Consider the following 115,343-nt stretch of genomic DNA (forward strand, 5'->3'; position numbering starts at 1 on the left):
CCGACGCGCGGCACGCCGAGCAGGTCGGCGAACAACGCGGCCAGTGCGCGTTCGCGCCCGGTCTCCGGCTCCTCGGCGGCCGTGGTGGCTCCGGGTTCGGGCAGCGCCTTGCGATCGAGCTTGCCGTTCGGGCTCAACGGCAGCTCGTCGAGGAACGTGACGACCGACGGCACCAGGTGCTCGGGCAGGGTGGCGCCGAGCTGCCGCCGGATGGTCGCCGCGTCGGTGCCGGGCTTGGCGACGACGTAACCGATGAGCTGCTGCCGCTCGGGCCGGGCGACGACACCGGCGCTCACGACCTCCGGCAATGCGGTCAGCGCGGCCTCGACCTCGCCGGGCTCGACGCGGAACCCGCGGATCTTGACCTGGTCGTCCGCGCGGCCGAGGAACTCCAGCGCGTCACCGGTGCGGCGCACGAGGTCGCCGGTGCGGTACAGCCGGGTCCCGTCCGGGCCGGCGACGAACCGCGATGCCGTGAGGGACGGGCGGTTGAGGTAGCCCCGAGCCAGCTGGACGCCGCCCAGGTACAGCTCACCGGTGGCGCCGGGCGCGACCGGCTGCAGGTGGCGGTCCAGGACGTGCAGGCTCGTGTTCCACACCGGCCGCCCGATGGGCACGGTCCCGGTGCCGGCGCCCTCGCCGACCGGCCAGTGGCTGACGTCGACGGCGGCTTCGGTGGGCCCGTACAGGTTGTGGACGTGCGGGAGTGCACGCGCCAGGTCGGACGGCAGGGCCTCGCCGCTGCAGATGACCCGCCGCAGCGTGGACGGCCGCGCCCCGGACTCGACGAACGCGCGCAGCATCGAGGGGACGAAGTGGACGGTGGTGACCCGTTCGCGCGCGATGAGTTCGGCCAGGTAGTCCGGGTCCTTGTGCCCGTCGGGCTTGGCGAACACCAGCGTCGCGCCGGTGATGAGCGGCCAGAAGAACTCCCACACCGACACGTCGAAACTCGACGGCGTCTTCTGCAACACCCGATCCTCGGCCGTGAGCCCGTACTCGTGCTGCATCCACAACAGACGGTTCACGATCGCCCGGTGCGTGACCACCACACCCTTGGGACGTCCCGTGGAACCCGACGTGTAGATGACATACGCCGGGTTGTCCGGACCCGCAGCCCACAACTCCCCCTCGCCGTCCAGCGCCGCCGGAAGAACCACCGTCGGCCGCGCATCCTCGACCATCATGTCCAACCGCTCGACCGGGTACGACGGATCCAACGGCAAGTACGCACCACCCGCCTTCAACACCGCCAACAGCGAGACGATCAGATCGAGCGACCGGTCCAACCGCACACCCACCACGCGCTCCGGCCCCACACCGGCACCCGCCAGCTGCCGCGCCAGCACGGACGCGCGCCGGTCGAGTTCCGCGTACGTCAGCGAAGAACCCTCGAACACCACCGCCGTCGCATCCGGAGTGCGCGCCACCTGCGCCCCGAACAACTCCGGCAGCGTCGTCCCCGGCACCTCACGCGTGTCGCCCGTCAGCGCGGTGCCCGCGAAGAACTCCAGCCGCGACACGGGCCGGTCCGGATCGGCCAGAGCCGCGCCGAGCAGTGATTCCAGGTGCGCCAGGAACCGGTCCACGGTGGCGGGGGTGAACAGCTCCGTCGAGTACGTCGCCTCGACGCGCGTCGACCCGTCGACGAGGAACGCCTCCAACGCCAGGTCGAACTGGGTGGTGTCGTTGTGCACCGTCTCCCAGCTCGCCTCGACGCCGGGCAGGTCGAAGCCCTGCAACCCCTGCGTCAGGAACAGCAGCATCACGTCGAACAGCACCGACCGGCCGGGCACCCGCGGCGGCCGCAACCGCTCGACGAGCAGGTCGAACGGCAGGTCCTGGTGCGCGTAGCCGTCGGTGCACATCCGCCGCACCCGCTCCACCAGCTCCGCGAACGTCGGATCACCGGACAGGTCGGCGCGCAGCACGAGCGTGTTGCCGAAGTTGCCGATCAGCCGCTCGACTTCGCCGGCGTCGCGGTTCATCGACGCCGATCCGATCGGGACGTCGGTCACGCCGGTCCACCGCGACAGCAGCGCGGCGTAGCCCGCGAACACCGCCATGAACGGGGTGACCCCGTTGGCCTGGGCGAACTCGCCGATCCGCTCGGTGACCGCCGGGTCGAACGTGCGGAACCGCCGGTCGCCGCGGTCCGACCGGGCCGCCGGGCGCGGCAGGTCCGTGGGCAGCGGCAGGTTCTCCGGCGCCTGGGTCAGCTCGCGGCGCCAGTAGTCCAAGTCCCCGGCGAGCTTCTCGTCGGTCAGCGTTTTCCGCTGCCACACCGCGAAGTCCGCGTACTGCACCGGCAGCGGCTCCAAACCGGACGGTTCGCCCGTGGTGTCCTCGCGGTACAGGGCCGACAGATCACCGGACAGCGTGTTGAAGGTGTAACCGTCCCAGGCGATGTGGTGCACGGTCAGCACGAGGACGTGGTCGTCGTCCGCGCGGCGCAGGAGGCGCAGCCGCAGCGAGTGCTCCTTCGCGAGGTCGAACGCGTGCGCCGATTCCTCCCGCGCCACGCGCTCGATCGTCCGGTCCCGGTCCTCTTCGGACAGTGCGCGCAGGTCGGACTCCGGCATCGTCACCACCGCGTACGGGTCGACGACCTGGCGCGGCTCGCCGTCCGCGGCGGCCACGTACCGGGTGCGCAGGATCTCGTGCCGCTCAACGAGCCGCTGGAACGACCGCTGCAGCGCGGCCCGGTCCAGCCCGCCGCGCAGCGTGATCGCCAGGCACACGTTGTAGGCGGGGCTGGTGGGGTCGAGCTGCTGCAGGAACCACATGCGCGACTGCGCGTACGACAGCGGCAGGTCGTCGTCGGAGTCCCGCTTCGGGATCGACGTCGTGCTCGCCAGGCCGGCCTGGGCCAGCCGTCGGCGCAGCAGCTCACGCTTGCGGGCGGCGAGATCACTCACCGGGGGCCTCCTTGCGCGATCAGGGTCAGCGCGGCGAACCACTCGCGGGACAACTGCTCGATCTCCGCCTCGGTGAACAGCGCGGACGGCCACTGCCAGTCGGCCTCCAGCGTCGATCCGCGGACCAGCGCGTTGACGACGAGGCAGTACGGCGCGGGCATGTCCTCGTCCACGCCGCCGCCCATCGCACCCGCCTCGGGCGCCCCGGTCCACGGCTCGCCGTCCCGCTCGCCCACGGTGAGCCGGCCGAGGTAGTTGAACTCCAGCTGCGGTTCGGGCAGCGACTCCAGCTCGGCGGCGGTGTCCGGGTTGAGGTAGCGCAGCAGGCCGTGGCCGATGCCCTTGTCCGGCAGGGCGAGCTGCTCGTGCACCCGGAGGAGTCCGGTGTGGACGTCGGCGGTGAGGTCGCCGGGGTCGACCCGGACGGGGAAGACGCTGGTGAACCAGCCGACCGTGCCGGACAGGTCGGCGCCGGGCACGATCTGCTCCTCCCGGCCGTGGCCCTCCAGCGCGAGCAGCAGCGACGTGTCGCCGGTGCCGCGCCGGCGGCCGACCGCGTGCGCGAGCCCGGCCAGCAGGACGTCGTCGATCGTGACCCCGTGCCGCTCGGGTACCTCGGTGATCAGCGTGCGGGTGACCCCGGCGTCGAGGAACGTCCGGGTCGCCCGCGTGGTCGCGCGGGTGTCGGTCGCCGGGTCGAGGCGGCGCGTGCCGAGGAGCGGGTCCGGGCCGGAGAGGATTTCGCGCCACAACGGCAGCTCACCGGCCTTCGCGCGGGCGACCTCGGGCAGGGCCCGCGCCCACGCACGGAACGACGTGCCGACCGGGGGCAGCTCGCGGCCGGCCCACAGCTCGGCCAGTTCGGGCACGAGCACTCCCCACGACGCGCCGTCGACGACGAGGTGGTGCAGCACGACGAGCAGCCGGCCGGCCCGCTCCGGGCCGGTGTCGAACCAGACGAACCGCACCATGTCGCCCGAGGGCGGGTCGAGCCTGATCTCCGCCATGAGGGCGGGCAACCGGCCGGCGATCGACTCGTAGTCCAGGTTGCGGGCGTCCACCCGGGTGACGCAGGCGCTTGCCTGAAGCGCGCCGCGCGGGCGGACGACGAACGAGCCGTCGAACGTCGCCCGCAGGACGTCGTGCCGGTCGAGCAGCACCTGCACCAGCTCACGCAGCCGGCCGAGATCCAGCCCGGCCGGGGTGCACAGCATCCGGGCCTGGCTGAGCTGCCCGTACGGCGCGTTGCGGTTGAGCCAGTGCAGCATCGGCGTCAGCGGGACCTCGCCGATGCCCGCGTCCGGGTCTTCGCGGTGCACGGCGTGTTCGGCAACCTGCGCCAGCGCGGCAACCGTGCGCTGCTCGAACACGTCCCGCGGGGTGAACGCCAGACCGGCGCCACGGGCCTTGCTGACCAGCCGCATCGACACGATGCTGTCGCCGCCCAGCGCGAAGAAACTGTCGTCCGCGCCGACCTGCGGCAGGCCCAGGACGTCGGCGAACAGCCCGGCGATGCACTTCTCCAGCTCCGTCGCCGGCGCCCGTGACGTGGTCGGGTAGTCCGGGGCGGGCAGCGCCTTGACGTCGAGCTTGTCGTTGCGGGTCAACGGGAACTCCTCCACCGCGACGACCGCGGCCGGGACCATGTGGTCCGGCAGGGCGGCGGCGACCCGTTCCCGCAGCCCGTCCGTGCTGCTCGCGATCACGTAGGCGACCAGCCGCCTGACCCCGGGCGAGTCGTCGCGCGGCACGACCACCGCGCGTTCGACCCGCTCGTCCCGCAGCAGGACGGCCTCGATCTCGCCGGGCTCGATGCGGAACCCGCGGATCTTGACCTGGTCGTCGACCCGGCCCAGGAGCTCGATCAGGCCCTCGTCGGTCCACCGCGCGACATCGCCGGTCCGGTACAAGCGGGTGCCGGGCGGGCCGAACGGGTCGGCGACGAACCGCTCCGCCGTCGCGCCCGGTCTCCGGAGGTAGCCCCGCGCGAGGCCGGCGCCGGCGAGGTACAGCTCGCCCTCGACGCCAGGGGGGCAGGGCCGCAGGTGCCGGTCGAGGATGTGCGCGCGGGCGTTGCCGACCGGCGAGCCGATGCACGGGTTCCCGGTGCGGTCGACGTCGCACGCCGCGGAGTCCACGGTGCACTCCGTCGGGCCGTAGAGGTTCCACACGGCCAGCTCGGGCTCGTCCCGCAGGGACCGCCACAGCTGCGCGGGCACCGCCTCACCGCCGACGCCGAGCACCCTGAGCGCGCCGCGCCAGCCCGGTTCGGTGGCGACCTGCGCGAGCAGTGACGGCGACAGCTCGACGAACTCGATCTCGTGGTCGCGCAGGAACGCGCGCAGCAGATCGGCGTCCCGGCGCACGTCCGGCGGCACGAGGTGCAGCTCGTGCCCGGCGAACATCCACAGCATCGGCTGCCACGACGCGTCGAACGCCATCGGCCACGCGTGCGCGACCCGTAGCGGCCGGCCGGCCCGTGCCCGGGCCGGGTCGAACAGATCGGTGCGGTGGCTGACCAGCAGGTTCGCGATCGCGCTGTGCGGCACCACGACGGCCTTGGGCGTGCCGGTCGACCCGGAGGTGTAGATGACGTACGCCGGGTGCTGCGGCTTGGCGCGCGGCGGCAGGTCGTGGTCCGGTTGATCGCCGTCCGGCAGCTCGGTCAGGACCAGCTTCGGGGCGGCGTCGGCGAGCACGAAGTCGATCCGCTCGGCCGGCCAGTCCGGGTCGAGCGGCAGGTACGCGCCACCCGCCTTGAACACCGCGAGCAGGGCGATCAGCATGTCGGGCCCGGCCGGCATGCGCAGCGCGACGATGTCCTCCGGCCCGATGCCCCGTTCGATCAGCGCGCGGGCGACCCGGTTCGCGCGGGCGTTCAGCTCGGCGAAGGTCAACCGGGTTGCGCCGGCCACGATCGCCACCGCGTCCGGCGTCGCGCGGGCCTGGTCGCGCAGCACCTCGGGCAGCGTGGCCGCCGGGACGTCGAGCACCTTCCCGGTGCCGATGCGGCGCAGCTCGCCGAGGGTTTCCGCGCCCAGTAGATCGATGCTGGTGACCGTCCGCCGTGGATCGTCCACGAAGGACTCGGCGGCGCGGCGGAACCACTCGCGCAGCGACCGCACCCAGGCCGCGTCGAAGGTGTCCGGCCGGTACTCGAACACGACCGACAGCGTCTGCTCGGCGGCGACCGCGAGCGTCAGCGGGTAGTGCGTGGAGTCGTCGACCGCCACATCGCTGATCGCGATCCCGGCGGCGCGCTCGCTCTCGGCCACCGCGGCGGAGTCGATCGGGTAGCTCTCGAACACCACCAGCGTGTCGAACAGGTCGCCGTGCCCGGCGGCGCGCTGGATGTCGGTGAGCCCGAGGTACTGGTGATCCATCAGCCGGGCCTGCTCGTTCTGCAGCCCGGTGAGGACGTCCAGCAGCGAGCCGCGCAGCCGCACCCGGACCGGGACGGTGTTGATGAACAGGCCGATCATGCCGTCCACCCCGGACAGGTCCGCGGGACGGCCGGACGCGGTGGCACCGAACAGGACGTCGTCGCGGTTGGTGAGCCGCCCCAGGACCAGCCCCCACAACCCCTGCACGACGGTGTTGACCGTGAGGCCGTGCTCGCGGGCCACCGCGTAGAGCCGCTGGGATGTCTCCGCGGACAGGTCGAGCCGCAGCTTGCCGGGCCGCAGCGGCACCCGCGGCGCGGCCGGGACCAGCAGGGTCGGCTCCTCGACATCGTCCAGCGCGGCGAGCCACGCCTCGGCAGAGGAGTCCCGGTCGCGGCTGTCCAGCCAGTCCAGGTAGTCGCGGTAGGGGCGCGGCGCGGGCGGTTCGGTTCCGGCGTAGAGCGCGAGCAGGTCGCGGACCAGCAGCGGGAGCGACCACCCGTCCAGCAGGATGTGGTGGTTGCTCAGGACGAGCCGGTGGTCCCCCTCGCCCAGCTCGACCAGGGTCATCCGCAGCAACGGCGGCTCGTCGAGCGCGAAGCGGGTGGCACGGTCTTCCGCGAGGAACCCGGCGAACTCCTCTTCGGACAGTTGCAGCTCGGCCCACGGCAGCGGGACGTCGCGGATGATCTGCTTCGGCTCGTCGTCGTGCACGAACGCGGCGCGCAGGTTGGCGTGCCGGTCGAGCACACCCTGCCCGGCGCGCCGCAACCGCGCGGCGTCCACGTCACCGGAGAGGCCGAGGACGAACTGGACCGTGTAGACGTCGTCCGCGCTCTCGTCGTACAGCGCGTGGAAGAGCATGCCCTGCTGCAGCGGCGACAGTGGCAGGACTTCGGTCGCGTCTGCCGCAGTCAGGTCTCGAAGTGCCTTCTGCCACCGCTCGACCAGCGCTTCGGCGCCGGTGAACCGGTCGGTCCACGACCAGGTGGCCTGCACGACCGGCCCGTCCGGACCGTCCTCGGTGACGACGGTGATCTCCAGCGGCCGGTGCTGCGTCCGCGGTGCGGGCAGCTTCTCCGGCGCGGGCACCCAGTACCCGTCGCGAACGTCGAACCGGCCGAGGTAGTTGAAGCCGACCTCGGGCTCCGGGACGTCGGTGTACCGGCCGTGCAGCCACCGCAGGATGCCGAACCCGATGCCGTTGTCCGGCACCGCGCGCAGCCGCTCCTGGATCTGCGTCGGGCTCGCGGCGGCGGGCAGCTCGACCGGATACACGCTGGTGAACCAGCCGACCGTGCGGGACAGGTCCGCGCCCGGCACCAGGTGCTCTTCGCGCCCGTGCCCCTCCAGCGCGACCAGCCGCGGCTCGCCGAACGCCTGCGCGAGCGCCGCGAGCAGCACTTCCTGGACGCCGGTGCCGAACCGGCCCGGCACCTCGGTCACCAGCTCCGCGTCCAGCGTCAGCTCCCGCCGGCCCGCCGTCGGCGCCACCGCGACGGCACCCGGTCCGGTGCGTGGCAGGGACTCCCACCCCTCGGCGGACGGCGCCGGCAGGTGCCGTGCCCACCAGCGGAACGACGTGGGCACCGGGTCGAGCTTGACCGGGTGGCCGGACTCACGCGCGGCCCACGCCTGGGCCAGGTCGCCGGCGAGGATGCGCCACGAGACGCCGTCGACGACCAGGTGGTGCAGCACGAGCAGCAGGCGCCCCGGCGCGGCCGGACCGTGGTCGAACCACACCGCACGCACCAGCACACCCGCCTCCGGGTCGAGCGACCCGACCACCTCGGCGTACTTGACGTCCACCGGGGTGTCCGCCGGCACGTGCTCCAGGACGTCGGTCACCGAGCCCGGCGGCCGGACGTCGAGCACGTCACCGCGCAGCCGGGCGCGGAGCAGGTCGTGGTGGTCGAGCACGTCCCGCAGCACGCCGGCGAAGACCTCCGGCCCGCTCGCCGGCGGCACCCGCAGCAGCGCGGCCTGCGCCATCTTGTGGTCGCCGCTCTCGCGCCACCAGCGCATGACCGGCGTCAACGGCACGTCGCCGACACCCCGTGCCCGATCCCCGTCGGGGACCACCACGTCGGTGCCGACGGCGCGGGCGAGCGCGGCGGCGGTCTGGTGCTCGAACACCTGCCGCGGCGAGATCCGCAGCCCGGCCGCGCGCACCGCGCTCACGAACCGGATGGACAGGATGCTGTCGCCGCCCAGGCCGAAGAAGTTGTCGTCGGCGCCGACCTCGGGCACCCGCAGCACGTCGGCCATCGCACGGCACAGGATCCGCTCGACGTCGTTCTCCGCGGCGCGGCCGCCGGACACCGGTTCCGGTCCGGGGTCGGGCAGCGCCTTGCGGTTCACCTTGCCCGACGGCATCAACGGGAACTCGTCGAGGAACACGAACCGCGGCGGCGCCATGTGCTCGGGCAGACGGGTGCGCAGCCAGTCGGCCAGACCCTCCACTTCGGACCCCAGGCAGTACCCGACCAGCCGCTTCGGCTCGTCACGCACCAGCACGACCGCGCGCCGGACGGACTTGTGCTGTTCCAGGACCGCCTCGATCTCCTCCAGCTCGACCCGCATGCCGCGGATCTTGACCTGGTTGTCGGCGCGGCCCAGGAACTCCAGCGTCCCGTCCGGCTGCCACCGCGCGAGGTCGCCGGTGCGGTACAGACGCGCGCCCGGCGGGCCGAACGGGTCGGCGACGAAGTGGCCGGCCGTCCGTTCCGGATCGTTGAGGTAGCCGCGGCCGAGGTAGACACCTCCGGCGTACAGCTCGCCCGGCACGCCGACCGGCACCTGCCGCAGGTGGCGGTCCAGCACGTACAGGCGGGTGTTGCCGTTCGGGCGCCCGATCGAGACGGCCTTGCGGACCGCGCTCGCGTCCCGGTAGACGACGTGGCTGACGCCGATGGTCGCTTCCGCCGGCCCGTACCCGTGGTACATCACGGCGTCGCTGACCTCGCGGAAGCGGCCGAACAGCTCCGGCGTCAGCACTTCGCCGCCGCACCACACGTGCTTGAGCGAGCGGCCCCGGTCCGCGAACCCGTCGGTCCGCACCAGCAGGTCCAGGATGGACGACGGCAGGTAGGTGAAGGTGACCCGGTGGCGCTCGATCAGGCTGAGCAGGTAGTCGATGTCCCGCTCGCCGCCCGGTTCGGCGATCACCAGCTTGCCACCGGTGACCAGCGGCAGGAACACCTCGTTGATCGAGATGTCGAAGCCCATCGGGGCCTTGAACAGCGCCGCGTCACCCGGGCCGAAGCCGAGCATTTCGCGCTGCCACAGCAGGCGGTGCGTGATCGCGCGGTGCCGGATCATCGCGCCCTTCGGCGTGCCGGTCGAACCCGACGTGTAGATGACGTACGCCAGCCCCTCCGGCGGCACCCGCACACCGAGGTCGTGGGGGTCCTCACGGGTGAGGTCGACGTGCACGACCGGGACACCGAGATCGCGGGCCGGTCCGTCGTGGTCCGGTCCGCTGAGGATCGCGGCGAAGCGGGAGCTGTTCGCCACCTCCGCGATGCGCCGCTGCGGCCACGTGGGTTCCAGCGGCACGAACGCACCACCGGCCTTCTCGACCGCGAGCAGACCGACGACCAGTTCCAGCGAGCGTTCCCAGTGCAGGCCGACCGTCCGTTCCGGACCCACGCCGGCCCGGACGAGCCGCCGCGCGAGGTGGTTGGCCTTCGCGTTCAGCTCGGCGTAGGTGAGGCCGCGGTCGTGGAACTCGACGGCGACGGCGTCCGGCGTGCGCGCCACCTGGTCCTCGACCATCTCGGTCAGCGTGGTGTGCGGCCGCTCCTCGGCGGTGTCGTTGAACGCCGCCAGCCGCGCCCGCTCGTCGTCACCCAGGATCTCGGCGAGGTTGACCGGCCGGTCCGGGTGCTCGGTGAGCGCGGTGAGGAGCCGCACCAGGCGCCGGGCGAGCGACTTCACGGTGGATGCGTCGAACCGGTCGCCGGAGTAGCTGATCAGGCAGGTCTCCGGCCCGAAGTGGAACGCCAGGTCGAACTTCGCGCCGGTGAACGGCGTGTCCAGCGGTTCCGTGGTGACGTCCGGCAGCTCCAGCCGGGTGGGCGCCGGGTCGCGGTGCGACACCATGACCTGGAACAGCGGGTGCCGCCCCGGCGAGCGCGGCGGGTTGATCGCCTCGACCACCCGCTCGAACGGCAGGTCCTGGTTGGAGTAGGCGTCCAGGTTCGCTTCCCGCACGCGCCCGAGCAGGTCGCGGAAGGACGGGTTCCCGGACAGGTCGGTGCGCAGCACGACGGTGTTGACGAAGTAGCCGACGAGGTCGTCCAGCGCCTCGTCGGTGCGGCCGGCGACCGGGGTGCCGAGCGGGATGTCCTCCCCCGCACCCAGCCGGGACAGCAGGACCGCGGTCGCGGCCTGTGCGATCATCAGGTCGGTGACGCCGAGCTTGCGGGACAGCTTCGCGAGCGCGGCGGTGAGGCCGGCCGGGAAATCGACGCTGACGCTGCCACCCGCACGCGTCGGCTTCGGCGGAGGCGGCCGGTCGGCCGGCAACGGCAGTTCCTCCGGCGCGCCCGCCAGCCGTTGCAGCCAGAAGTCGCGCTGCGCGTCGACCGGGATCTCCCGCTGCCACAACGTGTAGTCGGCGTACTGGACGGGCAGGTCCGTCCACTGTGGTGCGAAGCCGGCCCGGCGGGCGGCGTAAGCCTCGCCCAGGTCCCGCAGCAGCGGGCGCACCGACCACTCGTCACCGGCGACGTGGTGCACGACCAGCAGGAACACGTGTTCCTCGGGCCCCGTGCGCACCACCTCGGCGTGCACCGGCATCTCGGCGTCGAGGCGGAAGCAGTGCCGGCTCACGCGAACGAGCGCCTCCTCGGCGCCGCCGTCGCGCCGTTCGGCGCGGAACCGCTCGATCGGCGGCAGCACGCGCTGCCCCTCGGCCGTCAGCACGGTGCGCAGGGCGTCGTGCCGGTTGACGACGTCGGTGAGCGCCTGATCCAGCGCGTCGAGGTCGAGCGGACCGGTCAGGCGGGCGGCGAAGGGCAGGTTGTAGGTCGGCGACGGGCCTTCCAGCTCGTACAGGAACCACAGGCTGCGCTGCGCCGGGGACAGCGGCACGAGCCCGTCGTGCTCCCGCCGGGTCAGCGGCGGACGTGAGCTGCCGCCGTCGAGGTATCGGGCCAGGCGCGCGACGGTCGGGGCGTCGAAGATCGCGCGGATCCGCAGGTCGGTGCCGAACGTGCGGCGGATGCGGCTGGCCAGGCGGGTCGCGAGCAGGGAATGCCCGCCCAGGGCGAAGAAGTCGTCGTCGCGGCCGACGCGCTCGACCCCGAGGACCTCGGCGAACAGCTCGGCGAGGATCTCCTCGCGCGGGTCGCGCGCCCCGGCGCTGGTCTCCGTGACCTGCGGTTCGGGCAGCGCCCGCCGGTCCAGCTTGCCGCTCGGGCTCAGGGGCAGTTCGTCCAGCACGACGATCGCGGACGGCACGAACTGGCCGGGCAGCGACTCGGCCAGCGTCCGCCGCAGCGCCGCCGGGTCGAGCCCGTCCCCGACGACGTAACCGACGAGCTGCTGCCGTTTCGGGTGGGCGGTCGCCGCGGCGGCGGTAACCCCGTCCAGCGCGAGCAGGGCCACCTCGACCTCGCCCAGCTCGACGCGGAACCCGCGGATCTTGACCTGGTCGTCGGCACGCCCCAGGTATTCCAGGGCACCGTCGGCGTTCCAGCGCACCACGTCCCCGGTGCGGTAGAGCCTCGACCCGGGCTCGCCGAAGGGGTTGGCGACGAACCGGGACGCGGTCAGCCCGGCGCGGTTCAGGTAACCCCGGGCGAGCTGCACACCCCCGAGGTACAGCTCACCCGCAGCGCCGGGGGCGACCGGTCGCAGGAACCGGTCCAGCACGTAGGTCTGCGTGTTCCACACCGGACGTCCGATGGGGACGATCTCCGGGGCGTCCGGGACCGGCCAGTACGTGACGTCCACCGCCGCTTCGGTCGGCCCGTACAGGTTGTGCACCCGCGCGCCCAGCGACTGGCGGGCCTGCCGCGCGAGCTCCGGCGGCAACGCCTCACCGCTGCAGATGATCCGCTCCGGACCGCGGCCGACCTCGACGTACTGGGCCAGCATCGACGGCACGAAGTGCGCGGTGGTGATCCGCTCCCGCGCGACGAGGTCGGCCAGGTAGCGCGGGTCCTGGTGACCCTCCGGTTCGGCGAACACGAGCGTGGCGCCGGTGATGAGCGGCCAGAAGAACTCCCACACCGACACGTCGAAACTCGACGGCGTCTTCTGCAACACCCGATCCTCGGCCGTCAGCCGGTACTCGTGCTGCATCCACAACAGACGGTTCACGATCGCCCGGTGCGTGACCACCACGCCCTTGGGGCGTCCGGTGGAACCCGACGTGTAGATGACATATGCGGGGTTGTCCGGACCCGCAGGCCGCAACTCCCCCTCGCCGTCCAGCGCCGCCGGAAGAACCACCGTCGGCCGCGCATCCTCGACCATCATGTCCAACCGCTCCGCCGGATACGACGGATCCAACGGCAGGTAAGCGCCACCGGCCTTGAGCACGCCCAGCAGCGAGACGATCAACTCCAGCGACCGGTCCATCCGCACGCCCACCACGCGCTCCGGCCCCACACCCGCCCCGGCCAGCTGCCGCGCCAGTGCGGTAGCGCGGGCATCCAGTTCCGCGTAGGTCAGTGCGGTGCCGCGGAACACGACGGCCACCGCGTCCGGGGTGCGCGCCACCTGCGCCCCGAACAACTCCGGCAGCGTCGTCTCCGGCACCGCGGCCGCGGTCGCGTTGGGCGCCACCACGACCTGCTGCCACTCGTCGGCGGGCAGGGTTTCGACCCGCGCGACCGGCGTACCGGGCGCCGTGACGAACCGGCCCAGCACGTCCTGGAAACGTTCGGCGATCCGCGTGACCCCGGCGTCGTCGAAGCGCGCCGGGTCGTGGTCGAAACGCAGCACGAACTCCGCACCGGGCACGACCAGCAGGGCGAGCGGGTAGTGCGTCGCGTCGCGCACGGTGACCCCCGCCAGCGGTGAGCCGGCCAGATCGGTGCCCGGGTAGCTTTCGAAGACGACGAGCGTGTCGAACAGCGCGGGCTGCCCGGCGGCGCGCTGGATGTCGGCGAGCCCGAGGTGCTGGTGCTCCAGCAGCCGCGCCTGCTCGGCCTGCACCCGCGCGGCCAGCTCGGCCAGCGTCTCGCCGGGCGCGAGACGGACCCGGACCGGCACGGTGTTGATCAGCATGCCGACCATCGACTCGACGCCCGGCACGTCGGGGTTCCGCCCCGAGACGGTGGCGCCGAACACCAGATCGTCGCGCCCGGTCAGGCCGGCCAGCACGAGCGCCCACGCCGACTGCACGAGGGCGTTCACGGTCACGCCGTGGTCGCGGGCGGCCCGCGTCAACGGTTCGCCGGGCAGCGAAAACTCCGTGCGGCGTGGCAGTCCGGTGGACGGGCCGCCGGCGACGAGCGTGGGTCCGTCCAGGTCGGCGAGGGCTTCCGCCCAGGCCCGTCCGGCGGCCTCGGTGTCCTGTTTGGACAACCAGGTCAGGTGGTCGCGGAACGGCCGCACCGCGGGAAGCGCTTGCCCGCCGTACAACGACAACAGATCACGCACCAGGATGGGCGCGGACCAGCCGTCCCACAGCAGGTGGTGCGACGACAGCACGAGCACGTGCCCGGAATCCCGCCGCACCAACGTGAACCGCAGCAGCGGCGGCCGCCCGAGGTCGAACGGTTCGGCGCGCTCGTCGTCCAGCAGCCGCTGGAACCGCTCCTCGTCCGGGCAGTCCACCACCCGCCAGGGAACCCGCACGGACCGCCGCACGACCTGCACGAACTGGCCCGAGGCCTGCGTCCGGAAACCGGCTCGCAGGTTCGCGTGCCGCCGCACCAGGTCCTCGGCCGCCCGCCGGAGCCGGCCGGCGTCGACGTCACCGGCCAGGCGCAGCACGGTCTGCACCGTGTAGACGTCCGCCCGGTCGCCGAGCAGGGCGTGGAAGACCATGCCCTGCTGCAACGGGGTGAGCGGGAGGACGTCCTCGACGCTCGAGGCCACCCTCAGGACTCGCTCTCGACCAGGCTGCGCGGCCGCATGTCGGTCCAGTTGGCCTCGATGTGGTCCAGGCACGCCTGGCGGCTGTCCTCACCGAACACGATCCGCCAGCCGGACGGCACTTCCGCGAAGGTGGGCCACAGCGAGTACTGGCCCTCGTCGTTGACCAGCGCGTAGAAGCGCCCGTTGTCGTCGTCGAAGGGGTTCGTCACGCAAGCCTCCAGTGCCCGTTTGATAGCTGAGGCTTACCTTAGTAAGGCAAGGCTAAGAGTGTCCAGCGGCGAAAAAGGTGACGAGCGCGTCGTTGACCACGTCCGGACGTTCCAGATACCCGTAGTGCCCGGCGTCCGCGATCTCCAGGTACTCGGCCGACGGGATCGCGTCCGCCACCTCGCGCGCGAGGTGGGCGGGCAGGCGGAGGTCGTCGGCGAACCCGATCACCAGGCAGGGCACGTCGATCGCGCGGTAGGCGTCGAGACGGCTTTCGGTGATGTCGAGATCGAGTTGCGCGCGCACCCCGGGCGTCCAGATGGTGGGCGACATTTCGAAGATGTCCAGCCAGTCGGCGATCGCGGCGTCGTCGTTCAGCGTGCGGGGCGAGAGGTTCTGCACGGCCCGGACCACGGCCTCGTACTTGGCGGGCACCGCGGTCGCGTTGTCCCGCAACTGCTTTTCCGCCGCGCTCATCGCCGCCCGCATCCGGTCCGGCCGTCCGCGGGTGGCCATCAGCACGGCACGGGTGACCAGCTCGGGGCGCGCGAGCATCAGCTCGGTGACCACCTGCGCGCCCATCGACGTGCCCACCAGGCGGCACGGCCCGAGGCCGAGGTGGTCGATCAGCCCGGCGGTGTCGGCGACCAGGTCGTCGATCGTGAACCCCGGTTCCGCGGGCCGGATCCCGCGGTTGTCGAAGGTGATCACGCGGTAACCGGCGTCGACGAGCGCGGGCACCTGGTGCAGGTGCCACACCCGGCCGTTGGCCGCGGTGCCCATCACGAGCACCACCGGTTCGCCCGAGCCGAGGTCGTCGTAGCTGATCTTCACGCCGTTGACGTCGGCGAGTGGCATGGTTCTCCTTGCAGACTGGCCCGGCGCAGACCGGGCATGGTCACCGCGACCAGGCACACGCCGAGCACGCAGACGACACCCCCGGCCACCACCCCGGCTGCCGGCCCGAGCAGGCGCGCCGCGAGCCCGGCCTCGGCGTTGCCCACGGCCGGGCCCGTGGTGGCCTGCGCGAGCCACAGGCTGCTGACGCGTCCCTGCAGGTGGCCGGGCGTGTGGTGCTGCAGCAGCGCGCGGCGCAGGATCTCCGACGTGGTGTCCCCGACGCCCGCGATCGCCAGGAACAGCAAGCCCAGCCACAGCTCGCCGGACAGGCCGAACGCCGTGATCGCCAGACCCCACACCAGCACCGAAGCGATCAGCGCGCGGCCGCTGTGCCGGATCCGGCCCGTCCAGCCGCTGACCAGCGCGCCGAGGAACGCGCCGACGGCGGGCGCGGTGTAGAGCAGCCCGACCGCGGACGGGCCGCCGCCGAACACCTCCGTGCCCAGCTGCGGGAACAGCGCGTAGGGCATCGCGAACAGCATGGCCCACAGGTCGATGACCAGCAGACCGCGCACGATGTCGTTGCGCCGCAGGAAACGCAGGCCCTCCGCGATCGCGTGCAGCGGGTGCTGCTGATCCTCGTCCGGTTTCGCGGCGCGCAGCGCGGGCAGCCGCCACATCAGCGCGACCCCGGCGACGTAACCGGTGGCGTCGATCGCGAAGCACGCGGCGACACCCGGTCCGGCCGCGATGAACCCGGCCACCGTCGGGCCGACCATCGCGCCGAACTGGCTGGTGACCGTGATCAGTGCGCCGGCCGCGGTCAGGTGCTCCGGCTTGACGAGCGTCGGGATCGCCGCCATGAGCGCAGTTCCGCCGAGCCCGTTGATCGCGCCGGCGAGCACCGCGGCCACGTAGACGAACCACAGCACCGGATGCGGGACGGCCGCGTTGACCGCCAGCCCGCCGAGCACGACCGCGACGACCGCGCGGGTGCCGAGGATCAGGCGCCTGCGGTCGACGCGGTCGGCCATCACCCCGCCGGCCAGCAACCCGGCCAGCAGCGCGACACCGAACACGAGCGAGACGAATCCGACCTGGACCGACGATCCGGTGAGCTGGTAGACGTGCAGGTTGATCGCGACGTTGGTCAGGGCCGTGGTCAGCACGGTGAGTGTTTGCGCCGCGAACACGAGCCGGTACGCGGATGCAGTGCGAAGCGGCGTGACGTCGATGACCATTTCCCCGAGCCGCACGAGCACCATCCCTTCCGAACATCGGCTAGCCTAACCTAAGTTCGCGAGATCGAGGGAGCTGACGATGCTGGACGGCTGCGTGCCCTGGCCCGGAGAACTGGCGGAGCGGTACCGCGCGGAGGGCTATTGGTCCGGCCGGCCACTCGACGTGCTGCTGAGCGAGGGCGCGCGGCAGCACCCGTCCCGGACGGCGCTGGTCGATGCGGACGGTTCGCGGTGGACCTACGCCGAACTCGACGAGTGGGCTTCCCGTCTGGCCGCCGGGCTGGCCGAAACGGGGCTACGGCCCGGCGAACGCGTCGTCGTGCAACTGCCGAACGTGCCCGAGTTCGTGGCGCTGTTCTTCGGTTTCCTGCGGGCCGGGGTGCTGCCGGTGCTGGCGCTGCCGGCCCACCGCGAGAGCGAGATCGTCCCGCTGTGCGAGCTCAGCGAGGCCGCCGCGTACGTGATCGCGGACTCCGACGGCGCCGGGTACGACTACCGCGAGCTGGCGCGGACGGTCGGCGAGGCCGTTCCGTCAGTGCGGCACGTGTTCGTCGTCGGCGAGCCCGCGGAGTTCCGGCCGTTGCCGTCGGCGTCGCCGGGGCCGCCGGTTTCCGTCGACCCGTCGGACGTGGCGTTGTTCCTGCTGTCCGGCGGTACCACGGGGACGCCGAAGCTGATCCCGCGGACCCACCAGGACTACCTGTACAACGCGCGGGCGAGCGCCGCGGTGTCCGGGTTTTCCGCGGACACCCGGTACCTGGTGGCGTTGCCGGCGGCGCACAACTTCGCGCTGGCCTCGCCCGGTCTGCTCGGGGCTGTCGCGGCCGGCGGGACGGTGGTGCTGGCGCCGGATCCCAGCGCGGACACGGCGTTCGAGCTGATCGAGCGTGAGCGCGTGACGGTTACCGCCGTGGTGCCGCCGGTCGCGCTGTTGTGGATGGACGCGGCCGGGTTCATGGACGAGGACCTGTCGAGTCTGCGGTTGCTGCAGGTGGGTGGCGCGAAGTTGAGCGCGGAACCCGCTTCCCGGGTGCGTTCGGCGCTCGGCTGTGACCTCCAGCAGGTCTTCGGGATGGCCGAGGGACTGCTGAACTTCACCCGGTTGGACGATCCGGACGAGCTGAAGATCACCACCCAGGGGCGGCCGCTGTGCCCGGCCGACGAGGTGCTGGTGGTGAACCCCGAGGGTGATCCGGTCGCGCCCGGGGAGAGCGGCGAGTTGTTGACGCGCGGCCCGTACACGTTGCGTGGCTATTTCCGGGCGGAGCAGCACAACGCGCGCTCGTTCACGCCGGACGGGTTCTACCGCAGCGGTGATGTCGTGCGGGTGCTGCCGTCCGGGCACCTGGTCGTCGAGGGGCGGGTGAAGGACCAGATCAACCGGGGTGGTGAGAAGATCCCGGCCGAGGAGCTGGAGAACCACCTGCTGGCGCACCCGGCCGTGCACGACGCGGCGGTGGTCGGGATGCCGGACGAGGTGATGGGTGAGCGGACGTGCGCGTTCCTGGTGGTGCGCGGGGAGGCGCCGACGTTGCGGGAGGTGACGGCGTTCCTGCGGGAGCGCGGGGTTGCCGCGTACAAGCTGCCGGACCGGCTCGAGGTGCTGGACGGTTTCCCGTTGACGAAGGTCGGGAAGGTGTCGAAGGTCGCGCTCGCCCAGCGGATCGCCGGGTGAGCGCTGGGGTTCTGACGCGGGCGGCGGCGCCGTCACGGGCGGCGGGCCTGGTGCTCGCGGTGGTGGTGCTCGTGGCGGTGGTGGTGCTCAGCATCGCGGTGGGGGCGCGGTCGATTCCACTGGGGACAGTGCTGGATGCACTGCTCGATCGCGACGGTTCGGATTCGTCCTATGTGGTCTGGGCGATCCGGGTGCCGCGGACGTTGATCGGCGTCGCGGTGGGTGCGTCGCTGGGCGTGGCCGGCGCGCTGATGCAGGCGTTGACGCGGAACCCGCTGGCCGATCCGGGACTGTTGGGGGTGAACGCCGGGGCGGCTTGTGCGGCTGCGCTGTCGGTGGGTGTGCTGGGCGTGACGGACCTGCGGGCGTTCGTGTGGTTCGCCTTCGCGGGGGCCGCGGTCGCCGGTGCGGTGTTGTACGTGATCGCCGGGCGTGGCGGTGCGTCTCCGGTGCGCCTGGCGCTGGCCGGGACCGCGGTGTCGGCGGCGTTGACCGGTTTGACGCAGGCGATGACCCTGTTGGATTCGCAGACGCTCGATCAGATGCGGTTCTGGACGGTGGGTTCGCTGGAGCGGGCCGATGGTGGGACGTTGGTGCGTGTGCTGCCGTTCCTGGTGGCCGGGGTGGTGCTCGCGTTGTTCCTGGCACGGCCGCTGAACGCACTCGCACTGGGTGACGACGCGGGCAAGTCGCTGGGCGCGCACCTCGGGTGGACGCGCGGGCTGACCCTGCTGGCGGTGACGTTGTCGGCCGGCGCGGCCACGGCGGCCGTCGGACCGCTGGTGTTCGTCGGCCTGGCGGTCCCCCACATGGTGCGGGCGTTGACGGGTCCGGACCAGCGGTGGGTGATCCCGTACTGCGCCGTGGTGGCCCCCGCGATGCTCCTCCTGGCCGACGTGGTGGGCCGGGTGATCGCGCGGGAGGAGATCGACGTCGGAGTGGTGACGGCGCTCCTGGGCGCACCGGTGTTCATCGCCCTGGTGCGGCGGACAAGGATGGCCCGCTCATGACGGGCCCCGCGCTGGACCCGTTTGTGGCTTCTCCTCCGGCGCCGGCCGCCACTCCCGGTCCGACTTTTCGCGCGAGTGGGCCTGTCGTAACGCCACCGCTGGTCCGTTCACCCACTACTGGCGCGAAGGGACCATCGCCGCGCCAACGGCTGGCCGCTTCGCGCGGTACGAACGGCCCACTCGCACCCGCCCCAGTGGCCCGCCCTCGCCCCACGAACGCGCCACTCGCGCGCACACCAATGGCCCACACGCACCTCATCTACACGAATGAATCGTCGACGCACTGGTCACTGGGCACCTCGCACCCCACGACAATGCCTCTCGCGCACGACCCACTGGTCCAGTCACGCCGCACCCGCACGAACGGACCGTTGTACGCCGACCAAAGGTCCACCGAGCCATGAACGGTCCCATGAGGCGCACACCCATGGTCCACTCGTGCCCCGCCCGCACGAACGGCCCATCGATGCGCCCACCAACGGCCCACCCGCATCCCACTCGCACCACGAACCGACCAACCACACCGACACCTCCGGCCCAGCGACGACACCATGAGGTGGTACACCCATGACCCGCCTCGTCACCGGCACAACCGGAACCGGCTCCACCGGGCCAAGCGACCCGGCAGGCCCAAGCGGCCCTACAGGCCCAACGGGCCCCACCGGCCCACGCCCCACCAGCCCAACAGGCCCCACCACACGCCGCTCGTTCTTGGTGTCCCTCGGGCTCGCCGTCGTGATCCTGGTGGTCGGTGTGATCGCCCTCGGCACGGGCTCGATCCACGTCCCACCACTGGACGTCGTTCGCACGTTGCTCGGCAACGGCAGTCGCCTCTCGGATTTCGCCGTGCTGGACCTCCGGTTGCCCCGGGTGCTCCTCGCGCTGGCCGTGGGGGCCGCGCTCGGCATGAGCGGCGCCGTTTTCCAGAGCCTGTCCCGCAACCCGCTCGGCAGCCCCGACATCATCGGCTTCAACTACGGCGCCACCACGGGCGGCCTGCTCGTCATCCTGGTCTTCGGCGGCGGCGCACCGGCCGTCTCCGGCGGCGCGCTGGCCGGCGGGCTCGTCACGGCCCTCGCCGTCTACCTGCTCGCCTGGCAACGCGGCGTCCGCGGCTCACGGCTCGTCCTCGTCGGCATCGGCATCAGCGCCATCCTCCAGGCCGTCAACTTCTACCTGATCGTCAACGCCCAGCTCGCCGACGTCGCCCGGGCGACCGTCTGGATCACCGGCAGCCTCAACAACTTGGGTTGGACCCAACTGTGGCCCCTGGTCGCCGCGCTCGTCGTGCTGATCCCGCTGCTGCTCGCCGGCGCGCGGTGGCTCGACATGCTCGAGATGGGCGACGACACCGCGGCCGCCCTCGGGGTGCCGGTCGAGCGCAGCCGCGTGTACCTGCTGATCGTCGGGACCGCGGCCTGCGCCGTGGCGACCGCCGCCGCCGGGCCGATCGCGTTCGTCGCCCTCACCGCACCGCAGCTGGCGAAACGCCTCACACGCGCGGCCGGGGCGAGCATCCTCCCGGCCGCCTGGATGGGCGCGCTGCTGGTGCTGGCCGCGGACTTCGTCGCGCAGCGGGTCGCCGGCTCGTCGACGCTCCCGGTCGGCGTGGCGACCGCCGCGCTCGGCGGCGCCTACCTCGGCTGGCTCCTCTGGCGCCGCCGCTGAGCACGGCCGCCGGCGAGGAACCCAGCAGCGCCGGGTGGCGGGCGGCAATCAATCCCACAACCGGGCGCTCCAGCAACCACCCCTCAGGCGGGCACCACGAACGGCGCCACCGAGCCCAGCTTCTCGCACGTCTCCTCGAACTCGCGCTCCGGGGTCGAATCAGCCACGATCCCGGCGCCCGCGCGCAACCACGCCTGCCCGCCCTCCTGGTACACCGCCCGCAGCACCAGCGCCGCGTCCAGGGCGCCGTCGTGCGAGGCCGCCACCACCGCACCGCTGTAGAGGCCGCGTTCGGTGTCCATCCGCGTGATCGCGTCCAGGGACTCGCGCTTCGGGATGCCCGACGCGGTGACCGCCGGGAACACCGCCTCCAGCGCGTCCCACGCGGACCGCCCGTCGGCGAGGTCCCCGTGCACCTGCGAAGCCAGGTGCTGCACGCTCCCGCGCTCCTTGACGCCCATGAACTCCCCGACCCGCACCGACGACGGCACGCAGACGCGCCGCATCTCCTCCTGCGCCGTGCGCACCGACACGGCGTGCTCGAACACCTCCTTGGGGTCCGACTCCAGCTCCGCCCGCGCCGCCGCGTCCACTTCGGCTCCCCGGCCGAACGCCCGCGTACCCGCCAACGGTTGCGTCGTGACCTGGCCCCGCGCGTCGACCGAGACCACGATCTCCGGGCTGAACCCGGCCGCCTCGGCACCGTTCAACCGCACCAGGAACGACCGCGCCGGCGTGTTCCCCCGCCGGCCCAGCTGGTAGGTCGCGACCAGGTCGGCCGCGAACGGCAGCCGCACGGTCCGCGACAGGATCACCTTCTGGTACTGGCGCTGCCGGATCTCCTTGACCGCCTGCGCGACCCGCTCGCGGTAGTTCTCCCCGTCGGCGCGCACGTCCACCACCGCCGGCCGCGGCTCGTCCGCCTCGAACGACGCCTCGACCACCTCCCGCACCCGCGCTCGCGCGGCCGCATCGGCGCCGCGGATGGACACCCGGGAACCGTCGAACCGCACCTCGGTCCGCGGCACCATCAGCCGCACGACCTCAGCGGACGGTGAAGCCGCGCCGCGCAACCCCAGCCCCGGCACGAGCCCGGCGAACGAGAATCCCACTCGCCCGTACGCGGTCCACTCCTCGAGCGGCAGCCCGGCCAGCGCGGACCGCACCGCCCCACCCGGCGACCCCGACCACGCGCGATCGGTCACTTCGCCACGGAACGAAGTGCGCACTCGTTCGGCGTCCAGTGACACCCACGCGAGTGCCCCACCGGCGAAGGTCCAGACCCCGCCGCGCTCGTACACGACGTAGTCGTCGAACCCGGCGCGCGCCAGCCGGGTCACCAGGGTCAGCGGGTCGGCCGCCGACGCGAACTCCTCGAGGTGTCTGGTCACGTCCACTCACTTCACTCCGGTGACGGCGTAGTCGGCCGGCCAGTCGAAGGCCGGTTCGCGGCGGGAGACGATCGAGCCGAGGATCTCCCCGACCCGCACCGCCGTGTTGGACAGCAACGACGACGTGATGCCGTGCGAATGCTCGGTGCCGCCCTGCAGGTACAGCCCGCCGGGCAGGTCCGGGGCGACGAGCCGGTAGTCGCGCTCGACGCGCAGGCGGCCCTGCTCGTCGCGGCGGCACCGCCCGGCCAGCTCGCCCAGCAACGCGGACGGATCCGCGGGCCGGTACCCGGTCGCGTACACGACCAGGTCGGCGTCCAGCACCGTCTTCTCGCCGGTGGTGAGGGATTCGACCGCCATCCGGACGCCGTCCGCGCTCTCGGTGACATCGACCGGGCGACACGCGTTGAAGATCCGCAGCCGCCGCACGCCCTGCACCTTCTCGCGGTACACCCGCCGGTACAGGTCGTCGATCAGGTCGAGGTCCACGGCCGAGTAGTTGGTGTTGCCGTGGTAGTCCATCAGCCTGCGCTTGACGTCCTCGGGCGCGCTGTAGAACGCGTCGACCGCGTCGGGGTCGAAGATCCGGTTGGCGAACGAGCTGTCGTCCGACGGGCTGTAGCCGTAGCGCGCGAACACCGCGCACACCTCGGCCCGCGGGAACCGGTCGTGCAGGAAGGCGGTGACCTCCGCGGCGCTCTGCCCGGCGCCCACCACGACGCACCGCGCGGGGTCGGTGATCCCGTCGATCTGGTGCAGCAGCTGGTGGTTGTGCCAGATCCGGTCACCGGCCGTGACGCCCTCGGGGAGATTGGGCCGCAGTCCGGTGCCGAACACGACGTTGCGCGCCCGGCACACCTCACCGTCGCCCGTCCGCACGTCGAACAGCGCCTCCTCGCCCGGGACCGGCATGATCACGTCGACCTCGCGGCCGTAGGAAACGAGGTCGGACACCTTCGCCGCCGACCACTCCAGGTAGTCGTGGAACTCGATCCGCAGTGGAAAGAGGTTCTTGTGGTTGATGAAATCGGCCAGACGGCCCTGGCTGTGCAGATAGGACAGGAAGCTGAACTCGCTGGCCGGGTTGCGCATGGTGACGAGGTCCTTGAGGAACGACACCTGCATGGTGGCGTTGTCCAGCAGCATCCCGCGGTGCCAGCCGAACCGCGGCTGGCGCTCCAGGAAGCGCGCCGTGACCACGTCCCCGCCGGCGTTGTGCTCGGTGACAGCGATCGCCAGCGCGAGATTCGAAGGGCCGAAGCCGACCCCGACCAGGTCGTAGACCGGAACTTCCTGCGGTACTGGCATGCCCGTCCTATCCGTCGATGTACAACCGAGGCAACCCTAACCTAAGTTAGGAGAGGCTTAACTACTACATTCGGGCGTGATGTTGATCCCGGACGAGGAGGACCGATGCGTGTCGCGATGTTCGGCTACCAGACGTGGGGGCACCGCACGCTGCGGGCACTTCTGGACGCCGGCCACGAGGTGACCCAGGTCGTCACCCACCCCAAGAGCGAGCACGCCTACGAAAAGATCTGGTCCGACTCGGTCGCCGACCTGGCTGGCGAGCACGGCGTTCCGGTCATCGAGCGCAACCGTCCGGACGACGAGGTGGTCGCGCGCCTCGAGGAGGCCGCTCCGGAGATCATCGTCGCGAACAACTGGCGCACCTGGCTGCCGCCGGAGATCTTCACCCTGCCGCCGCGCGGCACGCTGAACGTGCACGACTCGCTGCTGCCCGCCTACGCCGGGTTCTCGCCGCTGATCTGGGCGCTCCTCAACGGCGAGAAGGAGGTCGGCGTCACCGCGCACATGATGAACGACGAGCTCGACGCCGGTGACATCGTGCTGCAGCGCGCGATCGAGGTCGGCCCGCGGGACACGGTCACGGATCTGTTCCACCGCACCGTGGACCTCATCGAGCCGGTCGTCACGGAAGCGCTTTCGAAGATCGCGGCCGGCGACCTCCAGTTCGTCCAGCAGGACCGCAGCAAGGCCAGCTTCTTCCACAAGCGGTCCATCGAGGACAGCCGCATCGACTGGACCTGGCCCGCCGAGGACATCGACCGGCTGGTGCGCGCCCAGTCCGATCCGTACCCCAACGCCTTCACCACCCACAAGGGACGGACACTGCGAATCACCAGGGCATCCGTCTCGAAGGGACGGTACGGTGGCACGCCGGGACGGATCTTCATCCCGGAGGGCGACGGCGTGGTGGTGGTCACCGGCGCCGACGCCCGGTTCGGCAAGAACCACGGCCTGCTCGTCGAGCGGGTCCGCCTCGAGGACGGAACAGACCTGGCGGCGACGGACTACTTCACGACCATGGGCGGCTACCTGGGCCGCTAGACAGGCGGGCCGGGCGGGGTCAGCTCTTCTTCGCCCGGCTCGGAGCCACCCGCGGCGGCTCGTTGGGCTGTTTCGGGTACACCGGCGGCCACGGCGCGTCCATCAGCCCCGCCGCCATGTCCTTTTCGGACATCTCCAGCAGCGGCTCGATCGACTGCGGGCGAGCCGTCATCTCCGCCCACGGGTCACCCCGCCGGTCCACCAAGGCCGGCACCGTGGACAGCGTCAGCTCAGCGGGCTCCACAGTGGACAACTCGTCCCACGAGATCGGCGCCGACACCTGCCCGCCGACACGGGGCCGGACGCACCAGGCGCCGAACACCGTCTTGTGCGGCGCGTTCTGGTTGAAGTCCACGAACACGCGCGTGCCGCGCTCTTCCTTCCACCACTGCGCGGTGATCAGGTCCGGGTGCCGCCGCTCCAGCTCGCGGGCCAGGGCGACCGCCGCGGCGCGGACCTGGTAGGAGTCCCACCGGGGTTCCAGCGCCACGTAGACGTGCAGGCCCCGTGAGCCGGTCGTCTTCACGAACGCGGCGACACCCAGCGAGTCGAGCAGGTCCTTGGCCAGCACCGCCGCCTCGCGGACCTGCTCGAACCCCACGCCGGGCGACGGGTCGAGGTCGATCCGCAGCTCGTCGGTGTACTCGGGCGCCGCCGCGCGGTAGGGCCACACGTGGAACCCGATGCAGCCCAGGTTCACCGCCCACAGGATGTGCGCGAGGTCCGCCGCGACCAGCGCGTCGCTCGTCGTCCCGTTCGGAGTGGACACCACCGTGGTGCGCACCCAGTCCGGTGTGGACTTCGGCACCCGCTTCTGGAACCACGACTTGCCGCCCGCGCCGTCCGGGTACCGCTCGAGCAGCAGCGGCCGGTCGCGCAGCGTGCTCATCAGCGGGCCCTCGACCGCCTGGTAGTAGCGCACCAGGTCGAGCTTGGTCTCGCCGCGCTCGGCGAAGTACACCTTGTCCGGGCTGGAAATGCTGACCGGGGTGCCCTCGATCGGAACGGCACTCACGTTCTCACCTCGCTGAACAGGGCGGTCAGTTCCGCCGGCGGCACCTCTTCGAGCTGGTCGTAGCGGCACGACGCCGGGTCCCGGTCGGGGCGGAACCGCACCAGTCGGGTGGCGTGCCGGAACCGGCCGGCCTGCAGGTGGTCGTAGCGGACCTCGGCGACCAGCTCGACGCGCAGCGGCTCCCACGACAGGTCCTTGCCCGCGTTCCAGCGGCTCTGCGCGCCAGGCACCCGCCTGCCGTCCGCCTCGAACGAGGCCCACTCGCGCCACGGGTGCTGCTCCATCGCGCCCTCTCGCAGCGGCGCCAGCTCGTCGACCAGCTCGCGGCGGCGCGCGGCGGTGAAACTGCTCGCGACGCCCATGTGCTGCAGGCGCCCGTCGTGGTCGTACAGCCCGAGCAGCAGCGAGCCGACGCCGTTGCCGTCCTTGTGCCAGCGGAATCCGGCGACCACGCAGTCGGCCGTGCGCTCGTGCTTGACCTTCCACATGACGCGTTTGTCCTGCTCGTAGGGCAGGTCACCGGGCTTGGCCATCACCCCGTCGAACCCCGCGCCCTCGAACCGGGTGAACCAGTCCTGGGCGAGGTCCGGGTCCTCGGTCATCGGGGTGAGGTGCACCCGGGCGAGGGAATCGTCGAGGACCCCTTCGAGGAGGTGCCGCCGGCGGCGGAACGGTTCGCCGGTGAGGTCGGCGTGGTCGAGCGAGAGAACGTCGAACGCGACGAAGCTGGCCGGGGTCTCCGCGGCGAGCTTGCGCACCCGGGAGGCCGCGGGGTGCAGCCGGAGCTGGAGGTTGTCGAAGTCGAGGCCGTCGCGGGTGACGATGACGATCTCGCCGTCGACCACGCACCGGTTCGGCAGGGCGTCCTTGAGCAGGTCGACCAGTTCGGGGAAGTACCGGGTCAGCGGGCGGTCGTTGCGCGAGCCCAGCTCGACCTCGTCACCGTCCCGGAACACGACGCAGCGGAACCCGTCCCATTTCGGCTCGTACAGCAACCCGGGTTCGCGGGGCATCTCGTGCACGGCCTTCGCCAGCATCGGCTTGACCGGCGGCATCACGGGCAGGTCCACACCGAAGATGCTAGGCCGGAAAAATCGTCCGCGCGGCTCGCCGATCTCATGACAATTCGTCCAACACATAGACAGTGTGTAAGCTGGCCCCATGCTGGATCTCGAAGCCATCAGGAGCGCCGCCAAGCGGATCGACGGCGTGGCCCACCGCACTCCCGTCCTGACGTCGACCACCCTCAACGACCGCACCGGCACGAGCGCGTTCCTCAAGGCCGAGAACTTCCAGCGCATCGGCGCCTTCAAGTTCCGCGGCGCCTACAACGCCATCTCCCAGCTGACGCCCGACCAGCTCAGCACCGGCGTCGCCGCGTATTCGTCGGGCAACCACGCGCAGGCGGTCGCCCTCGCGGCGCGGCTCAAGGGCACCAAGGCCGTCATCCTGATGCCCGAGGACACCCCGTCCTCCAAGCTCGACGCCACCCGCGGCTACGGCGCGGAGGTCGTCACCTACGACCGCTACACCGGCGACCGCGAAGCGCTGGGTGCCCAGCTCGCGCGGGACCGCGGCCTCACCCTGATCCCGCCGTACGAGCACCCGCACGTGATGGCCGGCCAGGGCACCGTCGCGCTCGAGCTGCTCGAGGAGACCGGCCCGCTGGACACCCTGATCGCCCCCATCGGCGGCGGCGGGCTCATGGCCGGCTGCTCCACGGCCGCGAAGGGCCTGCAGCCGGCCATCACGGTCATCGGCGTCGAACCCGAGCAGGCCGACGACACCAGGCGCTCCCTCGCGGCGGGCGAGCGCGTGCGGATCCCCGTCGCCCGCACGATCGCCGACGGCCTGGCCGCGGACGTGCCCGGCGAGCTGACCTTCTCCGTCAACCAGCGCCTGGTCGACGACATCGTGCTGGTCAGCGAGGACGAGATCCGCGAGGCGATGCGGTTCGCGTTCGAGCGGCTGAAGATCGTCCTCGAACCGAGCGGCGCGACCTCGCTCGCCGGGCTGCTCAAGGGCGCTTTCACCGGCCGCGTCGGCGTGGTCCTCTCCGGCGGCAACATCGGCGTCGAGCGCTTCCGCGAGCTCCTCGGGTGACCATCGGCCGCGCACGCGGCTTCGGCAGGTCGCGCACTGACGCATCCGGCAGGTAGGCCCCAGGCCTGGCACACCGAGGCGATCAGGAACCCGGCGACGTGCTTGAACCCGTCGCTGCGCCGCCGCATCGCGTCCAGCCTCCGATTTCGCCGCCCCCGCGTGCACCCGCTCCTCGGTGCAGACCGCGAGCCGCACCTGCACGCGCCGGTCCAGCGCGTGGCCACCGGCCCAGCGTGAACCCCATCTCGGGCAGCCCGCTCGCGGAGCGCAACGCGCTCGTGGCGGTGCCGACGGCCGACAACGCCACGAGGAACGCGAGCGTGAACGGGATCCGCGCAGCGGTGTCATGTCCGGCCCTCCGAAGGTGCTCCGGCCAGCAGGTCCTTGACGGACTCCCACCGCTTCCGGCTGAACCGCGTCTCCGCCCGCTGCAACCGGCGCGAGCCGGGCCGGTAGCGGGAGCGCGCCCACGGCGAGGCGGGTTTCGCGAGCCGGACGGCGGCGACGACCGCGACGAACGGCACGACGATCCCGATCAGACCCGACGCGATCTTGCCCTTGAAGATGGCGACGAAGGCCAGGGCTAACTGGGTGGCGATCGTGACCGCGAACGCGACCCGCCCCTCGCCGGCGGTGTCCTCGAACGGCCGCGCCCCGAGGACGAGGAAGGCGCCGATCACCGTGGCGATGAGCACCGCGTCCACCGATTTGCGCCCCTCCCGCGCCCAGTAGACGTCGTCGAGGTGCAGCCACAGCGCGAACTCGTCGAGCGTGAGCGCCGCGCCGGCCCCGAAAACGGCGGCCAGCACCTGGACCCACGGTGGTCCCGGCCGGTAGACGAACTCGCCGGCGCCGGCGATGAGGATCAGGAAGATGCCGTACACGTGGTGGTGCACGTGGACGCTGCCGACGGTGGTGTCGCGAAACGGGCCGCGGCCCGCCCGGATCATCCGCACGACGACACGCGTGATCGCGAACGTCACCACGAAGGCGGCGAACATCCACACCGCCACGCCGCCGTCGGCGCCGGTGAACAGCTCGATGGTCACACCCGCCACCGGCCCCAGCGTGCGTTGGCGCAGCTCGGGGAGCTAGGGCCGAAAGACCCGCCGCTCCCCCAGCGCGGGCGCGAGCACCGCGACCGATCCGCTGACCACGACGGCGGACGCCAGCGCCCAGTGCAGCCCGATCCACCCGGCGAGCGCCCCGATGATCACCGGCTCGGTCAGGAAACCCGCGTACCCGCACGCCGCCACCGCCGCGACGGCCCGTCCCGGCGCCTCGGGCTGCTTGCGCCCCGCGGCGCTCCACGCGACCGGCACGATCCCGGCCACGCCGAGCCCGGCGATCGCGAACCCCAGCACCCCGGCGACGGGCACCGGCACCGCCACGACGACCGCGAACCCGGCGACCGTCACCGCCGCCGCCAGCCGCAGGAACCGCACCGGCCCGAGGCGCCCGACGATCCGGTCGGCACCCAACCGCACGGCGATCATCGTGACGGAGAAGGCGAAGTAGCCCAGCGACGCGACCGCGGGCCCGGCCGCCGTCACCTCGGTCAGGTAGACCGCGCCCCAGCTGTTGACCGCGCCCTCGGCGACGAACCCGCAGAACGCGACCATGCCGAGCGGGATCAGCGCCCGGCCCGGCAACGCGAACGCCGGGCCGCCCTGACCGCGGTCCGGCCCGCGGAGGAACCCGGTGGAGACCGCCCACAGCGCGGTCGCCAGCAGAATCCCGCCCGCGACGGGGAAATGCGTCGTCACGGGAACGTGCCAGGTCTCGGCGAGCGCGTCGGCACCGGAACCGGCGAGCCCGCCGATGTTCCAGAACGCGTGGAACCCGGCGAAGATCGGGCGCCCGTAGCCCTCCTCGACGCGGGCGGCGTGGGCGTTCATCGCGACGTCGAGGGTGCTGTTGCCGGCACCCAGGACGACCAGTGCGGCCACGAAGACCGGGAGGCTGGGCGCGAACGCGACCAGCGGCAGCCCGCCGCACAGCACGACCGCGCCGGCCATCGCCGCGGCCCGGCTGCCGATCCGCGTGATCACCGCCCCCGCGAGGAGCAGCGCGACCACCGATCCGGCCGCCAGCCCGAACAATCCCGTCGCCAGCTGTCCCGTGGTGAGCCCCAGCCGGTCCTGCACCGCGGGCACGCGCGCGAGCCACGTCCCGAACGCCGCCCCGCACGCCGCGAACACCACGGACACCGCGCGGCGGGCGCGCTCCAGTTCCCCGGTCATGATCGTCACGATATCGAGATCTTCTTTTCCACTCGACCGGCAGAGGCGGAATTGTTTTCCTGTTTGCCCGGAAATGCCAGGGGTAGTCGCGCTGGACCGATGTTCGAGGAGGAGGAATGTCCCAGAACACCAGCAGTTCTCCGCCGGAAGCGGCGCGGGAATCGGGCAGCAGGGTCGCCGGTGTCGCCGCCGGGCAGGCACGGGAAGTCGCGTCCGAGGCGCGTGACCAGGCGCGCAATCTGACCGAACAGGGCGCCGATCAATTGCGCGAACAGGCGCGCACCAGCCAGCGGAAAGCTGCCGAAAATCTGCACGGAATCGCCGATCAACTGCAGGAGATGTCGGACCGGCAGGACCAGTCCGGCGTCGCTTCCGACATGGTGCGCGAAGTCGCCCAGCGCGCGAAAAAGGTGGCGTCGTGGCTCGATGCGCGGGAACCGGGCGACCTCGTCGAGGAGCTGCGCGGGTTCGCCCGGCGCAAGCCAGGGTTGTTCCTGGCCGGCGCGGCCGCCGCGGGTCTCCTCGCGGGACGCCTGACCAGGGGCGTGGCCGCGGGTAGCGCGAGCCAGGGCGGGACGGCGCCGGAGCCGCGGATGCCCACCGAGACCGCCGCCCCGCCGTCGACCGGTTCACCGGTGCCGACTCCGGCGCCGGACGCTCCACCGCCCGCGGGCTACCGCGGACAGCACCGGGCAGGAGCCTCATGACCCAGACACCGGGACGACGGCCGGACGTCGGGGACACCTCGGTCGGCCAGTTGATGAGCAACATCTCGCAGGACCTGTCGACGTTGGTGCGGCAGGAACTGGCACTGGCGAAGGCCGAGGTGAAGACCGAGGCCAAGCAGGCGGGCAAGGGCGCCGGGATGCTCGGCGGCGCCGGGTTCGGCGGCTACATGGTGCTGCTGTTCCTGTCGATCGCCCTGTGGTGGGCGCTGTCGAACGTGATGGACCAGGGCTGGGCCGCGCTGATCGTGGCCGCGGTGTGGGCCGTGATCGCCGCGGTGCTGTACGCGACCGGCCGGAGCCGGTTGCGTCGCGTCGACCCGGTGCCGGAACGGACCGTCGACAGCCTCAAACAGATGCCCGACCAGGTGAGGAGGACAACGTGAGCACGGACCCGGATCGCCTTCGCGAGGAAATCGAAGGCACGCAACGGAACCTCGGCAGTGACGTGGACGCGCTGGCCGAGAAGGTCACGCCGGGCCGCATCGTGCACCGGCGGGTGCACCGGGCGCGCGGCCTGGCGCAGAACCTGAAGGAACGCGTGATGGGAAGCGCTTCCACGGGCGCGCAGATGGTGACCGACCGGATGCACGAGGCGTCGGACGCGGCGTCGTCGGTCACCGATCAGGCGCAGGAGGCACCGCGGACCGTGCGGCGGCAGATGGAGGGCAACCCGCTGGCGGCGGGCCTGATCGCGTTCGGCGCCGGGTGGCTGGTGTCGTCGCTGTTCCCGGCGAGCCGCCCGGAGCGGGAACTGGCCGGGCAGGTCAAGGAGCAGGCGCAGGGCATGGCCGGGCAGCTCGGCTCGGTGGCGCGGGACGTGACGGAGAACTTGCGCGAACCGGCCCAGGACGCGGTGCAGTCCGTCAGGTCCACCGCGAGCGACGCGGCCGCGACGGTCGCGGACGAAACGAAGTCCGCGGCGCAGGACGTGCGGCAGACGGCCCGCTAGTTACCGGGGATGCCCGGTGCGCGAAGGGCACCGGGCATCCCTCGTTCCAGCTCGGTGAGAAAACGGTCCACCGTGCCGCGCCGCTGGGCCTCCTCGGCCAGTGACTCGCCGACGATGCGTTCCGCGAGCTGCACCGCGAGCCGGCTCAGCTCGGGACGCATTTCGGCCGCGATGCGGCCCCGCTGTTCGGTCAGGTCGGCCTCGCCCTGGGCGATCAGCCGCCGCGCCTCCTCCTGCGCCTCCGCGCGCAGTTCAGCACGCAGCCGGTCACCCTCGGCGCGTGCCTCGTCGCGGATCCGCGCCGCCTCGGCCCGCGCGTCGGCCAGCTGGTCCCGGTACCGGGTCAGCGCCTCCGCGGCCGCCCGCTGGGCCTGCTCCGCCTGTTTGATGCCGCCCTCGATCTTCGCGGCCCGTTCCTCGAACAGCGCCTCGAACCGCGGCACGGCGAACTTCGCCAGCAGGAACAGCAGCACCAGGAACGCGACCAGCCCGAGCCCCAGCTCGACGACGTCCGGCGCGACCGGGTTGTCCGCTGCGAGGATCATGCCGGCGAATCTACCGAACGGACCGGAACGGCGAAATCGCCGAGCCCGTCCCGACGGCGAGACCAGCGCCAGCACAGTGGACAGTTCCCGCCCGTTTTCCCGTTGCCGGCCGCCATTCGGCGCCGAACGCGTTCCGGCTCGGCGGCGTGAGCTCGTTCCTGGGAGTGCTGCACCCCGGCCCGTCCGCTCCGGCCACCGCCCGATCGGTGGCGATGGAAAGCACCGGAATTCCGGGACGGCTGACGGCCGCGTTGATCACGGGCGCGCCGGGCGGGATCGGGGGCAACGTCGCGGGCATGCGATCCACTACGCGACGAAGGTGTGCGGGCGTCATCGGTGATCGAGGGGATCCTTTACGCCGAGGGCGACCAGCAGGGCGGAATCACCTCGCGCCGACCAGGCGGCCTTGTTACGTTCCCCGGGAGACGACTGCCCACGTCCGCCGGAAACAAGATCACCCCCGTGCCCTGTTCTCGCAGGTCACGGGGGTGTTTGCCCTGTGTGGCGGGTAGAGGATTCGAACCTCTGAAGGCAGTGCCGTCTGATTTACAGTCAGATCCCTTTGGCCGCTCGGGCAACCCGCCATGGCCGGGCGAACCGGCCGGGGAGAAGTTTACCCAACGGCCCGAGGGGCGTCTCAGGGGGGCCGGGTCGGCGCTATGGTGTGGGCTAGCCGACAAGCGAAACGACGAGGTAGGACACGTGGCGGATCCGTCATTCGACGTGGTGAGCAAGGTCGACCGGCAGGAGGTCGACAACGCCCTGAACCAGGCGGCCAAGGAGCTTTCCACCCGCTTCGACTTCCGTGGCGTCAACGCCAAGATCTCCTGGGCCGGCGAAGAGGCCGTGACGATCGAGGCCGACACCGAGGAACGCGCCAACGCGGCGGTCGAGGTCTTCAAGGAGAAGCTGATCAAGCGGGGCATCTCGCTGAAGGCGTTCGAGGCCGACGAGCCCGCGGTGTCCGGCAAGATCTACAAGGTCAACGGCAAGATCCTCCAGGGCATCGCCACCGACAAGGCCAAGCAGATCGCCAAGGCCATCCGCGACGAGGGCCCCAAGGGCGTCCAGGCCCAGATCCAGGGCGACCAGCTCCGCGTCTCCGGCAAGAAGAAGGACCACCTGCAGGACGTCATCGCCCTGCTCAAGGACAAGGACTTCGGCATCGCGCTGCAGTTCACGAACTACCGCTGACGCACGAAGCGGCCCGCGCCCCCGCGGCGCGGGTCAGCTCAGCATCAGCGCCGCGTCCCACGGCGCCGGGTTCCCGGCGTAACTGGCCAGCGCCAGCGCCACCCCCGCGGCACCCTGCAGCAACCCGGGCTCGTCCGACCACTCGCCGCCGCGCAAGAGGTGCCGGAAGCCGAACCGCGCGGCGGGGTCGAAGGCCGCCAAGACGCGAGCCGCGACGACGTCGGACGCGGCGCCCATCCGCAGTGTGATCTGCAACAACCCGGCGTCCCCGTGGCAGAACGTCGGCCCCTCACCGGCGCCGGGCCTGCTCATGGCCGCCGCCGCGAGTGCGGCGGCCCCCGCGTCGCCCAGCTCGGCCGCGGCCAGGTGCAGCGCGTACGCCACACCGGCCGTCCCGTAGCACCACGCCGACCGCGTGGCCGGCACCGCCGCCCCGCCCACCTGCGCGTCGAACCCGACGCGCGACGGCCAGCCCGCCCCCGACTCGTCCGTCCACGTCCACCGCAACAACCAGTCGCTGATCACCCGCATCGCCTCGGTCATCCCGGCCACCCGGTGACCGCGCCGGTGGGCCAGTGCCAGCAGCGCGAGTGGACCACTGATGCCGTGCGCCAGCCCGGGGTTGAAGTCCCCCCGCGGATAGTGCGCCCGGTCCACGTCCACCGCGTACCGCTCCGGCGCGCACCACCAGCCGGGCACCTCGACGCCGTCCACCACCACCGGCCGCGTCAGCGCGACCAGGTACTCCAGCACCCCGTCCAGCGCCGTCGAACACCGGTCGCCGCCCAGTTCCAGCAGCAGACGGCCGCGTCCGGTGAGACCGCTGATCACGTCGTAGTCGGAGATCCCCAGCCGCGCGGGCTTCGGCCACCGCTCGCACACCTCCGCGAGCGCCGACCCGGCCTGCCGCAACAACCTCTCGTACCCGCCGCCGTGCACGTGCCGGTGGACCAGTGCCGCGGGAACCAGTGCCTCCGGCGCGACCTCACCCGCCTCGGCGAGGTGGGCGTGAGCGACCGAAGCCCACGCCGGGTCCCACGCGGACAACGTCGCGTGCAGGACCGCGATGCCGGGGTGACCGCCAAGCAAGGACGGCCCACAGCCGCGCACCGAGCGCAGCCGCTCCCCCACCTCCATCGCCAGCTCGACGGGATTGACGGTCAGCGTCGTCACGACGTTCCTCCGGTGGTCAGGGCACTTCATCGCCCGTGCCTCGCACGGTCCGCTCGCAGCGCCAGCCCGCCGTGCACCAGCGCGTACACCTCCTGCTCCCGCGCCCGGTCGATCCCGAACAGGCGGTTGCAGTGCATGTGCGCCAGGCTCAGGGCGATCCGCCCGTACCGCTCCGGCGGCACCTTCGGCAGGTAGTCGGCGATCGCCCGGCTGCGCCGGGTCCACGGTTGGTCCAGCGATGCACGACCGGTGGGGTCGATGGCGGCCGCGAACTCCTCGCGTTGGTCGCGCGGAACGGATCGCCGCAGGTCGAGGGGTACCGCCGCGGCGAGCCAGTCCAGGATCTCCGGAGGCTGTCCGAAATGCCGGACAAGGTCGAGCACGCTCAGCGCCGTGAGCACGTCCGGTTCCCGCTCGCCCAGCGCGAGGGCGACCAGAGAGTCTGCGTGGAACACCCGCTCGGCGGCCGCGATCGCCTCGGGCCCGCCGTACCGCTCGACCTCGGGGTCGTAACTGTCCAGCACGAGCCGCGACAGCAACCCGTCCGCCCGGAGCCCGCTCGCCCACGAGTGCAGCCGCGGCAGCACCGTGGTCCACAAGTTGTCCGGCTTGCCGGAGAACCGGATCCGGAGGTGCGGATCGGGATCGGCATAGCGGACGAAGTGCCAGCCGTCGACATCGCTGACCATCTCGTGCAGGCGTGAGTGGAGGATCTGGCGCTGGGCCGCGTCGCCAGCGTAGAGCTTCGCGTACAGCCAGTCCCCGCCCGGGAGCTGCAGGGCGTCGGACCCGGTCCGGGTGGCCGGAACGGGCCGTTCGGGAGCGCGTTGGCCCATCAGCTGGAAGACCACTTCGCACGCGTGTCCGTCGAACCAGCCGTCGCCGCGCGAAAGCACCTCCTGGACGACCAGCCGTGGCGTCTTCCGCAGCTCCGCCTGGAACACCGTCGTGTGCCCCGGGTCGTCGAGGTCGATCACGATCCGGTTGTCCGAGCTGGTCAGCTGCACCCACCTCGGCACGCCCCACCGCGTCCGCCACCTCCCCACAGCCGCGGTCCAGTCGGCCGCCGGGTCGATCATGTCGCGGCTGGGCAGCCATCGGGCGGGCGCGAGCACGGTCCTCCCGTACCGGATCCGCGGCAGGAACGGCGCGGCCGACAGGGCGCCCCACCGCCACGGCAGGCACGACGGGTTCTCCTGCTCCCCCAGCTCGAGCAGGAACCGCGCGACCGGCGGGATGTGCCCGCTGCGCGGGTTCAGCATGGACCCGGACACCGGGGCGACGCGCGCGCCGGAGGTGAGGTCGACGAGGTACAGGTCGTCCTGTGTGGCCCCGACGGCGAGCTGGTCGAGGGCCAGGTCCGGGACGTCCGCGACCGCCGGCCCGCACCCGACCGGGATGCGTACCGGGAGCCGCTGCGGCACCGACGCGACGTTCGCCGATCGCGCGGTCCGGGGACGGCAGGCGACCTGCGCGGCGCCCGGCGGGGCACCTCGCCGGACCAGCTCCGTCAGCGAGGCGTCCAGCTCGGGCACCAGGTGGGCGAACCGGGCGATCGTCGAACCCGCGTGCGGCGACCCCAGGTTCTCGCCGATGACCAGACGGAACTCCCCCGCGCACAACGCTTCCCAGCTCGGGGCGAGGACCTCGGCGCACAGTTCCATCGACACCGGCCGCCGCTCCGGCGGGTCCGCGGCGAGCCGGCCGACCAGTTCGTCGTCGATTTCGATCTCGTCGCGCCCGTCGCGCACCGCCGCCAGCAGGTGCTCGACCAGGACCGAACCGCCGGGCTGTTCCGGCCGGGCGGAGAAATCGGGCAGTCCCATCCCGCGGGTGTCGTCGAGCAACTCCAGGACGGGCACCAGCCGGTCACTGCCGTAGCGTTCGAGAAAGCGCTCTCGGTAACCGTCCAACCAGGCCGGTCCGGAGCGGCTTCCCAGACGCCACAACGCTTCCGCGGCGCGCGCGGCTTCCTCGCCGAGCACGGACGGCAAGGTCGCTTCGACATCGAGCCGGAGGTCGGTCTGGATCACGTCGGGCACGTCGTGCAGGGCCCGCATCCGGGTCGCGACGGCTCGCCGGCGGGACCAGCGGTCCTCGGCAGCGGCGTCGGCGCCGCGCAGTCCGGCCTGGATCTCCCGCAGTTCCCGGTGCAACGGGTGGCCGGCGGGAACGCGGCCGATCACGTGTCCGAGCGGGTCGACGCAGTCCGGTGGGGGATCGAGATCGGTGAGCAGCACGCCGATGTCGACGAGCTGGCGCAGCACGCCGTCGAACCCGGTGCGCCGGAAGCGGCGGCACAGGTGCTGGACGAGGGCCGACCAGGAAATCGGGGTGCGCGCGGCGACCCGCACGGCCCGCACGAGTGGCGTGAAGCGGATCGACGCCTCGCGCCGGTGGGCGTCCTCGTACCGCTCCGGGAGCACCAGGCGGTCGCCCCGCACGAAGCTGACGTTGTTCGCAACCAGCACGGCCTGCGACAGCACCGCCGGGTCCGTCCGCAGCCGCCGCACCACGCCGTCCAGCCAGTCGGCGTCCGTCCGACTGGTCGGACGATGTCGCGCACCGATCCGCAACGCGGGCCATGCACCAAACCGGACCGGCGCGACGCCCGCGAACAGCCCGAACGGTGTCGGCCGGCTGGTCATGCGCAGGTGGTACTTGGCGAGGGCGAGGGTGCTGCGGCGGCGCACCTTGTCCTTGACCGCGTCGCCGCGCACCACGCGGCGGACGTCGTTCGCCAGGCTGGGACTGGCGGCGTCGACGGCCTCCATCAGGAGTTCGTCGGCCGCGAGGACGTCCAGCGGCGGGATCGGACCGTCGGTCCGGGGCCGCACCGCCGCCCGCAACAGGGCCAGGCCCGCACACGTGAACATCGGTTCGTCTCCCGGCGCGACTGGGTCGGGTGGCGGGCCTCCCGCAAGGCCCGCCACCCGGAGAATCAGGTCAGCAGGACGGCCACAGGGTGGCGCAGATGTCGCTGAACCCGGACTTGTTGGTCAGCAGGTCCCCGTCCTGGGTCGGAGCCGAGATACGAAGGTCCAGGTCGAAGTCCTCGGGAGCCAGGTTTTCCACGATGTGAACTCTCCTTCGCTGTGCGGTGTGGCTCGTGCCACTGCTCTCAGACCGTAGAAGATTGTTCAACGATCCATCAAGAGGTTGATTCTTACGTGGTATTGCGCTACGAAGTTGCTTTTGACCCTTGTTCCGCGGCTACCCATCGTGACCCTGTGGTGTAATTCGGCCGCCGAGAGTGAGGGGGACGCCGATGCGCCGGATCGCCGCGCTGATGCTGGCACTGCTGGTCACGACCGCGGCGATGACCGTCCCGGCGCACGCGGCCGAACGCACCGAACTGGGCGTCGGCGCGTATCCCCGGGTGATCCGCCTGGAGCACACGCCGTTCCGGCGGGGCCGGATCATCGCGTCGGTGAACAGCTGGGACGGCGGCGGCGCGTTCGCGCGGATCTTCGAGAGCACCGACGAGGGCGCGACCTTCCACGCGATCGGTGAGATCCGCGACCCGGAGGGCGCGCAGGGCGAGTGCTGCGGCAGCCTCTACGAGCTCCCGCAGCGCGTCGGCCGGCTCCGCGCCGGGACCCTGCTGTGGGCGGCGTCCTACGGCCAGAACGGGGGCGCCGGGCGTCGCATGTCGATCCGGATCTGGTCCAGTTCGGACGGTGGCCGGACCTGGGCGTTCCTGTCCGAAGCGGCCCGTTCACACAACCACGACGGCGTGTTCGAGCCGGAGTTCACCGTGGACGCGGGCGGGACACTCTGGATGCACTACGCCGACGAAACCGAAGCGCCCCGGTACAGCCAAGTGCTCAACCGGGTCGCCTCGACCGACGGCGTCAGCTGGGGAACCAAGCAGAACACCCTCGCGATTCCGCCCGACCGCGTCCGTCCCGGCATGCCGGTCGTGCGCCGGCTGCCCGACGGGCGCTACTACTTCGGCTACGAGATCTGCAACTACGGCCGGCGCTACTGCGACCCCTACTTCAAGATCTCCGGCGACGGCGCGAACTACGGCGATCCGGCCGATCCCGGCACCCGCGTGGAGACGGCGAACGGTGACTACTTCCAGCACGCGCACACCGTCGCCGTTTTCCCCGGCGGACCGAACGGCGTTCGGCTGCTGATGGTCGGCCAGATCTACACGGACAGCAGCGGGAACCCCCGGCCGAACAACGGCCAGATCCTGCTCGCCAACGACGACCTCGGATCGGGCACCTGGTACGAGCTATCCGCGCCGGTGCGCGTTCCCCGTGCCTACAACAACTTCTGCCCGAACTACAGCTCGGCACTGCTCCCGGTGGACGACGCGCGCAACGTCCTGGAGCTGGCCGCCGACTACGACGGCGGGGTCTGCAAGGTCTACTTCGGCACGGGGCCGGCGTCCTGATACGCCTTGTCCAGCGCGGCGGCGAAGGTCTCGACGGACTGGGCACCCGAGACGCCGTAACGGCGGTCGAACACGAAGAACGGCACCCCGTTCGCCCCGAACGCGCGGGCCTGGTCGACGTCGGCCCGGACCTCGTCGGCGTAGCTGCCGTCCTCGAGCACGCGCCGGACCTCCTCACCGTCCAAACCGGCCTCGGTCGCGAGCTCGACGAGCGAGTCCACCTCGAACACCGAACGCCGCTCGGTGAAGTAGGCCCGGAAGAACCGCTCGGCCACGGCGTCCTGGAGGCCGCGTTCGCGGGCGAGGTGCAGGACCCGGTGGGCGTCGAAGGTGTTGCCGATGACGCCACCGTCCAAGTGGTACTCGAGTCCCTCGGCGGCGGCGAGCTGCGTCAGGCGTTCCTCGTTGGCGGCGAAGTCGGCCTCGCTGATGCCGTACTTCGCGGCGAGCAGCGCGGCCTTGGGCTGCGGCTCGCGGGGCGCGCGCGGATCGAGTTCGAACGACCGGAAGGTCACCTCGACCTGGTCACGGTGCTCGAAGCCGGCCAGCGCGCGTTCGAACCGCCGCTTGCCGAGGTAGCACCACGGGCACACGACATCGGACCAGATCTCCACCTGCACGACCGGCACGAACGCCCGCGGCACCGGAGTTATTCCACGAGGAGCCCCATCAGCCAGATGGCGAGCACCTGCTCGGCGTCGGACCGCGCCTGCGCGGGGTTGTCGGCGTGGGCGATCATCAGTGCCGCCTCGTTCACCGCGCTGAGCACGAGCTGACCCAGCACGGCGACCGGAGCGGGTTTCAGCAGCCCCTGCCCGACGGCCTGGTCGAGCAGGCCGACGACCAGGCCCAGCCCGTGCTCGGCCTCGATCTCGCGCCAGGTGGTCCAGCCCAGTACCGCGGGCGCGTCGATCAGCGCGATCTGCCGGCACTCGTCGCGCTCGCAGGCGTCGAGGAAGGCCTTGAGCGCGAAGAGCAGGCCCGACGCGAGGTCCGGTGCGTCCTTCGTGGCGGCCTCGACCTCGGCGGTGACCTCGACCTCCAGCTCCTCGAACACCGCGCGGAACAGGCCCTGCTTGTCGCCGTAGTGGTGGTAGAGCGCGCCACGCGTCACGCCCGCGGCCCGCACGATCTCGTCCGCGGGCACGGCCTGGTAGCCGCGCTCGGCGAACAACTCGCGGGCGGCCGCCATCAACGCGGCCCGGGTGCTCTGCGATCGCTCTTCCTGGGTACGGCGCACGCCTCTAATCTGCCATGACGCCGGCGAAGGCCAGGATGTGCCGCACCAGCAGGGCCGGCTGGTCCTCGGGCACGAAGGCGTAGGAGTCGGGGACCTCGACCAGACGGGCGTCGGGCAGCAGCGCGGCGAGGCGCCTGGCCAGGCGGAGCGGGAACGTGCGGTCCTCGTTGGCCCACACGAGCAGGACCGGCTTGTCGAAGGTGCGCAGCTTCTCCGCGGCTTCGAGCGTGTAGCGGGAGCTGACGGCACGAACGACCTTGCGCAGATCACGGCGGATGGCGGGCTGCCGGTGGGCGGGTGTGACGTAGGACTTCACGATCGGCTCGGGGATCGGGTACTTGGTGACGCCGCCGAAGACGAACGGAGTGCGGTGGAGCGCCTTGACCTGGAGCAGGGCCGCGATCGGGCGCATCGAGCCGGGGATGTGGGCGAGCAGGGTGAGCGGTTTGAACGTGGGCGGGAAGAAGTAGTCGAAGGAGTCGCACGGGGTGAGCACGACGCGCTCGACCCGCTCGGGGCGGCGGGACAGCATGATCTGGGTGAGCGCGCCGCCGGTGTCGTTGGCCACGAGGACGACGTCGCGGAGGTCGAGGGCGTCGAGGAAGTCCGCGATGAGGTCGGCGAGGCCGGGCGGGGTGAGGTCCGCGTCCGGGCGGAGCGCGGTTTCGTGCGAGCCGAGCGGCAGGTCGACGGTGATGGCGCGGAAACCCGCGTCGGCGATGTCGGGGACGACGTGCCGCCACAGGTCGGCGTTGACGAGGACGCCGTGGATGAAGACGACGGGCCGCCCCTCGCCGCGTTCGAAGTAGCGGACGTCACCCTGGCGGAGGGTCACGTGCTTTTCCTGGCCGAGTGCTGGTGAACGGGTCATGATCTCGAAGATACATACGTTCTGTATGTATGTGAAGTGGCAGACGCGCTAGGGTGGTTCCGGATCGATCCGGAAGGAGCTGGGGTATGAAGGGCATCGTGCTGGCGGGTGGCAGCGGGACGCGTCTGCACCCGATCACCCAGGCGGTGTCGAAGCAGCTGTTGCCGGTCTACGACAAGCCGATGATCTACTACCCGTTGTCGGTGCTGATGCTGGCCGGGATCCGGGAGATCCTGATCATCTCGACGCCGTCCGACCTGCCGAACTTCCAGCGGCTGCTCGGATCGGGCGACCAGTTCGGGTTGCGGCTGAGCTACGCGGAGCAGCCGAGCCCGAACGGCCTGGCCGAAGCGTTCGTGATCGGCGCTGATTTCATCGGCGACGACGACGTGGCCCTGATCCTGGGCGACAACATCTTCTACGGGCAGGGGTTCTCCGGGCGGATGCGGCAGGAGGTCGCCTCGCTCGACGGGTGCGTGCTGTTCGGGTACCCGGTGAAGGACCCGCAGCGGTACGGGGTCGGGGAGCTGGATGCGTCGGGCCGGCTGGTGTCGATCGAGGAGAAGCCCTCCCGGCCGAAGTCCAACCAGGCGATCACCGGGCTGTACTTCTACGACAACCAGGTGGTGGAGATCGCGCGCGGGCTCACGCCGTCGGGTCGTGGGGAGCTCGAAATCACCGACGTGAACCTCACCTACCTGCGCCAGGGCCGCGCGAAGCTGGTCGAACTGGGGCGCGGGTTCGCGTGGCTGGACACCGGGACGCACGATTCACTGCTCGAGGCCGGGCAGTTCGTGCAGGTGCTGGAGCACCGGACCGGGGTGCGGATCGCGTGCCTGGAAGAGGTCGCGCTGAAGATGGGGTACATCGATCCGGACGAGTGCCTGGCTCTCGGGCTGAAGCTGTCGAAGTCCGGGTACGGGGATTATGTCGTGGCGTGTGCCCGCGCCGCGGGGGCGGCTGGGTAAGGCTGGGGGTTACTGGGTGGTGCCGTCGGGGTCGATGCGGAGGCCCGCGGGGAAGCGCGGTCAGGTGGCGGGGTGGTGCCGCTGGGCACCTCGCAGAGATACGAAAGCTCCAGTCGCGCGGCGGTGAACGGGGCATTCATCGCGCAACAGCACGATTGATCACCTCGCACCCCCACGACAGTGCCCCTCACACGACAATGAATGGGACGTTCATCACGAGCCGTGCCGGCCCGGTCACCTTGCTAACGCGCGAGGGTGCCACTCACACCACGATGAACGGGACGTTCATCGGCAGCTGGCACAGCCCGAACCGGCCGCGTGACCGTGTGACCGTGCGACCGGACACCTCGCACGCGCACGAGGGTGCCGGTCGCACATTCATGAATGGGGTGTTCATCGGCAACCCGTGCGGCTGGTCGCCTCGCGAAGGCGCGAGGTTCCCGGTCGCGCAACAGTGAACGGGCCGTTCGTCGGGCGACGGCGCGGGGCGCGGCGGGCAGCTCGCGGGCACACGACACATCCACTCACGCGGTGATGAATGGGACATTCACCCGAGCACCGTGCGCGGGGCCAATCAACCAGAACAGGACGTCGGGACGGTCGCGTCAGACAAGGACGGGCCAGAACGAGCCGGTCAGAACGGGCCGCGGCGGGCCATTTCTTCGAGGCGGCGGATGCGGTCGGCCATCGGCGGGTGCGTGGAGAACATCCGGGACAGGGTCTCGCCCGGGCGGAACGGGTTCGCGATCATCAGGTGCGACTGCGAGACCAACTGCGGCTCCGGCACGAGCGGCGCCCGCCGTGTGCCGAATTCCAGCTTGCGCAGCGCCGAGGCCAGCGCGAGCGGGTCCCCGGTCAGCTCGGCGCCCGACGCGTCCGCCTGGAATTCCCGCGAGCGGCTGACCGCCATCCGGATGATTCCGGCCGCGATCGGACCCAGCAGGATGATCAGCAACGACACCAGCGGGTTGTTGCCCTCGCGATCATTGCCACCGAACATCCCGGCGAACATCGCCAGGTTCGCCAGCACACTCACCACACTCGCGAGCGCGCCGGCGACGCACGAGATCAGGATGTCCCGGTTGTAGACGTGCGACAACTCGTGCCCGAGCACCGCCCGGAGCTCACGCTCGTCCAGCAGACCGAGGATGCCGGTCGTGCAGCAGACGGCAGCGTGGCGCGGGTTGCGACCGGTCGCGAACGCGTTCGGGGCGGCCGTCGGGCTCAGGTAGAGCCGCGGCATCGGCTGGCGGGCCGACGTGGCCAACTCCCGCACGATCCGGTACATGACCGGCTGCTCGGCCTCCGACACCGGGCGCGCCCGCATCGCCCGCAGCGCCAGGGTGTCCGACTTGAAATACGCGTACGCGTTCATCCCCAGCGCGACCGCCAGCCCGATGAACAACGCGCCACGACCGAACAATGAACTGATCGCGATGATGATGGCACTCAGCAACCCGAGCAACAGCGCGGTCTTCAGCCCGTTCTGGTGCTTGTGCACGTGCCCTGCGCCTCCTTACCCACGCTCATTTTCCCAACGCACGAGCGGGAAGTGAAGTTCCTTCACGGCTTCCGCGCGCGAGCGACCGCGGCCCGGATTACTGTGCGACCGGGTACCCCGAGACATTGTGGGAAACCGCCGGGGAGGTCGGGCATGGGCACTACCGGATTGAGCCGGCGGGCGTTGTTCGGGCTGGTGGCGGCTGCTGGGGCGTTCATTGCCGCGCGTGGGGCGCAGGCCGCGCCGGGAGCGGGACGGGCGAGCCGCGGAGGGCGGCCAGGGGGCGTTCGGGGAGTCGCGTCGCGACTGGGGGCGAACGGTAGGTGGGCGGGGTTCGACGAAGCGGCGGCGCCGCCGCGGCTCGTGTCGGTCGCGGTGGGAAGGGGGCCGCAGGCGGTCGCGGTGAATTCGGTCACCGGGGTGGTCTTCGTGGCGAATGCCGGGGATCGGACGGTGTCCGCCGTCGAGCAGGGGGAGGTTGCGACGGTCGGACCGGCCGGCGGTGGGCGGCAGGTCGAGGTTGCGGCGCACGCTGATCAACAGGGGACGGTAGCGCCCAGCGTCGGCCAGCAGGGCGAGGCTGCCGCGGTCGGGCCGACCGGCGGGCAGGGAGGGCCGGTTCCGGCGAGCGCTGATCAACGGGGAAAGGTCGGCCTGACAGGTGGACAGGGGGCGACGAACGCGCCGGTCGGACTGGACGATGGTCGGCCGCGCCGCGTCGGGGCGACCGGCGATCAAGGGGGAAAGATCGGGCTGACCGTCGGTGAGTTGGGGACCACTGCAGTGGTTGCGGCGGCCGCTGATCAGCAAGGTGGGGTTGCGCTGACGGTTGATCAGCGGGCGGCGACCACAGCGGTCGCGGGGACCGTCGAGCAGGGGGTCGCGACCACAGCTGTCGGGCTGGCCGGTGGTTGGCAGGGCAAGGTCGCGGCGAAAGTCGGGCGACAGGCGACGCCCGCAGCGGTCGGACCGGCCGCCGAACAGCACGGCAAGGTCCCGGCGACCGCCGGGCAGGGGGCGACCACCACAGCGATCCGGCCAGCCGCCGAGCAGCAGGGCAGGGTTGCGGCCGCTGATCCGGAGGGGACGACCACGGCGGCCGGAACGAATGGTGGCCCCCAGGTGCAGCTGGCGGGCGGTCGGCGGTGGGTCGTGCCCACTGGCGGGGCGCCCAGCGATCAGGGGTGGATCGTGCCCAGGGGCGGGGTGCCCAACGATCAGCGGTGGATCGTGCCCACTAGCGGGGCGCCCAGCGATCAGCGCTGCGTCGTGCCCACTGGCGGGCTCCCTAGCGATCAGCGGTCCATCGTGCCCACCGGCGGGGTGCCCAACGGCCAGCGGTGGATCGTGCCCACCGGCGGGGTGCTCAGCGATCTCCTCATCGACGAACACGCGGGTCTCGTCTACGTCGCGGACAGTACGGCCGGCACGACGGCCGTTCTCGAGGCCGCCGAGGGGGCGATCCGGAACGTCATGGCGACCGGGCCCGGGTCCTCGGCCCTGGCACTCGACCCTGAAAGATACAACCTGTATGTATGTGGGGACGACCAGATCAGCGTCGTCGACCTGTTCGGGCAGGTTCTCGCCACCACGATTCCCACCCCGGGACGGCAACTCGTCAGCGCCGTGATCGACGGGCCGCGCCGCGCCGGGTACTTCGCCGACCTCCGCAACAACACGGTCGAAGTCCTCGACCTCGACAGCCACCGGTTCACCAGCCGCATCCAAGTGGGCACGGGACCCTCCGGACTCGCGCTGCACCGGGGCACCAACACGGTTTACGTCGCGAATTCGGGTATCCACCACCTGTCCGTGGTCGACGGGGCCACGCACGCACAAACGAACACCATCCTGATGCGCAGCGCAGCCTCGTCGATCGCCGTGCACGAAGGGAGCCACACCGTCTACACCAACGGCGGCCCGGACGGGATCGTGCGCGTCGACGGCGCCCGCGGCGCGATCACCGGCGAACTCACGCTCGGCATCAACCCGGGCCGCCTCGCCGTCGACCAGCGGACCGGCGCCGTCCACGTCACCGACCCCCTCCACGACCGGCTCCACACCATCACCGGATTCTGAATCCTGGAGCAACTCCGGGTATAGGTTCGAAAACACACGACCACGCCGACAGAGGGAATCCATGAAACTCGGACTGCAAATTCCCGACTTCACCTGGCCCAACGGTCCCACCGCGCTCGGCCGCGAACTCGCCGAGGTCGCCCGCGCCGCCGACGACGCCGGATTCGAATACCTCGCCGTCATGGACCACTTCTTCCAGATCCGCGCCGTCGGCCCCAGCGAGAACGACATGCTCGAGGCCTACACGACCCTCGGCTACCTCGCCGCCCACACCGAGCGCGCCAAACTCCTCACCGTCATCACCGGCGTCCTCTACCGCCAGCCCGGCGTCCTCGCCAAGGCCGTCACCACCCTCGACGTCCTCTCCGGCGGCCGCGCCGTCCTCGGCATCGGCGCCGGCTGGAACGAGGAGGAGTCCCGCGGCCTCGGCTTCCCCTTCCCGCCCACCGCGGAACGCTTCCAGATGCTCGAGGAAACCCTGCAGTACGTCCTGCAGATGTGGTCCGACGACGACGGCCCGTTCACCAGCGACCACATCCACGCCGAACGCCTGTTGAACGTCCCCCAGGCACTGTCCAAACCGCACCCGCCGATCATGGTCGGCGGCAGCGGCGAGAAGAAGACACTGCGGTTCGTCGCCAAGTACGGCGACGCCTGCAACATCTTCAACGGCCCCGAACTCGAACACAAACTCGACGTCCTGCGCGGCCACTGCGAGACCGAAGGCCGCGATTACGACGAAATCACCAAAACCGTCTACCACACGCTCGACGTCGGCGCGAACGGCGAAAAGACCGAAGAACTCAAGGCGGAGCTGCGCCGCCTGAACGGACTCGGCGTCGACGCCGTCATCGGGTCCATCCCGGGAATCCCCAACGCCGCCCTGATCGAAATCTTCGCCGACGACGTCATCCCCTTCGCCGAGGCGCTGTGACCCGCACCGGTGCGGCGCCCGGCCAACCGGCGTCGCACCGGGACGGTTTGTCACTCCCGGAAATCCCACCGCGTAAGCGGTTTTCCGGCGGAACGAGCCCGTAACGATCTCCTCCCGCCCGCCGACCTCTGGGTCAAGCCGGTGGCGGCGGGAGGGTTTTCCATGAAGATCAGTGTCTTCGGGCTCGGTTACGTCGGATGCGTTTCGGCCGCGTGCCTCGCCGGTGAAGGGCATGAGGTCATCGGGGTCGACATCAACCCCGTCAAGATCGACCTCATCCGCCAGGGCAAGGCGCCCGTCGTCGAGGAACGCATCGGCGAACTCACCGCCCGCGTCGTCACCACTGGCGCACTCCAGGCCACCACCGACGTCGGCGCGGCCATCGCGCGCAGCGAAATCTCGCTGATCTGCGTCGGCACCCCCTCGGCCCCCAACGGCAGCCTGTCCACCGCGTTCCTGGAACGCGTCACCGAAGAGATCGGCGGCGCGCTCGCGGGCAAGACCGGACGCCACACGGTCGTGTTCCGCAGCACGATGCTGCCCGGCACCTGCCTGGACCTGCTCGTCCCGATCCTGGAGAAGGCCTCCGGCCGCACCGCGGGCGTCGACTTCGGCGTCGCCGTGAACCCCGAGTTCCTCCGCGAAGGCAGCAGCGTCAAGGACTTCTTCGACCCGCCCAAGACCGTGATCGGCGAGCTCGACACGGCCAGCGGTGACGCCGTCGCCAGGCTCTACGACGGGCTGCCCGGCGACGTCTTCCGCGTGCCGATCCCGGTGGCCGAAATGACCAAGTACGCCGACAACGCCTTCCACGGCCTCAAGATCGGCTTCGCCAACGAACTGGGCGCGATCTGCCGCGCGCTCGGGCTGGACTCGCACCGCGTGATGGACGTGTTCCTCGCCGACCGCAAGCTCAACGTCAGCCCCGCCTACCTGCGGCCCGGCTTCGCGTTCGGCGGGTCGTGCCTGCCCAAGGACCTGCGCGGGCTGGTGTACGCGGCGCGCCGCGCCGACGTGTCGGTGCCGCTGCTGTCGCACGTGCTCCCCTCCAACGAAGAACACCTGCGACGCGCCTTCGACCTCGTCGCCCGCACCGGCAAGCGGCGCGTGGGCCTGTTCGGCCTGTCGTTCAAACCGGGCACCGACGACCTGCGGGAGAGCCCGCTCGTCGAGCTCGCCGAACGCCTGCTCGGCAAGGGCTACGACCTGAAGATCTTCGACGCCAACGTGAGCCTGTCCCGGCTGGTCGGTGCCAACCGCGAGTACATCGAAAGCCGCCTGCCGCACCTGGGGCAGCTGCTGGCCGGCTCGGTGGACGAGGTGCTCGACCACGCCGAGGTGTGCCTGGTCGGCTGCACCGATCCCGCCGTGCTCGCCGCGCTGCCGAAGGCGGGCCACCGCACGCTCATCGACCTCGTCCGCCTGCCGGACGCCGCCGTGCGCCGCACCGAAGAAGGATACGTCGGCCTTGCCTGGTAAAGCCCTGATCCTCGTCGAGAACCTGTCCGTCCCCTTCGACCGGCGCGTCTGGCAGGAGAGCACCACCCTGCGCGACGCCGGGTGGGACGTGCACGTCATCTGTCCACAGGGGACGAAACGGGACACCGAACCCGAGGTCGTGATCGACGGCGTCCACATCCTGCGGTACCCGCTCCGGGCCGCGACCGGCGGGCCGGCCGGCTACCTGCAGGAGTACGGATCCGCCCTGTGGCACACGTTCCGGCTGGCCCGCCGGGTCGGAGCGGTCGACGTCGTGCACGCGTGCAACCCGCCCGACCTGCTGTTCCTCGTCGCGCGCATGCTCAAGCGCACGGGCGCGAAGTTCGTCTTCGACCACCACGACCTGGTCCCCGAGCTGTACCTGTCGCGCTTCGACCGCGGCCGGGACCTGCTCTACCGCGGCGTGTGCGCGCTGGAACGGGCCACCTTCAAGGCCGCGGACGTGGTGATCGCGACCAACGAGAGCTACCGGGACGTCGCCCTCACCCGCGGCGGCAAACGACCCGGGGACGTGTTCGTGGTGCGTAGCGCACCGGTCGTGGAACGGTTCCACCAGGTGCCGCGCGAGCCGGAACTCAAGCGCGGCAAGCCGCACCTGCTCTGCTACCTGGGCGTGATGGGACCGCAGGACGGGGTCGACTACGCCCTGCGCGCGCTCGCCCGGCTGCGGGACGACCTGGGCCGCACGGACTGGCACGCGGTGTTCGTCGGCTCCGGGGACGCCTTCGACGCGATGGTCGCGCTGTCCGGTGACCTCCGCCTCGACGACCAGGTGGAGTTCACCGGCCGCATCCCGGACGCCGACCTCATCCGTTATCTGTCCACAGCGGACGTGTGTCTCGCGCCGGATCCGCTGAACCCGCTCAACGACGTGTCGACCATGAACAAGATCATGGAGTACATGGCGATGAGCCGTCCGATCGTGTCGTTCGACCTGCGCGAGGCACGGGTTTCCGCGGGTGACGCCGCCGTTTACGCGCCGGCCAACGACGAACTCGAGTTCGCCAAGCTGACCGCGCGGTTGCTCGACGACCCGACCGAACGCGAACGCATGGGCCGGCTCGGCGCGGAACGCGTGGCGGGCCCGTTGTCCTGGGCCAATTCGGCCGAGGCGCTGCTCGCCGCGTACGCCGCGGCGAGACGGTGATTTCCCCACCGGCAGGCCGAAAACCCGGTCGGAAAAACGCCTGGTCGCGTTTTGAACAAGGCCGGTAACCAATCCGGGAATCGCCGCGACCTGGTGTGTGAAAGCCCATCCGAGCGCGGCGGGGCGAATCTCTTGAGAGGGGGACCGCGGCGTTGAACGACGACACCGTCCGACTGTCCATGATCGGCAGGATCCTGCGCCGGCGTTGGCGCGTCCTGGCCGCCCTCGCCGTGCTGGGCGCCCTCGTCGGCGCGGGTGCCTCGCTGCTGTTCTCGCCCGGCTACCAGACGACCTCCAACGTCCTGCTGCAGGGCTCGCCGGACTCGAGCGAGCTGATGACCGAAGCCAGGGTGGCGACCAGTTCCGTCGTCCTCGACCGGACCGCGCAGGCACTGGCCTGGGGTGTGTCCGGGCCGGACCTGCTCAAATCCGTCAGCGCCGGTGCGGCGGACGGCAACATCGTGGTGATCACCGCCGAGGCGGACACCCCGGAGAAGGCCCAGCAGCTGGCCGACCAGGTCGCCAAGGAGTACGTCAACTACTCCGCGCAGCTCCTCGGCAGCGCCGCGGACGCGGCCAGCCAGATCCGCCAGGAGCAGGCGGACGCGCTGCGCCGCCAGGTGCAGGAGACCAACGACACCATCACCGACCTCTCCCGCCGGGTCCAGGGCGTGACGGTGGAGAGCGTCGAGGTGCGCACCCAGCTGGAGACGCTGCGGACCTCGCTCACCGAGGCGATGGCGAAGCTGGACCAGCTCGGCGGCAACGGCCGCCAGGCGCAGACGGTCGTCATGGGCTCGGCCGAGCGGCCCTCCGCCCCGGCGGCGCCCACGATGACGCACTTCGTCGGTGGCGGGGCGATCGTGTTCTTCCTGCTCGGCGTGCTCGGTCACCTCATCGGCTCGCGGGTGGACCGGCGGCTGCGCGACGAGTCCGAGATCGCCGCGGCGGTCGGCGGGCCGCTGCTGGGCAGCGTCGACGTGCCGGCCACCGCCGAACACGCGCCACCCGCCGCGGGCGGCCACTGGTGGTCGAAGCTGCTCAAGACCGACGAACCGTGGAACCTCCCGGAGCTCAACGCCTCCGCCGATCCGGCGAGCCGGGAGATCCGCTACCGCCGGGTGCTGTCCCGGCTGGGCGACAGTTCCGGGGTGTTCCCCCGGGTCCTCGTCCTGGTCACCGAAGACGATCCGGTGGCGAGGAGCGCGGTGTCGCAGCTGGTCGCGGCCGGCCGCGGCGAGCGTCCCGAGCTGCGCGTCGCGGTGGTCGACCCGGAACGGCCCACCGTGCCCGACGACAACGACTCCGCCGGTGTGCTGGTGGTGGTCACCAGCGGGAGCCGGACGGGATGGGAGCTCGTCGGGCTGACCGAGGCCGCCGCCGACGCCGGGCAGCGGGTGCTGGGCGCCGTGGTCGTCCAGCGCACCGCCGCGGTTCCCGAGCCGAAGGGCGACCAGCCCGCCGGTGACGAAGCATTGGCAGGTTCAGCGTGACGACACCGGACACGACCCAGAACGCGCAGCCGCTGCTGGACCTCCAGCGCGTGCTGATCGCGATCCGACGACGGCGGCGGCTGTGGCTGTCGGCCGCGCTGCTCGGCCTGCTCGCGGGCACCGTGCTCGCGTTCCTCTCGCCGACGCCGCCGACCGCGGTCACCCGGCTGCTGGTCCTGCACTCCGAAGACGCGCCGAACGACAGCGGCACGCTCATCAAGACCGACGTGGCGATCCTGCAGACCACGCGGATCGCCGACGCGGCACTGAAGAAGCTCGGTTCGACCGAGCCGCCGGAGCGGTTCCTCAAGTCCTACGCCGGCACCGGCCTGACGAACAACGTGCTGGAACTGCAGGTCAGGGCCGACAGCTACGGCGAGGCCGTCGCGAAGGCGCAGGCGCTCGCCGACGCGTTCATCGCCGACCACGCCCAGCGCATGCAGTCCGCCGCGGACGCCGAGGCGCAGGCCCTGCTCGGCCAGCGGGACCAGATCCAGAACGAGCTGACCGACGTCGACCGGCAGATCGCGTCGTCGGCCAACCGCAACAGCCAGATCGGACCGGCCGAGCTGCAGTCGCTCTACGCCCGGCGCGCCGACCTGACCTCGCGGGTCTCGGACTTCACCAACAAGGCCAACGAAGCCCGGATCGGCACGCCGGAGCTGGCCGCGGGCACGCAGATCGTGGACGCGCCGCGCCCGCTCACCGAATCCGCGCTGGGACCGCTCGTCACCAACGCCGGGATCGGGCTCGGGTTCGGCCTGATCGCGGGGCTGGGCCTGGCGGCGGTGATGAGCGTGGTGCGGGACCGTCCGCTGCTGCGGCGGGAGATCTCCGCGCACCTCGGCGCGTCGGTCATCGCGCAGTTGCCGAAGCCGCGCCGCGGCCCGTGGGGAAGCGTCGCGGCGCAACGGAAACGGGCCGCGGCGACCCTGGCGCGCACGGTCCGGGACGGCGGCAGCGTGTCGGTGCTCGAACTCGGGTGCCCGAAGGTCGCGGCGGAGCTCGCGCTGGAGATGGCCGAGCAGCTGGGCGACGGGATCAAGATCGTGGACGACCTGCCGCACCGGGACGTCACCGCGCTCGCGCCCGACCGGGTCATCGACGGGAGCGCCCCCGAGGAGGGCCGCATCGGCGTCGGTTCGGTCTCGGCCGGCACCGCGTGGACGGACCTGCGGCGCCTCGGCGCGGAAACCGTGCTGGTCGTGCGGGCGGGCAAGGCGAGCACCCTGTGGCTGCACACCGTCGCCCGTCAGCTCGCCGATCTGGGGATCCCGATCATCGGCGTGGTGCTCGTCGCGCCCGACCCGCGGGACCGCACCGACGGCACGCTCTGGGACGGCCTGCACACGGCGCTGCGCGGCCGGGCGGAGTTCACGGCGGCCGCCACCGCGAAGAAGGACTCCCCGACGAAGTGGTTCGCCCCGCTGCCGGCCACGGCGCCGAGGGCCGAGCAGACCGTCACCCTCACCCCGGTGCACGAACTCCCGACCAAGCAGTTCACCCCGGTGACGACCCGGGCCGACGGCCCGGAGATGCGCCTGAACGGCAAGCTCCCCCTCGAACGCGAAGGCTGACCAGCGCATGTGCGGTATCGCAGGAACCTATCGCTGGCCCGACGGCGGCCCGCTGACCGACCGGCTCACCGGCACCCTCGCCCACCGCGGGCCGGACGGTGCGGGCCGGTACGGCCACCGGGCCGGGGACGGCGAGGTCCACCTCGGGCACCGCAGGCTGTCGATCATCGACCTGTCCGAGACCGGCGCGCAGCCGATGGTGTCCGGCGGGCTGGCGCTGACCTACAACGGCGAGCTGTACAACGCCCCCGAGCTGCGGGCCGAACTGCGGTCGTCGGGCGTCCGCTTCCGCGGCACCTCCGACACCGAGGTCCTGCTCGAGGCGTGGCGGAAGTGGGGCGTGCAGTGCCTGACCCGGCTGCGCGGCATGTTCGCGTTCGGCATCTTCGACGAGCGCACCGGTGAGCTGTTCCTGGCCCGCGACCAGCTCGGCATCAAGCCGCTGTTCTACGTCCGCCGCGGCGACGGCATCGCGTTCTCCTCGGAGCTGAAGGCGCTGGCCGGGCAGGTCGGGTCGCTGCACGTGAACGAGACCGCGCTGGTCGCGTCGCTGCTCTACTACTGGGTGCCGGACAGCCAGTGCGCCTACCGGGAGGCGCGCAAGCTCCCGCCGGGCTCGTGGATGCGCTGCCGGCCGGGCGGCCGCGTCGACACCGGCCGGTACTGGAACCTGCGCGACGTGGCGGCCGAGGCGCAGGCCGGGCCGCCGGCCGACCTCGCCGCGGTCGTCGAGGACTCCACGCGCAAGCACCTGCTCTCCGACGTGCCGGTCGCGACGTTCCTGTCCGGTGGTCTCGACTCCAGCTACCTGACCGCGCTCGCCGCGAAGCACCAGCCCGGGATCTCGGCCTACACCATCGGTTTCCGGGCCGAGGACGCGAAGTTCGAGGCGATGCCGGACGACCTGCGCTACGCGCGGATCGTGGCCGGCAGGTTCGGCGTCGACCTGCACGAGATCGAGATCGCTCCGAACGTGCAGGAACTCCTGCCGCACCTGGCCTACCACCTGGACGAGCCGATCGGCGACCCGGCGGCGATCAACACCTACCTGATCTGCACGGCCGCGCGCGAGGCTGGCGTGAAGGTGATGCTGTCCGGGATGGGCGCGGACGAGCTGTTCGCCGGCTACCGCAAGCACCTGGCGAACGTGATCGCGCTGCGGTACCAGAAGATCCCCGGCGCGGTGCGCAGGCCGATCGGGTCCGTTGTGGACCGTCTGCCGGTGGCGACGTCGCGGCGCGGGTTCCGGTCGGTGCGCTTCGCCAAGCGGTTCCTGTCCTTCGCCGAGCTGCCCGAGGAGACCGCGTTCCGGCGCAGCTACACGATGTACGACCGCGGAGAACTCCTCGACCTGGTCGACCCCGGCCTCGCGGGCGCGGTGGACGACGTGCTCACCGAGCACGCCGACACCTACCACGACAACCTGCTGAACGACTTCGTCAACCGCATGTGCCTGGCCGACGCGCGGATGTTCCTGCCCGGCCTGAACCTGACCTACACCGACCGCTCCAGCATGGCCGCCTCCACCGAGGTCCGGGTGCCGTTCGTGGACGTCGAGGTGGTCAAGGCGGCGTTCAGCCTGCCCGGCAGCCGCAAGATCGCCGGACGGCAGGGCAAGGCGGCGCTCAAGGAAGCCGCGTTGTCGGTCCTGCCGAAGGAGATCGTGTACCGGCCCAAGGGCCTGTTCAGCGCGCCGCTGCGGGCCTGGATGAGCCGCGACCTGGCACCGATGGTGCGCGAGGTCGTGCACGACGGCGAGCTGGTGCGATCCGGCCTGCTGCGCCGCGACGCGTTGCAGCGGCTGGTCGACGAGGACGCCGCGGGCCGCGAGGACCGGTCCAAGCACCTCTGGCACGTCCTGACCCTCGAGTACTGGTACCGCGGCGCGACCGAAGCCGGTGCGGCCGAGCGAGCAGCGTAAGGAGCCCCTGGTGAAGCAGGTCGTGCAGAACTACAAGAGCGGCGAGCTGGCGCTGCTGGACGTCGAGACGCCGGCGTGCAAGCCGGGCGGGGTGCTGGTGCGCACCGCCTTCTCGCTGATCTCCACCGGCACCGAGATGATGAAGGTGTCCGAGGCGAGCATGTCCATGCTGGGCAAGGCCCGCTCCCGCCCGGACCAGGTCGCGAAGGTCATGCAGAGCGTCGCGGCCAACGGCGTCGGCGCCACCTACCGCAAGGTGATGAACCGCCTCGACTCCTACACGCCGCTGGGCTACTCGCTGTCCGGGGTCGTGGCAGAAGTGGGGGCCGGGATCGACGACGTCGCCGTCGGTGACCTGGTGGCGTGCGCGGGCAACGAACACGCGCTGCACTCGGAGCTGAACTGGGTGCCCAAGAACCTCTACACGCGCGTGCCGGCCGGCGTGCCGGCGCGGCACGCGTCGTTCGCCACGGTGGGCGCCATCGCGATGCAGGGCGTCCGGCGCGGGGAACCGCAGCTCGGCGACACCGCGCTGGTGATCGGGCTCGGCCTGATCGGGCAGCTCGTGGTGCAACTGCTGGCCGCGTCCGGCGTGCGCGTGGTCGGCGTCGACCCGGACGCCGAGCGGTGCCGTCTGGCCGAACGGCTCGGCGCGTCCGCGTGCGGGCACCCGGGTTCCGGAGAGGTGGAGGTCGCGGTCGGCGAGCTGACCGCCGGTCACGGCGTCGACCAGGTGTACCTGGCGGCGGGCGGCGGCACGAACGAACCGGTCGAGCTGGCCGCGAAGCTCGCGCGCGACCGCGGCCGCGTGGTCGACATCGGCAAGTGCCGCCTCGACCTGCCGTGGAACGCCTACTACGAAAAGGAACTGGACGTCCGGTTCTCCCGCTCCTACGGTCCGGGCCGCTACGACCCGGAGTACGAGCTGGACGGCCGCGATTACCCGATCGGTTACGTGCGGTGGACCGAGCGCCGCAACCTGGAGTGCTTCCTCGACCTGATCGCGCGCGGGCGGGTCGACGTCGAGCCGCTGATCTCGCACGTCGCCGGCTTCTCGACCGCCGTGGAGACCTACCGCAGGCTCAACGAGGGCGAGCTCAAGGCCGTCGCCGTGCTGTTCCGGTACCCGGACGCGGACACCGGCACCGAAGAACCGGTCCTGACCGCCGAGGTGCCGCGGCGCGAACCGATCCGCACCTCCCAGCGGATGGGGAAGGTCCGCACCGCCTTCATCGGCGCGGGCAACTACGCCTCCTCGATGCTGCTGCCGCACCTGGCCGAGCGCGAGGACGTCGCGCTGCGGCGCGTGGTGACCACCTCCGCGCTGTCCGGGGCGAACGCCAAGCGCAAGTTCGGGTTCGCCGAGGCCACCACCGACGTCGAGGCGACACTCGCCGACCCGGACATCGATGCCGTGTTCGTGGTGACCCGGCACAGTTCGCACGCCGAACTGACCCGCCGGGCACTGCTGGCCGGTAAGGCGGTGTTCGTCGAGAAGCCGCTGGCACTGAGCGAGGACGAGCTGGGCAAGGTGCTCGGCGCGGTCGAGGAGTCCGGCAACGACCGGCTGCAGGTCGGGTTCAACCGCCGGTTCGCGCCGCTGCTGCACGAAGCGCGCGGCCGCTTCGGACGGCGCATCGGCCCGGCGTCGGTGCGCTACCTGGTCAACGCCGGGCGCCTGGAGCACGGCAGCTGGTACGACCAGGCCGGTTCCGAGGGCACCCGGTTCGCCGGCGAGGGCGGGCACTTCATCGACACCGTCAGCTGGCTGCTGGACGCCGACCCGGTGTCGGTCTACGCGTGCGCCACGCCCGACCAGCAGGACCTGCAGATCCTGCTGCGTTACCCGGACGGCTCGACCGCGGCCGTCACCTACGCCACCAGCGGCTCCACGACGTTCCCGAAGGAGACCCTGGACGTCGTCGCCGACGGCAAGGTGCTCAGGTTCGACGACTTCGCCCGCGCCTCGGTGTACGCGCGCAAGCGCTGGACCAGCTCGCGCATCCCGAAGGGCCGCGACAAGGGCCAGAACGCCGAGCTCGACGCGTTCGTCACCGCGGTCACCTCGGGCGGCCCGATGCCGGTGCCGCTCGAGTCGCTGGTCGCGACCACGCTGGCGACCATCGCGGTGCGGACCAGCCTCGCCACCGGCGTGCCGGTCAAACTCGGGGCCGGCGCGTGATGGACCCCGCCTGGTACCTGCGCCGGCTGTCGCGGATGGGGCCGCGCGAGGTCGCCGGGCGCGCCGCGGACGTGCTGAACCGGCGGCGGCTGCGCGCCGGCCCGCCCGAACCGTCCGCTCCCCTGCCACGGCGCCGGTTCACCGCGGTGCTGCCCGGGGGCGTGCGGGTCCCGCCGGACGCGCGGGCCCGCGTGCTGGCGACCGCGGACCAGCTGCTCGACGGCCGCGCCGAGTACTTCGGCGTGACGCGCGACGACATGGCGAACCCGGACTGGTCGGCCGACCCGAAGACCGGGCGGCGCGCGCCCTCGGACGCGTTCGCCTTCGACATCCCCTACCGGCACGAGGACGTCGTCGGCGACATCAAGCAGATCTGGGAGCCCTCCCGCCACCAGCACCTGACCGTGCTGGCCACCGCGTACTGCCTGACCGGCGAAAACCGGTACGCGCAACGGGTCGCCGACCACCTGAAGTCGTGGTGGGCCGCCAACCCGCCGTTGCTGGGCGTGCACTGGGTCAGCGGGATCGAGCTGGGCATCCGGCTGCTGTCCTGGGTGTGGGTGCGGCGGCTGCTGGACGGGTGGCCCGGCGCGGCCGGGTTGTTCGAGGACAACCCCGAGGCGCTGCACCAGATCTGGCACCACCAGAACTGGCTGGCCACCTTCCCCAGCCGGGGATCGTCCGCGAACAACCACGCCATCGCCGAGACGGCGGGACAGCTGGCCGCCGCGAGCGCGTTCCCGTGGTTCCCCGAATCGGCCGGCTGGCGGGCGGCGGCGCTGCGGTCGCTCGACGCGCACCTGGACGCCAACACCTTCGGCTCCGGCCTGAACCGCGAACTGGCCACCGAGTACCACGGCCTGGTGCTCGAACTCGGCGTGGCCGCGGCGGTCGAGGCCGAGGCCGCCGGGGTCGCGGTGCCCGAGTCGCTGTGGCGGACCCTGCTGCGGATGACCGACGCGCTCGCGGCCATTGTGGACACCCGCCTGCGCCCGCCCCGGCAGGGCGACGGCGACGACGGCCACGGGCTGATCCTCGACGGCGGTGGCACCGATCGCTGGTCCGCGCTGCTGTCGACCGGCGACGCGCTGTTCGGCCGCCTCGACTGGTGGCCCGCGCCCCGCGGCGGCGACGCCCGCACCGCGTTGCTCGCCGCGCTCGCCCGGCCGCACCGGGGCAACGGCCGTCCGTGGACCCGGCCCGACCACTTCGCCGACGCCGGGCTCACGCTGCTGCGCACCCCGGCCGAGGACGGCCGCGGCGAGATCTGGTGCCGCTGCGACGGCGGCCCGCACGGGTTCCTCTCGATCGCCGCCCACGCGCACGCCGACGCCCTGTCGATCGAGGTGCGGCACGACGGCGTCGACATCCTCGCCGATCCGGGCACGTTCTGCTACCACGGCGATCCGGCGTGGCGCGCGTACTTCCGGTCCACCCTCGGCCACAACACGGTTCAGCTGGACGACACCGACCAGTCCACTTCGGGCGGTCCGTTCCTGTGGACCAGGCACGCGGCCACCCGCGTCCTGGCCCGCCCCAGCGGCGGCGTGCCGCGGTGGTGCGCCGAGCACGACGGGTACCGCCCGGCCGTGCACCGCCGGACCGTCGAACTCGCCCCGGCCGGGCGGGAACTGCGGATCAGCGACGAGATCACCGCCGACCGGCACCACCCCGCCCGGCTGGCGTTCCACCTCGGGCCGCGGGTGACCGTCCAGCTGTCCGGGCACACCGCCCTGCTCGGCTGGACCTCCCGCGGCCAGGAGCAGGCCGCCGTCCTCGACCTGCCCGACGGCCTGACCTGGACCGAGCACCGCGGCCAGACCGATCCCCCGCTCGGCTGGTACTCGCCCGGCTACGGCCGCCGCGAACCGGCCACCACCCTCGTCGGCAGCGGCCTCACCGGACGCGGCGGACCCCTCACCACGCTGCTGCGTTTTTCCCACTAGCCGGAGGTTCCGCCGTGCGCGCACCCATGACCGCACGAGCCCGCTGGGCGACCGTCCTGCTCGGCGTGCTGTCCCCCCTCGTCGTGCTCGGCTGCACCCCCAGCGCCGGGCCGGCCAACACCACGGTGGCGCTCACCGCCCACGGGACGTGCAGCTCGCTGCCGCCCGGCCCCGCGCAACCGCCGGCCGGTGCGGTCGTCGTCGATCCGGCCGTGACGGGCGACCTGCAGGCCAAGACCAAGGCCAGCCCGCCGGGCACCACGTTCTGGCTGGCACCGGGCGGGCACACCCTCGGCACCGACGAGTACGACCAGGTCGCGCCGAAGGACGGTGACCGCTACGTCGGTGCGCCGGGCGCGGTCGTCGACGGGCGGGACACCAACCGGTACGCCTTCACCGGCAAGGCGAGCCGGGTGACCATCGAGAACCTGACCGTCACCGGGTTCCGCGCGCCGGACAACGAGGGCGTGGTCAACCACGACTCCGGCGCCGACTGGCTGATCCAGTCCAACCTGGTCACCGACAACCGGGGCGCGGGGATGATGGCCGGCGCCCGCCAGGTCATGAAGAACAACTGCCTCAAGGACAACGGCCAGTACGGGCTCAACGGCTGCTGCGGCGACGTCACCGACATCGTGCTCGAGGGCAACGAGTTCGTCGGCAACAACGCCGACGACGTGGAGAGCAAGTACCCCGAGGGCTGCGGCTGCACCGGCGCGATGAAGTTCTGGGAGGTCGACGGGGCCGACATCCGCGGCAACTGGATCCACTACAACCGCGGCCCCGGCATCTGGGCGGACACCAACAACAACGACTTCCTGATCGAGAACAACCTCATCGAGAACAACGACGGCACCGCGATCTTCTACGAGACCAGCTACAACGCGATCATCCGGGACAACACCCTGAAGCGGAACAACCTGGTCGGCGGGCGCGAGTTCGTCGACCGCGACGACAACTTCCCGGTCGCGGCGATCTACATCTCCGAGTCCGGCGGCGAGCCGCGCGTCCCGGCCCGCACCGACAAGATCGACATCTACGGCAACGACCTCACCGACAACTGGTCGGGCGTCACGCTGTGGGAGAACGCGGACCGGTTCTGCAACAGCCCGGCCAACAGCTCCACCGGCACCTGCACGCTCGTCGTCAAGGACGTCGGCAAGTGCTCGCCGCCGGGCATCCTCACCGACCCGCTGCGGTCCGACTGCCGGTGGAAGACGCAGAACGTGCAGATCCACGACAACCGGTTCGCGGTCGACCCGAAGAGCATCGGCTGCCAGGCGATGTGCGCGCGGATGGCGGTGCTGTCCAACTACGGCAGCTCGCCGGACTGGTCGCCCTACCAGGGCGATCTCGTCCCCAAGGCGATCACGTTCGACCAGCGCAACCGCTGGTACGACAACCACTACGTCGGGCCGTGGACGTTCGTCACGCACGACGCCAGCCAGGTGGTCGACCAGCTGGCCTGGCAGGGCGGCGCCTACCGGCAGGACCAGGGCAGCACGTTCGCGGTGGGAGGCGGCAACTGATGAGCCTCACCGAAGTGCGCGGCCGCCCGCTGGAGGACGAGCTCCCGCACGGCCCGCGCACCGCGAAGATCCTCGGCGCGATCTGGGCGCTGCTGATCTTCAACACGCTCGCCACCCAGGGGGTGTCGGCGCTCATCCCGCTGCCGCGCCCCGTCACGCAGGCCCTCACCATGAGCGCGGTCGGTATCGCCTTCGCGCTCGCGCTGATCGTCAACCCGCGCCTGAAGATCCGCCCCAGCGCGTACCTGATGCTGCTGAGCCTGCTGCTGGTCGCGAGCTTCGCCGGCAGCGTGCGGATGGAGTCCGGCCTCGGCTCGCTGTTCCGGTGCGCCCGCCTCGCCATGTTCGTCGGGACGTTGTGGTTGATCAGCCCCTGGATGAACGGGTCGATGCGGTTCGTCCGCCAGCACATCCGGGTCCTGACCGCGCTGCTGGTGACGGTCGCCGTCGGCCTGGTGATCTCCCCCGGGGCGGCGATGCCGGAGCTCAACGAGGGCCGCCTGACCGGCGTGCTGTGGCCGTTGACGCCGACCCAGATCGGCCAGTACGCGGCGATCGCCGCGGGCCTGGCGGTGCTGCTGTGGATCAACCGGCTCACCGACGCCCGCAGTGTCGCGCTGGTGGCCGGGCCGTCCGTGGTCCTGCTGTTGCTGACCCACACCCGCACCGCCACGCTCGGCCTGGTCGTCGGGCTCCTCGTCGCGATGCTGTCGATGTGGCTCACCAACGGCCGCTCCCGCAAGACGTTCGCGTGGGCCCTCGGGGTGGCCGGCGTCGCGACGGTGCTGCTCGGGCCGCTGCTGCAGACGTGGATCCTACGCGGACAGGACTCGGAGAACTTCGGCAACCTCACCGGCCGGGCGAAGGTGTGGGACCGGCTGCTGGACGCGCCGCGCACGTGGTTCGAACAGGTCTTCGGCACCGGGCTGTCCAACAAGTCGTTCGACGGGCTGCCGATCGACAACAGCTGGCTCGCCGTCTACCACGAACAGGGCTACCTCGGCGTGACGATCGTGGCGCTGTTCCTGGTGACGCTCGTCCTGGTGGCGATATCCCGCGCGCCGTCGCCGCAGCGGGCGTGCGCGCTGTTCCTCATCACCTACTGCCTCGCGGCCTCCTACACCGAGGCCGGCCTCGGCGACGCATCGCCGTACCTGCTCCACCTGGCCGTCGCGGCCGGGCTGCTCGCCGCGCCCGGCCGGCGAGCCGGATTGCCCGATCCACAAAGGACCGTGTCGTGACCCGTGCGGGCGTAACACACCCCGCGGTCGCCGCGACCTCCAAGCAACCGGAAGAGGTGGTCGAACCGTGAGCCAGCCAGGCATTCTGCTCGATCGCGACGGCACGATCATCGTCGACAGCGGCTACGTCGGCTCCGTCGACCGGGTCGAGTTCATCGACGGGTCCATCGCGGCGATCGCCGCGCTCAACCGCGCCGGCATCCCGGTCGCCGTCGTGACCAACCAGGCGGGTGTCGCGCGCGGCTACTACGGCATCGCCGACGTGGAACAGGTCCACAAACACATGATCGCCGAGCTCGCCCGGCACGGCGCCCACGTCGACCTGTGGCTGTTCTGCCCCTACCACCCGGACGGCATCGTGGAGGCCTTCGCGCGCCGCAGCGCCGACCGCAAACCGGGGCCCGGCATGGCACTGGCCGCCGCGGAGGCGCTCGACCTGGACCTGGGCAAGTCCTGGGTGGTCGGCGACAGCCCGTCCGACGTCGGCCTGGCCCGCGCCATCGGCGCGCGGCCGCTGCACGTCGGCCCGCCCGGCTCCGCCGTCGACAACGTCGACACCTTCCCCGACCTCGCCGCCGCGGTGCGGTTCATCCTCGGCGGCGGCGAGCTGCCCGCCACGCCGCGGGACGAGCGGCCGGTCAAGTTCCCGGCGGCCCGGTTCCACCGCGCCGACTCCTACGGCGGCGCCTACGTCAACGAGCTGTCCCGCGCCTTCGCCACCGTCGACCTCGAGCAGGTCAGCCGCGCGGCGAAGATGCTCGGCGACGCGCACGACCGCGACGCGGCCCTGTTCGCCTGCGGCAACGGCGGATCGGCGTCGATCGCCAACCACCTGCAGTGCGACCACGTGAAGGGCGTCCGCAACAGCACCGGCATCACCGCGCGCGTGCAGAGCCTGAGCACCAACGTGGAGCTGTTCAGCGCGATCGCCAACGACCTCGGCTACGAGCACGTCTTCGAATACCAGCTGCAGTCCCAGGCGCGGCCCGGCGACGTGCTCATCGCCATCTCGTCCTCGGGCCGCTCGCCGAACATCGTGCGGGCACTGGACTGGGCGGCGGCGCACGGGATGCACACGATCGCGCTCACCGGCTTCGAAGGCGGCCCGGCGCGGCGGCGTGCCCACGTCTCCATCCACGTCGACTCCGCCAACTACGGCGTCGTCGAAGACGCCCACCAGGCGTGCATGCACCTGCTGGCCCAGTACGTCCGACAGTCGAGGATGACCCCAGATGCCGTTGCCTCCCAGACCTTCTGACCGCATGCGCGTCGCGATCAACCTGCTCACCGACGACCCGGTCAACCCCTCGGGTGCGCACTGGTTCTGGACCCGCGTGATCCCCGAGATGGCCAAGCGGCTCACCGACGGCGAGTCGTTCCACCTGATGGTGAGCCCGAAATCGCGGCCGACGCACAGCGGGTACGGGCGCAACGTCGACTACATCACCTACCCGTGGTCGAACGAGAAGCGCAACATGCGCACCCTGTCCGAACACGTGTACTCGCCGGTGCGGCTGCCACTGGGCCGGATCGACGTGCTGAACACGCTGATGGCGCCGATCGTCAAGTCCGCGCCGAAGCTCGTGGTGCACATCAAGACGCTGCACGCGTACACCACACCGCACGCGATCTCGCCGCCGGCGCGGCTGTACCGGCAGCTGAGCTACCCGCGCACGGCACGGGTGGCCGACGCGATCATCCTCAACTCGCGCAGCCTGGTCGACGAGGTGCAGCAGTACCTGAAGGTGGACCCGGCGAAGATCCGGCTCATCCCGGAGGCGGTCGACCACGACCTGTTCCACCCGGGTGACCGGGACGAGGCGTTCTCCTACGTTTCCCGGCGCTACGGGGTGCGGGAGAACTTCGTGCTGTTCGTGTCCTCGCTGTGGCCGTACAAGAACTGCGAGGGCCTGATCCGCGCCTTCGCCGCGGCGAAGGCGGAGCTGGGCGGGCGGCAGCTGGTCGTCGTCGGGCCCGGGCGGGACACCGGGTACATCGGTTCGCTGGAGTCGCTGGCGGCCGGGCTCGGCGTGGCGGACGACATCGTGTGGGTGGGCGGGGTGCCGCTGGAGGAGACCGTGCACTTCTACCGCGCGGCGGACGTGTTCGTGTACCCCTCGCACAACGAGACGTTCGGCCTGCCGATCCTGGAGGCGATGGCGTCGGCGTGCCCGGTGGTCACCTCGAACGTCACCGCGATGCCGGAAACCGCGGGCGGGGCGGCGCTGCTGGCCGATCCGGCGGACTCCGACTCGATCGCCGACCAGATCGTCAAGGCGTGCGGCCCGGAGGGTGAGCGGCTGCGCATCCGCGGGCCGGAGCGCGCGGGCGAGTTCACCTGGGCGGCGACCGCGCAGCGCACCCTCGACGTGTACCGGGAGGTGCACGCGCGATGAGGATCCTCGTCACCGGCGGCGCCGGGTTCATCGGCTCGCACACCTGCGACCGGCTGGTCGCGCTCGGGCACGAGGTGACCGTGCTCGACGTGCTCGCCGCTCCGGTGCACCGCGGCACACCGGAGCACCTCACGCCCGGCGCCGAGTTCTACGAGGGCGACGTCCGCAACCCCGACCTGGTGCGCAACCTGCTGCGCCGCACCGACGCGGTCTACCACTTCGCCGCCTACCAGGACTACCTGCCGGACTTCGCGAAGTTCACCGACGTCAACGTCACCTCCACGGCGATGATCTACGAGATCGTCGTGGCGGAGAAGCTCGACCTGGCGCGGATCGTCGTGGCGTCCTCGCAGGCGGCGATGGGCGAGGGCCTCTACTCCTGCCCCGAGCACGGCGAGCAGACACCGGACATGCGACCGGAATCGCAGCTCGAGGCGGCGCGGTGGGACCTCGGCTGCCCGGTGTGCGGCGGGCCGGTCGACGTGCTGCCGACCCCGGAGCGGATCGCCAACCCGCAGAACGCCTACGGCATGTCCAAGCACGGCGAAGAGGTCGTGGCGATCAACCTCGGCCGCCGCTACGGGATCCCGACGGTCGCCCTGCGCTACAGCATCGTGCAGGGGCCGCGGCAGTCGGTGTTCAACGCCTACTCCGGCGCCTGCCGCATCTTCAACCTGCACTACCTGCTCGGCGGCGCGCCGACCCTGTACGAAGACGGGCAGGCGATCCGCGACTACGTCAACATCCACGACGTCGTCGACGCGAACGTGCTGGTCCTCGACGACGACCGCGCGGCGGGCCGGGTGTTCAACGTCGGTGGCGGAACCGGGTACACCACCCAGGAGTTCGCCGAGATCGTGCGGCGGCAGTACGGGTCGGACCGGCCGGGCCGGATCAGCGGCGAATACCGCTTCGGCGACACCCGGCACATCACCTCCGACATCGACGCGCTCAAACAGCTCGGCTGGTCGCCGTCGCGGACCCCGGCGGACTCGGTCGCCGAGTACGCGGAGTGGCTGCGCGGCATGCCCGGCCTCGACGAGGTCCTGGCCGAGGCCGACGCGAAGATGCGCTCGCTCGGCGTGGTGCGCAGGGCGGGGACGTGAAGGCGTTCCTGCTCGCGGCCGGCCTGGGGACGCGCTTGCGGCCCCTGACCGACCACACGCCCAAGTGCCTGGTCGAGATCGGCGGCCGCCCGGTGCTGGACATCTGGCTCGACGCGCTCGAGGCCGCCGGCGTCGACGAGGTGCTGGTCAACCTGCACCACCTGGCCCCGCTGGTGCGGGCGCACCTGGCGGAGCGACGAGGTGGTCCGGTCGTGCGCACGAGCGAGGAGCGGGAACTGCTCGGCAGCGCCGGCACCCTGTGGGCCAACCGCGCGTTCGTCGACGGCGAGGCGGAGTTCCTGGCCCTCAACGCCGACAACCTCACCGACTTCGACCTGCGCGTGCTGATCGACGCGCACCGCTCGGGCGGGGCCATCGCGACGCTGTCGGTGTTCCACGCGCCCGATCCGCGGCGGTGCGGGATCCTCACCGTCGACGACGGGCTCGTCACGGGCTTCACCGAAAAACCCGCGGAGCCGCCGGGCGACCTGGCCAACGCCGGGATGTACGCGTTCTCCCCGGCGGTGCTCGACCTCATCGGGCCGCCGCCCCGGGACATCGGCTACGACCTGCTGCCCAAGCTCGTCGGCCACGCCCGCGCGGTGTCCCTCGGCGACTCCTGGTTCCTCGACATCGGCACCCCCGCGGCACTGGCGCAGGCGCGGGACGAATGGCAAGGCGGGCGAGCATCGTGATCATCACCCAGACCCCGCTGCGGATCGGCCTCGTCGGTGGCGGCACCGATCTGCCCAGCTACTACCGGGGGCACGGTGGCCGGGTCCTCAACGCGACCATCGACAAGTACGTCTACGTCGTGGTGAAGCAGCGCTTCGACGACGAGATCTACGTGAACTACTCGCGCAAGGAGATCGTCTCCCGGGTCGAGGACCTGGAGCACGAGCTGGTGCGCGAGGCCATGCACATGACCGGGGTGCGCCGCGGCGTGGAGATCACCACGCTCGCCGACATCCCGTCCGCGGGGTCCGGGCTGGGCTCCTCGTCCTCGGTGACCGTCGGTTTGCTGCACGCCCTGTTCGCCTACCAGGGCAAGCAGGTCAGCGCCGAGGAGCTGGCCGAGCGGGCGTGCGCCATCGAGATCGACCGGTGCCGCAAGCCGATCGGCAAGCAGGACCAGTACGCGGCGGCGTTCGGCGGGTTGTGCGACCTGCGGTTCGGCCCCGGCGACGCGGTCGGGGTCGAGCAGATCGAGATGCCCCGCGAGGAGTGGCGCAAGCTGCAGGACGAGCTGATGCTGTTCTTCACCGGCATCACCCGCAGCGCCGACACGATCCTCGGTGAGCAGAACGCCAACGTCGGCGACCGGTTGCCGCAGCTCAACCAGCTGCGAGACCTGGCGGGCGAGGCGGCGGACGGGCTGCGCGGCGGTGACCTGTCCGCGCTGGGCACCGCGCTGCGCAAGAGCTGGGAAGCCAAGCGCTCGCTGGCGTCCGGCGTGTCGAACCGGCAGATCGACGAGGCCGTCGAGGTGGCACTCGCGGCGGGCGCGTCCGGAGCGAAGGTGACCGGCGCCGGCGGCGGCGGGTTCCTGCTGGTCACCTGCCCGCTGGAGCACCAGCGCGAGGTGCGCGAGCGGCTGTCGTCGATGAAGGAACTGCCGATCAAACTGGAGCGGCTGGGCTCGCGCGTCATCTTCAACGTGCACCACGACATCTGGAGCTGACCAGAGCCACACCGCACCGAGCACGCCCACACTGCCCAGCTGCCCGGAAAACGCGCCGTTCCCGCCGCCGAGGTTCACAATGGGGTGCCGCGGGGGGAAACGATCCACGCGCCCCCGGCGACTTCCCCACGTGGAGCCGACGAACCCGTGGACACGACACCCGGCGATCCCGCCGGCGGTGCGGACGTCGCTGACGCTGGTGGCCATCGCCGGCGCCGTCGTGGCGGTCGTGCTCGGTGTGGTCTTCGTCGGTGACACCGTCGGCACGGCGCTCGACCGGGGCGTGTACGACGCGCTCAAGGGCAGCGTGCCCGAGCCGTCGGTCGGGTTCGACGTCTCGTGGGTGATCGGCACCGCGGGTGATCCGGCGTGGGCCGCCGGGCTCGTGGTGATCCTCGCGGCGGTGTGCTTCGCCGCGGGACGCAGGCGGCTGGCCCTGCTCGCCGTCGCCGGGCCCGTCGCGACCGGGCTGGTCACGACGGTGGTGAAACCGCTGGTGGACCGCACGATCAACGGCGACCACCTGTCCTACCCCAGCGGGCACACGGCGTTGCTGACGTCGCTCGGGATCGTCGTCGGCCTGCTGCTCACCGACCGGTTCCGGCTCGGCCGCGCCGCCGGACCGGGACTCGTGCTCGGGCTGGCGCTGCTGTGCGCCGCGGCGATGTCGTGGTCGCAGACGTCGTCGCGCGTCCACTACCTGACCGACACCCTGGGCGGGTTCTGCAGCGCGCTCGCGCTGGTCACCGCGGCCGGCCTGATCATCGACCGAGTAGCCGATCGGGTGAAGGTCAACGGGTAACGATGCTTCCCACCGGGGCGACTGCCCTTGTGGCGAGCTGTGCAGCCGTGGCTCGTGGGGGATGAGCGGAGGTCCACATGGGACACAGGTTGTGCGCGGAGAGCGAGTACCCGGCGGCGTTGCTCGCCGTCGCGGCGTACCGGTTGCCGGGGAGCGACCGGGCGTTCCCCGCCGGGCCGTTGCCGTCCGAGGAGTGGGCGGCGCTGCTGGAGGCGGCGCGCGAGCACCGGATGACGGGTCTGCTGACGGCGGCGATCGGTGCGGGCGCGTTCCCCGCGACGTGCGGGCAGGCGCGCGAGGTGACGTCGGCGCACGCGAAGAACCAGATGCGGGTGCTGGCCCTGGAGGGTGAGCTGCTGCGGATCCTCGGGCTGCTGGAGGGCGCGGGTATCGAGTCGCGGGTGCTCAAGGGCACGGCAGCGGCGCACCTCGACTACCCCGATCCGGCGCTGCGGTCGGTCAACGGCCTGGACGTGCTGGTGCGGGCGGACGACATCGCGCGGTCCGTCGCGGTGCTGGGGACGGCGGGTTTCGAGCGGACGCCGGCCGAGCCGCGGCCGGGGTTCGACCGGCGGTTCGACAAGGGCATGACGTTGCGGCCGCCGGCCGGGTACGAGCTGGACCTGCACCGGACGTTCGTGCCGGGGCCGTGGGGCCGGATGGTCGACCTCGACGCGGTCTGGGACGCGGGCGAAGAGTTCACCGTCGCGGGGCGGGCGGTGCGGGCGTTGTCGCGGCCGAACCGGTTCCTGCACGCCTGCTACCACGCGGCGCTCGGGAACTGGCCGTTGCGGCTGGGGTCGTTGCGGGACGTGGCGGAGATGCTGCGCGTGCTGGACCACGCGCCGGCGGAGGTGCTGCGGACGGCCGCGGCGTGGGGTGCGGAGGCCGTGGTCGCCGCGGCGGTGGCCGACGCGGTGCGGTTGCTCGGCATCAAGGTGCCCGGGGAGCTGGCCCGCTGGGCGGTCGCGTACGTGCCCAGCGCGCGCGAGGAATCCTGGCTGGGGCTGCACGCGCAGCCGGACAAGACGTTCGCCGCGCAGGCCCTGGCGACGCTGCGGATGCTCCCCTGGAGGGACAAACCGGCCTACCTGAGAGCCCTCGCCTTCCCCGACGCGCACCACACGGAGGCCCGCCACCACTCCCCCCTGAGCCGATTCACCTACGCCCTGCGCGAGGCGCGGGGAGGTGCGCCGGTGAAGTAGTACGCGACCCGCGGGTCGCGGGGTTCGCGGTTCCGGGGACCGCGCGGCGGACCGAGCACCTCCTCGCGGCGGACCGCAGCGGAACAGCCGGCGAAACGAACCTCGTGCGGCGACCGACTCCCCCAGGTGACCCGAGCCGTGCTGTCCGTGCGGGATTCGCTGCCCACCGCGGTGCGACGCCCGATGCTGGTTCTCGCGCCACCGGCGGCGATCGCCGTGGTGGTGGTCGGGCTCCTGGTGCACGGCCGGAGCACCCCGAGCGCGTTCGACCGGTGGGCGCTCGACGCGTCCGGCGGCCCCGTCCCGTACCCGTCGCAGCAACGGCTCCTGGCGCAGGTGGTCGATTTCGCGGGCGAGCCGGTCGGCGCCGGACTGCTCGTGACCGGGTTGATCGCGTTCTGCCTGGTGCTCGGGCACCAGCGGTCGGCACTGCTCGCGATCTTCGGTCCCAGCCTGTCGGTCGCGGTGACGACGGTGCTGAAACCCGTGGCGCGACGCACCATCAACGGCCCGCACCTGTCGTTTCCCAGCGGCCACACGGCGATCGTGACGGCAGTGGCGCTGGTGTTCGCGTTCGTCGTCGTCGACCGGCTGGGGCTGGGTCCGCGCGCGGGCACGACGGTGGTGCTCTACACCGCGGTCACCGCGGGCGGCATCGAGGCGTGGGCGCAGTACGGCATGGTCGTGCACTACCCGTCGGACACGCTCGGCGGGTTCTGCGTCGCGCTCGCCGTCGTGCCGCCGTCCGCGTGGGTGGTGGACCGGGTCACGCGTGGGGGCGGAACACCGGTTTGACGGGACGGCCCCCGATCCACGGCGTCGGGTCCTCGACGTCGAGCGCCTTGCGGTACACAGCGCAGGCCTGGGCGACGACGTCCACGGTCCGGTCGATGTCGTCCTCGGTCAGGGCGCTGCTGACCACGAAGGACGGTCCGAGCACCCCGCCGGCGACCAGCTGCCGCAGGAACAGCGTGCGGTACGGCTGGGACGGCCGGAACCGCGAGTCGAGCGTGCCGAACACCAGGTTGCTGGCCCGGCCGCGCACGACGACGTGGTCCGCGACGCCCATCGCCGCGGCGACGTCGCGCACGCCGGACGCCAGCCGCTCGCCGAGCGCGTGCAGCCGGGCGGCGATGCCCTCCTCGGCGTAGGTGTCCATCACCGCCATCGCCGCGGCCAGCGAATGCGTCTCGGCGCCGTGCGTGGTCGACAACAGGAACACCCGTTCCCGCGTGTCGCGCAGCCCGCCCAGCTCCATCAGCTCGCGCTTGCCGGCGAGCGCGGACACGGCGAAGCCGTTGCCGAGCGCCTTGCCGAACGTCGACAGGTCGGGCGCCACGCCGTAGTAGCCTTGCGCACCGGCCTCCGACCAGCGGAAACCGGTGATCATCTCGTCGAACACCAGCACGGTTCCGTACCGGTCGGCCAGGTCCCGCAGCCCCTGGAGGTAACCCGGCGGCGGCTCGACCGCGGTCGCGGCCTCCAGGATCAGGCACGCGACGTCGTGCTGCCGCAGGACGTCCTCGGTGGCGGCGAGGTCGCCGTACGGGAACCGGACGGTCAGGCCGGCGATCTCGTCGGGGATCCCGGCCGGCATGCCGGTGGTGGCGATGAACCAGTCGTCGGTGGAGAAGAACGGGTGGTCGGCGCAGATCGCGACCACCGGACGGCCGGTCGCGGCGCGCGCGAGCCGCACGGCCGCGGTCGTGACGTCCGAGCCGTTCTTGGCGAACTTGACCATGTCCGCGGTCGGCACCGTGGCCAGGAACTTCTCCGCCGCCGCCAGTTCGACGATGCACGGGCGTACGAAGTTGGTGCCGCGACCCAGCTCGCGGCGCACCGCGTCGACCACCCGCGGGTGCGCGTGCCCGAGGCTCACCGACCGCAGACCCGACCCGTACTCGATGTAGGAGTTGCCGTCGATGTCCCACACGTGCGCGCCGCGCCCGTGCGAGATGACCGGCGCCAGACCTTCCGGGTACTGGTCGTCGCCCTTCGCGTAGGTGTGCGCACCACCGGGAACGAGCGCGTGCAGCCGCTCGTTGGCCTCGGCCGACCGGGGCAGGATCTGCGCGTCCATGACTGTCACCTCAGGGCTCTCAACGCGTCGGCCAGCGGGGGCGCACCCCGGTCGCGGTCGGAGGTCAGGGTCACCGGCAGCGGCCACGGGATGGCCAGGTCGGGGTCGTCGAAGGCGATGGCGACGTCCTCCGACGGGTCGTGCGGCCGGTCGATCCGGTAGGAGACGTCGGCGGGGTCGGTCAGCGCCTGGAAGCCGTGCGCGCACCCGGCCGGCACGTACACGGTGACCTGTGTTTCGCCGGAGAGCCGGAAGTACTCCGCGTTGCGGAACGTCGGCGAGCCGGGCCGCAGGTCGACCACGACGTCGAACACCTCGCCGGAGGAGCAACGGACCAGTTTGGACTCGCCCGCGCCGGACCGCAGGTGCATCCCGCGGACCACGCCCTTCACCGACCGGGACAGGCTGTCCTGCGCGAACCCGTCCGGGTCGATGCCGACTGACGCGACGACCTCTCGGTCGAACGTGCGGGAGAAGAACCCGCGCTCGTCGACGTGCGGGGTGGGTTCGAACAGCCACGCCCCGGCGATGGCGGGGACCGGCACGGCCTTCATGCCCGGCTCCTCTCGATGACCGATTCGGACAGTGTGGCGAACTGGCGCTCCAGACGCTCGCGAACCACCCGGTTTCGCTCTTTCAGGACAGCACCCAGTTCCTCGCGCCGGTCCTCGAGCTCGCGGAACTGCGCGACCAGCCGGTCGAAGTCGGGTTCGCGGGCGGACTGGCAGAACCCGCCGAGTCCCATCGTCTCCATCAGCACGTCGTTCTTGCGCGCGTAGCCCAGCGAGATCGTCGGTTTCGCGGACTTCAACGCGCACAGCACGTTGTGGTAGCGCGTGGCGACGACGACGTCGACCGCCGCCATCTGGCGCATCAGGTCCTGCAGCGAGGTCAGCGGTTCGGCGACGATGTCCGCGCCCGGCACGGCCGCCACGATCTCCGCGGGCACCTCGTCGTCGGCCACGTCGCCGGTGAACAACCGGATCGGGCGACCCTCGTCGGCCAGCAGGCGCACGAACCGCTTCACCGCGCCCAGGTAGGCGCGGTTGATCTCGTCCGCGCGGGCGCGGTCGTCGTTGCCGCCGTGGAAGGCCATCACGCCGACGCCCACCGCGCCGGTCGAGGGCCGCGGCTCGGGGTCGTCGAGCCCGAACGCGAGATCCGGGAACACCTCGTCGCCGCGCACGTCCACGCCCATCCGCCGCATGGCCTCGCGCGAATGCTCGTCGCGGAACGACCGGTAGTGCGCCAGCCGCGCGGCGCGCGTGATCACCCAGCGGGTCCCGCGCTTGCGCACCACGTCCGAACCGACGCTGACCAGCGCGACCTTCGTGCCGGTGAGCCGGGCGGTGACGCCGAGCCAGAGCAGCGAGTACGGCAGCGCCCACGGCCGCAGCGGCAGGGTCGCCTCCAGCACGCCCATGCCGGGCACGATCACCACGTCGAACCCGCGCACCCAGGCCCACGTGCGGAGCGGGTCCAGCAACTTGCCGAGCACCTTCAGCCCGGCCGCCCGCAGACCCGTCGCGTCGCCCGCGTGCGGTTCGTACCACTGCAGGTGGGTCGCGGGCGCGCCGTAGCGTGCGGCGAGTTGCTCCGGCCCCATGGCCAGGAACCCGAGCTGCGCATCGGGATACCGCTCGCGCACGTAGCCCATCACGCTGTCGAGCGAGCCGTCGTTGCCCAGGTTGCCCGATCCGAGGATGCCGAAGAACCCGATCCGCGTCACGAGATCAGCCCCACCTTCCGCAGTGGCTTGCCGCCGAGCCACTCGGCGATGACGCCGTAGCAGCGGCGCCGTTCGCTCGCCGACAGCGGCGCCCGGCGGATCGCGGTGAGGTACCCGGCGAGGTAGGCGGCGAACAACCGCGCCGTCGACTGGCCCTTCCGGCGCGGGTCGAGGTTCGCGCACACCTTCTGCACCGAGCCCAGGTTGTCGCCACGACCGGGGTGCTCGCGGCGGAAGAACATCACTTCGGGCACCTGGACGAACGTCCCGTAGAGCGCCAGCTCGCCGACGAGCTTGCGGCCGGCGTTGTGGTAGCTGTCGTGCGGTGCGATGCGGCGCATCACCGAGGTCCGGATGACGCCGTAGAAGTCGTCGCCGCCCTCGACGAACATCAGGCTGCGGAACCGTTCCGCGGCGTCCGGCGAATCGGTGGCGAGCGTGTAGTCGTAGTCCTCCAGCACCTCGCCCTGCTCGTCGACGATCGCCATGTACGAGTGCGCGAGGACTGCTTCGGGGTGCTCCTCGAGCGCCCGCACGCATTTTTCGAGCAGCTGAGGCGCGAACAGGTCGTCGTGCGCGGCCCACTTGAAGAGCTCGCCGCGCGCGGCCTGCACCACGAAGTTGTGGTTGGGCGCGGCGCCGATGTTGCGCGGCTGGCGCAGGTAACGGATGCGGTCGTCCGTCGCGGCGTACTTCTCGCAGATCTCCTGGGTGCCGTCGGTGGAGGCGTTGTCGGAGATGATCAGCTCGAAGTCGGTGAAAGTCTGCGCGAGCAGGTTGTCCAGCGCCTCCGCGACGTAGTTCTCCCCGTTGTAGACGGGCAGGCCGATGCTCAGCCTCGGTGCGTTCGTCATGGGGTCCTCGTTTCCTCCGGTACCGGGACGTGCTCGCGCACGGCGACGTGCAACTGGCTCCACCAGACGAACGCACCGGCGAACGTGGCACACGCGACGCCCCAGCCGGAGCCGACGGCCCCGGCGATCGCGGCGCCGGACAGCCCGCCGACGACGTAGAGCGTGGACGCGATGAGCTGGCAGCGCATGCTGCGCTTGGCCGCGCCCAGCGCCCGCAGACCGGACGCGGCACCGCCGATGAAGCTGGCGTTGAAGACGGACAGGGTGGCCGGGATGATCAGCGCGCGGGCAGTGTGCCAGACGTCGCCGAGCACCCACTCGCCGAGGTGGTCGTTCAGCACGAGCAGCAGCGCGCCGCCCCACAGCAGCGCGCCGAGCGCCTGGCTCCCGCCGAGGGCCAGGCAGAACGTGGTCAGCCGGCGGACGTTGCGCCGCACCACACGGGCGGCCTCGGGCACGGCGACGTAGGCGAGTCCCATCAGGACGGCCAGGAACGGGCCGAGCAGCAGCTCGCCGCCGCGCACGGTGCCGACCGCCGCGACACCGGCGATCGCGCCCAGCCCGTACATCCGGATCTGCGACCCGCCGCTGTTGCTGACGTTCTCGACCAGGTAGCGCGGGCCGAGGTCGCGCTGGTCGTGCAGCCAGCTGCGCACACCGCCCAGGCTCGGCCGCAGCCCGGTCTGCGCGTAGCCGAAGGCGGCGGCGACCGCGGCCGCGCCACCCCACGCGAGCAGGAACGCGACGACGCTGCCGTGCAGGTCGGCCAGCACCATCGCGGGGATCATCGCGACACCCCACAGGGCGTCGTTGAGGAACGACTTCTGCCCCTGACCGGCGGCGAAGAACGCGAACCGCCAGCTGTCCTGCAGCAGCAGCACGGGCAGGATCACGCCGAGCGCGATGAACGCGGGGCCGATGCGCCCGCCCACCACGATCCCGAACAGGACGCTGACCAGGCCGGCGGCGGCGCCGACGGCGAGCGCGGTCGCCGACGACCGGGCCACCGCGGCGCGCCACACGCCGGTGTCGACGCCGCTGAAGCGCACCATCAGCGGATCGGTCGCCAGGCCGCGCGAGACGTTGAGCATGACGCCGTAGGTGACCCACGCGAGGCTGAAGATGCCGAACGCGGTGACCCCCAGTTCGCGTGCCACGTAGATGCCGACGACGAAGTTCGTCAGGCTCGACACGGCCTGGTCGCCCAGGCCCCAGGACAGCCGCCCGGCCATCGCGCGCAGGCCCGAGGCCTTCGCGGTGGTCATGCGGTGGCGGCCGACGGTCACGCGATCACTCCTTCACCAGTCCCGCGTCCCGCAGCGCGGTGGCGGCGGCGGAGACGGCGTCGAATTCGAGTCCGGACCGGCACGTGACGTCGAGCAGGTCGTGGTCACCGTCGGCGAGGTTGAGCACCCACAGCATCGCCATCTGGGCCTGCTTGGCGTCGCTGCGGCCGCCCAGCGAGTCGTAGAGCCCGCGCTTGCCCAGCTGCGGTTCGCCGAACGGGCTGAGGTTGGTGTAGCGGCGGTTGCGGTCGAGGATCGCGCACGCCTCGCGCAGCACCGCGAGTGTGTCCGCCATCGCGGCCGGTGACACGAAGTCCGGGTTGTCGGCGGAGGTGTGGTACTCGGGGTAGCCGGCGTAGGGCGTCCGGGTGAGCGAGCCGACGCCGAGGTCGAACCCGGGCGAGCAGAACTGCCGCTCGTCGTAGCCGTACGGCGAGAACTCGGCGATCCGGTGTGGACGGCCGGCCAGCACGTGCTCCAGGACCCGGTCGATTTCGGCGTCCCCGCGGCGGCTGCGCTTGTAGGTCAGGTCACCGCGGTCGCCCGCGCAGGCGAGCACGACGCCGTGCTTGACCCGTTCGATGCGGTGCTGGTTTCGGGCCAGCCAGGTGATCGCGCCGATCGTGCCGGGCATGAACAGGAACCGGTAGGTGTACCACGGCTTTCCGGCGGCCAGTGCCTGCGCGAGCGACACCGCGACCGCGATGCCGGCGAGGTTGTCGTTGGCCAGTGACGGGTGGCAGACGTGGCAGGACACGATCACCTCGTCGTCGACCTGCCCGGGCACGACGTGCTCGCCGTAGCTGAGGTGCCCGTCGGCGAGCGTCGAGTCGATCCGGACGTCGTAGGACCCCTCCGGCAGCGCGTCCAGCGTCTCCTGCGTGAGGCAGAAGCCCCAGGCCGGCGCGTAGTAGCTGGTGCGGTACGGCACCCAGGACGGGCGGTCCGGGAGCGTGTGCAGGTGCGGCCGCAGCTCCCGCAGGGTCATCGTCGCCGCGACCGGGACGCTGTAGCCGACGACGTGCAGGTTCGACTCCGCGAAGTCGATCACGCGCTTGCCGTCGGCGTCGGCGACGTAGGCGTCGCGGATGTTCCACTCCGGCGGCACGGTCCAGTCGAACACCTGCGTGCCGGTGGGCACCTCGTGGCGGGCCAACGGGATGTGCTCACCGATGATGTCCAGCGTCGCGCGGACCCCGTCGCCCGTGATGCTCCGGCAGAGCGGGTACAACCGCTCCACCAGCGCGTGCATCTCGGCCCCGGTTCGCATCACAGGAACCGCAGGGTGTCGTCGACGTCGCCGTTCTCGCGGTGGTGCTTGAGCCGCGCGAGCCGGGTGAAGGTCTGCTCGAACGAGGAGTGGGTCAGCCCGTACCGCTGGTAGGCCTCGACCAGCTCGACCGCGCCGTCCTTGACCGACCACTCGCAGCTGAACCCGGGGACGGCCGCGCGGAACCGGGAGAAGTCGACCCGGTAGGACCGCGGGTCGGCGCCCGCCTCGCCGGTGATCCGCAACCGCGACCCCGGGACGGCCTCGACGACCTGTTCGGCGATCTCGGCGACGGTCACGTTGTTGCGCTCGGTGCCGATGTTGAACGCCTTGTCGTGCACCGCTTCCCGCGGCGCGACCAGCGCGGCGGCGAACGCCCGCGCGATGTCCCCGGCGTGCACCAGCGGCCGCCACGGCGTGCCGTCGGAGAGCACCAGCACCTCACCGGACAGGCACGCGTGCCCGACCAGGTTGTTCAGCACGATGTCCGCCCGCAGCCGCGGCGAAAAGCCGAACGCGGTGGCGTTGCGCAGGAAGACCGGCGTGAAGTCGTCGTCGGCCAGCTCGTGCAGGTCGTCCTCGACCAGCACCTTCGACTCCGCGTACGGCGTCACCGGCCGCAGCGGCGCGTCCTCGTTCACCAGACCCGCGCCGCCGGACGCGCCGTAGACCGAGCACGTCGAGGCGTACAGGAACCGGGACACCCCGGCGTCCTTCGCCAGGCGGGCCAGCCGGACGGCCGCCTTGTGGTTGATCTCGTAGGTCAGTTCCGGCGCGAGCGCGCCCAGCGGGTCGTTGGACAGCGCGGCCAGGTGGATCACGGCGTCCACTCCGGACACGTGCTCGGCGGTGACGTCCCGCAGGTCGACGCGGTGCCCGGGCGGGTCCTGCGGCGCCGGGCCGAGCACGCACTCGTCGAACAGACCGGAGTCGAGCCCGGTCACCTCGTGCCCGGCGGCGGTGAGCACCGGTGCCATCACCGTGCCCAGATACCCCTTGTGCCCGGTCAGCAGCACACGCATGGCTCAGCCCTCCAGCTGGAGACGCATCTTCGTGACGTGGAAGGCCTCCGCGTACCGCGCCTGGCATTCGATGCCCCGGACGCGGGCCAGCCCGAGGAAGGCTTCCCGGTCGTACCAAGGACGATGTCGCTGCGAGGGGTAGTGTCGTTGCAGCAATTCGACCTTTTTCTCGGCGAGTTCGCCGGACAGCGGCACGTACGCCGAGGGTGTGGTGAGGTCGCCGTCCCACTTGACGATCTCGTAGCCGAGGGTGAGGTGCCCGCGGAACGCCGTCGGCACCAGCTTCGCGAGGCCGCGGTGGTCCTGGTGCGCGTCGTCGGTGCGGGGTGCCAGGATCAGGTCCGGATCGGTGCGGGACCGCAGTTCCTCCAGGGCGTTCTTGGCCTCGCCCCAGTGCGCGGGCAGCCGCCCGTCCGGCATCTTGAGCACGGTGACGTCGAGGTCCGCGCCCGGGCAGAAGGCAGCGAGCGCGGCCCGTTCCTCGTCCTCGCGCTCGCTGCCGCCGCCGGAGAGCACCAGCGCGTCCACCCGCAGCCCCGGCCGGCTCATCCGCAACAACGTGCCGCCCGCGCCGATCGGGATGTCGTCGCAGTGCGCGCCGAGCACCACGATCCGCTCGAGCCGCTCCGGGATCAGCCCGATCACGCCGGCACTCGGTCCTTGTCCCACAGCGCCCACGGACGCACGCCGCGCGTGTAGCCCTCGTCCAGGGCGAACCGCTCCTTGACGGTGTCCGTCGGCTTCCAGAACCCGCGGTAGGGGTAGGCCAGCAGGCGGCCGCGCTTGGCCAGTTCGGCGCACCCGTCGGCGACCAGGTCACCGTTTTCCGGGATGTGGTCGAAGACTTCCTGGCGCAGCACGAAGTACCCGCCGTTCTCCCACAGCGGCATCTCGCTGACCGCGGTGATCGAGCCGACCAGGCCGCCCTCGTCCATTTCCACGCAGTGGAACGACGACTGCGGCGGCACGACCATCATCGACGCACCGGCGTCCGATCGCTCGAACCGCTCGATCATCGCCGGCAGCGGCGCATCGGTGAGCACATCGGCGTAGTTGGCGAGGAACATCCCGTCGCCGCCCAGGTGCTCGCGCACCCGGCGCAGCCGCTCCCCGATCGGCGACTCGATCCCGGTCTGCACGAACGAGATCGTCCAGTCCGCGATGTCGGTGGACAGCAGCTCCGCCCGCCCGCCGCGGAGCACGAAGTCGTTGGACGTGGTCTCCTCGTAGTTGAGGAAGAAGTCCTTGATGTGGTGGGCCCCGTAGCCGAGGCAGAGGATGAATTCGGTGTGCCCGAAGTGCGCGTAGTAGCGCATGACGTGCCAGATCAGGGGCCGGGGACCGACCATGGCCATGGGCTTGGGGACGTCGGAGGCGGTGCCGCCGCGCATCCGCATTCCGTACCCGCCGCAGAACAGGACGACCTTCACGTTGGGTTCACCTCGACGATTTCCAGGTGGGGTATGGGAAAGACGAGCTTGCCGCCCCATTCCCCGACGTAGGACAGCTGCTGGGTCAGTTCGTCCCGCAGGTTCCAGGGCAGGACGAGGACGTAGTCCGGCCGGTCCGCCGCGATGCGATCCGGCGGCAGGACGGGGATCCGCGTGCCGGGTGTGAACCGGCCGTGCTTGTAGGGGTTGCGGTCGACCGTGTAAGCGAGCAGGTCCGGCCGGATTCCGCAGTGGTTGAGCAGGGTGTTGCCCTTGCCCGGCGCGCCGTAGCCGGCCACGGTCAGACCGTCGTCGGCCGCGTCGATGAGGAACCGCAACAGGTCCCGGCCCACCCGGGCGACCCGCGCGGCGAACTCGGTGTAGCCGGACAGCTCGTGCAGCCCGGCCGCCTTCTCGCGGGCCAGCACGTCGAGCATGCGCCGGCTCGGTTCACCGGCGGCCTCGGCGGGCCGGGCCCACAGGCGGATCGACCCACCGTGCGTCGGCAGCAGCTCGACGTCCACAAGCGACAGTCCGCCGGAGGCGAGCGCCCGCTGCGCCGAAGCCACGGTGTAGTACTGGAAGTGCTCGTGGTAGATCGTGTCGTACTGGGTCTTCTCGATGAGCGTGAGCAGGTGCTGCACCTCGATCGACACCCACCCGTCGTCGGCGGCGAGCGCGCGCAGGCCCTTGGTGAACCCGATGACGTCCGGGATGTGCGCGTAGACGTTGTTGGCGACCACCAGGTTCGCCGGCCCGTACTGCTCGCGCACGGACGCGCCGGTCTCGGGTCCGAGGAACGCGGTCAGGGTCGGCACCCCGGCCTCCCGGGCCGCTTGACCCACGTTCACCGAAGGTTCCACGCCCAGGCAGCGGATGCCCTGTGCCACAACGTGTTTGAGCAGATAACCGTCGTTGCTGGCGACCTCGACGACGAACGAGCCGCGATCCAGGCCCAGCCGTTCCACCGCGCCGGCGACGAACCTGCCGGCGTGGTCCACCCAGGACTGCGAATACGACGAAAAATACGCGTATTCGGTGAACGTGTCCTCGGGCGTGATCAACGGCGGAATCTGCGCGAGCCAGCAATCCGTGCACACCCGCAGGTGCAACGGAAAGGTATTTTCCGACTCGTCCACTTGTTCCGCGGTCAGGAACGCCTCGCACGGTGGCGTCGCACCGAGATCGACGACACTGGCCAGGTGCGTGGAACCGCAGAGTCGGCACGTTGTCATGCCCCCTGATTCGGGGGACGCGAAGGACCTGTTACAAATACCGGCTCCGCGATCGCGCACCGAGCCCGAAATGAGACACAGGAACTACTTGCGGATCTCCAGCGTGCAGCACTTCGGTCCACCGCCCGCCTTGCGCAGTTCCGAGATGTCGACGAGCACCGGTTCGTACCCGCGCACCACGAGCCGCTCGGCCAGGGCGGTCGCCTCCACCGGGAGCACGACGTTGCGCCCGTCGGACACGCCGTTGAGGCCGAAGCAGGCCGCGTCGGCCCCGGTCGCGAGCACGGCGTCCGGGAACAGGCGCGCCAGGACGCGCCGCGATCCGGCGGAGAACGCCTCGGGGTAGTACGCGACCTGCGCCGGAGTGGTGTCGGTCGCCTCGCTGAGCACGAACAACGCCGTGTCGAGGTGGTAGTAACGCGGGTCGGTCAGCCGCAGCGACAGCACCGGCACGCCGAGCACCTCCTGCGCCTCCGCGTGCGCGGCCGGGTCGGTGCGGAAGCCCGTGCCCGCGAGGAGCATCCGGCCGGTCCAGGCGAAGTCGCCCTCGGCCTCGTTCACGAACTCCGGCATGACGACGTCCCGGTAGCCGTGCTCGACGAACCAGCGCCGGAAGTGCTCGGCCTCGGCGGCGCGCTGCGGGGCGCGGAAGCGGGCGCCCAGGACCCGGCCGTCGACGACCGTGCCCGAGTTCGCCGCGAACACCATGTCCGGCAGCCCGCGCTGCGGCTCGATCTCCTCGACCGTGTGCCCGAGACGGCGGTAGGTGTCGCGCAGCTCGCACCACTGCGCCATCGCGCGCTCGGCGCTGACCGGCTGCGCGGGGTCCATCCACGGGTTGATCGCGTAGTCGACGGCGAAGTACCGGGGCGGGCACATGAGGTATCGGCGGGTGGTCGGTACCCGGGTCGTCATGACTTCACGGTATGGCTCGATTCAGGAGCAATCAATCGCTGTTTCTTGCTCATCGACCTGCTAAACATTGCGTGTGAACACGCTCGACCAGCAGATCGTTTCGTGCCTCGTCACGAACGCGCGTGCCAGCTACGCCGAGATCGGGAAGGTCGTCGGACTGTCCGCACCCGCGGTCAAACGGCGGGTCGACCGGCTGCTGGAGACCGGGGTGCTGCGCGGCTTCACCGCGGTCGTCGACCCGGAGGCCCTCGGCTGGGGCACCGAGGCGTTCGTCGAGGTGCACTGCCGCGGCAACATCTCGCCGGCCCGCATCCGGGCCCGGCTGGAACCGCTGCCCGAGGTGGTCGCCGCCTACACGGTCACCGGCGCCGCGGACGCGATCGTGCACCTGCGCGCCGCCGACATCCACCAGCTGGAGACGGCACTGGAGCGCCTGCGCGGGCTCGAGATCATCGACCGGACCGTGTCGACGGTGGTGCTGTCCCGGCTCCTTGAGCGCCCGCCGAACCCCGCGACATGATGACGGTCATGACCGAACGCATCGTGTCCGAGCGACGGGGCAAGGTCGCCGTCGTCACCGTCGACGCCCCGCACCGGCGGAACTCGCTGACCCTGGCGCTGTCCACCGAGCTCGGGCAGGCCGTCGTCGAGGCCGAACAGGACGAGAACGTGCACGCCCTGGTCGTCACCGGTACCCCGCCGGCGTTCTGCGCGGGTGCCGACCTGACGACGCTGGGCAGCGCCCAGGAGGAGGGCCTGCGGGCGGTCTACGAAGGTTTTCTCAGCGTGGCCCGGTGCTCGCTGCCGACGATCGCGGCGGTCGGCGGGGCCGCGGTCGGCGCCGGGATGAACCTGGCGCTCGCCGCGGACGTCCGCCTCGCCGGGCCGCGGGCGAAGTTCATCCCCCGGTTCCTCGAGCTGGGTCTGCACCCCGGCGGCGGGTTCACGTGGATGCTCCAGCGCGCGGTGGGTATCCAGCGGGCACGGGCGATGACGTTGTTCGGCCAGTCCCTCGACGCGGCGGCGGCCGAGGCGGCCGGGCTGACGTTGCGCACCGTGGACGGAGACCACGACGCGTTGCTGGAGGCGGCACTGGAACTGGCGGAACCGGCGGCGCGGGCGCCCCGCGAGGTCGTCCTCGCCACGAAGTTCTCGATGCGGCAAACCTCGACCATGGCCGAGCATTCCCGCGCAGTGGACACCGAGATCGAACCCCAGGTGAAGTCCCTGAATTCGCCTGACTTCGCCGAACGTCTCGCTTCCATGCAGGCCGCGATCACCGCGCGGAAGTAGATGTTACCGTAAGTTACAGGTAAGCAGGGTCACACCGGCGATCGCCGCCGCAAAACGAGAAGTAAGGTGGAGGTATCGGCGGAAGTGTGCCCACCGGCCACGTGTCGACGAGGACGCAGCCTGTCGGGAGAGAGGGATTCCCTGACCCATGAGCACGAGCACGAACGGCAACGGGGTGCTGTCGGCGAGCCGGCCCACTGAAGTCGCCAAGCTGGACCGCGTGGTCATCCGGTTCGCCGGCGACTCCGGCGACGGTATGCAGCTGACCGGCGACCGGTTCACCTCCGAGGCCGCGGCCTTCGGCAACGACCTGGCCACCCTGCCCAACTTCCCCGCCGAGATCCGCGCACCACAGGGCACCATCCCCGGCGTCTCGTCGTTCCAGGTGCACTTCGCCGACTACGACATCCTCACCCCGGGCGACCGGCCGGACGTCCTCGTCGTGATGAACCCGGCCGCGCTCAAGGCGAACCTGCGGGACGTGCCGAACGGGGGCACGATCATCGTCAACACCGACGAGTTCACCAAACGCAACCTGACCAAGGTCGGCTACGACTCCGACCCGCTGGAGGGCGACACGCTGTCGGCGTTCCAGGTGCACAAGGTGGCCATGTCGACCCTGACCCAGGGCGCCCTGGAGGGCACCGGGCTGGGCAAGAAGGACGCCGAGCGGTGCAAGAACATGTTCGCGCTGGGTCTGCTGTCGTGGATGTACCACCGGCCCACCGAGGGCACCGAGGCCTTCCTGCGCGAGAAGTTCGCGAAGAAGCCGGACATCGCCGAGGCCAACATCCTGGCGTTTCGGGCCGGCTGGAACTACGGCGAGACCACCGAGTCATTCGCCACGACGTACGAGGTGGCGCCGGCGAAGCTGGACAAGGGCACCTACCGGCAGATCACGGGGAACACCGCACTGGCCTACGGCATCGTGGCGGCCGGGCAGCGGGCCGGGTTGCCGGTGCTGCTGGGCACGTACCCGATCACGCCGGCGTCGGACATCCTGCACGAGCTGTCCCGGCACAAGAACTTCGGCGTGCTGACGTTCCAGGCCGAGGACGAGATCGCCGGGATCGGCGCGGCGCTGGGCGCCTCCTACGGCGGGGCGCTGGGCGTGACCTCGACGTCCGGTCCCGGTATCGCGTTGAAGTCGGAGACCATCGGCCTGGGCGTGATGCTGGAGCTGCCGCTGGTGGTGATCGACGTGCAGCGCGGTGGCCCGTCGACCGGCCTGCCGACCAAGACCGAGCAGGCCGACCTGCTGCAGGCGATGTTCGGGCGCAACAGCGAGTCCCCGCTGCCGGTGATCGCGCCGCAGTCCCCCGGCGACTGCTTCGCCGCGGCGATCGAGGCGGTCCGGATCGCGTTGACCTACCGGACGCCGGTGATGATCCTGTCCGACGGCGCCAACGCCAACGGCTCCGAGCCGTGGCTGATCCCCGACGTGAACGACCTGCCCGACCTGTCGGTCGAGTTCGCGTCCAAGCCGAACGCGGCGGACGGGTCCGGCGAGTTCTGGCCGTACGTGCGCGACCCGGAGACCCTGGCCCGCGAGTGGGCGGTGCCCGGCACCCCCGGTCTGGAACACCGCATCGGTGGCCTGGAAAAGCAGGACGGCAAGGGCAACATCTCCTACGACCCGGACAACCACGACCACATGGTCCGGCTGCGCCAGCGCAAGATCGACGGCATCGACGTGCCCGACCTGGAGGTCGACGACCCCTCCGGCGAGGCGCGGGTGCTGGCGCTCGGGTGGGGGTCGACGTTCGGGCCGATCGGCGCCGCCTGCCGCCGGGTGCGCAAGCAGGGAATGCCGATCGCGCAGGCGCACCTGCGCCACCTCAACCCGTTCCCCAAGAACCTGGGCGAGGTCCTGGCCCGCTACGACAGGGTCGTGGTGCCGGAGATGAACCTCGGCCAGCTCGCGTGGCTGCTGCGCGCGAAGTACCTCGTGGACGTGCAGTCCTACACGAAGGTCGCCGGCCTGCCGTTCAAGGCCGAAGAACTGCAGCACGTCTTCACCGACATCATCGAAGGAGCGCTGGCCCGATGACCGCCACGGATCTCGGTCTCCCCCGGCTCGGTGGCCTGGATTTGGTTCCGGCCACCGACGAGGCCCAGAAGGCGAAGGACTTCAAGTCCGACCAGGAAGTGCGCTGGTGCCCGGGCTGCGGCGACTACGTCGTGCTCAACACCGTGCAGTCGTTCCTGCCCACGCTGGGGCTCAAGCGCGAGAACATCGTGTTCGTCTCCGGCATCGGCTGCTCGTCGCGCTTCCCGTACTACCTCAACACCTACGGGATGCACTCCATCCACGGCCGCGCCCCGGCGATCGCGACCGGCCTGGCCACCACGCGGCCCGACCTGTCGGTGTGGGTGGTCACCGGTGACGGCGACGCGCTGTCCATCGGCGGCAACCACCTGATCCACGCCCTGCGGCGCAACGTGAACATCAAGATCCTGCTGTTCAACAACCGGATCTACGGCCTGACCAAGGGCCAGTACTCGCCGACGTCCGGCCAGGGCATGGTCACCAAGTCGACCCCGATGGGTTCGGTGGACACCCCGTTCAACCCGGTCTCGCTCGCGCTGGGCGCGGAGGCCACCTTCGTCGGGCGCGCGCTGGACAGCGACCGCAAGGGCCTGACCGAGGTGCTGACCGCGGCGGCCCAGCACCGCGGTTCGGCGCTGGTCGAGATCTACCAGAACTGCCCGATCTTCAACGACGGCGCGTTCGACGTGCTCAAGGACGCCGACGAGGCCGCGCAGCGGATCATCCCGCTGCGCGCGGGCGAACCGATCCGCTTCGGACCGGAAGCCGAGTACGGCGTCACGCCGACCCGCTGGGGCGGCTTCGAGGTCGGCAAGGTCGCGGAGATCGGGGAGGAGAACCTGGTCGTCCACGACCCCACCATCACCGACACCGCGTACGCCTTCGGGCTGTCCCGGCTCGGCGACCAGAACCTCAACCACACCCCGACCGGCATCTTCCGCCAGGTGTACCGCCCCACCTACGACGACCAGGCCCGTGCCCAGGTCGAACAGGCCCGCTCCGCCAAGCCGGCGGACCTGCAGGCCCTGCTCACCGGCAAGGACACCTGGACCGTCGACTGAGTTCGTCCGACGAAAAGGGGCCCCGCACCTGTGGTGCGGGGCCCTCTTCGTCGTGTCCCTACAACGGGCGGAAGCCGACCCGCTCGGCGTCCTCCGCCGAGCGGAACCACACCTCGGCGACCATCCGCCCGTACTGGGGCGAGTCGGCGGTGCAGTAGCGCAACGCGGTCACACTCGCCTTCACCACGAACTCCGCGGACGGCGCGCCGCCCCCGGGCCGGGGCATGGCCGAACCCGGGCCGAACGGACCCGGCGGCACGGAGGCGTCCCCGTGGCTGCGCGCGGGCGGCGGCGCCGGGGCGTTGGCCGCCCTCGGGCCGGGCTCGAACAGCGAGCCGCTGCGCCCACCCTCCTCGGACTGGGTCGGTTCGCGGCGCTCGACGGTCCGCATGGACGGCTGCACCGGCCGCGGCGGGTCGAACGCGTGCGCCGAGCGTCGCGGCTGCCGCCTCGGCAGGACCTGCGTGGTCTCCGTGGCCGCCTCGTCGTCGGCGTGCGGCTGCTGCTCGTCGGCGCCGAACGCGTACGCCGGCGGCTCCTCCTCGGGCGCGGCGAACGGCGTGAAGGCCGACTCGGGCGACCGCGCCGGCTCGGGCGCGTGATCCGGGTCGAACAGCGACCCGCGCTCCGGCTCGGGCGCGTCGTCCCGGCTGAACAGCGACCCCCGCCCGGCGGTCCGCTCGCCCTCGGCCCCGGCGGCCGACGCGTCCGGCCCCGGCTCGAACAGCGAACCCCGCTCCTCAGCCGGCTCACGCTCGAACAGCGACCTGGCCTCGCCCGCCTGGTCGCGTTCGAACAGCGACCCGGCCTCGCCCGCCTGGTCGCGTTCGAACAGCGACCCGGCCTCACCCGTCCGCTCCCGCCCGAACGCGTTGAACACGGTGGTCGCCTCGGCCGTCGCCGCTCCGTGCGCCTCCGGCTCCGGGGCACCCGTCCCGCGGTACTCCGGCTCGTCCTCGGGCTCGGGTTCCGTGTCGAACAGCGAGTCGTCGTCGATCTCCGACCCCGGCTGGTACGACCGCCCGGCGAGGCTGTCCCGCTCCAGCCACGACGGTGGCGCGTGGTGCTCCTCGGCGGGCGAAGGCTCGGCGGACGTGTCCTTCCGGGCGACCGGCGCGGACACCGGCTCCGGGTCGCGTTCGAAGGTGCGCGTCGGCTGTGCGGCAGGCGCGCTCTGCGCGGCGAGGAGTCTGCGCTCCAGGTGCCTGCTTCTCGCCTGGGCCGGTCGTGCCAGGAACAACCAGGTCAGCAGCACCCCGACCACGAATGCCGCCGCGCTCCACAGCCAGACCTGTCCGAAGAGGGACATCGGTGCCGCCCTTCCTTTCCTACCGCGCGGTTACCACTGTGAGTGACGCCGCGTCGGCGCAAGCATGACGTGGCCGGCCCCTCGCCCACCGCCACCACCCTCAACCGAGGCGCTGCGCGCCGCTGCCCTGTTCAAGATCTTCACCGCGTTCGCGCGACGAGGTAGTCCGCGACGGATTCGCAGGCTTCCCGCGCGGGCCCGGCCGGCAGGGGGGCAAGCTCTGCCCTCGCGCGCTGAGCGTAGTCCGACAGGGTGACCATGGCGCGATCCAGCCCGGTCGAGGCCCGCAGCAGGGTCAGGGCCTCCTCAACCAGGTCGTCCTCGGTGATCGGGCCGGCCAGCAGCTCGACCAGACGGGGGTCGGTGCCCGGGTCGGCCAGCGCGTACAGCATCGGCAGGGTGCGCACGCCCTCGCGCAGATCGGTGCCCGGTGTCTTGCCCGATTCGTGGGACGGGGACGCGATGTCGATGATGTCGTCGGAGATCTGGAACGCGGTGCCGATGATGTCGCCGAACCGCTGCATCGCCTGGACCGCGTCCGGTTTCGCACCGGAGACCATGGCGCCGAACCGGCCGGACGTCGCGATCAGCGAGCCGGTCTTCTGCGCGATGACGCTGAGGTAGTGGTCCACCGGGTCCTCGCCCTCGCCGGGGCCGACGGTCTCCCGCATCTGGCCGGTGACCAGCTCGCTGAACGTCTCGGCGAGGATGCGGGCGGCGTCCGTGCCGAGGTCGGACACCAGGCGCGACGCGTGCGCGAACAGGAAGTCGCCGGTGAGGATCGCGATGCTGTTGGTCCAGCGGGCGTTGACGCTGGGCGCGCCGCGCCGCATGGTCGCCTCGTCCATGACGTCGTCGTGGTACAGCGTGGCCAGGTGCACCAGCTCGACGGCGGCCGCGGCGATCACGACGTCGTCGTGGTTGCCCTCGCCGAACTCGCCGGCCAGCAGGGTCAGCATCGGACGGAAGCGTTTGCCACCTGCCTCGACCAGGTGCGACGCCGCGTCGTGGACGGCCTTGACCTCGCTGCGCGCGGTGTCCCGCAGCAGCTTCTCCACGTCGTCCAGGCCGGCGGCCATCGTGCGCAGCAGCTGCTCGTCGGCGATCCGCAGGCCCACGCTCCCGCGCAGCTCCTCGATCGTGCTACCCCGGTGCCGCACTGACACGTTGTCCGCCCTCTCCGCACTTCACTGACCGGTCTTCACCAGCGTAATGGCTGCACCCGGGGCGTTCGTGCGCCCGGTTGGCAACCGCGCTGGTGATGCACGTGACAGCGCCCACCCACATCATCGGGTGAGACAGCCCGCAGGCGGCTCTGACCAGCACTAACGTTCGCGAAGTGACCAGCCGGGAGGCCCCGGACACCGTCGTCGCGGCGATCATGCTCAAGACGCTGCTGGCCGCGCTCGTGTCCACCACGGCTGCCGACGATCGTGGCCGGCCTCGGCGGTGCCGCCCACCTAGGAACGCCCGTTTGCGCCCGATGACGTCGCCGAACTGGCCGATCAGCGCCATCATGATCGTCTCGGCGAGCAGGTACGACGTGACCACCCGCGACAGACCGCGCCATAGTCCGTCCGCGGAGGAAGGTCCGGCGACGAACGGCACCACGCTGGCCAGGCGGCGGTCGAGCCGCGCATCGACTACCTGGGCCGCTCCAGTGGGCCTCGCCCGCCCGCTGAACAGGCGCATCGGCTCCCGGCCCGCAGCCCCACCAGCACCAGCAGCACCACCGAGGGGTTCGCCATGTTCGGTGGCATCACCTACCTGCGGCTGGCGCAGGGTGCGAGCGCGCCCGAGCCGGGGTTGCGGATGCTGGCGCTCGTGGTCGGGATGATGGTCACCGCACTGGTCAGCGGCGCGGCGATCAGCCGGGGTGGCGACGTCCGCGGTGAGTTCCCGTCGAGGGGTTCTTTCGGGGTCACGGTGTTCGGCACGATCTACGCCGGCAACCTGCCGCCGCGGCCGAACGTGAGTCCTATGTGGACGCGATTGGGACGCCGATCGGTCTGCTCGCGTTCGGTGGCGGCTGTGGATGCTCGACAACGTCGCGGGAACCGAAACCGCGGCGGGACGGGACTTCACGGCCTGCATAGACGAAATCGCGACGCAGCTGATCAGCAACAGTGATCGCCGGCGCCGAGCGGCCGGCCTGAGGTGCAGGTCGGCTAGCACACGCCACCGACAAAAACCCGCGCCACCGCACGAATCGCCACGACTTGTCCACATCGCCCCCACCCATCCACAGAATCCGGTTCTGTTTCCCACTCCGCTCGTTCTCCGTGCATGCTCGGGACATGACCGAACAAACCCTTCCCGGCCGCCGCGGCCGCAACCAGACCACCCGGCTGGCGTTCGACGAGGCCCGCGGACACGGCCTCGCCCGACGGCACCTCCGCAAGCTGATGCGGCTGGCCCGGCACAACCCCTGCCGCTGCCCCGAGGTGCACCGGCACACCTGCTCCTACGGCGACGTGCTGCGCACATTGCAGTCCGGGCACCCCGCGCCGGATTCCGGCTGACCACACGAAAATGCCCTCCACCCGGATGGGCGGAGGGCACTTCCGGCGGCAATGCCTCAGAAGGCGAAGGATCCTGCTCCCGCCCAGTTCAGCGCGAACGCGGGGGCGACCCCGAGCAGCAGGGTGATGATCACGCCCAGCGTGATCGCCGCCGTGGTGAACGCACCCGGCACCGTCACGGTGGGGCCGTCGGGGGCCGGCTTGGAGAAGTACATGAGCACGACCACCCGCAGGTAGAAGAACGCCGCGACGGCGCTGAACACCAGCGCGATCACCACCAGGGGCGCCATGCCGTCGCGCAGCGCCGCCGAGAACACGACGAACTTGCCGACGAACCCGCTGGTGAGCGGGATCCCGGCCAGAGCGAGCAGGAGGAACGTGAACACCCCGGCCAGCACGGGTGACCGCTTGGCCAGGCCGGCCCACGCGGACAGGTGCGTGGCCTCGCCCTTGGCGTCGCGCACGAGCGAGACCACCCCGAACGCCGCGAGCGTGGTGAAGCCGTAGGCCAGCAGGTAGAACAGGGTCCCGGACAGGCCCTGGTCGGTCATCGCGAGCGTGCCGACGAGCAGGAAGCCGGCGTGCGCGATGGACGAGTAGGCGATCATGCGCTTGACGTCGGTCTGCGTGAGGCCGAGCACGGCGCCGATCGCCATGGAGATGATCGCGACGGCCCACAGCACGCCGCGCCACTCCCAGCTGGTCGACTCGAACCCGACCGTCAGCACGCGCAGGATCCCGCCGAACGCGGCGACCTTGGTGCAGGCCGCCATGAACCCGGTGACGGGCGTCGGCGCGCCCTGGTAGACGTCCGGCGTCCAGGTGTGGAACGGACCGACCGAACCCTTGAACAGCAAGCCGACCACGAGGAGGCCCAAGCCCGCGAACAACAGCATGTCCGACCGGTCCGAACCGGCCGCCGCGTTGGCGATGTCGGCGAGCTTGACCGAACCCGCGTAGCCGTACAGCAGCGCGAGGCCGTACAGGAAGAACGCCGACGAGAACGCCCCGAGGAGGAAGTACTTGACCGCCGCTTCCTGCGACAGCAGCCGACGGCGCCGGGCCAGGCCGCACATCAGGTACAGCGGCAGGCTCAGCACCTCGAGCGCGATGAACATCGTGAGCAGGTCGTTGGCCGCGCAGAACGTCATCATCCCGCCCAGCGCGAACAGCGCCAGCGGGAAGACCTCGGTCTGCATCCCGGTCGACCCGGCCTGGGCCCGGTCCTGCACGGTGCCCGGACGGATGGCGGCCTGCGCGACGAACGCACCGCCCGGTTCCACCGAGCGGTCGGCGATCAGCAGGATCGCGGGCAGCGCCAGCGCGAGCAGGGTGCCCCACAGGAACAGGGCGGGCTTGTCGACCGAGAGCGTGCCGCTGAGGGTGGTCAGTCCCTTGACCGGCGAACCGCTGACGTACACGGCCAGCGCGATGCCGGCGGCGGCGAGACCGACGAGGCTGAGCAACACCTGCGACGGCCACCGCATGTGCCGGGGCAGGAAGGCCTCGAACAGCACGCTGACGCACGCCGCACCGAGCACGATCAGCACCGGCAGGATCGCTTGGTACTCGATGTGCGGTGCGGTGATTTGCCCTTGCTGGGCCAGAATCCCGAGCATTTCACTGGCCTCCGTTGAGTGCGGAAAGCGTCGCGTCGACCGACGGGGTCACCGTGTCCAGCACGGGTTGGGGGAAGAAGCCGAGCCCGATGACCAGCACGACCATCGGCACCAGGATCGCCAGCTCCCGGCCGCCCAGGTCCTTGATGGTCTTGCGGGCGCCCAGCTCGGGCGCCATGGCCGTGCCCGGGCCGCCCCCGGCGCCGACCAGCGCGGTCCCCCGCACCGGTCCGGTCATCAGGCGCTGGTACAGCCACAGCACGTACGCCGCGGCCAGCACCATGCCGACCGTGGCGAGGATCGCGTACACCGGCTGGGTCTCGAAAGCGCCCAGCAGCACCAGGAACTCACTGACGAACGAGTTGGTACCCGGGAGGGACAACGTGGACAGACCGGCGATCAGCAGCATGCCGCCCAGGAGTGGCGTCAGCTTGAACATGCCGCCGTAGTCGGAGATCCGGGTCGACCCGCCCCGGGCGATCACCAGGCCCAGCACCACGATCAGCATGCCGGTCGCGAGGCTGTGGTTGAGCATGTAGCTCACCGCGCCGACCGTGGCCTGCTGGGTGAAGGCGAAGATGCCCAGTGCGATGAACCCGAAGTGGGCGATCGACACGTAGGCGACGAAGCGTTTCATGTCCTGCTGCCCCGCGGCGAGGATCGAACCGTAGAGCACGCCGATCACGGCGAGCACCAGCACCAGCGGTGCCAGGTCCTTGCTGGCCTGCGGGAACATCGGCAGGCAGTAGCGCAGGAAACCGAACGTGCCGACCTTGTCCAGCACGCCGACCAGCAGGACGGCCACCCCGATGGGCGCCTCGCCGGCCGCGTCGGGCAGCCAGGTGTGGAACGGCACGAGCGGTGCCTTGATCGCGAACGCCAGGAAGAACCCGAGGAACAACCAGATCTGGGTGCTCGCCGGCGCATCCCGGACCACCGTGACCAGCGTCGCCCAGTCGAAGGTCCCGTTGCCCAGCTTGTCGGCGGCGAGCGAGTAGGCCCCGATCGCCGAGGCCAGCATGATCAGACCGCCGAGGAAGGAGTACAGGAAGAACTTGACCGCCGCGTACTGCCGGTTCGCGCCGCCGTAACCGCCGATGAGGAAGTACATCGGGATCAGCATGATCTCGAACAGCACGTAGAACAGGAACACGTCGGTGGCCGCGAACACCGCGATGGTGATGGCCTCCTGCACCAGGATCAGCGCGAGGAAACCACCCGCGCTGCGGTCCTGCGGCAGCTTGTCCGCCGTGCCCAGTGCGCCGATGACGATCGGCACCAGGAACGCGATCACGGCGATCATCACCAGGGCGATGCCGTCGATGCCGAACGAGATGTGCACGCCGAAGCTCGGGATCCAGTCCATGGAGCTGGTGTGCTGCAGGCGGGCGCCACCCGGGTCGTAGGTCGCCCACGTCGGGATGATCATCGCCAGCTCAACGAGGGAGAACACGACCGCGGCGAGCACGGCGAGCCGGTCGTTGCGGCGCAGCCCGGTGACGACGCACGCGCCGATCAGCGGCCAGAGGATGAGGGCAAGCACCCAGGTCATGAGAACCTCACCATCAGCAGGGCGGCGACGAGGACGAACGAGCCGGCCAGCATCGACAGGGCGTAGGAGCGGACGAAGCCGGTCTGCAGTCTGCGCAACCGTCCGGACCCGCCACCGAGTGCGGCGGCCAGGCCGTTGACGGCACCGTCCACGCCACGGCTGTCGAGGTAGACCGAGAACCGGGTGAGCCACATACCCGGCGTGGCGACCAGCGCCTCGTTCACCGCGTTGCCGTAGAGGTCCTTGCGGGCCGCCTTGACGACGGCGGAGACGTTCTCCGGCCGCTCGACCGGGGTGTCCCGGCGCCCGACGACGAGCCAGGCGACCAGCACGCCGAGCGCGGACAGGGCGACGGTGACCCACGGGATGAGCGAGTGCGGGATCGCGGTGTGCTCGGCCTCGCCGAGCTCGCCCAGCGCCGGGGCGAGCCACGTGGAGAGGCGGTCGCCGAGGGCGAAGAAGGCGCCGGCGCCGACCGAGCCGAGGGCCAGCACGATCATCGGCCCGGTCATCACCGGTGGCGACTCGTGCGGGTGGAACTCCTTGCCCTCTGCGGTGCGCAGGTCCTTCCAGCGTTCCTTGCCGAAGAAGGTGAGCAGCATCAGCCGGGTCATGTAGAAGGCGGTCAGCGCGGCGCCGAGCATCGCCGCGAGGCCGAACACCCAGCCGCGCCAGCCCTCCTGGCCGAAGGCGGCCTCGATGATCGCGTCCTTGGAGAAGTAGCCCGACAGGAAGGGGAACCCGATGAGTGCCAGGTACCCGAGCCCGAAGGTGACGAACGTGATCGGCATGTGCCGGTACAGGCCGCCGAACTTGCGCATGTCGACCTCGTCGTTCATGCCGTGCATGACCGACCCGGCGCCGAGGAACAGCCCGGCCTTGAAGAAGCCGTGCGTGAGGAGGTGCATGATGCCGAGCGCGTAGCCGAACGGGCCGAGCCCGACGGCGAGCATCATGTAGCCGATCTGGCTGACGGTCGAGTAGGCGAGCACCTTCTTGATGTCGTCGTAGGCGCAGCCGATGATGCACCCGATCAGCAGTGTGACCGCGCCGACGAGGGTGACGATCAGGCGCCCCGCCTCGGTCTCGTTGTAGATCGGGTTGGCCCGCGCCACCAGGTACACGCCGGCGGTGACCATGGTGGCCGCGTGGATCAGGGCCGACACCGGGGTCGGGCCCTCCATGGCGTCCGGGAGCCAGGCCTGCAGCGGGAACTGGCCGGACTTACCGCACGCGCCGAGCAGCAGAAGGATCGCGATCGCGGTGATCACGGCCGGCGGGGCCTCGCCGATGCGGTCGAACACGCCCGCGTAGGTGACCGTGCCGAGGTACTTGAACATCAGGAAGATCGCGAGCGCGAGCCCGACGTCACCGACGCGGTTCATCAGGAACGCCTTCTTCGCGGCGGTCGCCGCGGACGGGCGGTCCGAGTACCAGCCGATGAGCAGGTACGACGCCAGGCCGACGCCCTCCCAGCCGAGGTAGAGCGTCACGAAGTTGTTGCCCAGCACCAGAACCAGCATGGAGGCCACGAACAGGTTCAGGTACCCGAAAAAGCGACGCCGGCCGCCGTCCTCCTTCATGTAGCCGATCGAGTAGATGTGGATCAGCGCGCCCACGCCGGTGATCAGCAGGACGAAGACGAGCGACAGCGCGTCGATCCGCAGTCCGAAGTCGATCTGGAGCGAGCCGACGCCGATCCAGGTGAACATTCTGGTGTCGGTGACGTGCCCGTCGCTGCCGAAGAACAGCACCAGGCCGTACACGAACGACGCGATGACCGTCGCACAGCCGAGGAGGTGACCCCAGCCGTCGGTGCGCCTGCCCCCGGCCAGCAGGACGAGCGCGCCGAGGGCCGGGAACGCGACCAGCAGCCACGATGATGCGATCACTGAGTAGCCCTCTCAGTACTTGAGCAGGTTGGTGTCGTCGACCGAGGCCGAGCGGCGGGTCCGGAAGATGGCCATGATGATCGCCAGCCCGACCACCACTTCGGCGGCGGCGACGACCATCACGAAGAACGCCATCACCTGGCCGTCGAGCTGCCCGTTGATGCGGGAGAACGTGACCAGGGACAGGTTCACGGCGTTGAGCATCAGCTCGATGCACATGAACACGACGATGGCGTTGCGCCGCACCAGCACGCCGACCGCGCCGATGGCGAACAGCAGGGCGGAGAGCAGCAGGTAGTAGGTGGGGGTCATTCCTCGTCACCCTTCCCGACCAGTGCGTGGGCGTCGGGCTGTGGTTCGGTGCCCTCGACCTGCTTGCGTTCGGCCTCCAGGCGGGCCGTGGGCGTGGACTCGATGATCGTGGACAGCGACTCCGGCGCGACCGAGCCGTCCGGCAGGATCGCGGGGGTCGTGACGGAGTGGGAGGTGGCGAACACGCCGGGCCCCGGCAGGGGCGAGATGCGTTCGTACTCGCCGCGGAACCGGGCCTCGACGAGTTCCTTCTGCGTCCGGCGCCCGCGCTTCTCGGGGAACGCCAGCACCATCGCCCCGAGGGCGGCGGTGATCAGCAGGGCCGAGGTGAGCTCGAACGGGAACAGGAAGTCGGTGAAGATGAGGCGCCCGAGCCCGCCGGCGGTGCCGCTCGCCGGTGGCGCCGGGGTGACGTTGGCGAGCGCCCGCGTGAGGGCGGTGGCCATCAGCCCGGCGACGCCGATGCCGAGGATGCCGCCCCACAGACGCTGCCCGCGGAGCACTTCGACGACCGAGTCGGAACTCTCCCGCCCGACGAGCATCAGCACGAACAGGAACAGCATCATGATCGCGCCGGTGTAGACGATGATCTGGGTGAACCCGAGGAACGGCGCCTGCTGGACCATGTAGAGGATGCCCAGCGAGAACATCGTGAGGGCCAGGAAGAGCGCCGAGTGGACCGCGTTGCGGGCGAAGATCAGCCCGAGGGCGCCCAGCAGGGCGATCGGACCGAGCACCCAGAACGCGATGGCCTCCCCGGTGGAGACCGCTTCCGCGGCTTGTGCCAGCACCATCACCGCACCTCCTCGCGGACGGGCCCGGCACACCGGCCGGGGCTTGCGGATGAGGCCGACTGCCAGGCCGGCTCCGACGGCCAGGCCGGCCCCGAGCGCCCGGCCGCCTCCGAGTGCCAGGCCGGCACCGGGTGCCAGGCCCCGGGAACGGCTGACGGGAACGGGACTGGCGAAGCGTGATCGCGCGGCGGCACGATCGTGGGGGCGGTCATTGGATCGCCTCCTCGCGGGAGGTCTCCACCGTCTCGCCGGCGGGGATGCCCCGGCCGCGGGCCAGTTCCGGGCCGTGCACGTAGTAGTCCTGCTCGTCGTCGCCCAGGCGCATCGGGTGCGGGGGTTGCTCCATGCCCGGCAGGAGGGGCGCCAGCAGGTCCTCCTTGGTCCAGATCAGCTTCTGGCGGTCGTCGTCCGCGAGCTCGTAGAAGTTGATCATCGTCAGGGAGCGGGTGGGGCAGGCCTCGACGCACAGGCCGCAGCCGATGCACCTCAGGTAATTGATCTGGTAGTCCTTGCCGTAGCGCTCGCCCGGCGAGTACCGCGCGTCCTCGGTGTTGTCGCCGCCCTCGACGAAGATCGCGTCCGCCGGGCACGCCCACGCGCACAACTCGCAGCCGACGCACTTCTCCAGCCCGTCCGGGTGCCGGTTCAGCTGGTGCCGCCCGTGGTAACGCGGCGCGGCCGGGGCACCGATCTCCGGGTACTCCTCCGTCGCCACCTTCTTGAACATCGTGCTGAAAGTGACGCCGAAACCCTTGATGGGGTCAAACAGTCCCATCGGAACCCTCCTTCCCGGCGCCCACCTGGGCGGGCTCCGAAGTACGACCCGCCACCCGGCGGCGCCGCTTCCCGGCACCGCGCTCGGGCACGTCGGGCACGCGCAGATCCAACGGCGGCAACGGGAACCCGCCGCCGGTGACCGGCACCGAATCGCCGTCGGCGCGTTTCTTCTCGGGCACGAGCAGCGCGATCGCCACCGCGACCACCACCACGATCGCCCCGCCGATCAGGATCTGCCCCGTCGTGAGACCACCGTTGTTCCGGATCGCGCGGATCGTCGAGATGATCAGGATCCACACCAGGTTCGCCGGCACCAGCACCTTCCAGCCCAGCTTCATGAACTGGTCGTACCGGTACCGCGGCAGCGTCCCGCGCAGCCAGATGAACCCGAACAGCAACGCGAACAACTTGATCACGAACCACAGGATCGGCAGCCAGCCCTGGTTCAACGGCGAGTCGAGCCCGACGAACGGGAACATCCAGCCGCCCAGGAACAACGTCGTCGCGAACGCCGACACGATCACCATGTTCACGTACTCGGCGAGGAAGAACATCGCGAACTTCATCGACGAGTACTCGGTGTGGAACCCGCCGACCAGCTCCGACTCGGCCTCCGGCAGGTCGAACGGCGCCCGGTTCGTCTCGCCGACCATCGAGATCAGGTAGATCACGAAACTCGGCAGCAGCAGGTAGAAGTACCAGCCGTGGGACTGCGCGGCGACGATGTCGCCGGTCGCCATCGACTGCGAGTACAGCACCACCCCGACGATCGACAGGCCCATCGCGATCTCGTAGGAGATCACCTGCGCCGCCGAGCGCAGCCCGCCCAGCAGCGGGTACGGCGACCCGGACGACCAGCCGGCCAGCACGATCCCGTACACGCCGACCGACGAGCAGGCCAGGACGAGCAGCACCCCGACCGGCAGGTCGACCAGCTGCAGCACGGTCTGCTCACCGAAGATCGACACCCGCGGCCCGAACGGGATGGCCGACAACGCGATCAGCGCGGGCACCGCCGACAGCACCGGGGCCAGGAAGTAGACCTTCCGGTCGGCGCCGTCGGGGACGATCTGTTCCTTGAACGGCAGCTTGATCGCGTCCGCCAGGGACTGGAAGTAGCCGTTCGGGCCGACGCGGTTCGGGCCCGGCCGGTTCTGCATCCGGCCGATGGCCTTGCGCTCCCACACGATCAGGAACACGGTCAGGACCGGCCCGATCAGCAGGATCACGACCGCCTTGAGGAGCACCAGCCACCACGGGTCGTCCGCCAGCAGCTCCGCCCTGGTCATCTGGTCCGTGGCCTGCGCCAAGAACGGAGTCATCATCGCGCTCCCTCGATGTCCACGACCGCCCCGTGACCGGCGCCGAGCGTCCGGCGCAGCCGCGAGCCGTCGGAGTTGCCGGGCAGCCACACCACGTCGTCGGGCAGGTCGGCGATCTCCACCGGCAGCGTGACCGCACCCCGGTCGGTCGACACCGTCACCTCGTCACCGAGCCCGGCCGCCGTCTTCGCCGACATCCGCGCGACCACTCTGCGCGCCGTCCCCGCCAGGTGCGGCTCGTCCGCCTGCAACGAACCCTCGTCGAGCAGCTGCCGCCAGCTCGCCAGCCGCGCCTGGCCCGGCCCCACGTCGCGGACCGGCCGCGCGACGCCCGGCTCCCGGAACGTCGGACGCGCACCGGCCGACGTGCCCAGCCGCGCGAAGTCGCCGTAGGCGGCCACCGGGGTCTGGGTGAACAGGTCCGCGTCCATCTCGACGGCGAGCGTGTCCAGCACCCGGCAGTCCGGGAGGGCGCCGGTGCCCTCGAGCGTCGCGTCGAACGGGCGGCGGCGCCCCTCCCAGTTGACGAAGCTGCCGGACTTCTCGACCACCGGCGCGATCGGCAGGACCACGTCGGCGTGCTCGGTGACGGTGCTCGCCCGCATCTCCAGGCTCACCACGAACTCCGCCCGCGACAGTGCCTGCCGCGCCATTGCCGGGTCCGGCAGGTCGTCCAGGTCGACACCGCCGACGACCACGCCGGACAGGTACCCGCCGGCCAGCGCGCCGATGATGTCGCCGGCGTCGCGGCCCGGCTCGGCCGGCACCGGCACACCCCAGACGGCCTCGACCTCGGCGCGTGCCGCCTCGTCGGTGACCAGCCGGCCGCCGGGCAGCAGCGTCGGCGCCGCACCGGCCTCCAGGGCCCCGCGCTCGCCCGCCCGCCGCGGGATCCACGCGACCCGTGCACCGGTGCGCTCGGCCAGCCGCCGCACGGCGGCGAACAGGCCCGGCACCTCGGCCGCCCGCTCGCCGACCAGCACGACCGCGCCGTGCGCACCGAGGGCGGACTCGACGTCCGGCGCGTGCTCCGGGATCCCGTCGAGCGCCGCGGCCTCCGAGCCCGGCACGCACGCCAGCAGCTCGCCGGAGGTCTTGCGCACCGACGACGTCGTCCACTGTCCCAAGTGGACGACCCGGGTGCCCTTCTTGCGCGCCGCCTTGCGCAGCCGGAGGAAGACGATCGGCGCCTCCTCCTCCGGTTCGAACGCCACGCACAGCACGGCCGGGGCGTTCTCGATCGCGCCGAACGTCACCCCGTTCTCCGGCGTTGTGCCGACCACGTGGGCGGCGAGGAAGTCCAGCTCCTCCGGCGAGTGCGCGCGCGCCCGGAAGTCGACGTCGTTGGTGCGCAACGCGACGCGGGCGAACTTCGCGTAGGCGTAGGCGTCCTCCAGCGTCAGCCGCCCGCCCGCGAGCACCGCCGCGCCGCGACTGTCACGGGCCTTGGCCAGCCCCTCCGCGGCGATCCGCAGCGCCTCCGTCCACGGCGCCTCCCGCAGCTCGCCGGAGGCGTCGCGGACCAGCGGCCGCCGGATCCGGTCCGCCGCCGTGGCGTACCGGAACGCGAAGCGGCCCTTGTCGCAGATCCACTCCTCGTTGACGTCCGGGTCGTTCGCGGCCAGCTTGCGCATCACCTTGCCGCGCCGGTAGTCGGTGCGCTCGGCGCAGCCGGACGAGCAGTGCTCGCACACGCTCGGCGAGGACACCAGGTCGAACGGCCGCGAGCGGAACCGGTACTGCGCGCTGGTCAGCGCCCCGACCGGGCAGATCTGGATGGTGTTGCCGGAGAAGTACGACTGGAACGGCGCGCCCGAGGAGGTCCGCGACGCCAGGTCGAACACGTCCGCGGTCTCGGCGGTGCCGATCTGCTGGTGCGCCCCGCGCTCGAGCAGGTCGATGAACGGGTCGCCGGCGATCTGCGCGGAGAACCGGGTGCACCGCTGGCACAGCACGCACCGCTCGCGGTCGAGCAGCACCTGCGTCGAGATCGGCAGCGGCTTGGGGAAGGTCCGCTTGGTGTCGCGGAACCGCGAGTCGGCCCGGCCGTGCGCCATCGCCTGGTTCTGCAGCGGGCACTCACCGCCCTTGTCGCACACCGGGCAGTCCAGCGGGTGGTTGATGAGCAGCAGCTCCATCACGCCCTGCTGGGCCTTGTCCGCGACCGGCGAGGTCAGCTGGGTCTTGACGACCATGCCGTCGGCGACCGTCATCGTGCACGACGCCTGCGGTTTCGGCATCGGCCGCCCGCCCATCTCGACCTCGACGAGGCACTGGCGGCAGGCCCCGGCCGGGTCGAGCAGCGGGTGGTCGCAGAACCGGGGGATCACCGTGCCGAGCCGCTCCGCGGTGCGGATGAGCAGCTCGCCCTTGGGCGCGATGACCTCCTCGCCGTCGATGGTCAGCTTGACGTGACCTTCCGGCACCGGCGTCTCGGTCTTGGGGTTTTCCGGCGCGATCGTCATGCCTGTGCTCCCACCAACTCGCGCTTGTTGCTCTCGCACAGGGCGAGGAATTCGTCGCGGAAGTACTTGATACCGCTGGTGATCGGGCTGACCGCGCCGTCACCGAGGGCGCAGAACGACCGGCCGAGGATGTTGTCGCAGACGTCCAGCAGCGTGTCGATGTCCTCGGCCGTGCCCCGGCCCTCGACCATCCGCTCCAGGATCTGCGCCAGCCAGTAGGTGCCTTCGCGGCACGGCGTGCACTTGCCACAGGACTCGTGCTCGTAGAACTTCGTCCACTTCATCACGGCCCACGGCACCGACACCGTCTCGTTGAACACCTGCACCGCGGTCGTGCCGAGCATCGAGCCGGCCTCGGCGGCGCCCTCGAAGTCGAGCGGGATGTCCAGGTGCTCGGCGGTGAACATCGGCGTCGACGACCCGCCCGGCGTCCAGAACTTCAGCGGGATGCCGTCCTTCATGCCGCCGCACAGCTCCAGCAGCTCGCGCAGGGTCGTGCCCAGCGGCGCCTCGTACTGGCCCGGGCGCTCGACGTGCCCGGAGATCGAGTAGATCTTCGGCCCCGGCGACTTCTCCCGGCCCATCCTGCGGAACCAGTCGGCGCCGCCGTTGACGATGAACGGGACGCTGGCGATGGTCTCGACGTTGTTCACCGTGGTCGGCGCCGCGTAGAGGCCGGCGGCCGCGGGGAACGGCGGCTTGAGCCGCGGCTGGCCGCGGCGGCCCTCGAGCGAGTCGAGCAGCGCGGTTTCCTCACCGCAGATGTAGGCGCCGGCCCCGGCGTGGACCGTGATGTCCAGGTCGAACCCGGAGCCGAGGATGTCCTTACCGAGGTAGCCGGCCCGGTAGGCCTCCCGCACCGCCGCGGTCAGCCGCCGGTACGGGTGCAGCGCCTCGCCGCGGACGTAGATGAAGCAGTGGTGCGAGCGCATCGCGTAGGCGGCGATGATGCAGCCCTCGACCAGCGAGTGCGGGTCGGCCATCATCAGCGGGATGTCCTTGCAGGTCCCCGGCTCGCCTTCGTCGGCGTTGATGACCAGGTAGTGCGGCTTGTCCTCGTTGGGCGGCATGAACGACCACTTCACGCCCGCCGGGAAGCCGGCACCGCCGCGGCCGCGGAGACCGGAGTCCTTGACCAGCTGCACCAGCTGCTCGGGCGTGCCGCTGAGCGCCTTGCGCAGCGCGGTGTAGCCCTCCAGCTGTTCGTAGGTGGACAGGCGCCAGGAGTTGGGCGAGAGCCAGCGCTTGGTGAGCACCGGCGTGAGCGGGTCGGCCATCACTTCTTCTCCACTTCCGGCAACGGCACGTCCTCCATGACCGGGGCGGTCCAGCCCCGCTCCTGGGCGATCCGCGCGCCGATGAGGGTCTCCGGCGCCTGGGACGGTCCGTCCACCTGCGACCGGTAGGTCTGCTCGTCCTCCGGGAAGAACCCGGCCAGCTGCAGCTCGGCGCTCTTGAAGTCGGCCAGCGGCGCACCGCGGGACGGCTGCGGCTTTTCCCCGCGCCGCAACGCGTCGACGAGTTCGACCGCGCTGTCCGGGGTCTGCTTGTCGTAGTACTCGTAGTTGACCTGCAGCACCGGCGCGAGGTCGCAGGCCGCCAGGCACTCGGCGTGCTCCAGCGTGATCGAGCCCGGCTCACCGGGAGTGCCCGCGGTTTCCTCGTGCCCCAGCGGTTTCCCGTCCTCGCCGAGGTGTTCCTGCAGCGTCCGGTAGATCGCGTCGCCACCGAGTGCCGCGCACAGGGTGTTGGTGCAGACGCTGACCAGGTGCTCACCGCACGGCTTGCGCTTGTACATCGTGTAGAACGTGACGACCGCACTGACCTCGGCCTCGGACAGCCCCAGCTGCTCGGCGCAGAACGTCACGCCCTCCTGGCTGACGAACCCCTGCACCGACTGCACCAGGTGCAGCATCGGCAGCAGCGCCGACCGGGACTGCGGGTAGCGGGCCATCAGCTCCCGCGCCTTGGCCACCGTGTCCGCGTCGAAAACGGACGCGGTCGACTCTGCCTTCAACGGTCCACACCTCCCATGACCGGGTCCACCGACGCGACCGCCGCGATCACGTCCGCCACCAGGCCGCCCTCTGACATCGCCGACAGGGACTGCAGGTTGACGAAACTCGGTTCCCGGACGTGCACGCGCACCGGCCGGGTGCCGCCGTCGGAGACGAGGTGGAAGCCCAGCTCGCCGCGCGGCGACTCGATCGGCGAGTACACCTGGCCCGCCGGCACCTTGAAGCCCTCGGTCACCAGCTTGAAGTGGTGGATCAGGGACTCCATCGACTGGCCCATGATCTTGCGGACGTGCTCGAGCGAGTTGCCCATGCCGTCGCTGGAGATCGACAGCTGCGCGGGCCACGCGATCTTGCGGTCCTCCACCATGACCGGGCCCGGCTCGATCTTCTTCAGGCACTGCCGGATGATCCGCAGCGACTGGTGCATCTCCTCGACGCGGCACAGGTAGCGGCCCCAGCAGTCGGCGTCGGTCGAGGTCGGCACGTCGAACTCGAACTCGTCGTAGCGCGAGTACGGCTCGATCTTGCGCAGGTCCCACGGCAGGCCGGCGGACCGCAGCACCGGGCCGGTGACGCCGAGCGCGAGGCACGCGTCGACCGGCAGGTACCCGACGCCCTTGAGCCGGTTGCGCCAGATCGGCTGACCGGTGAACAGCTTGTCGTACAGGGGCAGGCGCTTGTCCATCACCTGCACGAACTCGCTGACCTTCTCCTTCCAGTCCACCGGCAGGTCCTGCGCGACACCGCCGGGGCGGATGAACGCGTGGTTCATGCGCAGCCCGGTCAGGTACTCCAGCAGGTGCAGGACCTCTTCCCGCTCGCGGAACCCGAAGGTCATCGCGGTCGTGGCGCCCAGCTCCATGCCGCCGGTGGCGATGTAGACCAGGTGCGAGCCGATCCGGTTGATCTCGCACAGCAGGACGCGGATCAGCTCGGCGCGCGGCGGGGCCTTGATGCCGAGCAGCTTCTCCACGCCCAGGCAGTAGCCCAGCTCGTTGAACAGCGGGGACAGGTAGTCCATGCGCGTCACGAACGTGACGCCCTGGGTCCAGGTGCGGTACTCGCAGTTCTTCTCGATGCCGGTGTGCAGGTAGCCGATGACCGACCGGAGCTGGGTGACCGTCTCGCCCTCCAGCTCCAGCACGAGCCGGAGCACGCCGTGCGTGGACGGGTGCTGCGGGCCCATGTTGATGACGATCCGCTCGTCGTGCTGGGCGTCCTCCAGCACGTCGTCCCAGTCGCCGCCGCTGACGTGGTAGATGCGGCCTTCGGTGGTGTCCCGGGATTCGGCGTACTCGGCGGTGCTGTCCGCGCTGTCGCGGCCGGCGTCCGTGGTGTCCGTACCGGTGCTGACGTCCGCGATTCGATCGGTAGTCACGAGTACGACCTCCGCTGATCGGGGGGCGGGATCTCCGCGCCCTTGTACTCCACCGGGATCCCGCCGAGCGGGTAGTCCTTGCGCTGCGGATGACCGTCCCAGTCGTCCGGCATCAGGATCCGCGTCAGGGCCGGGTGGCCGTCGTAGACGATGCCGAACAGGTCCCACGCCTCGCGTTCCTGCCAGTCGGCCGTCGGGTAGACCTCCACGATGGACGGGATGTGCGCGTCCTCGATGTCGACCGCGACCTCCAGCCGGATGCGCCGCCGGTAGGTCATCGACGTCAGGTGGTACACCGAGTGCAGCCGCTGCGGCACGTCCGGGCCGTAGTCCACACCGGACACCGAGCTGCACAGCTCGAACCGCAGCCCGGCGTCGTCGCGCAGGATGCGGCACATCGCGACGAGGTGCTCGCGGCCGACGTACAGGGTGATCTCGCCGCGGTCGACGGTCACCTGGTGCACCGACTCGGCGGGCACGCCGTTCTCGGCCAGCGCGGCGAAGAACTGGTCGGCGAACTCGTCGAACCAGCCACCGTAGGGCCGTTCCGCGGGCGGCGGCAGGTAGGCGGGCAGCCGCAGGCCGCCGTAACCGGAGGTGTCACCGCTGTCGCGGACGCCGAACATGCCGCGGCGCTCGCGCCCGGCGACGATCGGCTGCGCCGGGCGCGGTCCGCGCGGCTCCAGTCCGGCGTCCGGACGCTGGGCGCTCGACTGCTCGCCGCCGGGCTCGGGGGTTTCTTCAGCCATGCCGCATCACTTCTTCGCGTACTTGATCGACGACGGGATCAGCTCGGTCTGGTGCCCGGCCTTGAGCGCGGCGCGGCGCGGCCCGAGCGGCTCGTCGGCGATCTTGGCGTGCAGCTTGAGGATCGCGTCGAGGAGCATCTCCGGCCGCGGCGGGCAGCCGGGCAGGTACATGTCGACCGGCACGATGTGGTCGACGCCCTGCACGACGGCGTAGTTGTTGAACATCCCGCCCGAGGAGGCGCAGACGCCCATCGCCAGCACCCACTTCGGCTCGGCCATCTGGTCGTAGATCTGGCGCAGGACCGGAGCCATCTTCTGCGTGACCCGCCCGGCGACGATCATCAGGTCGGCCTGGCGCGGGGTGGCGGAGAAGCGCTCCATGCCGAAGCGGGCGATGTCGTAGCGAGAACCGCCGACGGTCATCATCTCGATCGCGCAGCAGGCGAGGCCGAACGTGGCCGGCCACAGCGAGTTCTTGCGGGCCCAGTTGACCAGCTTCTCCAGGCTGGCCAGCAGGATGCCGTTGGGGAGCTGCTCTTCGAGTCCCATGACGTCCCTCCCCTAGTTCCAGTCGAGCCCGCCACGCCGCCAGACGTAGGCGTAGGCGAAGCCGACGGTCGCGATGAACAAGACGATCTCCACCAGGCCGAACAGGCCGAGCGCGTCCGCCGAGACGGCGAACGGGTAGAGGAAGACCATTTCGATGTCGAACAGGATGAACAGCATCGCGGTGATGTAGTAGGCGACCGGCATGCGGCCGCCACCGACCAGCGGCTGCGGGGACGGTTCGATGCCGCACTCGTAGGCCATCTGCTTCGCCCGGTTGTACCGGCGCGGGCCCACCAGCGGGCCGAGCAGCACGGAGAACACCGCGAACCCGGCGGCGAGGACGAACAACATGACCAGGGGCAGGTACATCTCCAGCCCCGGCGACGAGGTGGCCTGCGCGAGGGAACCTGGGGACTGCGACATCAGCACGGTGAATGCCGTCCTTTCCGCGCCGTTGCGAACGTGCCGCTTGTGAAATAGTTCACAAGCTTCCCTGCGAAGTTGTGAACCCGTTCACAAAGCATGGGTGCAGTGTAGGACGTGGCTCACATTGTTGTCTCGGGGTGTTTCGGATAAGGGCAACCTAACCAAAAGACGCCCTGGTAGGCGGCCATAAGCCCAAGACCAGCACTAAAAGGATCATCGTGATCACGCAGCGCAGGAATCGTGTGATGTAACCCACGGTGAGGACGCGCAACCCGCTCCGGTTGCGGCTCAGATCACGCACGAACGGCTGTGACGGGGATCATCTACCGCGCCCGCCGGAGCGGCTCGCCGACCTCGTGGAGGTGCCGCAGCGCCTGGCCGTAGGAGCCGATCAAGCCGGACTCCGCGTAGGGCACCCCGATCTCGGCGCAGTAGCTCCGCACGATCGGCTGCGCCAGCCGCAGGTGCGGGGTCGGCATGCTGGGGAACAGGTGGTGCTCGATCTGGTAGTTCAGACCACCCATCGCGATGTCGACGAAGCGACCGGCGCGCACGTTGCGGGACGTGAGCACCTGCCGCCGCGGGAAGTCGGCCCGCTCGCCGCCGGTCAGGGTCGGCATGCCCTTGTGGTTCGGCGCGAAGATCGATCCCAGGTAGACGCCCCACAACCCCTGGTGCACGGCGATGAACACCAGCGCCTTCACCGGTGACAGCACCAGGAACACCGCGCCCAGGTACAGCGCGAAGTGCGTGCACAGCAGGCCCGCCTCCAGCCACCGCTGCCGCAGCCCGGGCCCGCGCACCGCGCGGATGCTCGACCAGTGCAGGTTGAGACCCTCCAGCGTGAGCAGCGGGAAGAACAGGAACGCCTGGTGTCGTCCGATGAACCGGGGCAGTCCGCGACTCGCCCCGGCCTGGTTCCGCGACCACACGAGGATGTCCGGTGCGACGTCCGGGTCGAGTTCCTCGTGGTTGGGGTTCGCGTGGTGGCGGGTGTGCTTGTCCATCCACCAGCCGTAGCTCAGGCCGATGCCGAGGTTGCCCGCCAGCATCCCGGCGACCTCGCTCGGGCGGCGGGTGCGGAACACCTGCCGGTGCGCCAGGTCGTGCGACAGCAGGGCGACCTGGCCGAACAGGACGGCCAGCAGCACGGCGACCACCAGGGTCGCCCACGAGTCGCCGATCCAGGCGAACAACGTCCAGGAGCAGGCGAACAGGACGGTGACCAGGCCGGCGCGCACGGCGTAGTAGCCGGGGCGCCGGTTCAGCAGGCCGGCCTGCTTGACGCGCTGGGACAGCCGGGCGAAGTCACTGCCGGTTTCGGTTCCTGTGGTGGGCACCCGCCGAGTCTGTTGCCCCGCGAGCCGGTGCGGCAGCCGGTGCGCACCCGGGCCCGTGGTGGGGCCTGCCCCACCTCAGGCGCTGGGCGTCAGCTTCGCCGCGATCGAGATCATCCGGTCCACCGCGTCGCCGCCCTTGGCGTCGTAACAGCCGGACAGGCCCTTGTAGATCAGCGGGATCAGCGGGTTGATCCGCAGCCCGTACTTCGTCGCCGCGCGCATGACCTTCGGCTTGCCGATGGCCTTCGCGAAGACGTTGCCCAGCCGGTAGTAGCCGCCCATCAGCTCCTTCAGCGCGAGCGGGTACCCGCGCAGCGCGCGCTCCCGCGACGAGCCCTCCGGCCGGGCCAGCGCCTGCACCACGAACTCCGCCGCGAGCTGCGCCGACTCCATCGCCGCCGAGATGCCCTCGCCGTTGAACGGGCTCACCATTCCGCCCGCGTCGCCGAGCAGCAGCAGGCCGTCGCGGTAGTGCGGGGTGCGGTTGAAGCCCATCGGCAGGCCGGCGCCGCCGATCCGGCCGATCGCGTTCTCCTCGCGGTAGCCCCACTCCTCCGGCGTCGAGTCCAGCCACTGCCGCAGCAGCGCCCGGTAGTCGGTGTTCCGGAACGACTTCGACGTCGACAGCATCCCCAGCCCGACGTTCACCGTCCCGTCGCCGAGCGGGAACGCCCAGCCGTAGCCGGGCAGCAGCCGCGGGTTGCGCGGGTCCTTGCGGTCCCACAGCTCCAGGTGCCCCTCGATGAACGGGTCGTCGTGCCGCGGGCTCTTGTAGTACCGGCGCACGGCCACACCCATCGGGCGCTTCTCGTCGGTCTCGATGCCGACCGAACGGGCCAGTCGCGCGGAAACGCCGTCGCAGGCCAGGACCAGCGGAGCGTGGTAGCGGACCGGGGTCTTGCCCGGCCCCTGCCTGCCCTCGACGCCGACGACCCGTCCGGTGCGCTCGTCGGTGATCGCGCCGGTGACGGTGGTGCGCTCCAGCAGGCGGGCACCGGCCTTGACCGCGGTCCTGGCCAGCAGGTCGTCGAAGTCCTGGCGGGTGCGCGACACGCCGTAGGGCGGGTAGCTGGTCAGCTCCGGCCAGTCCATCTCCAGCGTCAGCTCCGCGGTGCGGATCCGCAGGCCGCGGCTGTGCACCCAGCCGGCCTCCCGGCTGGTGTCGATGCCCAGGTCGATGAGTTGTTTGACACCGCGCGGGGTCAGCCCGTCGCCGCACACCTTCTCGCGCGGGAACTCGGTCTTCTCCAGCACCAGGACGTCGATCCCGGCGCGCGCCAGGTACGTCGCGACGGTGGATCCGGCCGGGCCCGCGCCGACGACGATTACCTGTGCGTCCTGGGTCATGCCCCGGAGTTTACGGGAGCACTGCGACGCGAAGCGTCTCCGTCAGGGGTGGTGGTCGGGCCGGCGGGTGGGCTTTTGAGCGCGGTGGATGGCGACGACGCCGAAGGTCAGGTTCAGCCACTCCACCTTGGTCCAGCCCGCGTTCGCGATGATCTGCGCCAGGCTGCGCTGGTCGTGCCACGCGAGCATCGATTCGGCCAGGTAGGTGTAGGCCTCGGGGTTGCTCGAGGCGAACCGGCCGAGCAGCGTCATGATCCACAGGATGAACCGGCGGTAGAGGAACCGGATCGGCGGGAACGTGGGCGTCGACACCTCGCAGATGACCAGCCGGCCGCCCGGCTTGACCACGCGCGCGATCTCCTCGAGCGCGGCCTTGGTGTCGACGAAGTTGCGGATGCCGAAGGTGATCGTCGCGGCGTCGAAGCTCTCGTCGGCGAAGGGCAGGTGCAGCGCGTCGGCGGCGACCATCGGGACGCGGCGGTGCTTGCCGCTGCGGAGCATGCCCAGCGAGAAGTCCGCGGCCAGGCACCACGCCCCGTTGCGCGCGTACTCGGCGGTCGACACCCCGGTGCCGGCGGCGAGGTCGAGCACCCGCTCGCCGCGGCGGGCGTCCAGGACGCGGGACGTCGTCGTGCGCCATCGACGGTCGAACCCGAAGGTCATGACCGAGTTCGCCCGGTCGTAGCCGGCCGAGACGCCGTCGAACATGGCGGCGACCTCGTGCGGATCCTTGTCCAGACTGGCTCGCGACATGTCAGGAGCCTAGGACAGTCAGCATCCCCCGCACGCTCGCGGGCCACGCGAATTCCTCCGCCCGAGACCGCGAAGCCGCACGTCGCAGGTCCTCCGGGCTCTCCAGCAGCCCGGTCACCGCGGTCGCGAACGCCCGCGCCACGTCGGCCACCGCGGCTCCGCAGCCGGGGCGGACGATCTCCCGCAGCGCCGACGACCGCGACACCACCACCGGCGTCCCGGACGCGAGCGCCTCCAGTGCCGCGAGCCCGAACGTCTCGTGCGGACCGGGCGCGAGCGACACGTCCGCGCTGGCCAGCAGCCGGGCGACCTGCGCCCGGTCGGACACGAAACCGAGGAACGTGACCGGCAACCCGCGTGCCCGCCGCTCCAGGGCCCGGCGGCGCGGGCCGTCCCCGGCGATCACCAGCCGCACCCGGTCACCGGACTCGGTCAGCTCCGCGACGGTGTCCACACTGCGCTCCACGTGCTTCTCCGGCGACAGCCGTCCACAGTGGACCAGCACGGCGTCCGCGCCGGCCGCGAGTTCGCCCCGCAGCGCGGCATCCCGGTACCCGGGCCGGAACGCGGCGAGGTCGACGCCCAGCGGAACCTGCCGCACGTTGGCGACACCGATCCGGTCGAACTCCTCCCGCGCGAACGACGTGGTGCAGACGACCGCGTCGTAACCGGCGGCCATGCGGCGGTTCGCGACGTCGGCGACCCGCCGCGCCAGCGGTCCCGGCACGAGGAACTGCTCCAGCAACCGGTCCAGCCGCTCGTGCGAGATCACCACGCTCGGCACGTCGTGGCGGTGCGCCCACACCCCCATCCCGCGCAGCGTCAACCGGTCCGACACCTCCAGCCGGTCCGGGCGCAGCGCGGACAGCAGCGCCCGCACGCGGTAGGGATCGACCGCGCGGTAGCCGCCGGTGCCCGGGATCTTCGGCGCGGGCAGGCTGATCCGGCGCACCCCGGTCGGCAGCTGCTCCTCGGCGTGCCGCGGTCCCGGCACCACCAGCGTCACGTGGTGGCCGCCGGCGACGTACCCGGCGCCGAGGTGGTGCAGAGCCGTGCGCAGGCCGCCGGAGCGGGGCCCGTAGAAGTTCGCCAGCTGGACGATGTGCATGGCATCAGGCGGCTCGCGCGACGCGGCCGGTGACCACTTCGTAGTGGCCGACCAGCTCCGCGCACACGGCCGGCCACGTCCGGCCCAGCACCACCTTGCGGGCCTTGTGCCCCAGCCGCTCGCGCAGCGCCGGGTCGCGCAGGTCCCGCACGCGCCGCACCAGTTCCCCGGCGAACCCCGCCGGATCGGGCGGCAGCAGATAACCGGTACGGCCGGGCAGGACCAGGTCCCGCGGGCCGCCCGCGTCCGGCGCCAGCACCGGCAGCCCGGAAGCCATCGCCTCCTGCACCGCCTGGCAGAACGTCTCGTGCGGACCGGTGTGGACGAACACGTCGAGGCTCGCGTAGGCCGCGGACAGCTCTTCGCCGTAGCGGGCGCCGAGGAAGGCCGCGCCGGGCAGGAGTTCGCGCAGCTCCTCGCGGTCCGGCCCGTCGCCGACGATCACCAGCCGCACACCGTCCATCCCGGCCAGCGCGGCGAGCCGGCCGACCTCCTTTTCCGGGGCGAGCCGTCCGACGAACCCGACCAGCAGCTCACCGCCGGGTGCCAGCCGCGCGCGCAGTCCGGGATCGGCGTGCGCGGGCGAAAATCGCCCGACGTCGACGCCGCGCCCCCAGCGGTGCACGCGCGGGACGCCGTGGGCGCGCAGGTCCTCGACCGACTGGGTGGACGGCGCCAGCGTCCGGTCCGCCTTGGCGTGCAGGCGGCGCACCCACCGCCACGCGGCCCGCGCGCCGAGCCCCAGCCCGTACGCGGTGGCGAACCCGGCGATGTCGGTCTGGAACACCGCGATCGAGGGCACCCGCAGGCGCCGTGCCGCGGCCAGCCCGCGCGCGCCGACCACGAACGGCGACGCCAGGTGCACCACGTCCGGGCCGAACGCGGCGAGCGCGGTCAGCACGGTGCGGGTGGGCAGGCCGATCGGCAGCGAGTTGACCACCGGCAGGTCCAGTGCCGGGATCCGCACCACCGGAGCGCCCCGGTAGTGCGTGGGACCGCTGAGCCCGGGGGCGACCACCATGACGTCGTGCCCAGTGCCGGACAGGTGCTCGATGACCCGCAGCACGGAGTTGGTCACGCCGTTCACCTGGGGGAGGAAGCTTTCGGTGACGATGGCGACGCGCACGATCCCACCGTGGCAGCCGGTCCGGTTCGCCCGGAGAAGGACGTGTGACGTCCGGGCCAACGGTGCCCGAACTTCCCGAAGCTTTCTCCACTTCACCTGGGTGTCGTGTACCGGACACTTGGCACCGTCACACTCGGCGGGCGTGACCCTCCTCTCCGCCCGCCCGTCCCAGCCGGTCGAACCGGGCTTGCTGTCGCGAGCGCTCGAGGTCGCCGGACGGCTGGCCAACGAGGCCACCGACGTGATCACCGCGACCGCGGGCCGGGGCGCCCACCCCGACGTCGCGGACTCGCCGTTCGACTGGGTCACCGACACCGACCGCATCCTGGAGCGGCACACCCGCCGCGTGCTGACCGCGGAGTTCCCGGGCATACCGGTGGTGGGCGGCGAGTTCGGCGCCGACACCGGTGCCGACCGGGCCACCTACCGCTGGGTGGTGGACCCGGTGGACGGCACCGCCAACTACGTGGCCGGGGTGCCGTGGTGCGCGTACAGCCTCGCGCTGGTCGACGGGTCCGGTCCGGTCGTCGGCGTGGTCGCCGACCCCTACCGCGCCCAGATCTACGCCGCCGCCCGCGGCCGGGGCACCCGCGCCAACGGCAGGCCGGTCCGGCTCGCCGACCGCGACCGGATCGCCGGGTCGATCGTGTGCACCGAACTGGCCCGCAAGGGCCCGTGGCCGGGCATGGGCTCGTTCATCGAGCGCGCGGCCGAAGCCCACGCGGGCGTCCGGGTGCTCGGGTCGGCGGCCCTGTCGATCGCGCAGGTCGCCCTCGGGCACGCGATCGCCGCCGTGCTGCACAGCTATCACGAATGGGACGTGGCCGGCTCGGTCGCGCTGGCCATCGAAGCGGGCGCCGTCGTGCTCGACCGGCGCGGCTCGGACAGCCCGTTGCCGACCGACGGCCTGCTCGTCGCCGCACCGAGCGTCGCCGGGGAAGTTCTGTCCTGGTGGCAGGAAACCGAACAGGGGATCCGCGCGTCCTAGGTCCGACGAGACCACGGACCCGGGAGCGAATCCTCATGATCATCTACGGCTGGCGCAGGAGCGTCCAGGAGCTGGCCACCGCCACCTACCTGTGCGGCAACTGCCACAACCCGAGTGCCCACGCGCTGCGCCGCGCCGTCACGAAGTTCACGCTGTTCTTCATCCCGCTGTTCCCGATCAGCTCGAAGTACTTCACGGTGTGCACGTTCTGCGGCATGACCAACAAACTGACCAAGGACGAGGCCAAGCAGGTCCAGGCGATGCAGCAGGCGACCGCCCAGCAGCAGGTTCCCGCGCCGCAGCAGGCCGTGCCGGGCGCCGGTCAGCCGCCGGCCGGGTACCCGCAGGCCGGGTACCCGCAGCAGCCGCCGCAGCCGGGGTACGCGCCCCAGCAGATGCAGCAGTACCCGCAGCAGCAGATCCAGCCGCCGCGGCAGAGCTTCTGAGGTCAGCCGGACTTGACCGGGGTGTCGCCGTCCGCGACGGCGACCTCCGGGACCGCCGGCACCGCGCGCCGCTCCCGCTGGCGGATCAGCCAGGACACCGCGGCGGCGACCAGCCAGGTGATCAGGACCGTCGTGCCCAGCGGCAGCAGGGTCAGCGTCGCGGTGCGCCCGGCCACGCGCGCGAGGTCCGGGTCCGCCGCGTCGTACTCGATGCGCACCAGGTCACCGGCCGTGAGGCCGCTCGGGTAGAGCACGCCGTTCGGCGGGATGTGCACGATCCCGTCGGGGGTCTCGAACCGGATGATCGTGCGGTCGAAGGCGACCGCGTCCACCTCGGCCGTCGCCGTGCCGAGCCGACTGGTGATCGCCTGGTCGTTGCGGATCGCGGCCAGCAGCAGCCCGGCGCACAGCACCGTGATCACGACGGCGACGGCGAGCACGCAGCGACGGCCGACCTTCAGCCACCACAGAGTTCTCACCGTCACTCGTCCGAGCATAGAAGGTGCGGGTTAACGGCTGTCTCCGGCCGCCAGCACCTGGTGGGTCCGCTGGATCGCCGGGTAGGACTCCGGCCGGGCCGCCGCGCGCCGGGTCGCGGTGCCGTTGGGGCCGGTGGCCGGCTTGCCCGCGGTGAACAGCCAGGTCCGGAACAGCTGCTGCAGCGGCTTGCCGGAGACCTGCTCGGCCAGCGCGACGAAGTCGGCGATGCGAGCGTCGTCGCCGCGGTGCCGGGCCACCCAGGTGCGCAGGATCGTGAAGAACGCTTCGTCGCCGACCGCGGTCCGCAATGCCTGCACGGCCAGCGCGCCGCGGTCGTAGACCGCGTCGTCGAACTGGTTCGCCGCGCCCGGGTCGCCGGGCAGGACCTGCCAGAACGGGTCGCCGGCCGGGTAGGAGTCGTACACGTACTGGGCGAGTTCGGCCGCCGTGCCCTCGCCCTGGTGCTCCGACCACAGGTATTCGGCGTAGCTGGCGAAGCCTTCGTTGAGCCAGATGTCGCTCCACCGGCCCAGCGACACCGAGTCGCCGAACCACTGGTGGGCGTTCTCGTGCGCCACCACCGACGTGTTCGCGCCGGAAGCGAAGAACTTGTGGCTGTACACCGGACGGGTCTGGGCTTCCAGCGCGAAGGTCAGGCCGGTGCTGACCACGCCGCCCTGCGCCTCGAACGGGTACTCGCCGAACTGGCTCGCCAGGAACTCGACGATCTCCGGGGTGCGCTCGACGCTGGCCTTGGCCGCGCCGAGCGAGTCACCGGTGGCCGGGTCGTAGGCGGTGACGAACGGCTGCCCGCCCGGCGTCGTCGACTGGCCGACCTCGAACTTCCCGACCTCGAGCGTGGTGGCGTAGGTGTTCTGCGGCTGCGTGCTGCGCCAGTTCCAGCGGGTCCAGCCGGCCCGCTGCCCGGTCTTGCGGACGAGGGTGCCGTTGGACAGGGCGGCGACGTCGTCGGGCACCTCGACCGAGACGTCGTAGGTCGCCTTGTCCGTCGGGTGGTCGCTGGAGGGGTACCACCACTGCGCGTTCTGCGGCTCGTCCACGGCGAGGGCGCCGTCCGGGGTCTTCTTCCAGGCCGTGTAGCCGTCGATGACGACCTTCGACGGGGTGTCGGCGTAGGTCACGACGACGGTGACCGGCCGGTTCTTCGCCAGCGGCTTGCGGGGCGTGACCACCAGCTCACCCTCCCGCAGCACGGTGAAGGCGGCCGGGACGTTGTCGACCCGGATCGAGCTGACCTTCAGGCCGAAGTCCAGGTCGAAACTGGACAGCTCCTGCGTGGTGGTCGCGAGGATGGTCGTCGTGCCGGCGAGCTGGTCGGTGGCCGGCTGGTAGGTGAGGCGGATGTCGTAGTGCGAGACGTCATAACCGCCGTTGCCCGCGTAGGGGTAGTACGGGTCGCCCGCGCCGGACGCTCCCGGCGCCGGTGCCGCGGTGGCTGTCGAAGCGAGCAGAACGATCGCGATTCCGGTGGTCACGGCCCCCAGGCCGGCGCGAGTTCGCAGACGCATGGCGGGGACGCTAGCGGGAAAACCTCCCACCGGACACGTCCGGAAGGAGGTTCCCGTCAACCGAGAGCGCCCGACACGGCGGCGCGGATGCGGGCGTGCAGGTCGCGGTGCCGGGACCGGTCCACCTGCACCTCCACGACCCGCAGGCCGGGGGTGGGGCGCAGCGCGTCGCGGAACTCCCCGATCGTGCCGGCGAGCACGTGCGGGATGCCGAACCCGGCGCACAGCGCCGCGAGATCGGCGCCGTGCGGGGTGCCGAAGACGTGCTCGAACGCGTCCCGGTGCTCGGGCGCGCCCTGCTCCAGCAGCGAGAAGATCCCGCCGCCGTCGTCGTTGAGCACCACGATCGTCAGATCGGGGCGGGTTTCCGGCGGTCCGGCCAGCAGGCCGTTCACGTCGTGCAGGAACGTCAGGTCGCCCAGCAGCGCGTACGCCTGCCCGCGGTGCACCGAGGCCGCGCCGATCGCGGTCGAGACCGTGCCGTCGATGCCGGCCACGCCGCGGTTGCGGTGCACCAGGACGTCCGGCCGCATCCGACCGGCCAGCGCGACGTCGCGCGCCGGGTTCGACGAGCCGACGACCAGCAGCGCGTCCGGCGGCAGGGCGTCGACCAGCTCGGACGCCAGCCGCAGCCCGCTCGGCCACTGCTCGCGCCGCAACGCCGTGTGCAGCGCCTCCGTGGCGGCGGCGTCCGCGCGCTGCCACGCGGCGAGCCACTCCGGGTCGGCCGGTTTGGTCGGCGAGTCGAACCACTGCCCGACCTGCCGCACGTTGTGCGCGGGCGCCGGCCAGTCCGAGTCCGGGCGGACCAGCAGCACCTCGACGTCGGCGTCCGACAGCAGCTGCTGGATCTGCCGGAACACCGTCGGCCGCCCGAGGCACAGCACCTGCTCGGGCCGGTGCCGCCGGATGAACTCCTCGGCGCCGAGCAGCCACACGCCGGACGAGATCGCCGACGACCCGAGCAGCCCCAGGCCACCGGTCTCGGAGATCACCGGCCAGCCGTGCTGCTCACCCCACTCGCTCGCCGCGCGCACCCCGCTGTCGCACGCGATCACCAGCCCGCAGCGCGCCGAGGGCACCACGAACGACGGCAGCGCGCCGAAGTCCGGCAGCTCGGTCCAGCGCTCCCCGCCCGGGCGCCCCTCCAGCGACTCGAACCACTCGCTGTCGCCGTCGGGCACCAGCGGCTCCCGGAACGGGACGTTCAGGTGGACCGGGCCGCACCGCCACTCGCCGTACGCCGCGTTCCACGCCCGGCAGATCTGGCTGCGCCAGTACGCGTTCTGGCCGCCGCGCCGCTCGGCGACGGCCAGCTCGTCGAAGTAGCGCACCGCGTTGCCGTACAGCCGCTGCTGCTCGATCACCTGGTTCGCGCCCGCGGCCCGCAGCTCCGGCGGGCGGTCGGCGGTCAGCACGATCAACGGCACCCCGGCCCGGTCGGCCTCCAGGACCGCGGGGTGGAAGTTCGCCGCCGCGGTGCCGCTCGTGCAGACCACGGCGACCGGGCGGCCGGTGCGGGCGGCGATGCCGAGCGCGAGGAAGCCCGCGCCCCGTTCGTCGATGCGGACGTGCAGCTGGAGGCGCCCGGCGGCGGCCGCGTCGTGCAGCGCCAGCGACAACGGGGCGTTGCGCGAGCCCGGGCAGAGGACCACGTGCGAGACGGTGTTGCGGACGAGCTCGTCCACGATGACCTTGGCCTGTGCGGTCGACGGATTCACCGGTCACCGCCCGGCGTGTCACCCGTCACCACAGTCACACGGCCTATTCTCCCAAACGTGCATGACGCCCAGGTTTCCGAGCTGTTCGACCCGTCCGCCTGGACCGAAATCGAGGGTTTCGGTTTCACCGACATCACCTATCACCGTTCCGTCGAGGCCCGCTCCGGCAAACGCGTCGT

The 115,343-nt window shown here is 71.3% G+C and carries 94 protein-coding genes and 1 tRNA gene (2 of these 95 running past the window's edge); 39 read left to right on the forward strand and 56 right to left on the reverse strand.

The window, feature by feature from the left end:
- The 5 genes in view from FB470_RS08055 to entS are tightly spaced (at most 52 nt apart) and all read right to left on the reverse strand, a layout consistent with a single transcriptional unit that may run on beyond the window.
- Positions 1 to 2,918, reverse strand: partial view of a non-ribosomal peptide synthetase gene (locus FB470_RS08055; RefSeq protein WP_306990093.1) — the beginning only. 4,276 nt of this gene lie to the left of the window's left edge; the window shows 2,918 of its 7,194 coding nt (coding positions 1-2,918); it begins with the start codon at positions 2,916 to 2,918; its stop codon lies off the left edge, out of view.
- Positions 2,915 to 14,359 (reverse strand): non-ribosomal peptide synthetase, encoded by an 11,445-nt coding sequence (locus FB470_RS08060; RefSeq protein ID WP_306990095.1) that lies wholly within the window; start codon positions 14,357 to 14,359, stop codon positions 2,915 to 2,917. The genes FB470_RS08055 and FB470_RS08060 overlap by 4 nt, the downstream gene beginning before the upstream one ends.
- 2 nt (positions 14,360 to 14,361) lie before the next feature.
- Entirely contained in the window at positions 14,362 to 14,568 is a 207-nt protein-coding gene (locus FB470_RS08065) for an MbtH family protein (RefSeq protein ID WP_094003850.1), read from the reverse strand.
- A 52-nt stretch (positions 14,569 to 14,620) separates the two neighbouring features.
- Positions 14,621 to 15,424: an alpha/beta fold hydrolase gene (locus FB470_RS08070; RefSeq protein WP_306990096.1), complete on the reverse strand. Its 804-nt coding sequence runs from the start codon at positions 15,422 to 15,424 to the stop codon at positions 14,621 to 14,623.
- Entirely contained in the window at positions 15,397 to 16,671 is a 1,275-nt protein-coding gene (entS, locus tag FB470_RS08075; RefSeq protein WP_306990097.1) for an enterobactin transporter EntS, read from the reverse strand. The genes FB470_RS08070 and entS overlap by 28 nt, the downstream gene beginning before the upstream one ends.
- 55 nt (positions 16,672 to 16,726) lie before the next feature.
- On the opposite strand from entS, the gene FB470_RS08080 reads away from it, so the two are divergent.
- The 3 genes from FB470_RS08080 to FB470_RS08090 all read left to right on the forward strand — a co-directional run bounded on the left by FB470_RS08080 (position 16,727) and on the right by FB470_RS08090 (position 21,000).
- Positions 16,727 to 18,322 (forward strand): (2,3-dihydroxybenzoyl)adenylate synthase, encoded by a 1,596-nt coding sequence (locus tag FB470_RS08080; protein ID WP_306990099.1) that lies wholly within the window; start codon positions 16,727 to 16,729, stop codon positions 18,320 to 18,322.
- A complete protein-coding gene (locus FB470_RS08085; protein WP_306990100.1) occupies positions 18,319 to 19,332 on the forward strand; it encodes a FecCD family ABC transporter permease in 1,014 nt (337 codons plus the stop codon). The genes FB470_RS08080 and FB470_RS08085 overlap by 4 nt, the downstream gene beginning before the upstream one ends.
- A 714-nt stretch (positions 19,333 to 20,046) precedes the next feature.
- Positions 20,047 to 21,000, forward strand: coding sequence for a FecCD family ABC transporter permease (locus FB470_RS08090; protein WP_306990102.1), 954 nt, complete (start codon positions 20,047 to 20,049; stop codon positions 20,998 to 21,000).
- Positions 21,001 to 21,083: 83 nt separating this feature from the next.
- Here the strand turns inward: FB470_RS08090 and FB470_RS08095 are convergent, their stop codons facing one another.
- Positions 21,084 to 22,391: a salicylate synthase gene (locus tag FB470_RS08095; protein ID WP_306990104.1), complete on the reverse strand. Its 1,308-nt coding sequence runs from the start codon at positions 22,389 to 22,391 to the stop codon at positions 21,084 to 21,086.
- A 6-nt stretch (positions 22,392 to 22,397) separates the two neighbouring features.
- Entirely contained in the window at positions 22,398 to 23,699 is a 1,302-nt protein-coding gene (locus FB470_RS08100) for a lysine N(6)-hydroxylase/L-ornithine N(5)-oxygenase family protein (RefSeq protein WP_306990105.1), read from the reverse strand.
- A gap of 105 nt (positions 23,700 to 23,804) precedes the next feature.
- Between FB470_RS08100 and FB470_RS08105 the strand changes: the two genes are divergently transcribed.
- Positions 23,805 to 24,743 carry a methionyl-tRNA formyltransferase gene (locus tag FB470_RS08105; RefSeq protein WP_306990107.1) on the forward strand — a complete coding sequence of 313 codons (939 nt, stop codon included), beginning with the start codon at positions 23,805 to 23,807 and terminating at the stop codon, positions 24,741 to 24,743.
- 19 nt (positions 24,744 to 24,762) lie between these two features.
- Here FB470_RS08105 and ligD read toward each other — a convergent pair whose 3' ends face one another.
- Positions 24,763 to 25,758, reverse strand: coding sequence for a non-homologous end-joining DNA ligase (gene ligD / locus FB470_RS08110; protein WP_306990108.1), 996 nt, complete (start codon positions 25,756 to 25,758; stop codon positions 24,763 to 24,765).
- Entirely contained in the window at positions 25,755 to 26,828 is a 1,074-nt protein-coding gene (locus FB470_RS08115) for an ATP-dependent DNA ligase (RefSeq protein WP_306990109.1), read from the reverse strand. Before FB470_RS08115 ends, ligD begins: the two co-directional genes overlap by 4 nt.
- A gap of 91 nt (positions 26,829 to 26,919) precedes the next feature.
- Between FB470_RS08115 and FB470_RS08120 the strand changes: the two genes are divergently transcribed.
- Positions 26,920 to 27,861, forward strand: a complete 942-nt coding sequence (locus tag FB470_RS08120; protein WP_306990110.1) for a threonine ammonia-lyase — start codon at positions 26,920 to 26,922, stop codon at positions 27,859 to 27,861.
- A gap of 344 nt (positions 27,862 to 28,205) precedes the next feature.
- Here the strand turns inward: FB470_RS08120 and FB470_RS08125 are convergent, their stop codons facing one another.
- Complete coding sequence (locus FB470_RS08125; protein ID WP_306990111.1) at positions 28,206 to 28,919, reverse strand: hypothetical protein; 714 nt, start codon at positions 28,917 to 28,919, stop codon at positions 28,206 to 28,208.
- A gap of 33 nt (positions 28,920 to 28,952) precedes the next feature.
- On the reverse strand, positions 28,953 to 30,104 hold the full coding sequence (locus FB470_RS08130) for an MFS transporter (RefSeq protein ID WP_306990112.1): 1,152 nt from the start codon (positions 30,102 to 30,104) through the stop codon (positions 28,953 to 28,955).
- A 116-nt stretch (positions 30,105 to 30,220) separates the two neighbouring features.
- On the opposite strand from FB470_RS08130, the gene FB470_RS08135 reads away from it, so the two are divergent.
- The 3 genes from FB470_RS08135 to FB470_RS08145 are packed head-to-tail and all read left to right on the forward strand — an operon-like array spanning position 30,221 to position 31,781.
- Complete coding sequence (locus FB470_RS08135; RefSeq protein WP_306990114.1) at positions 30,221 to 30,811, forward strand: hypothetical protein; 591 nt, start codon at positions 30,221 to 30,223, stop codon at positions 30,809 to 30,811.
- Entirely contained in the window at positions 30,808 to 31,215 is a 408-nt protein-coding gene (locus tag FB470_RS08140; RefSeq protein WP_306990115.1) for a phage holin family protein, read from the forward strand. Before FB470_RS08135 ends, FB470_RS08140 begins: the two co-directional genes overlap by 4 nt.
- Complete coding sequence (locus tag FB470_RS08145) at positions 31,212 to 31,781, forward strand: DUF3618 domain-containing protein (RefSeq protein ID WP_306990117.1); 570 nt, start codon at positions 31,212 to 31,214, stop codon at positions 31,779 to 31,781. Before FB470_RS08140 ends, FB470_RS08145 begins: the two co-directional genes overlap by 4 nt.
- On the opposite strand, the gene FB470_RS08150 is transcribed toward FB470_RS08145, so the two are convergent.
- Both FB470_RS08150 and FB470_RS08155 read right to left on the reverse strand, forming a co-directional pair.
- Complete coding sequence (locus tag FB470_RS08150) at positions 31,778 to 32,326, reverse strand: F0F1 ATP synthase subunit B (RefSeq protein ID WP_306990118.1); 549 nt, start codon at positions 32,324 to 32,326, stop codon at positions 31,778 to 31,780. The genes FB470_RS08145 and FB470_RS08150 overlap by 4 nt on opposite strands.
- 502 nt (positions 32,327 to 32,828) lie before the next feature.
- Positions 32,829 to 32,910 (reverse strand) — tRNA-Tyr (locus tag FB470_RS08155).
- A gap of 118 nt (positions 32,911 to 33,028) precedes the next feature.
- Here FB470_RS08155 and FB470_RS08160 point away from each other — a divergent pair.
- Complete coding sequence (locus tag FB470_RS08160) at positions 33,029 to 33,520, forward strand: YajQ family cyclic di-GMP-binding protein (RefSeq protein ID WP_306990119.1); 492 nt, start codon at positions 33,029 to 33,031, stop codon at positions 33,518 to 33,520.
- Between the two features lie 33 nt (positions 33,521 to 33,553).
- On the opposite strand, the gene FB470_RS08165 is transcribed toward FB470_RS08160, so the two are convergent.
- The 3 genes from FB470_RS08165 to FB470_RS08175 form a co-directional block, all read right to left on the reverse strand.
- The gene (locus tag FB470_RS08165) at positions 33,554 to 34,693 is read right to left on the reverse strand and encodes a lanthionine synthetase C family protein (protein ID WP_306990121.1); all 1,140 of its coding nucleotides are present in this window, start codon (positions 34,691 to 34,693) and stop codon (positions 33,554 to 33,556) included.
- A 26-nt stretch (positions 34,694 to 34,719) separates the two neighbouring features.
- On the reverse strand, positions 34,720 to 37,569 hold the full coding sequence (locus FB470_RS08170; RefSeq protein WP_306990123.1) for a lantibiotic dehydratase: 2,850 nt from the start codon (positions 37,567 to 37,569) through the stop codon (positions 34,720 to 34,722).
- 70 nt (positions 37,570 to 37,639) lie between these two features.
- Positions 37,640 to 37,768 carry a hypothetical protein gene (locus tag FB470_RS08175; protein WP_306990125.1) on the reverse strand — a complete coding sequence of 43 codons (129 nt, stop codon included), beginning with the start codon at positions 37,766 to 37,768 and terminating at the stop codon, positions 37,640 to 37,642.
- Between the two features lie 193 nt (positions 37,769 to 37,961).
- Between FB470_RS08175 and FB470_RS08180 the strand changes: the two genes are divergently transcribed.
- On the forward strand, positions 37,962 to 39,098 hold the full coding sequence (locus FB470_RS08180) for a sialidase family protein (protein WP_306990126.1): 1,137 nt from the start codon (positions 37,962 to 37,964) through the stop codon (positions 39,096 to 39,098).
- On the opposite strand, the gene FB470_RS08185 is transcribed toward FB470_RS08180, so the two are convergent.
- From FB470_RS08185 to FB470_RS08195, 3 genes are read right to left on the reverse strand one after another with little or no spacing between them, the layout of a single operon-like run.
- Positions 39,071 to 39,742 carry a DsbA family oxidoreductase gene (locus FB470_RS08185; protein ID WP_306990127.1) on the reverse strand — a complete coding sequence of 224 codons (672 nt, stop codon included), beginning with the start codon at positions 39,740 to 39,742 and terminating at the stop codon, positions 39,071 to 39,073. The genes FB470_RS08180 and FB470_RS08185 overlap by 28 nt on opposite strands.
- A gap of 5 nt (positions 39,743 to 39,747) precedes the next feature.
- Entirely contained in the window at positions 39,748 to 40,338 is a 591-nt protein-coding gene (locus tag FB470_RS08190; RefSeq protein ID WP_306990128.1) for a TetR/AcrR family transcriptional regulator, read from the reverse strand.
- A 4-nt stretch (positions 40,339 to 40,342) separates the two neighbouring features.
- Positions 40,343 to 41,209 carry an alpha/beta fold hydrolase gene (locus tag FB470_RS08195; protein ID WP_306990130.1) on the reverse strand — a complete coding sequence of 289 codons (867 nt, stop codon included), beginning with the start codon at positions 41,207 to 41,209 and terminating at the stop codon, positions 40,343 to 40,345.
- Positions 41,210 to 41,295: 86 nt separating this feature from the next.
- Here FB470_RS08195 and rfbA point away from each other — a divergent pair, with 86 nt between their 5' ends.
- Positions 41,296 to 42,177: a glucose-1-phosphate thymidylyltransferase RfbA gene (gene rfbA, locus FB470_RS08200; RefSeq protein ID WP_306990132.1), complete on the forward strand. Its 882-nt coding sequence runs from the start codon at positions 41,296 to 41,298 to the stop codon at positions 42,175 to 42,177.
- A 634-nt stretch (positions 42,178 to 42,811) separates the two neighbouring features.
- On the opposite strand, the gene htpX is transcribed toward rfbA, so the two are convergent.
- Entirely contained in the window at positions 42,812 to 43,678 is an 867-nt protein-coding gene (gene htpX, locus FB470_RS08205) for a zinc metalloprotease HtpX (protein ID WP_306990133.1), read from the reverse strand.
- Between the two features lie 402 nt (positions 43,679 to 44,080).
- Between htpX and FB470_RS08210 the strand changes: the two genes are divergently transcribed.
- The 19 genes from FB470_RS08210 (at position 44,081) to FB470_RS08300 (ending at position 69,212) form a co-directional block, all read left to right on the forward strand.
- Positions 44,081 to 45,757 carry a hypothetical protein gene (locus FB470_RS08210; protein ID WP_306990135.1) on the forward strand — a complete coding sequence of 559 codons (1,677 nt, stop codon included), beginning with the start codon at positions 44,081 to 44,083 and terminating at the stop codon, positions 45,755 to 45,757.
- Between the two features lie 61 nt (positions 45,758 to 45,818).
- Positions 45,819 to 46,691 carry an LLM class F420-dependent oxidoreductase gene (locus FB470_RS08215; protein ID WP_306990136.1) on the forward strand — a complete coding sequence of 291 codons (873 nt, stop codon included), beginning with the start codon at positions 45,819 to 45,821 and terminating at the stop codon, positions 46,689 to 46,691.
- Positions 46,692 to 46,853: 162 nt separating this feature from the next.
- Positions 46,854 to 48,170, forward strand: a complete 1,317-nt coding sequence (locus FB470_RS08220) for a nucleotide sugar dehydrogenase (RefSeq protein WP_306990138.1) — start codon at positions 46,854 to 46,856, stop codon at positions 48,168 to 48,170.
- Complete coding sequence (locus FB470_RS08225) at positions 48,160 to 49,338, forward strand: glycosyltransferase family 4 protein (RefSeq protein WP_306990140.1); 1,179 nt, start codon at positions 48,160 to 48,162, stop codon at positions 49,336 to 49,338. The genes FB470_RS08220 and FB470_RS08225 overlap by 11 nt, the downstream gene beginning before the upstream one ends.
- A 179-nt stretch (positions 49,339 to 49,517) precedes the next feature.
- Positions 49,518 to 50,831, forward strand: coding sequence for a GumC domain-containing protein (locus FB470_RS08230; RefSeq protein ID WP_306990143.1), 1,314 nt, complete (start codon positions 49,518 to 49,520; stop codon positions 50,829 to 50,831).
- Complete coding sequence (locus FB470_RS08235; protein WP_306990145.1) at positions 50,828 to 52,408, forward strand: Wzz/FepE/Etk N-terminal domain-containing protein; 1,581 nt, start codon at positions 50,828 to 50,830, stop codon at positions 52,406 to 52,408. Before FB470_RS08230 ends, FB470_RS08235 begins: the two co-directional genes overlap by 4 nt.
- A 7-nt stretch (positions 52,409 to 52,415) precedes the next feature.
- The gene (gene asnB / locus FB470_RS08240; protein ID WP_306990146.1) at positions 52,416 to 54,329 is read left to right on the forward strand and encodes an asparagine synthase (glutamine-hydrolyzing); all 1,914 of its coding nucleotides are present in this window, start codon (positions 52,416 to 52,418) and stop codon (positions 54,327 to 54,329) included.
- A gap of 10 nt (positions 54,330 to 54,339) precedes the next feature.
- Positions 54,340 to 56,511: a bi-domain-containing oxidoreductase gene (locus FB470_RS08245; RefSeq protein WP_306990148.1), complete on the forward strand. Its 2,172-nt coding sequence runs from the start codon at positions 54,340 to 54,342 to the stop codon at positions 56,509 to 56,511.
- Positions 56,511 to 58,457, forward strand: coding sequence for a heparinase II/III family protein (locus tag FB470_RS08250; RefSeq protein WP_306999131.1), 1,947 nt, complete (start codon positions 56,511 to 56,513; stop codon positions 58,455 to 58,457). The genes FB470_RS08245 and FB470_RS08250 overlap by 1 nt, the downstream gene beginning before the upstream one ends.
- A gap of 26 nt (positions 58,458 to 58,483) precedes the next feature.
- The gene (locus FB470_RS08255) at positions 58,484 to 59,986 is read left to right on the forward strand and encodes a right-handed parallel beta-helix repeat-containing protein (protein WP_306999133.1); all 1,503 of its coding nucleotides are present in this window, start codon (positions 58,484 to 58,486) and stop codon (positions 59,984 to 59,986) included.
- On the forward strand, positions 59,986 to 61,227 hold the full coding sequence (locus tag FB470_RS08260) for an O-antigen ligase family protein (protein ID WP_306990149.1): 1,242 nt from the start codon (positions 59,986 to 59,988) through the stop codon (positions 61,225 to 61,227). The genes FB470_RS08255 and FB470_RS08260 overlap by 1 nt, the downstream gene beginning before the upstream one ends.
- 67 nt (positions 61,228 to 61,294) lie before the next feature.
- Entirely contained in the window at positions 61,295 to 62,485 is a 1,191-nt protein-coding gene (locus tag FB470_RS08265; RefSeq protein WP_306990151.1) for an HAD-IIIA family hydrolase, read from the forward strand.
- Positions 62,486 to 62,489: 4 nt separating this feature from the next.
- The gene (locus tag FB470_RS08270) at positions 62,490 to 63,623 is read left to right on the forward strand and encodes a glycosyltransferase family 4 protein (protein ID WP_306990152.1); all 1,134 of its coding nucleotides are present in this window, start codon (positions 62,490 to 62,492) and stop codon (positions 63,621 to 63,623) included.
- Entirely contained in the window at positions 63,620 to 64,729 is a 1,110-nt protein-coding gene (locus FB470_RS08275) for an NAD-dependent epimerase/dehydratase family protein (protein ID WP_306990153.1), read from the forward strand. The genes FB470_RS08270 and FB470_RS08275 overlap by 4 nt, the downstream gene beginning before the upstream one ends.
- Positions 64,726 to 65,424 (forward strand): nucleotidyltransferase family protein, encoded by a 699-nt coding sequence (locus tag FB470_RS08280; RefSeq protein WP_306990155.1) that lies wholly within the window; start codon positions 64,726 to 64,728, stop codon positions 65,422 to 65,424. Before FB470_RS08275 ends, FB470_RS08280 begins: the two co-directional genes overlap by 4 nt.
- Entirely contained in the window at positions 65,421 to 66,410 is a 990-nt protein-coding gene (locus tag FB470_RS08285; RefSeq protein WP_306990156.1) for a GHMP family kinase ATP-binding protein, read from the forward strand. Before FB470_RS08280 ends, FB470_RS08285 begins: the two co-directional genes overlap by 4 nt.
- 178 nt (positions 66,411 to 66,588) lie before the next feature.
- Entirely contained in the window at positions 66,589 to 67,212 is a 624-nt protein-coding gene (locus tag FB470_RS08290; protein ID WP_306990158.1) for a phosphatase PAP2 family protein, read from the forward strand.
- Positions 67,213 to 67,289: 77 nt separating this feature from the next.
- Positions 67,290 to 68,417, forward strand: a complete 1,128-nt coding sequence (locus FB470_RS08295; RefSeq protein ID WP_306990160.1) for a nucleotidyltransferase family protein — start codon at positions 67,290 to 67,292, stop codon at positions 68,415 to 68,417.
- Between the two features lie 126 nt (positions 68,418 to 68,543).
- Positions 68,544 to 69,212 carry a phosphatase PAP2 family protein gene (locus tag FB470_RS08300; RefSeq protein ID WP_306990162.1) on the forward strand — a complete coding sequence of 223 codons (669 nt, stop codon included), beginning with the start codon at positions 68,544 to 68,546 and terminating at the stop codon, positions 69,210 to 69,212.
- Here FB470_RS08300 and FB470_RS08305 read toward each other — a convergent pair.
- The 11 genes from FB470_RS08305 to ddaH all read right to left on the reverse strand — a co-directional run bounded on the left by FB470_RS08305 (position 69,184) and on the right by ddaH (position 80,238).
- Positions 69,184 to 70,497: a glutamate-1-semialdehyde 2,1-aminomutase gene (locus FB470_RS08305; RefSeq protein WP_306990164.1), complete on the reverse strand. Its 1,314-nt coding sequence runs from the start codon at positions 70,495 to 70,497 to the stop codon at positions 69,184 to 69,186. The two genes, FB470_RS08300 and FB470_RS08305, sit on opposite strands and share 29 nt — an antisense overlap.
- 5 nt (positions 70,498 to 70,502) lie before the next feature.
- Positions 70,503 to 71,051, reverse strand: a complete 549-nt coding sequence (locus tag FB470_RS08310; protein ID WP_306990165.1) for a dTDP-4-dehydrorhamnose 3,5-epimerase family protein — start codon at positions 71,049 to 71,051, stop codon at positions 70,503 to 70,505.
- Positions 71,048 to 72,226, reverse strand: a complete 1,179-nt coding sequence (locus tag FB470_RS08315) for a polysaccharide pyruvyl transferase family protein (protein WP_306990166.1) — start codon at positions 72,224 to 72,226, stop codon at positions 71,048 to 71,050. The genes FB470_RS08310 and FB470_RS08315 overlap by 4 nt, the downstream gene beginning before the upstream one ends.
- Positions 72,223 to 73,080 (reverse strand): glycosyltransferase family 2 protein, encoded by an 858-nt coding sequence (locus tag FB470_RS08320; RefSeq protein WP_306990167.1) that lies wholly within the window; start codon positions 73,078 to 73,080, stop codon positions 72,223 to 72,225. The genes FB470_RS08315 and FB470_RS08320 overlap by 4 nt, the downstream gene beginning before the upstream one ends.
- Positions 73,077 to 74,345 carry an MATE family efflux transporter gene (locus FB470_RS08325; protein WP_306999135.1) on the reverse strand — a complete coding sequence of 423 codons (1,269 nt, stop codon included), beginning with the start codon at positions 74,343 to 74,345 and terminating at the stop codon, positions 73,077 to 73,079. The genes FB470_RS08320 and FB470_RS08325 overlap by 4 nt, the downstream gene beginning before the upstream one ends.
- Before the next feature lie 25 nt (positions 74,346 to 74,370).
- Complete coding sequence (locus FB470_RS08330) at positions 74,371 to 75,636, reverse strand: DUF4910 domain-containing protein (protein ID WP_306990168.1); 1,266 nt, start codon at positions 75,634 to 75,636, stop codon at positions 74,371 to 74,373.
- Positions 75,636 to 76,658, reverse strand: coding sequence for an NAD-dependent epimerase/dehydratase family protein (locus FB470_RS08335; protein ID WP_306990169.1), 1,023 nt, complete (start codon positions 76,656 to 76,658; stop codon positions 75,636 to 75,638). The genes FB470_RS08330 and FB470_RS08335 overlap by 1 nt, the downstream gene beginning before the upstream one ends.
- A 3-nt stretch (positions 76,659 to 76,661) precedes the next feature.
- Positions 76,662 to 77,303 carry a PIG-L deacetylase family protein gene (locus FB470_RS08340; RefSeq protein WP_306990171.1) on the reverse strand — a complete coding sequence of 214 codons (642 nt, stop codon included), beginning with the start codon at positions 77,301 to 77,303 and terminating at the stop codon, positions 76,662 to 76,664.
- On the reverse strand, positions 77,300 to 78,088 hold the full coding sequence (locus FB470_RS08345) for a sugar phosphate nucleotidyltransferase (protein WP_306990173.1): 789 nt from the start codon (positions 78,086 to 78,088) through the stop codon (positions 77,300 to 77,302). The genes FB470_RS08340 and FB470_RS08345 overlap by 4 nt, the downstream gene beginning before the upstream one ends.
- Positions 78,085 to 79,323: a class I SAM-dependent methyltransferase gene (locus FB470_RS08350; RefSeq protein ID WP_306990175.1), complete on the reverse strand. Its 1,239-nt coding sequence runs from the start codon at positions 79,321 to 79,323 to the stop codon at positions 78,085 to 78,087. Before FB470_RS08350 ends, FB470_RS08345 begins: the two co-directional genes overlap by 4 nt.
- A gap of 84 nt (positions 79,324 to 79,407) precedes the next feature.
- Positions 79,408 to 80,238, reverse strand: coding sequence for a dimethylargininase (ddaH, locus tag FB470_RS08355; RefSeq protein WP_306990176.1), 831 nt, complete (start codon positions 80,236 to 80,238; stop codon positions 79,408 to 79,410).
- Positions 80,239 to 80,311: 73 nt separating this feature from the next.
- Between ddaH and FB470_RS08360 the strand changes: the two genes are divergently transcribed.
- The 4 genes from FB470_RS08360 to FB470_RS08375 all read left to right on the forward strand — a co-directional run bounded on the left by FB470_RS08360 (position 80,312) and on the right by FB470_RS08375 (position 84,642).
- On the forward strand, positions 80,312 to 80,758 hold the full coding sequence (locus tag FB470_RS08360; protein WP_306990179.1) for an Lrp/AsnC family transcriptional regulator: 447 nt from the start codon (positions 80,312 to 80,314) through the stop codon (positions 80,756 to 80,758).
- 8 nt (positions 80,759 to 80,766) lie between these two features.
- Complete coding sequence (locus FB470_RS08365) at positions 80,767 to 81,531, forward strand: enoyl-CoA hydratase (protein WP_306990180.1); 765 nt, start codon at positions 80,767 to 80,769, stop codon at positions 81,529 to 81,531.
- Between the two features lie 148 nt (positions 81,532 to 81,679).
- Positions 81,680 to 83,581, forward strand: a complete 1,902-nt coding sequence (locus FB470_RS08370) for a 2-oxoacid:acceptor oxidoreductase subunit alpha (RefSeq protein WP_306990182.1) — start codon at positions 81,680 to 81,682, stop codon at positions 83,579 to 83,581.
- Positions 83,578 to 84,642, forward strand: coding sequence for a 2-oxoacid:ferredoxin oxidoreductase subunit beta (locus FB470_RS08375; protein WP_306990184.1), 1,065 nt, complete (start codon positions 83,578 to 83,580; stop codon positions 84,640 to 84,642). Before FB470_RS08370 ends, FB470_RS08375 begins: the two co-directional genes overlap by 4 nt.
- A 58-nt stretch (positions 84,643 to 84,700) precedes the next feature.
- Here FB470_RS08375 and FB470_RS08380 read toward each other — a convergent pair whose 3' ends face one another.
- From FB470_RS08380 to FB470_RS08390, 3 genes are all read right to left on the reverse strand, one after another.
- Positions 84,701 to 85,951: a sunset domain-containing protein gene (locus tag FB470_RS08380; RefSeq protein WP_306990186.1), complete on the reverse strand. Its 1,251-nt coding sequence runs from the start codon at positions 85,949 to 85,951 to the stop codon at positions 84,701 to 84,703.
- A gap of 140 nt (positions 85,952 to 86,091) precedes the next feature.
- Complete coding sequence (locus FB470_RS08385) at positions 86,092 to 87,111, reverse strand: polyprenyl synthetase family protein (protein WP_306990187.1); 1,020 nt, start codon at positions 87,109 to 87,111, stop codon at positions 86,092 to 86,094.
- Positions 87,095 to 87,643, reverse strand: coding sequence for a hypothetical protein (locus FB470_RS08390; protein WP_306990189.1), 549 nt, complete (start codon positions 87,641 to 87,643; stop codon positions 87,095 to 87,097). The genes FB470_RS08385 and FB470_RS08390 overlap by 17 nt, the downstream gene beginning before the upstream one ends.
- A gap of 54 nt (positions 87,644 to 87,697) precedes the next feature.
- Here FB470_RS08390 and FB470_RS08395 point away from each other — a divergent pair, with 54 nt between their 5' ends.
- Positions 87,698 to 88,081 (forward strand): hypothetical protein, encoded by a 384-nt coding sequence (locus FB470_RS08395; RefSeq protein WP_306990191.1) that lies wholly within the window; start codon positions 87,698 to 87,700, stop codon positions 88,079 to 88,081.
- A 167-nt stretch (positions 88,082 to 88,248) separates the two neighbouring features.
- On the forward strand, positions 88,249 to 88,473 hold the full coding sequence (locus tag FB470_RS08400) for a hypothetical protein (protein WP_306990193.1): 225 nt from the start codon (positions 88,249 to 88,251) through the stop codon (positions 88,471 to 88,473).
- Between the two features lie 56 nt (positions 88,474 to 88,529).
- Here FB470_RS08400 and nuoN read toward each other — a convergent pair whose 3' ends face one another.
- The 19 genes from nuoN to FB470_RS08495 form a co-directional block, all read right to left on the reverse strand.
- Positions 88,530 to 90,092: an NADH-quinone oxidoreductase subunit NuoN gene (nuoN, locus tag FB470_RS08405; protein ID WP_306990195.1), complete on the reverse strand. Its 1,563-nt coding sequence runs from the start codon at positions 90,090 to 90,092 to the stop codon at positions 88,530 to 88,532.
- A gap of 1 nt (position 90,093) precedes the next feature.
- The gene (locus tag FB470_RS08410) at positions 90,094 to 91,644 is read right to left on the reverse strand and encodes an NADH-quinone oxidoreductase subunit M (RefSeq protein ID WP_306990197.1); all 1,551 of its coding nucleotides are present in this window, start codon (positions 91,642 to 91,644) and stop codon (positions 90,094 to 90,096) included.
- On the reverse strand, positions 91,641 to 93,536 hold the full coding sequence (gene nuoL, locus FB470_RS08415; protein WP_306990199.1) for an NADH-quinone oxidoreductase subunit L: 1,896 nt from the start codon (positions 93,534 to 93,536) through the stop codon (positions 91,641 to 91,643). Before nuoL ends, FB470_RS08410 begins: the two co-directional genes overlap by 4 nt.
- 12 nt (positions 93,537 to 93,548) lie before the next feature.
- Positions 93,549 to 93,848: an NADH-quinone oxidoreductase subunit NuoK gene (nuoK, locus tag FB470_RS08420; RefSeq protein WP_179772268.1), complete on the reverse strand. Its 300-nt coding sequence runs from the start codon at positions 93,846 to 93,848 to the stop codon at positions 93,549 to 93,551.
- Positions 93,845 to 94,642: an NADH-quinone oxidoreductase subunit J gene (locus FB470_RS08425; RefSeq protein ID WP_306990201.1), complete on the reverse strand. Its 798-nt coding sequence runs from the start codon at positions 94,640 to 94,642 to the stop codon at positions 93,845 to 93,847. Before FB470_RS08425 ends, nuoK begins: the two co-directional genes overlap by 4 nt.
- 208 nt (positions 94,643 to 94,850) lie before the next feature.
- On the reverse strand, positions 94,851 to 95,417 hold the full coding sequence (nuoI, locus tag FB470_RS08430) for an NADH-quinone oxidoreductase subunit NuoI (protein WP_306990202.1): 567 nt from the start codon (positions 95,415 to 95,417) through the stop codon (positions 94,851 to 94,853).
- Complete coding sequence (nuoH, locus tag FB470_RS08435) at positions 95,404 to 96,741, reverse strand: NADH-quinone oxidoreductase subunit NuoH (protein ID WP_306990203.1); 1,338 nt, start codon at positions 96,739 to 96,741, stop codon at positions 95,404 to 95,406. Before nuoH ends, nuoI begins: the two co-directional genes overlap by 14 nt.
- On the reverse strand, positions 96,741 to 99,206 hold the full coding sequence (locus FB470_RS08440) for an NADH-quinone oxidoreductase subunit G (protein WP_306990204.1): 2,466 nt from the start codon (positions 99,204 to 99,206) through the stop codon (positions 96,741 to 96,743). The genes nuoH and FB470_RS08440 overlap by 1 nt, the downstream gene beginning before the upstream one ends.
- Positions 99,203 to 100,483: an NADH-quinone oxidoreductase subunit NuoF gene (gene nuoF, locus FB470_RS08445; protein WP_306990206.1), complete on the reverse strand. Its 1,281-nt coding sequence runs from the start codon at positions 100,481 to 100,483 to the stop codon at positions 99,203 to 99,205. Before nuoF ends, FB470_RS08440 begins: the two co-directional genes overlap by 4 nt.
- Positions 100,483 to 101,223 carry an NADH-quinone oxidoreductase subunit NuoE gene (nuoE, locus tag FB470_RS08450; RefSeq protein ID WP_306990207.1) on the reverse strand — a complete coding sequence of 247 codons (741 nt, stop codon included), beginning with the start codon at positions 101,221 to 101,223 and terminating at the stop codon, positions 100,483 to 100,485. The genes nuoF and nuoE overlap by 1 nt, the downstream gene beginning before the upstream one ends.
- Positions 101,220 to 102,602: an NADH-quinone oxidoreductase subunit D gene (locus tag FB470_RS08455; RefSeq protein WP_306990208.1), complete on the reverse strand. Its 1,383-nt coding sequence runs from the start codon at positions 102,600 to 102,602 to the stop codon at positions 101,220 to 101,222. Before FB470_RS08455 ends, nuoE begins: the two co-directional genes overlap by 4 nt.
- On the reverse strand, positions 102,599 to 103,351 hold the full coding sequence (locus tag FB470_RS08460) for an NADH-quinone oxidoreductase subunit C (protein ID WP_306990209.1): 753 nt from the start codon (positions 103,349 to 103,351) through the stop codon (positions 102,599 to 102,601). The genes FB470_RS08455 and FB470_RS08460 overlap by 4 nt, the downstream gene beginning before the upstream one ends.
- A 6-nt stretch (positions 103,352 to 103,357) precedes the next feature.
- Positions 103,358 to 103,900 carry a NuoB/complex I 20 kDa subunit family protein gene (locus FB470_RS08465; protein WP_306990211.1) on the reverse strand — a complete coding sequence of 181 codons (543 nt, stop codon included), beginning with the start codon at positions 103,898 to 103,900 and terminating at the stop codon, positions 103,358 to 103,360.
- Positions 103,901 to 103,912: 12 nt separating this feature from the next.
- Complete coding sequence (locus tag FB470_RS08470; protein WP_306990213.1) at positions 103,913 to 104,323, reverse strand: NADH-quinone oxidoreductase subunit A; 411 nt, start codon at positions 104,321 to 104,323, stop codon at positions 103,913 to 103,915.
- Positions 104,324 to 104,649: 326 nt separating this feature from the next.
- The gene (locus FB470_RS08475) at positions 104,650 to 105,666 is read right to left on the reverse strand and encodes a fatty acid desaturase family protein (protein WP_306990214.1); all 1,017 of its coding nucleotides are present in this window, start codon (positions 105,664 to 105,666) and stop codon (positions 104,650 to 104,652) included.
- A gap of 75 nt (positions 105,667 to 105,741) precedes the next feature.
- Entirely contained in the window at positions 105,742 to 107,013 is a 1,272-nt protein-coding gene (locus tag FB470_RS08480) for a geranylgeranyl reductase family protein (protein WP_306990215.1), read from the reverse strand.
- 42 nt (positions 107,014 to 107,055) lie between these two features.
- Positions 107,056 to 107,766: a demethylmenaquinone methyltransferase gene (locus tag FB470_RS08485; RefSeq protein WP_306990216.1), complete on the reverse strand. Its 711-nt coding sequence runs from the start codon at positions 107,764 to 107,766 to the stop codon at positions 107,056 to 107,058.
- Between the two features lies 1 nt (position 107,767).
- Positions 107,768 to 108,874, reverse strand: a complete 1,107-nt coding sequence (locus tag FB470_RS08490; protein ID WP_306990218.1) for a glycosyltransferase family 4 protein — start codon at positions 108,872 to 108,874, stop codon at positions 107,768 to 107,770.
- 4 nt (positions 108,875 to 108,878) lie between these two features.
- A complete protein-coding gene (locus FB470_RS08495; protein WP_306990220.1) occupies positions 108,879 to 110,000 on the reverse strand; it encodes a glycosyltransferase family 4 protein in 1,122 nt (373 codons plus the stop codon).
- A 142-nt stretch (positions 110,001 to 110,142) separates the two neighbouring features.
- Here FB470_RS08495 and FB470_RS08500 point away from each other — a divergent pair, with 142 nt between their 5' ends.
- Together FB470_RS08500 and FB470_RS08505 are read left to right on the forward strand one after the other, a co-directional pair.
- Positions 110,143 to 110,988 carry an inositol monophosphatase family protein gene (locus FB470_RS08500; protein ID WP_306990223.1) on the forward strand — a complete coding sequence of 282 codons (846 nt, stop codon included), beginning with the start codon at positions 110,143 to 110,145 and terminating at the stop codon, positions 110,986 to 110,988.
- 35 nt (positions 110,989 to 111,023) lie between these two features.
- On the forward strand, positions 111,024 to 111,434 hold the full coding sequence (locus tag FB470_RS08505; RefSeq protein ID WP_306990225.1) for a zinc-ribbon domain-containing protein: 411 nt from the start codon (positions 111,024 to 111,026) through the stop codon (positions 111,432 to 111,434).
- A gap of 2 nt (positions 111,435 to 111,436) precedes the next feature.
- On the opposite strand, the gene FB470_RS08510 is transcribed toward FB470_RS08505, so the two are convergent.
- Genes FB470_RS08510 through menD form a run of 3 tightly spaced genes read right to left on the reverse strand, consistent with a single transcriptional unit; the run spans position 111,437 to position 115,164 of the window.
- Positions 111,437 to 111,919, reverse strand: coding sequence for a DUF3592 domain-containing protein (locus tag FB470_RS08510; RefSeq protein WP_306990226.1), 483 nt, complete (start codon positions 111,917 to 111,919; stop codon positions 111,437 to 111,439).
- A gap of 24 nt (positions 111,920 to 111,943) precedes the next feature.
- Complete coding sequence (locus FB470_RS08515) at positions 111,944 to 113,443, reverse strand: M1 family metallopeptidase (protein ID WP_306990227.1); 1,500 nt, start codon at positions 113,441 to 113,443, stop codon at positions 111,944 to 111,946.
- 56 nt (positions 113,444 to 113,499) lie between these two features.
- On the reverse strand, positions 113,500 to 115,164 hold the full coding sequence (menD, locus tag FB470_RS08520) for a 2-succinyl-5-enolpyruvyl-6-hydroxy-3-cyclohexene-1-carboxylic-acid synthase (protein ID WP_306990228.1): 1,665 nt from the start codon (positions 115,162 to 115,164) through the stop codon (positions 113,500 to 113,502).
- Between the two features lie 57 nt (positions 115,165 to 115,221).
- Between menD and FB470_RS08525 the strand changes: the two genes are divergently transcribed.
- Positions 115,222 to 115,343 carry the 5' portion of a 1,4-dihydroxy-2-naphthoyl-CoA synthase gene (locus FB470_RS08525; protein ID WP_306990230.1) on the forward strand. It continues 802 nt past the right edge of the window, so the window shows 122 of its 924 coding nt (coding positions 1-122); the start codon lies at positions 115,222 to 115,224; its stop codon lies beyond the right edge, outside the window.

The organism is Amycolatopsis thermophila, from assembly GCF_030814215.1.
GTDB classification, from domain to species: domain Bacteria; phylum Actinomycetota; class Actinomycetes; order Mycobacteriales; family Pseudonocardiaceae; genus Amycolatopsis_E; species Amycolatopsis_E thermophila.

Coding starts and splice junctions, on each gene's coding strand:
- FB470_RS08220 (WP_306990138.1), top strand. CDS start 46,854: ATGAAGATCAGTGTCTTCGGGCTCGGTTACGTCGGATGCGTTTCGGCC.
- FB470_RS08170 (WP_306990123.1), bottom strand. CDS start 37,569: ATGTTCACGTGTGCGGGCCTGGCCCTGTTGCGGGCGGCGGTGCGGCCC.
- FB470_RS08470 (WP_306990213.1), bottom strand. CDS start 104,323: ATGTCGCAGTCCCCAGGTTCCCTCGCGCAGGCCACCTCGTCGCCGGGG.
- FB470_RS08120 (WP_306990110.1), top strand. CDS start 26,920: ATGCTGGATCTCGAAGCCATCAGGAGCGCCGCCAAGCGGATCGACGGC.
- FB470_RS08275 (WP_306990153.1), top strand. CDS start 63,620: ATGAGGATCCTCGTCACCGGCGGCGCCGGGTTCATCGGCTCGCACACC.
- FB470_RS08465 (WP_306990211.1), bottom strand. CDS start 103,900: ATGGGACTCGAAGAGCAGCTCCCCAACGGCATCCTGCTGGCCAGCCTG.
- FB470_RS08380 (WP_306990186.1), bottom strand. CDS start 85,951: ATGTCCCTCTTCGGACAGGTCTGGCTGTGGAGCGCGGCGGCATTCGTG.
- FB470_RS08080 (WP_306990099.1), top strand. CDS start 16,727: ATGCTGGACGGCTGCGTGCCCTGGCCCGGAGAACTGGCGGAGCGGTAC.
- FB470_RS08100 (WP_306990105.1), bottom strand. CDS start 23,699: ATGCCAGTACCGCAGGAAGTTCCGGTCTACGACCTGGTCGGGGTCGGC.
- FB470_RS08180 (WP_306990126.1), top strand. CDS start 37,962: ATGCGCCGGATCGCCGCGCTGATGCTGGCACTGCTGGTCACGACCGCG.
- nuoK (WP_179772268.1), bottom strand. CDS start 93,848: ATGACCCCCACCTACTACCTGCTGCTCTCCGCCCTGCTGTTCGCCATC.
- FB470_RS08425 (WP_306990201.1), bottom strand. CDS start 94,642: ATGGTGCTGGCACAAGCCGCGGAAGCGGTCTCCACCGGGGAGGCCATC.
- FB470_RS08305 (WP_306990164.1), bottom strand. CDS start 70,497: ATGGACGCGCAGATCCTGCCCCGGTCGGCCGAGGCCAACGAGCGGCTG.
- FB470_RS08490 (WP_306990218.1), bottom strand. CDS start 108,874: ATGCACATCGTCCAGCTGGCGAACTTCTACGGGCCCCGCTCCGGCGGC.
- nuoN (WP_306990195.1), bottom strand. CDS start 90,092: ATGCTCGGGATTCTGGCCCAGCAAGGGCAAATCACCGCACCGCACATC.
- FB470_RS08370 (WP_306990182.1), top strand. CDS start 81,680: ATGAGCACGAGCACGAACGGCAACGGGGTGCTGTCGGCGAGCCGGCCC.
- FB470_RS08460 (WP_306990209.1), bottom strand. CDS start 103,351: ATGGCTGAAGAAACCCCCGAGCCCGGCGGCGAGCAGTCGAGCGCCCAG.
- asnB (WP_306990146.1), top strand. CDS start 52,416: ATGTGCGGTATCGCAGGAACCTATCGCTGGCCCGACGGCGGCCCGCTG.
- FB470_RS08480 (WP_306990215.1), bottom strand. CDS start 107,013: ATGACCCAGGACGCACAGGTAATCGTCGTCGGCGCGGGCCCGGCCGGA.
- FB470_RS08150 (WP_306990118.1), bottom strand. CDS start 32,326: ATGATCCTCGCAGCGGACAACCCGGTCGCGCCGGACGTCGTCGAGCTG.
- FB470_RS08515 (WP_306990227.1), bottom strand. CDS start 113,443: ATGCGTCTGCGAACTCGCGCCGGCCTGGGGGCCGTGACCACCGGAATC.
- nuoH (WP_306990203.1), bottom strand. CDS start 96,741: ATGACTCCGTTCTTGGCGCAGGCCACGGACCAGATGACCAGGGCGGAG.
- FB470_RS08140 (WP_306990115.1), top strand. CDS start 30,808: ATGACCCAGACACCGGGACGACGGCCGGACGTCGGGGACACCTCGGTC.
- FB470_RS08485 (WP_306990216.1), bottom strand. CDS start 107,766: ATGTCGCGAGCCAGTCTGGACAAGGATCCGCACGAGGTCGCCGCCATG.
- FB470_RS08505 (WP_306990225.1), top strand. CDS start 111,024: ATGATCATCTACGGCTGGCGCAGGAGCGTCCAGGAGCTGGCCACCGCC.
- nuoI (WP_306990202.1), bottom strand. CDS start 95,417: ATGGGACTGTTTGACCCCATCAAGGGTTTCGGCGTCACTTTCAGCACG.
- FB470_RS08330 (WP_306990168.1), bottom strand. CDS start 75,636: ATGCGAACCGGGGCCGAGATGCACGCGCTGGTGGAGCGGTTGTACCCG.
- FB470_RS08260 (WP_306990149.1), top strand. CDS start 59,986: ATGAGCCTCACCGAAGTGCGCGGCCGCCCGCTGGAGGACGAGCTCCCG.
- FB470_RS08320 (WP_306990167.1), bottom strand. CDS start 73,080: ATGACGAACGCACCGAGGCTGAGCATCGGCCTGCCCGTCTACAACGGG.
- FB470_RS08375 (WP_306990184.1), top strand. CDS start 83,578: ATGACCGCCACGGATCTCGGTCTCCCCCGGCTCGGTGGCCTGGATTTG.
- FB470_RS08350 (WP_306990175.1), bottom strand. CDS start 79,323: ATGACAACGTGCCGACTCTGCGGTTCCACGCACCTGGCCAGTGTCGTC.
- FB470_RS08395 (WP_306990191.1), top strand. CDS start 87,698: ATGTTCGGTGGCATCACCTACCTGCGGCTGGCGCAGGGTGCGAGCGCG.
- FB470_RS08325 (WP_306999135.1), bottom strand. CDS start 74,345: ATGACCACCGCGAAGGCCTCGGGCCTGCGCGCGATGGCCGGGCGGCTG.
- rfbA (WP_306990132.1), top strand. CDS start 41,296: ATGAAGGGCATCGTGCTGGCGGGTGGCAGCGGGACGCGTCTGCACCCG.
- FB470_RS08105 (WP_306990107.1), top strand. CDS start 23,805: ATGCGTGTCGCGATGTTCGGCTACCAGACGTGGGGGCACCGCACGCTG.
- FB470_RS08195 (WP_306990130.1), bottom strand. CDS start 41,209: ATGACCCGTTCACCAGCACTCGGCCAGGAAAAGCACGTGACCCTCCGC.
- FB470_RS08070 (WP_306990096.1), bottom strand. CDS start 15,424: ATGCCACTCGCCGACGTCAACGGCGTGAAGATCAGCTACGACGACCTC.
- ddaH (WP_306990176.1), bottom strand. CDS start 80,238: ATGACGACCCGGGTACCGACCACCCGCCGATACCTCATGTGCCCGCCC.
- entS (WP_306990097.1), bottom strand. CDS start 16,671: ATGGTGCTCGTGCGGCTCGGGGAAATGGTCATCGACGTCACGCCGCTT.
- FB470_RS08295 (WP_306990160.1), top strand. CDS start 67,290: ATGGGACACAGGTTGTGCGCGGAGAGCGAGTACCCGGCGGCGTTGCTC.
- FB470_RS08365 (WP_306990180.1), top strand. CDS start 80,767: ATGACCGAACGCATCGTGTCCGAGCGACGGGGCAAGGTCGCCGTCGTC.
- FB470_RS08230 (WP_306990143.1), top strand. CDS start 49,518: ATGATCGGCAGGATCCTGCGCCGGCGTTGGCGCGTCCTGGCCGCCCTC.
- FB470_RS08410 (WP_306990197.1), bottom strand. CDS start 91,644: ATGACCTGGGTGCTTGCCCTCATCCTCTGGCCGCTGATCGGCGCGTGC.
- FB470_RS08250 (WP_306999131.1), top strand. CDS start 56,511: ATGGACCCCGCCTGGTACCTGCGCCGGCTGTCGCGGATGGGGCCGCGC.
- FB470_RS08215 (WP_306990136.1), top strand. CDS start 45,819: ATGAAACTCGGACTGCAAATTCCCGACTTCACCTGGCCCAACGGTCCC.
- FB470_RS08270 (WP_306990152.1), top strand. CDS start 62,490: ATGCGCGTCGCGATCAACCTGCTCACCGACGACCCGGTCAACCCCTCG.
- FB470_RS08255 (WP_306999133.1), top strand. CDS start 58,484: ATGACCGCACGAGCCCGCTGGGCGACCGTCCTGCTCGGCGTGCTGTCC.
- FB470_RS08400 (WP_306990193.1), top strand. CDS start 88,249: ATGACCGAACAAACCCTTCCCGGCCGCCGCGGCCGCAACCAGACCACC.
- FB470_RS08440 (WP_306990204.1), bottom strand. CDS start 99,206: ATGACGATCGCGCCGGAAAACCCCAAGACCGAGACGCCGGTGCCGGAA.
- nuoF (WP_306990206.1), bottom strand. CDS start 100,483: ATGGCCGACCCGCTCACGCCGGTGCTCACCAAGCGCTGGCTCTCGCCC.
- FB470_RS08135 (WP_306990114.1), top strand. CDS start 30,221: ATGTCCCAGAACACCAGCAGTTCTCCGCCGGAAGCGGCGCGGGAATCG.
- FB470_RS08335 (WP_306990169.1), bottom strand. CDS start 76,658: ATGCGTGTGCTGCTGACCGGGCACAAGGGGTATCTGGGCACGGTGATG.
- FB470_RS08310 (WP_306990165.1), bottom strand. CDS start 71,051: ATGAAGGCCGTGCCGGTCCCCGCCATCGCCGGGGCGTGGCTGTTCGAA.
- FB470_RS08130 (WP_306990112.1), bottom strand. CDS start 30,104: ATGACCGGGGAACTGGAGCGCGCCCGCCGCGCGGTGTCCGTGGTGTTC.
- FB470_RS08390 (WP_306990189.1), bottom strand. CDS start 87,643: ATGCGCCTGTTCAGCGGGCGGGCGAGGCCCACTGGAGCGGCCCAGGTA.